Annotated in this window: 99 protein-coding genes and 7 pseudogenes; 38 read left to right on the top strand and 68 right to left on the bottom strand. The window is 35.8% G+C overall.

Annotated features, from left to right (window positions below; translation table 11 throughout):
- Window positions 1–374: 374 nt before the first annotated feature.
- The 12 genes and pseudogenes from LRP81_RS13530 to LRP81_RS13475 all read left to right on the top strand — a co-directional run bounded on the left by LRP81_RS13530 (window position 375) and on the right by LRP81_RS13475 (window position 10,709).
- On the top strand, window positions 375–881 hold the full coding sequence (locus LRP81_RS13530) for a GNAT family N-acetyltransferase (protein ID WP_230501925.1): 507 nt from the start codon (window positions 375–377) through the stop codon (window positions 879–881).
- A 212-nt stretch (window positions 882–1,093) separates the two neighbouring features.
- A pseudogene (locus LRP81_RS13525) lies at window positions 1,094–1,936 on the top strand (tyrosine-type recombinase/integrase).
- Between the two features lie 142 nt (window positions 1,937–2,078).
- Window positions 2,079–2,534, top strand: coding sequence for a GNAT family N-acetyltransferase (locus LRP81_RS13520; RefSeq protein ID WP_230501923.1), 456 nt, complete (start codon window positions 2,079–2,081; stop codon window positions 2,532–2,534).
- A 323-nt stretch (window positions 2,535–2,857) separates the two neighbouring features.
- Window positions 2,858–3,946 carry a hypothetical protein gene (locus LRP81_RS13515; protein WP_230501922.1) on the top strand — a complete coding sequence of 363 codons (1,089 nt, stop codon included), beginning with the start codon at window positions 2,858–2,860 and terminating at the stop codon, window positions 3,944–3,946.
- A 530-nt stretch (window positions 3,947–4,476) separates the two neighbouring features.
- Complete coding sequence (locus LRP81_RS13510; protein WP_230501920.1) at window positions 4,477–4,998, top strand: sigma-70 family RNA polymerase sigma factor; 522 nt, start codon at window positions 4,477–4,479, stop codon at window positions 4,996–4,998.
- Window positions 4,991–6,298, top strand: a complete 1,308-nt coding sequence (locus tag LRP81_RS13505; RefSeq protein WP_230501918.1) for a DUF4179 domain-containing protein — start codon at window positions 4,991–4,993, stop codon at window positions 6,296–6,298. Before LRP81_RS13510 ends, LRP81_RS13505 begins: the two co-directional genes overlap by 8 nt.
- Before the next feature lie 326 nt (window positions 6,299–6,624).
- Window positions 6,625–6,816: a hypothetical protein gene (locus LRP81_RS23465; protein WP_399207705.1), complete on the top strand. Its 192-nt coding sequence runs from the start codon at window positions 6,625–6,627 to the stop codon at window positions 6,814–6,816.
- Window positions 6,773–7,009, top strand: a pseudogene (locus tag LRP81_RS13495) (VOC family protein); the annotation flags it as partial. The gene LRP81_RS23465 and the pseudogene LRP81_RS13495, both read left to right, overlap by 44 nt.
- Before the next feature lie 142 nt (window positions 7,010–7,151).
- Complete coding sequence (locus LRP81_RS13490; RefSeq protein ID WP_230501916.1) at window positions 7,152–7,496, top strand: ArsR/SmtB family transcription factor; 345 nt, start codon at window positions 7,152–7,154, stop codon at window positions 7,494–7,496.
- Window positions 7,497–7,509: 13 nt separating this feature from the next.
- Entirely contained in the window at window positions 7,510–8,808 is a 1,299-nt protein-coding gene (locus tag LRP81_RS13485; RefSeq protein ID WP_230501914.1) for an arsenic transporter, read from the top strand.
- 20 nt (window positions 8,809–8,828) lie between these two features.
- Window positions 8,829–9,248 (top strand): arsenate reductase (thioredoxin), encoded by a 420-nt coding sequence (gene arsC, locus LRP81_RS13480; protein WP_230501912.1) that lies wholly within the window; start codon window positions 8,829–8,831, stop codon window positions 9,246–9,248.
- A 366-nt stretch (window positions 9,249–9,614) separates the two neighbouring features.
- Window positions 9,615–10,709, top strand: coding sequence for a major royal jelly family protein (locus LRP81_RS13475; protein WP_230501910.1), 1,095 nt, complete (start codon window positions 9,615–9,617; stop codon window positions 10,707–10,709).
- 67 nt (window positions 10,710–10,776) lie between these two features.
- Here LRP81_RS13475 and LRP81_RS13470 read toward each other — a convergent pair.
- Window positions 10,777–11,071 (bottom strand): annotated as a pseudogene (locus LRP81_RS13470) (spore coat protein).
- 533 nt (window positions 11,072–11,604) lie between these two features.
- Between LRP81_RS13470 and LRP81_RS13465 the strand changes: the two are divergent.
- The 4 genes from LRP81_RS13465 (at window position 11,605) to LRP81_RS13450 (ending at window position 15,061) form a co-directional block, all read left to right on the top strand.
- Window positions 11,605–12,429 carry a nucleotidyltransferase domain-containing protein gene (locus tag LRP81_RS13465; RefSeq protein ID WP_230501908.1) on the top strand — a complete coding sequence of 275 codons (825 nt, stop codon included), beginning with the start codon at window positions 11,605–11,607 and terminating at the stop codon, window positions 12,427–12,429.
- Between the two features lie 384 nt (window positions 12,430–12,813).
- Window positions 12,814–12,987 (top strand): hypothetical protein, encoded by a 174-nt coding sequence (locus LRP81_RS23360; RefSeq protein WP_317987074.1) that lies wholly within the window; start codon window positions 12,814–12,816, stop codon window positions 12,985–12,987.
- Between the two features lie 296 nt (window positions 12,988–13,283).
- Window positions 13,284–14,420, top strand: a complete 1,137-nt coding sequence (locus tag LRP81_RS13455; protein WP_230501906.1) for a restriction endonuclease — start codon at window positions 13,284–13,286, stop codon at window positions 14,418–14,420.
- A 407-nt stretch (window positions 14,421–14,827) separates the two neighbouring features.
- The gene (locus LRP81_RS13450; protein ID WP_230501904.1) at window positions 14,828–15,061 is read left to right on the top strand and encodes a hypothetical protein; all 234 of its coding nucleotides are present in this window, start codon (window positions 14,828–14,830) and stop codon (window positions 15,059–15,061) included.
- Between the two features lie 565 nt (window positions 15,062–15,626).
- On the opposite strand, the gene LRP81_RS13445 is transcribed toward LRP81_RS13450, so the two are convergent.
- From LRP81_RS13445 to LRP81_RS13430, 4 genes are all read right to left on the bottom strand, one after another.
- A complete protein-coding gene (locus LRP81_RS13445; protein WP_230501902.1) occupies window positions 15,627–16,193 on the bottom strand; it encodes a cysteine hydrolase family protein in 567 nt (188 codons plus the stop codon).
- 113 nt (window positions 16,194–16,306) lie between these two features.
- Window positions 16,307–18,745, bottom strand: a complete 2,439-nt coding sequence (gene parC, locus LRP81_RS13440; RefSeq protein WP_230501900.1) for a DNA topoisomerase IV subunit A — start codon at window positions 18,743–18,745, stop codon at window positions 16,307–16,309.
- A 3-nt stretch (window positions 18,746–18,748) separates the two neighbouring features.
- The gene (gene parE, locus LRP81_RS13435; RefSeq protein ID WP_399207700.1) at window positions 18,749–20,713 is read right to left on the bottom strand and encodes a DNA topoisomerase IV subunit B; all 1,965 of its coding nucleotides are present in this window, start codon (window positions 20,711–20,713) and stop codon (window positions 18,749–18,751) included.
- A 226-nt stretch (window positions 20,714–20,939) separates the two neighbouring features.
- Window positions 20,940–21,353: a CoA-binding protein gene (locus LRP81_RS13430; RefSeq protein ID WP_230501897.1), complete on the bottom strand. Its 414-nt coding sequence runs from the start codon at window positions 21,351–21,353 to the stop codon at window positions 20,940–20,942.
- Window positions 21,354–21,536: 183 nt separating this feature from the next.
- On the opposite strand from LRP81_RS13430, the gene plsY reads away from it, so the two are divergent.
- Entirely contained in the window at window positions 21,537–22,142 is a 606-nt protein-coding gene (plsY, locus tag LRP81_RS13425; protein ID WP_230501895.1) for a glycerol-3-phosphate 1-O-acyltransferase PlsY, read from the top strand.
- A gap of 28 nt (window positions 22,143–22,170) precedes the next feature.
- On the opposite strand, the pseudogene LRP81_RS13420 reads toward plsY, so the two are convergent.
- The 5 genes and pseudogenes from LRP81_RS13420 to LRP81_RS13400 all read right to left on the bottom strand — a co-directional run.
- Window positions 22,171–22,545 (bottom strand): annotated as a pseudogene (locus LRP81_RS13420) (NUDIX domain-containing protein); the annotation flags it as partial.
- Window positions 22,546–22,638: 93 nt separating this feature from the next.
- On the bottom strand, window positions 22,639–23,043 hold the full coding sequence (locus LRP81_RS13415; RefSeq protein WP_230501893.1) for a VOC family protein: 405 nt from the start codon (window positions 23,041–23,043) through the stop codon (window positions 22,639–22,641).
- 105 nt (window positions 23,044–23,148) lie between these two features.
- Window positions 23,149–23,730: a histidine phosphatase family protein gene (locus tag LRP81_RS13410; protein ID WP_230501891.1), complete on the bottom strand. Its 582-nt coding sequence runs from the start codon at window positions 23,728–23,730 to the stop codon at window positions 23,149–23,151.
- Between the two features lie 88 nt (window positions 23,731–23,818).
- Window positions 23,819–24,364, bottom strand: a complete 546-nt coding sequence (locus LRP81_RS13405; protein ID WP_230501888.1) for a GNAT family N-acetyltransferase — start codon at window positions 24,362–24,364, stop codon at window positions 23,819–23,821.
- Window positions 24,340–25,041, bottom strand: a complete 702-nt coding sequence (locus LRP81_RS13400; RefSeq protein WP_230501886.1) for an HAD family hydrolase — start codon at window positions 25,039–25,041, stop codon at window positions 24,340–24,342. The genes LRP81_RS13405 and LRP81_RS13400 overlap by 25 nt, the downstream gene beginning before the upstream one ends.
- Before the next feature lie 153 nt (window positions 25,042–25,194).
- On the opposite strand from LRP81_RS13400, the gene LRP81_RS13395 reads away from it, so the two are divergent.
- Window positions 25,195–25,551, top strand: a complete 357-nt coding sequence (locus LRP81_RS13395; RefSeq protein ID WP_230501884.1) for a hypothetical protein — start codon at window positions 25,195–25,197, stop codon at window positions 25,549–25,551.
- A gap of 39 nt (window positions 25,552–25,590) precedes the next feature.
- On the opposite strand, the gene LRP81_RS13390 is transcribed toward LRP81_RS13395, so the two are convergent.
- Window positions 25,591–28,641: an efflux RND transporter permease subunit gene (locus tag LRP81_RS13390; RefSeq protein ID WP_230501882.1), complete on the bottom strand. Its 3,051-nt coding sequence runs from the start codon at window positions 28,639–28,641 to the stop codon at window positions 25,591–25,593.
- A 382-nt stretch (window positions 28,642–29,023) separates the two neighbouring features.
- Window positions 29,024–30,802: a S9 family peptidase gene (locus tag LRP81_RS13385; protein WP_230501880.1), complete on the bottom strand. Its 1,779-nt coding sequence runs from the start codon at window positions 30,800–30,802 to the stop codon at window positions 29,024–29,026.
- A gap of 191 nt (window positions 30,803–30,993) precedes the next feature.
- Here LRP81_RS13385 and LRP81_RS13380 point away from each other — a divergent pair, with 191 nt between their 5' ends.
- Window positions 30,994–32,175: a CapA family protein gene (locus LRP81_RS13380; RefSeq protein ID WP_230501878.1), complete on the top strand. Its 1,182-nt coding sequence runs from the start codon at window positions 30,994–30,996 to the stop codon at window positions 32,173–32,175.
- A 38-nt stretch (window positions 32,176–32,213) separates the two neighbouring features.
- On the opposite strand, the gene LRP81_RS13375 is transcribed toward LRP81_RS13380, so the two are convergent.
- Window positions 32,214–32,651: a GNAT family N-acetyltransferase gene (locus tag LRP81_RS13375; RefSeq protein ID WP_230501876.1), complete on the bottom strand. Its 438-nt coding sequence runs from the start codon at window positions 32,649–32,651 to the stop codon at window positions 32,214–32,216.
- Window positions 32,638–33,156 carry an NUDIX hydrolase gene (locus LRP81_RS13370; RefSeq protein ID WP_230501874.1) on the bottom strand — a complete coding sequence of 173 codons (519 nt, stop codon included), beginning with the start codon at window positions 33,154–33,156 and terminating at the stop codon, window positions 32,638–32,640. Before LRP81_RS13370 ends, LRP81_RS13375 begins: the two co-directional genes overlap by 14 nt.
- A 143-nt stretch (window positions 33,157–33,299) precedes the next feature.
- Here LRP81_RS13370 and LRP81_RS13365 point away from each other — a divergent pair, with 143 nt between their 5' ends.
- On the top strand, window positions 33,300–33,587 hold the full coding sequence (locus LRP81_RS13365) for a HesB/YadR/YfhF family protein (protein WP_230501872.1): 288 nt from the start codon (window positions 33,300–33,302) through the stop codon (window positions 33,585–33,587).
- A gap of 94 nt (window positions 33,588–33,681) precedes the next feature.
- Here LRP81_RS13365 and LRP81_RS13360 read toward each other — a convergent pair whose 3' ends face one another.
- The 5 genes from LRP81_RS13360 to LRP81_RS13340 all read right to left on the bottom strand — a co-directional run bounded on the left by LRP81_RS13360 (window position 33,682) and on the right by LRP81_RS13340 (window position 35,215).
- Window positions 33,682–33,978 (bottom strand): hypothetical protein, encoded by a 297-nt coding sequence (locus tag LRP81_RS13360; RefSeq protein ID WP_230501870.1) that lies wholly within the window; start codon window positions 33,976–33,978, stop codon window positions 33,682–33,684.
- A gap of 3 nt (window positions 33,979–33,981) precedes the next feature.
- Window positions 33,982–34,407, bottom strand: coding sequence for an acyl-CoA thioesterase (locus tag LRP81_RS13355; RefSeq protein WP_230501868.1), 426 nt, complete (start codon window positions 34,405–34,407; stop codon window positions 33,982–33,984).
- A gap of 129 nt (window positions 34,408–34,536) precedes the next feature.
- Window positions 34,537–34,782, bottom strand: a complete 246-nt coding sequence (gene tlp, locus LRP81_RS13350; protein WP_263458245.1) for a small acid-soluble spore protein Tlp — start codon at window positions 34,780–34,782, stop codon at window positions 34,537–34,539.
- A gap of 88 nt (window positions 34,783–34,870) precedes the next feature.
- Window positions 34,871–35,014: an acid-soluble spore protein N gene (locus LRP81_RS13345; RefSeq protein WP_230501866.1), complete on the bottom strand. Its 144-nt coding sequence runs from the start codon at window positions 35,012–35,014 to the stop codon at window positions 34,871–34,873.
- A 66-nt stretch (window positions 35,015–35,080) separates the two neighbouring features.
- On the bottom strand, window positions 35,081–35,215 hold the full coding sequence (locus tag LRP81_RS13340; RefSeq protein ID WP_230501864.1) for an FbpB family small basic protein: 135 nt from the start codon (window positions 35,213–35,215) through the stop codon (window positions 35,081–35,083).
- Between the two features lie 260 nt (window positions 35,216–35,475).
- On the opposite strand from LRP81_RS13340, the gene LRP81_RS13335 reads away from it, so the two are divergent.
- A complete protein-coding gene (locus LRP81_RS13335; protein WP_230501863.1) occupies window positions 35,476–35,916 on the top strand; it encodes a DinB family protein in 441 nt (146 codons plus the stop codon).
- A gap of 18 nt (window positions 35,917–35,934) precedes the next feature.
- The gene (locus tag LRP81_RS13330; RefSeq protein ID WP_230501861.1) at window positions 35,935–36,630 is read left to right on the top strand and encodes a DUF1287 domain-containing protein; all 696 of its coding nucleotides are present in this window, start codon (window positions 35,935–35,937) and stop codon (window positions 36,628–36,630) included.
- Between the two features lie 42 nt (window positions 36,631–36,672).
- On the opposite strand, the gene LRP81_RS13325 is transcribed toward LRP81_RS13330, so the two are convergent.
- The 3 genes from LRP81_RS13325 to acnA all read right to left on the bottom strand — a co-directional run bounded on the left by LRP81_RS13325 (window position 36,673) and on the right by acnA (window position 40,495).
- On the bottom strand, window positions 36,673–37,179 hold the full coding sequence (locus tag LRP81_RS13325; RefSeq protein WP_230501860.1) for a TlpA family protein disulfide reductase: 507 nt from the start codon (window positions 37,177–37,179) through the stop codon (window positions 36,673–36,675).
- Between the two features lie 15 nt (window positions 37,180–37,194).
- Window positions 37,195–37,614 carry a hypothetical protein gene (locus LRP81_RS13320; protein ID WP_230501858.1) on the bottom strand — a complete coding sequence of 140 codons (420 nt, stop codon included), beginning with the start codon at window positions 37,612–37,614 and terminating at the stop codon, window positions 37,195–37,197.
- 175 nt (window positions 37,615–37,789) lie between these two features.
- Window positions 37,790–40,495, bottom strand: coding sequence for an aconitate hydratase AcnA (gene acnA, locus LRP81_RS13315; protein ID WP_230501856.1), 2,706 nt, complete (start codon window positions 40,493–40,495; stop codon window positions 37,790–37,792).
- Window positions 40,496–40,785: 290 nt separating this feature from the next.
- Here acnA and sspO point away from each other — a divergent pair, with 290 nt between their 5' ends.
- Window positions 40,786–40,935 carry a small acid-soluble spore protein O gene (gene sspO / locus LRP81_RS13310; RefSeq protein ID WP_230501854.1) on the top strand — a complete coding sequence of 50 codons (150 nt, stop codon included), beginning with the start codon at window positions 40,786–40,788 and terminating at the stop codon, window positions 40,933–40,935.
- A gap of 117 nt (window positions 40,936–41,052) precedes the next feature.
- On the opposite strand, the gene LRP81_RS13305 is transcribed toward sspO, so the two are convergent.
- Complete coding sequence (locus LRP81_RS13305) at window positions 41,053–41,310, bottom strand: hypothetical protein (RefSeq protein WP_230501852.1); 258 nt, start codon at window positions 41,308–41,310, stop codon at window positions 41,053–41,055.
- Between the two features lie 133 nt (window positions 41,311–41,443).
- On the opposite strand from LRP81_RS13305, the gene LRP81_RS13300 reads away from it, so the two are divergent.
- On the top strand, window positions 41,444–41,593 hold the full coding sequence (locus LRP81_RS13300; protein ID WP_230501850.1) for a small acid-soluble spore protein P: 150 nt from the start codon (window positions 41,444–41,446) through the stop codon (window positions 41,591–41,593).
- A 124-nt stretch (window positions 41,594–41,717) separates the two neighbouring features.
- Here the strand turns inward: LRP81_RS13300 and LRP81_RS13295 are convergent, their stop codons facing one another.
- From LRP81_RS13295 to LRP81_RS13285, 3 genes are all read right to left on the bottom strand, one after another.
- On the bottom strand, window positions 41,718–41,945 hold the full coding sequence (locus LRP81_RS13295) for a spore germination protein (RefSeq protein WP_230501849.1): 228 nt from the start codon (window positions 41,943–41,945) through the stop codon (window positions 41,718–41,720).
- 70 nt (window positions 41,946–42,015) lie between these two features.
- Window positions 42,016–42,504 carry a hypothetical protein gene (locus LRP81_RS13290; RefSeq protein WP_230501847.1) on the bottom strand — a complete coding sequence of 163 codons (489 nt, stop codon included), beginning with the start codon at window positions 42,502–42,504 and terminating at the stop codon, window positions 42,016–42,018.
- A gap of 360 nt (window positions 42,505–42,864) precedes the next feature.
- Window positions 42,865–43,011: a hypothetical protein gene (locus LRP81_RS13285; RefSeq protein WP_230501845.1), complete on the bottom strand. Its 147-nt coding sequence runs from the start codon at window positions 43,009–43,011 to the stop codon at window positions 42,865–42,867.
- Window positions 43,012–43,191: 180 nt separating this feature from the next.
- On the opposite strand from LRP81_RS13285, the gene LRP81_RS13280 reads away from it, so the two are divergent.
- From LRP81_RS13280 to LRP81_RS13270, 3 genes are all read left to right on the top strand, one after another.
- Complete coding sequence (locus LRP81_RS13280; RefSeq protein ID WP_230501843.1) at window positions 43,192–43,545, top strand: hypothetical protein; 354 nt, start codon at window positions 43,192–43,194, stop codon at window positions 43,543–43,545.
- Window positions 43,546–43,575: 30 nt separating this feature from the next.
- A complete protein-coding gene (locus LRP81_RS13275; RefSeq protein WP_230501842.1) occupies window positions 43,576–43,914 on the top strand; it encodes a hypothetical protein in 339 nt (112 codons plus the stop codon).
- Between the two features lie 82 nt (window positions 43,915–43,996).
- Window positions 43,997–44,167 (top strand): hypothetical protein, encoded by a 171-nt coding sequence (locus LRP81_RS13270; protein ID WP_230501840.1) that lies wholly within the window; start codon window positions 43,997–43,999, stop codon window positions 44,165–44,167.
- 336 nt (window positions 44,168–44,503) lie between these two features.
- Here LRP81_RS13270 and LRP81_RS13265 read toward each other — a convergent pair whose 3' ends face one another.
- The 15 genes from LRP81_RS13265 to LRP81_RS13195 all read right to left on the bottom strand — a co-directional run bounded on the left by LRP81_RS13265 (window position 44,504) and on the right by LRP81_RS13195 (window position 59,561).
- Entirely contained in the window at window positions 44,504–45,178 is a 675-nt protein-coding gene (locus tag LRP81_RS13265; protein ID WP_230501839.1) for a hypothetical protein, read from the bottom strand.
- Window positions 45,178–45,921: a hypothetical protein gene (locus tag LRP81_RS13260; protein WP_230501837.1), complete on the bottom strand. Its 744-nt coding sequence runs from the start codon at window positions 45,919–45,921 to the stop codon at window positions 45,178–45,180. Before LRP81_RS13260 ends, LRP81_RS13265 begins: the two co-directional genes overlap by 1 nt.
- Window positions 45,908–46,804: an ATP-binding cassette domain-containing protein gene (locus tag LRP81_RS13255; protein ID WP_230501835.1), complete on the bottom strand. Its 897-nt coding sequence runs from the start codon at window positions 46,802–46,804 to the stop codon at window positions 45,908–45,910. The genes LRP81_RS13260 and LRP81_RS13255 overlap by 14 nt, the downstream gene beginning before the upstream one ends.
- Before the next feature lie 3 nt (window positions 46,805–46,807).
- Window positions 46,808–47,182, bottom strand: a complete 375-nt coding sequence (locus LRP81_RS13250) for a GntR family transcriptional regulator (protein ID WP_230501833.1) — start codon at window positions 47,180–47,182, stop codon at window positions 46,808–46,810.
- A gap of 642 nt (window positions 47,183–47,824) precedes the next feature.
- Window positions 47,825–49,027: an MFS transporter gene (locus tag LRP81_RS13245; RefSeq protein WP_230501831.1), complete on the bottom strand. Its 1,203-nt coding sequence runs from the start codon at window positions 49,025–49,027 to the stop codon at window positions 47,825–47,827.
- Window positions 49,028–49,156: 129 nt separating this feature from the next.
- On the bottom strand, window positions 49,157–49,915 hold the full coding sequence (locus tag LRP81_RS13240; protein ID WP_230501829.1) for an AAA family ATPase: 759 nt from the start codon (window positions 49,913–49,915) through the stop codon (window positions 49,157–49,159).
- 32 nt (window positions 49,916–49,947) lie between these two features.
- Window positions 49,948–50,916, bottom strand: a complete 969-nt coding sequence (locus LRP81_RS13235; RefSeq protein WP_230501827.1) for a phosphotransferase — start codon at window positions 50,914–50,916, stop codon at window positions 49,948–49,950.
- A 52-nt stretch (window positions 50,917–50,968) separates the two neighbouring features.
- Entirely contained in the window at window positions 50,969–51,469 is a 501-nt protein-coding gene (locus LRP81_RS13230; protein ID WP_230501825.1) for a hypothetical protein, read from the bottom strand.
- 107 nt (window positions 51,470–51,576) lie between these two features.
- A complete protein-coding gene (locus tag LRP81_RS13225) occupies window positions 51,577–52,836 on the bottom strand; it encodes a glutamate-5-semialdehyde dehydrogenase (RefSeq protein ID WP_230501823.1) in 1,260 nt (419 codons plus the stop codon).
- Window positions 52,837–52,852: 16 nt separating this feature from the next.
- Window positions 52,853–53,971 carry a glutamate 5-kinase gene (gene proB / locus LRP81_RS13220; RefSeq protein ID WP_230501821.1) on the bottom strand — a complete coding sequence of 373 codons (1,119 nt, stop codon included), beginning with the start codon at window positions 53,969–53,971 and terminating at the stop codon, window positions 52,853–52,855.
- A gap of 32 nt (window positions 53,972–54,003) precedes the next feature.
- Window positions 54,004–54,846: a pyrroline-5-carboxylate reductase gene (proC, locus tag LRP81_RS13215; RefSeq protein WP_399207686.1), complete on the bottom strand. Its 843-nt coding sequence runs from the start codon at window positions 54,844–54,846 to the stop codon at window positions 54,004–54,006.
- A 505-nt stretch (window positions 54,847–55,351) separates the two neighbouring features.
- Window positions 55,352–56,554 carry a hypothetical protein gene (locus LRP81_RS13210; RefSeq protein ID WP_230501820.1) on the bottom strand — a complete coding sequence of 401 codons (1,203 nt, stop codon included), beginning with the start codon at window positions 56,552–56,554 and terminating at the stop codon, window positions 55,352–55,354.
- On the bottom strand, window positions 56,547–57,695 hold the full coding sequence (locus tag LRP81_RS13205; RefSeq protein WP_230501818.1) for a DUF58 domain-containing protein: 1,149 nt from the start codon (window positions 57,693–57,695) through the stop codon (window positions 56,547–56,549). Before LRP81_RS13205 ends, LRP81_RS13210 begins: the two co-directional genes overlap by 8 nt.
- Window positions 57,696–57,697: 2 nt before the next feature.
- Complete coding sequence (locus LRP81_RS13200) at window positions 57,698–58,633, bottom strand: AAA family ATPase (protein ID WP_230501816.1); 936 nt, start codon at window positions 58,631–58,633, stop codon at window positions 57,698–57,700.
- Window positions 58,634–58,769: 136 nt separating this feature from the next.
- Window positions 58,770–59,561, bottom strand: a complete 792-nt coding sequence (locus LRP81_RS13195) for an ATP-binding protein (protein WP_230501814.1) — start codon at window positions 59,559–59,561, stop codon at window positions 58,770–58,772.
- Window positions 59,562–59,691: 130 nt separating this feature from the next.
- Here LRP81_RS13195 and LRP81_RS13190 point away from each other — a divergent pair, with 130 nt between their 5' ends.
- Complete coding sequence (locus LRP81_RS13190; RefSeq protein WP_230501812.1) at window positions 59,692–60,117, top strand: DUF2621 family protein; 426 nt, start codon at window positions 59,692–59,694, stop codon at window positions 60,115–60,117.
- A gap of 138 nt (window positions 60,118–60,255) precedes the next feature.
- On the opposite strand, the gene LRP81_RS13185 is transcribed toward LRP81_RS13190, so the two are convergent.
- The 3 genes from LRP81_RS13185 to LRP81_RS13175 form a co-directional block, all read right to left on the bottom strand.
- Window positions 60,256–60,741, bottom strand: a complete 486-nt coding sequence (locus LRP81_RS13185) for a CcdC family protein (protein WP_230501810.1) — start codon at window positions 60,739–60,741, stop codon at window positions 60,256–60,258.
- A gap of 558 nt (window positions 60,742–61,299) precedes the next feature.
- Entirely contained in the window at window positions 61,300–61,659 is a 360-nt protein-coding gene (locus tag LRP81_RS13180; protein WP_263458244.1) for a response regulator, read from the bottom strand.
- Between the two features lie 105 nt (window positions 61,660–61,764).
- Window positions 61,765–62,475, bottom strand: coding sequence for a cytochrome c biogenesis CcdA family protein (locus tag LRP81_RS13175; protein ID WP_230501808.1), 711 nt, complete (start codon window positions 62,473–62,475; stop codon window positions 61,765–61,767).
- A 226-nt stretch (window positions 62,476–62,701) separates the two neighbouring features.
- On the opposite strand from LRP81_RS13175, the gene LRP81_RS13170 reads away from it, so the two are divergent.
- Window positions 62,702–62,863, top strand: coding sequence for an aspartyl-phosphate phosphatase Spo0E family protein (locus LRP81_RS13170; RefSeq protein ID WP_230501806.1), 162 nt, complete (start codon window positions 62,702–62,704; stop codon window positions 62,861–62,863).
- Between the two features lie 188 nt (window positions 62,864–63,051).
- Here LRP81_RS13170 and LRP81_RS13165 read toward each other — a convergent pair whose 3' ends face one another.
- From LRP81_RS13165 to LRP81_RS13135, 7 genes are all read right to left on the bottom strand, one after another.
- Complete coding sequence (locus LRP81_RS13165; protein WP_230501804.1) at window positions 63,052–64,851, bottom strand: ABC transporter ATP-binding protein; 1,800 nt, start codon at window positions 64,849–64,851, stop codon at window positions 63,052–63,054.
- 3 nt (window positions 64,852–64,854) lie between these two features.
- Complete coding sequence (locus LRP81_RS13160; RefSeq protein WP_230501802.1) at window positions 64,855–66,603, bottom strand: ABC transporter transmembrane domain-containing protein; 1,749 nt, start codon at window positions 66,601–66,603, stop codon at window positions 64,855–64,857.
- Window positions 66,604–67,119: 516 nt separating this feature from the next.
- Window positions 67,120–67,338: a YneF family protein gene (locus tag LRP81_RS13155; protein ID WP_230501800.1), complete on the bottom strand. Its 219-nt coding sequence runs from the start codon at window positions 67,336–67,338 to the stop codon at window positions 67,120–67,122.
- Between the two features lie 91 nt (window positions 67,339–67,429).
- Window positions 67,430–67,855 carry a sporulation inhibitor of replication protein SirA gene (gene sirA, locus LRP81_RS13150; RefSeq protein ID WP_230501798.1) on the bottom strand — a complete coding sequence of 142 codons (426 nt, stop codon included), beginning with the start codon at window positions 67,853–67,855 and terminating at the stop codon, window positions 67,430–67,432.
- 250 nt (window positions 67,856–68,105) lie between these two features.
- A complete protein-coding gene (gene tkt / locus LRP81_RS13145) occupies window positions 68,106–70,112 on the bottom strand; it encodes a transketolase (RefSeq protein ID WP_230501929.1) in 2,007 nt (668 codons plus the stop codon).
- A gap of 90 nt (window positions 70,113–70,202) precedes the next feature.
- The gene (locus tag LRP81_RS13140) at window positions 70,203–70,433 is read right to left on the bottom strand and encodes a DUF896 domain-containing protein (protein WP_230501796.1); all 231 of its coding nucleotides are present in this window, start codon (window positions 70,431–70,433) and stop codon (window positions 70,203–70,205) included.
- A 45-nt stretch (window positions 70,434–70,478) separates the two neighbouring features.
- Entirely contained in the window at window positions 70,479–71,153 is a 675-nt protein-coding gene (locus LRP81_RS13135) for a YneB family resolvase-like protein (protein WP_230501794.1), read from the bottom strand.
- A 130-nt stretch (window positions 71,154–71,283) separates the two neighbouring features.
- Here LRP81_RS13135 and lexA point away from each other — a divergent pair, with 130 nt between their 5' ends.
- A complete protein-coding gene (lexA, locus tag LRP81_RS13130) occupies window positions 71,284–71,898 on the top strand; it encodes a transcriptional repressor LexA (protein ID WP_230501927.1) in 615 nt (204 codons plus the stop codon).
- 103 nt (window positions 71,899–72,001) lie between these two features.
- On the opposite strand, the gene LRP81_RS13125 is transcribed toward lexA, so the two are convergent.
- Window positions 72,002–72,250, bottom strand: coding sequence for a phage holin (locus LRP81_RS13125; RefSeq protein ID WP_230501792.1), 249 nt, complete (start codon window positions 72,248–72,250; stop codon window positions 72,002–72,004).
- Window positions 72,251–72,262: 12 nt separating this feature from the next.
- Window positions 72,263–72,667, bottom strand: coding sequence for a hypothetical protein (locus LRP81_RS13120; RefSeq protein WP_230501790.1), 405 nt, complete (start codon window positions 72,665–72,667; stop codon window positions 72,263–72,265).
- A 149-nt stretch (window positions 72,668–72,816) separates the two neighbouring features.
- Here LRP81_RS13120 and LRP81_RS13115 point away from each other — a divergent pair, with 149 nt between their 5' ends.
- From LRP81_RS13115 to LRP81_RS13105, 3 genes are all read left to right on the top strand, one after another.
- Complete coding sequence (locus LRP81_RS13115; RefSeq protein WP_230501788.1) at window positions 72,817–73,323, top strand: DUF3189 family protein; 507 nt, start codon at window positions 72,817–72,819, stop codon at window positions 73,321–73,323.
- 199 nt (window positions 73,324–73,522) lie between these two features.
- Window positions 73,523–73,894, top strand: a complete 372-nt coding sequence (locus LRP81_RS13110; RefSeq protein ID WP_230501786.1) for a hypothetical protein — start codon at window positions 73,523–73,525, stop codon at window positions 73,892–73,894.
- A 248-nt stretch (window positions 73,895–74,142) separates the two neighbouring features.
- On the top strand, window positions 74,143–74,619 hold the full coding sequence (locus LRP81_RS13105; RefSeq protein ID WP_230501784.1) for a hypothetical protein: 477 nt from the start codon (window positions 74,143–74,145) through the stop codon (window positions 74,617–74,619).
- A gap of 111 nt (window positions 74,620–74,730) precedes the next feature.
- On the opposite strand, the gene LRP81_RS13100 is transcribed toward LRP81_RS13105, so the two are convergent.
- Window positions 74,731–75,444 carry a polysaccharide deacetylase family protein gene (locus tag LRP81_RS13100; protein WP_230501782.1) on the bottom strand — a complete coding sequence of 238 codons (714 nt, stop codon included), beginning with the start codon at window positions 75,442–75,444 and terminating at the stop codon, window positions 74,731–74,733.
- 174 nt (window positions 75,445–75,618) lie between these two features.
- On the opposite strand from LRP81_RS13100, the gene LRP81_RS13095 reads away from it, so the two are divergent.
- On the top strand, window positions 75,619–75,765 hold the full coding sequence (locus LRP81_RS13095) for a hypothetical protein (protein ID WP_230501781.1): 147 nt from the start codon (window positions 75,619–75,621) through the stop codon (window positions 75,763–75,765).
- Window positions 75,766–75,868: 103 nt separating this feature from the next.
- Here the strand turns inward: LRP81_RS13095 and LRP81_RS13090 are convergent, their stop codons facing one another.
- A complete protein-coding gene (locus tag LRP81_RS13090; protein WP_230501780.1) occupies window positions 75,869–76,132 on the bottom strand; it encodes a hypothetical protein in 264 nt (87 codons plus the stop codon).
- A gap of 143 nt (window positions 76,133–76,275) precedes the next feature.
- Here LRP81_RS13090 and LRP81_RS13085 point away from each other — a divergent pair.
- Window positions 76,276–77,249 (top strand): annotated as a pseudogene (locus LRP81_RS13085) (IS1182 family transposase); the annotation flags it as partial.
- A gap of 122 nt (window positions 77,250–77,371) precedes the next feature.
- Here LRP81_RS13085 and LRP81_RS13080 read toward each other — a convergent pair.
- Window positions 77,372–77,600 (bottom strand): annotated as a pseudogene (locus LRP81_RS13080) (hypothetical protein).
- Window positions 77,601–77,773: 173 nt separating this feature from the next.
- On the opposite strand from LRP81_RS13080, the gene LRP81_RS13075 reads away from it, so the two are divergent.
- Window positions 77,774–77,995 carry a helix-hairpin-helix domain-containing protein gene (locus LRP81_RS13075; RefSeq protein WP_230501778.1) on the top strand — a complete coding sequence of 74 codons (222 nt, stop codon included), beginning with the start codon at window positions 77,774–77,776 and terminating at the stop codon, window positions 77,993–77,995.
- Between the two features lie 712 nt (window positions 77,996–78,707).
- Here LRP81_RS13075 and LRP81_RS13070 read toward each other — a convergent pair.
- Window positions 78,708–78,896: pseudogene (locus LRP81_RS13070) on the bottom strand (DnaD domain-containing protein); the annotation flags it as partial.
- Window positions 78,897–78,995: 99 nt separating this feature from the next.
- Window positions 78,996–79,385 carry a replication protein gene (locus LRP81_RS13065; protein ID WP_230501773.1) on the bottom strand — a complete coding sequence of 130 codons (390 nt, stop codon included), beginning with the start codon at window positions 79,383–79,385 and terminating at the stop codon, window positions 78,996–78,998.
- Between the two features lie 331 nt (window positions 79,386–79,716).
- On the opposite strand from LRP81_RS13065, the gene LRP81_RS23460 reads away from it, so the two are divergent.
- Window positions 79,717–80,157 (top strand): site-specific integrase, encoded by a 441-nt coding sequence (locus LRP81_RS23460; RefSeq protein WP_230501771.1) that lies wholly within the window; start codon window positions 79,717–79,719, stop codon window positions 80,155–80,157.
- On the opposite strand, the gene glnA is transcribed toward LRP81_RS23460, so the two are convergent.
- The 4 genes from glnA to hflX form a co-directional block, all read right to left on the bottom strand.
- Window positions 80,059–81,393 (bottom strand): type I glutamate--ammonia ligase, encoded by a 1,335-nt coding sequence (glnA, locus tag LRP81_RS13055; RefSeq protein ID WP_230501769.1) that lies wholly within the window; start codon window positions 81,391–81,393, stop codon window positions 80,059–80,061. The two genes, LRP81_RS23460 and glnA, sit on opposite strands and share 99 nt — an antisense overlap.
- A gap of 60 nt (window positions 81,394–81,453) precedes the next feature.
- Window positions 81,454–81,855, bottom strand: coding sequence for a MerR family transcriptional regulator (locus tag LRP81_RS13050; protein ID WP_230501767.1), 402 nt, complete (start codon window positions 81,853–81,855; stop codon window positions 81,454–81,456).
- Between the two features lie 213 nt (window positions 81,856–82,068).
- Window positions 82,069–83,337: a methionine gamma-lyase family protein gene (locus LRP81_RS13045; RefSeq protein ID WP_230501766.1), complete on the bottom strand. Its 1,269-nt coding sequence runs from the start codon at window positions 83,335–83,337 to the stop codon at window positions 82,069–82,071.
- A 12-nt stretch (window positions 83,338–83,349) separates the two neighbouring features.
- Window positions 83,350–84,618 carry a GTPase HflX gene (gene hflX, locus LRP81_RS13040; RefSeq protein ID WP_230501764.1) on the bottom strand — a complete coding sequence of 423 codons (1,269 nt, stop codon included), beginning with the start codon at window positions 84,616–84,618 and terminating at the stop codon, window positions 83,350–83,352.
- A 280-nt stretch (window positions 84,619–84,898) separates the two neighbouring features.
- On the opposite strand from hflX, the gene LRP81_RS13035 reads away from it, so the two are divergent.
- Window positions 84,899–85,513 carry a trimeric intracellular cation channel family protein gene (locus LRP81_RS13035; protein ID WP_230501763.1) on the top strand — a complete coding sequence of 205 codons (615 nt, stop codon included), beginning with the start codon at window positions 84,899–84,901 and terminating at the stop codon, window positions 85,511–85,513.
- A gap of 292 nt (window positions 85,514–85,805) precedes the next feature.
- Here LRP81_RS13035 and spoVK read toward each other — a convergent pair whose 3' ends face one another.
- The 6 genes from spoVK to cotE all read right to left on the bottom strand — a co-directional run bounded on the left by spoVK (window position 85,806) and on the right by cotE (window position 93,568).
- A complete protein-coding gene (gene spoVK, locus LRP81_RS13030) occupies window positions 85,806–86,729 on the bottom strand; it encodes a stage V sporulation protein K (protein ID WP_230501761.1) in 924 nt (307 codons plus the stop codon).
- Between the two features lie 301 nt (window positions 86,730–87,030).
- On the bottom strand, window positions 87,031–87,258 hold the full coding sequence (hfq, locus tag LRP81_RS13025; RefSeq protein WP_010193436.1) for an RNA chaperone Hfq: 228 nt from the start codon (window positions 87,256–87,258) through the stop codon (window positions 87,031–87,033).
- Between the two features lie 30 nt (window positions 87,259–87,288).
- A complete protein-coding gene (miaA, locus tag LRP81_RS13020; RefSeq protein ID WP_230501759.1) occupies window positions 87,289–88,239 on the bottom strand; it encodes a tRNA (adenosine(37)-N6)-dimethylallyltransferase MiaA in 951 nt (316 codons plus the stop codon).
- Window positions 88,240–88,330: 91 nt separating this feature from the next.
- Window positions 88,331–90,241 (bottom strand): DNA mismatch repair endonuclease MutL, encoded by a 1,911-nt coding sequence (gene mutL / locus LRP81_RS13015; protein ID WP_230501757.1) that lies wholly within the window; start codon window positions 90,239–90,241, stop codon window positions 88,331–88,333.
- A gap of 17 nt (window positions 90,242–90,258) precedes the next feature.
- Window positions 90,259–92,859 carry a DNA mismatch repair protein MutS gene (gene mutS / locus LRP81_RS13010; RefSeq protein ID WP_230501755.1) on the bottom strand — a complete coding sequence of 867 codons (2,601 nt, stop codon included), beginning with the start codon at window positions 92,857–92,859 and terminating at the stop codon, window positions 90,259–90,261.
- Window positions 92,860–93,028: 169 nt separating this feature from the next.
- Window positions 93,029–93,568, bottom strand: a complete 540-nt coding sequence (gene cotE / locus LRP81_RS13005) for an outer spore coat protein CotE (RefSeq protein ID WP_230501754.1) — start codon at window positions 93,566–93,568, stop codon at window positions 93,029–93,031.
- Window positions 93,569–94,020: the final 452 nt, after the last annotated feature.

Here is a 94,020-nt window from a genome sequence, read left to right as displayed (position 1 = left end):
TGCATTGCTAATTGTTCAATCTCCTGCTCAAGTACGTTGAGAAACTCTCGATGTTGAAGAAGCATTTGAATATACATTTTTAGAGTAACTAAATGGCTTTGATACAGTGTTTTCTTAAATGTGACTTTGAAAGAAAGATGTACCGTTTATAAGAAAGATGTATCGTTTTAAAGAAAGTTATACCGTTTATAATAAAGATGTACCGTTTTACCCCTTTGGATATGGTTATCTAAAGGGGTGTTTTTGTAGTGAAAAAGAAAAGAACATCTGAACTGGAAGAATGGATTAAGAAACTGTTGAGTGATAATAGAGTTGTTCCGTTAAAGGGCCATATTCTTGAAGAAAAGCAGTAAAAATGAGGAGGCAATGATGAAATGAAAAATACTGTCATGAGTACTGAGAGGTTGACACTAAGAGAAATGAATAAGGATGATGTAGGAAATTTAATGGAAATATTCTCCGACCCAGTGGCGATGAAGTATTACCCATCGACAAAAGACAAAAGTCAGACGATGGAGTGGATAGAATGGACGTTAAATAATTATAACCAATACGGGGTCGGACTATGGATCGTTGAAGATAAGGTGACAGGAGATTTTCTTGGTCAATGTGGTCTTGTCCCTCAAGAGGTTGATGGTGAAATAGAAATGGAAATTGGTTATCTGTTCGTGAGGAGTGCATGGGGAAACGGGTACGCTACCGAAGCTGCGTTAGCTTGTAAGAATTATGGATTTGAGCAAATGAAATTAAGAAAGATAATTTCTTTACCTGATGTAGACAACGTTCCATCCACAAAAGTTGCTGAACGGATTGGTATGAATATTGAAAAGACCGTTCAAAAATGGGGTAAAGAGGTATATATTTATTCTGTTACTACATAATCACTTGCTTATTAATACCGGAAAACAGGCTACGTGATGTTAAGCAAACGAAGCGCTTTTCAGTAGTAACGAAAGCGCCTTTTCATATATTTCCCAATCTATATCAACTATCCTAAAATAATCAATTCTACTAGATTGTTGAATAAAACCTACTTTTCTAGTCAATACTAATCCTAAGATTAATTGCTTTATAAACTAGGAGAGTGAAGCGGATGTTATTGTCACAAGTTTGGGAGAAATACCAGCTTGATAAAATGATAGAGGGGTACTCACCATTAACATTAAAAACCTATTGTTTTCAATATAATATGTTGTTGCGCTACTTTGGAAATATTGATCTGAATGAGATGACCGCAGATCAGTTAAAAATTTATCTGATTAAGGGAAGCACACATCTAAAACCATCTAGTCTGGGGCATAGAGTTCGATGTATTAGGTCAATATTCAAGTGGGCAAACGATGAAGGTTTAATAAAAAAGAATCCTGCAGCAAAGTTGAAAGAACCAAAGCTTGGGAAGCGAATTCCAAAATTCCTAACCGAACTTGAAATTGAACACCTACGTGAATCCTGTCAAAATGCCATGGAGAATGCGTTGTTTGAATTTTTTTATTCAACAGGTTGCCGTATTGGTGAAGTTGTTAAACTTAATCGTGATGATATTAATTTTGCATCAAATTCGGTCATCGTTCATGGAAAAGGAGATAAAGAACGGGAGGTATACTTCAATACTCGTTGTTCCTTGTGGTTAAAGAGATATCTCGATTAGCGAGATGACCAAGATCCGTGTTTGTTCATAACCGAAAGGAAACCTAAGAGAAGAATGAGTATCGACTTAATAAGATACATCATTAAGCGTATATCGTCTGGAGCCGGGATTAAGAAGAACATTCATCCACATCAATTAAGGCATAGCTACGCAACGCATATGATCAACAATGGGGCTCCCCTGGAAGTAATACAAAGCTTACTTGGCCATGAAAAAAGTGAAACAACAAGAATTTATGCTCAGCTAAGTGGGAAATTGAGAAAAGATCTCTACAGCAAATACTTTTAAGAAATCACGTTCATATCTGAGCGTGATTTTTTATATTGAAGAAAATAGAAGATTGAGTTTATCACTTGTTTTTGAAATAATTGGTATTAAGCAATAGGGAGAATCGTTTAACAAGAATTACGTAATTTACAAGGGGATATATATGGGAAAATTTGAGGTAACGCAAATATATAATCTGTTGAATTTTGATTTAGATAGTTTAGTAAAGCAAAGCAAAGCAGACGGTTTTCGTTTTATAGAAAGATTAGTAAATGATTATAAAAATGGCAGTAATACTTTTAATTATTCTGGAGAAGGTTTATTTGGAGTGTTCAATGAAGAAAGTGTCCTTGTTGCTATTGGCGGATTAAATAAAGACCCATTTTCAAATGAACTATCTATTGGTAGGCTGAGAAGGTTTTATGTTAGTAAGGAATATAGGAGAAACGGTATAGGAAGCCTTTTGGTAAAAAAGATAATTGACGAAGCGAAAAGATATTATAAAGTTTTGGTGCTTCATACAGATACGGAACAGGCTGATAACTTTTATACTTCTTTAGGATTTACAAAGGAAAATCTTTATCCAAATTCAAGTCACTTTATGAAGTTTAAAAGCTAACGTGTTATTAAACAAACGGGCGTGATCGAGGAACAAGGATCAGCGTTCGTTTTTATATTGGCCAAAGAAAATATCTTATTGAAGCAATTTTTAGATTATGAAATAATTGGAATTAGGCAAACGGGCAAGTTTATTTAACAATGCAGTTTATCTTCGTGTAATGGGCCAGTAGAACAAGGAGTTTGACTCTTTCAAGTAAAATGATAAATAATAAAAACATTCCAAAGTAAAGGGAATTATAGTTGAAAAGTGATGTTTATCAATAGGGACAGATTGTAGATAATTAAATTAGTATGGAGTTTTATTTGATAAGAGGTGAATTTATGAAAAGAGTTGATAGTGAAGACAATGGTGAATTAAGTAATTTAGTAAAAGATCTAGATGAAATGTATAGAAAACGTCAAGCATATTTGGTCGAATACTATCCAACTGATATACCAAATAAAGTATGTAATCATGCTTTTATAAAAGGAATTAAATTCGAAAATAGTTTTAAACCTAAAGAATACGATTTCGTTCCGTTAATGAAATGTGGTGACGAGGAATTATTCGTATGGACACATACAAAAGATACATATACTGCATTAGTCTCAAGGGTCTCAGATAATGTAAAGGATAAGAATTTCTGGAAGAACATTGGAACAGTTATTCAACTAGCATATTCTTACTCTAGAGACTTTGAACACACTATTGATATGGAATATAAATGGTGCTATTACTTTGATTCAAATAAATCAATATCAGAGCAGGAAATATATGATTGTAGTGATTACGATAGACATAGTTTGCTGAATGGGAATATTATAAAGCTTACTGATTTATCTTATATCTCTCCAATTATAGAACTGCTTTTACGTGATGATAAGGCATATACTGCTCTGAGTAACTTTTTTTCATCAATGAAGACACATTATTGTTGTTTAATATGTGAGCTAGATAGATTTCCGTATAAAAAGCACACAAGTCATGAACCAAAATCTTGGGAGCAAGCAAATGTGATATCAGAATATGAGGCAGCAATTTTACAGGCTTGTAGGTGTGTGGAAGCGTTAATTGGAAAACCGCCTAATAAAGAAAGTCGAAACCGTTTTTTAGAGCATAAAAAAAAATGGATAAACCAAATTGGAATAAATCCAGATGATATTTTCACAAAAGGTGAAACTACATATATAGATTTCTACTATAAACTATTTAGTCTTAGAAATGCAGCTGCCCATAGTTATGGAACGATACCTTTTGAAGTTGAAAGAAAACAAGCCGTATATGCACAATGCTTTGCATCGTTATTGCTCGACGGGTATGTCGCAAAAAATGTATTATCTGAAGAAATAGTTATAGGGAAACTCGGAATAAATCAGAAACTAATAGAGAAAGTCGATGAAACAATGAGTACCCCTAAAACGTACCAATAAGAAGAGTAACATTCTTAGTTGAACAAGAATTTTAAGGACAAAAAGAGTATTAGCGAATTTGCTAATACTCTTTTCTATCGTTATTGAAAAGTGCATGGAAACAAACTATATTCAACAGGAAATAGAAAAGAAGAATTACCCTCTTTTATTGCTTCATGTGCGACATTAAATCAAATAATCTTTTCTATTTCTATTTTTCTAAATGGTCTAATAGTTGAATTGTTTAGAGCACAGCTTTCATGAACTTTGTATTCATTTCAATTATTACAGGTACATGGAATTTTAAGAGTGCGAGGATGGATAGTGATAAGAATATATGCAGAAGGAAGTAAATACATAAAGCCCAAAAAGGAGGTGGAATGTTTAGCAATTGGGCGCGTTTCTTCAATTAGAAGAAATGCATTTTTATATTGAACAAATAATAACAACAAAAATTCGTCTAAAAATTATGGGATAAATTTTATTAGAATATAAAAACTTTTTCTATTCTTCACAGTCTAATATATAGGTATGGGTTAGGAGGAAAGAATTTGGAGATTGAAAAATTAGCCAGAAAAGCCATTAAAGGCGATGATGATTCATTTTTGCAGCTCATCCAGCTGTTTAAAATCGATTTATATAAAACAGCAATGTCTTTTTTAAGGAACGATCAGGAGGCGATAGAGGCTGTTCAGGAAGTCACATATCGTGCATACAAAGGCATTCGGACAGTAAAAGAATCTTTTTATTTTAAAACATGGCTCATCCGGATTATGATCAACTATTGTAATGATCAGCTGAAAAAGAAGAAAATAGTTCTCCTTGATGATGAGCTTTTAAAGTCGCATGGTGTTTCAGAGAATCATAATAAGTTAGAAATAAAAGATGCGATGCTCAGCCTAGATGAACGGTCACGAGAAATCCTGACCTTAAAATATTTCCATGATCTGAAGATAAAGGATATAGCCGATTCGATGCAATGCCCAGAGGGAACGGTAAAAACGTGGTTGAATAAAGCACTGAAAGAGTTACGTGAAAAACTCGAGGAGAAAGGAGAGAACCTCAATGTTTAAAAGGGAAGAGGTACAATTGAATCATTTAAAACAGGAGTATGAAAACACCCCTGTTTCACTCGATTCTCTGGATAAAGCAATCATAACAGGTTTCAACAGAGCGAAAGCAGAAGAAAAAAAGCTTTATAGAAAAAAGAATGGTTTCTCAAGCTTACTTGTTGTAGCACTTTTAATCATAGGGTTGTTTTCTACGATTCGAGTTTCACCTGCTTTTGCAAGCTATATTTCCAGTATTCCCGGCATGGAAAAAATTGTCGAGATGATTAGAGATGATAAAGGAAGGGTTGCTGCAGTTGAACATCAATACTATCAGGATATTGGTGTGTATGATAAGAATGACAGCTTGCAAGTAACGATTGATGGAGCCATATCCGATGAAATGGGAATCGTCCTTTTTTATACATTGGAATCAGACAAGAAAATTAAAGAGATTATGATGGATGAAGTGGAAATTAAAGCTCATAATGGTACTCCTCTTGATGGAAAAACTATCTCCTATGGGCAACCCTATCATTCAGATGACAGGAAGAATTCTTTCAATGGTACAATTGAGTTTTTCTTTCAAGCGCCACTGACAACTAAAGAGTATGTGGTGGATATAAAGGTGAAAGGAAAGCAATTCTCTCTACCGTTTACTCTTAATGATTATAAAGCTAAAAAAGAATATCCAGTTCATCAAACTTTAGAATTAGAAAGTGAAAAAATTAATGTTGAAAAAGTCACCATCTATCCTCTTAGGGCAGTTGTTCATTTGGAGATGGATCCAAATAATAAAAAGCAGATTCTTCAATTGGATGATCTGCGTCTTGTCGATGAGAACAATGAAGTATGGGGGAAGATTTTAAACGGGATAACGAAGTCAGGGGATATAGATTCTGAACAGGAAATCTATTTGCAAAGCAACTACTTTAAGGAGCCTAAAGAGTTGTATCTTGTCTTAAACAAGGCTCAAGCCATTGAAAAAGATGAAACAACAATTATAGTGGATACAGAAAAACTTGAGATCCTGAAACAGCCTGTTGGCAGTAATCTAGACAATGTTCGTAAAGAGCATGGTGAACTGTCATTTGATTTGCACACCGAAAAAGAATTCAATTATTTTATCTTCAGTGAAGTGATAGATGCACAAGGGAATGAAATATCCAAGACATCAATGAGTGCCTATTATGACTATGACAATGGCGTGAACAGAATTGGCATGAAACTGCCTGTATTAAAGCCTGCTCAAAACCCGATTACAATTGAACTTGCGTTTTATCCTCAATGGATCAAAGGAGAGGATAAAATAAAAGTAAAATAAAGAGAGAGGTGGGCCTGTTAGCTTGGTCCACCTCTTTTTTAAGTCTGTTCGATATCCTTTTCTACAATCGGAACCTTAACTTGAATTTGGGAGTTTAATTGAAAAAAGTTAGCTTTTTGCATAAATGCCTATAGGTGATCAGGAGAAGCTATGGGGATAGATTTTCAGATAGTGAAAACTATACAATCTTAAGAACAGCTGTCCAATAAATAATTATAATCTTCAACAATCTGGCGCGATCCTGGAACAAGGATTCGTGCCTATTTTTCATTTTAGGGCCATTTAATGGAGGAAGGCTTGTTAAGAAGGACTTCAAGGTTTTATCATTGAATTACATATGTACATATAAAAAGTGGGTGGAAATAATGAATAAAATTTATATTATATCTGGACCAGCAGGAGTAGGTAAATCCACAACTTCAAAGGATTTTGCTGAACAGTTTGACCATAGTGCTTATATTGAAGGTGATTTAATTTGGTTTTCAAATAGAAACATCCGAAGACGTGTTAAAGCATAAGGAAAGACTAGAAAAAGAAGGCTTCTTTGCAAGAGATGAAATGGATACTACATGTTGCTATGCTGTGCAAGATAAATTCTGGGTAACGGATCCTAACGGAAACGAGTGGGAATTCTTCTATACGAAAGCAGATACGGATATCCACTCCACTCAAGCCCCAGCGTCTGCAGCAAGTTCCTGTTGCAATAACTAACATTATCTATGATACCAGGTTCTCTTCCTAAGGAGTCCTGGTATTTTTTTCCCCCCTTGCAAATTATATATAAGTGCATTATTATATAAGTCAATTATTATATAAGTGAATTGTTATATATATAATGAATGGAGGTGTTTGAATGACAGGCTCCGTTATTCCTTTAGAGAATGCAGCCATCATTGTGAAATTGTTAGGAGATAAAACACGCTTGTCTATGGTGAAAATCTTGAATACTCATGACTGCTGTGTGTGTGAATTTGTGGAGATTTTTCAAGTAAGTCAACCTGCTATTAGTCAACATGTAAAAAAATTGAAAGATGTTGGCCTCGTTAGAGAAACGAGAAAAGGACATTGGATTTTTTATCACTTGAATAAAAAAAGCGACTATTACCCTCTCGTACATAGCCTGTTGGAACATTTACCAACACAGGATGAAAAGCTACAAGAATTAGAAAAAAGAGGATTACGTATTTCATGTCATTAAGGAGAGATAGGTATTGGTTTCAATTGTTTTCGCATCCCTTATTTTTTTGGGAACGCTCACACTCGTCATCTGGCAACCCAAAGGGCTATCGATCGGTTGGTCAGCCTGTGGTGGAGCCATTCTTGCGTTATTGGTTGGGGTTGTAGGCTGGAATGATGTAGTAGATGTAACATCTATCGTTTGGAATGCGACCTTAACGTTTATTGCTATTATTATTATTTCGTTAATATTAGATGAAATTGGATTTTTTGAATGGTCTGCCTTACATATGGCGAGGGCTGCCAAAGGTAATGGAGTCCGGATGTTTGTGTACGTTTCCTTGTTAGGAGCAATTGTTGCTGCTTTCTTTGCCAATGATGGTGCAGCACTAATTTTGACTCCTATTGTACTAGCCATGGTTCGTAATTTGAACTTTAATGAGAAGATGGTTTTTCCATTTATTATGGCAAGTGGATTTATTGCCGATTCTACTTCACTTCCTCTTGTAGTCAGTAATCTTGTGAATATTGTATCTGCTGACTTTTTTGGAATTGGTTTTGTCGAGTATGCATCCAGAATGATTGTTCCTAACTTTTTTTCACTTTTTGCAAGTATTTTAGTTTTATATCTTTTCTTTAGAAAAAGTATTCCTAAGACGTATGATCTGTCTGAATTGAAAAAGCCACGAGAGGCTATTCGGGACGATAAGATGTTTCAGTTATCCTGGTGGATCTTAGCGGTATTGCTAGTTGGTTATTTTGGAAGTGAATTTGTTGGTATCCCAGTATCATTCGTAGCCATCATCGTGACTATCGTCTTTCTGTCGATGGCAAGAAAAAGTCCGGCTGTAAATACAAGAGCAGTTGTAAAAGGTGCACCTTGGGCTATTGTTTTCTTCTCTATTGGTATGTACGTAGTTGTTTATGGTTTGCGAAATGTCGGGCTTACGAATGTATTAACAGATGTCATTCAATGGACGGCAGACCAAGGGCTATTCCCAGCAGTGATGGGGATGGGATTTATTGCAGCGATACTATCCTCTGTCATGAATAACATGCCAACTGTTATGATTGATGCATTGGCCATTGCGGATACGAATACAGTTGGAATAACTCGGGAGGCATTGATTTACGCAAATGTAATTGGATCTGATTTAGGTCCAAAAATAACCCCAATCGGTTCACTAGCCACCTTGCTTTGGTTACATGTTCTATCGTTAAAAGGAGTAAAGATTTCATGGGGAACCTACTTTAAAGTAGGAATTATTTTAACTATACCAACCTTATTTATTACATTAGTTGGCTTGTATATGTGGTTACTTATTATTCACTAAACATAAAGGAGTGTACATCTATGTCAAAAAAAGTGATTTATTTTCTATGTACAGGTAATTCTTGCAGAAGCCAAATGGCAGAAGGGTGGGCGAAAGTGCACTTAGGAGAGGAATGGGAAGTGAAAAGTGCTGGATTAGAAGCACATGGTCTCAATCCAAACGCTGTAAAAGCGATGAAAGAAGTTTGGGTAGATATTGCTAACCAAACATCTGATACAATTGATACTGATATTCTCCTTCGGGCGGATCTAGTCGTAACACTTTGTGGTCATGCAGCAGATCACTGTCCAGTAACTCCCCCACATGTAAATCGTGTGCACTGGGGATTTGATGACCCTGCAAAAGCCGAGGGTACAGAGGAAGAAAAATGGGCATTTTTTCAACGTGTTCGTGATGAAATAGCTGAAAGAATAATGCAGTATAAAAATACAGGGGAATAGCAGCCTTTTACAATATATTTACGTATTGTGTATATTCTTAGGGTTTTAATAACTTCAACGATCGGGCGCGTTTCTTTAGGAAATGCGTCTTTTTCATTTAAGGGCCATTTATTTGAATAAGACTTCCAAATGAAACTAGATATTTATATTAATATTAGTGTGAGATTGTGAATATTCCCATTTAAACTAACGGGGTAGTTTAGCTTATGTACATTTTCTTCACAAAATTTTAAAAGATAACTTTCCTAATATTTAAGCCAATCAATTAAATCATCTTACGTATAGAAATTTACTAAGAAACATGCACTAGAAAAAATTTACCTCATATATAGGAGATATCCCGTTTGAATGCTCGAGGAGGATATAATGAAACCTAAGTTACCTAGTGAACAATATTTCGGTAATTTTGAACTAGTTTATGCATTTTATGGAGCTATGCCCACTGGTGTTACTGTTTCAGAAGCCGGTCGTATTTTCATTTGCTTTCCGAAATGGGGAGACGATGTTAAATTTACAGTCGCTGAAATTGTTGGGGATAAATTGCTGCCTTATCCTAATTTACAAACCAATTTTGTTAACCCCGAGAATATCACAATGACTTTCATCAGTGTCCAAAGTGTAGTTGCGGATGGTTTGGGAACGCTTTGGGTATTAGATACAGGGGCACCAAATTTTTCTGTACCCATTAAAGGTGGGGCAAAATTAGTTGCTGTTGATTTAAAAACCAATACAATTAGAAGGGTATATACCTTTACAGAAGATGTTGTCCTGCCAACGACTTACCTGAATGATGTCCGATTTGATTATCGTGTTGGCAATGCAGGTTATGCCTATATAACAGATTCTTCTTCTACAGGACCAGGAGCTATTATCGTCGTAGATTTAGAAAATGGAACAGCGTTTAGACGGTTAAATGGAGCAAAATCAACTTCACCGGATCCCTATTTTATACCAAAGGTAGAAGGTCAAATATTAATGAATAGAAACAAAGACGGTTCAACTTCTCCATTTAGATTGGCATCTGATAGTCTTGCGATTTCTCACGATGGAAAGATATTATATTTTGCTCCGCTAACCAGTCGTCATTTGTTCTCGATCTCAACAGAAGCCCTGAGAGACAGAACCATACCGGACATGAATTTACCTTATCATGTAGAGTATTGGGGAGAAAAAGGTGCATCTGATGGAATGATTACCGATGCAAAAGGAATCGTTTATGCTGGGGACTATGAAAATAACAGTATTCGAAAGATATTTCCAAATGGAGTAATGGAAACTATTTCTCATGATCCGAGAGTTTTGTGGCCAGATACTTTTTCAATTGGTTTGGATCAATATTTGTATGTCATTGTGAACCAATTACATCGACAGCCTAGATTTCATTATGGAAAAGACCTTCGACAAAAGCCTTACAGTTTACTTCGTATGAAAATTGGTGAATTTCCTGCTGCTACCATTTAAAAAGACGGTTCAACGTATTAGTATTAGGAGCAGTGTAGGCTAAGAATAAACTGCTCCTATTTTATTTTTACAGGGTAGCTACGTTCAATGCTGTATTGATATTATTTAAATCCAAACTGATTTGTTCGTTTGTATCCCAAGCATGAAACCATCCTTTTACTACCATATATGCGGCTATTTGTTCATGCATATCAATCCACTAAATGGCGAGTGAGCATTTCTTTAATTTCGGGCGTTCCTGATTCTGTTACTGCCATGGCATAATTTCTAACGCCACTCTTAGCTGCAATCAATAAATCCATTGCAACCACTTGATCTGTTAATGCTTCCATGCCAGTTAAAGTTTCAATGATTGTATTCATGTTCATTCACCTCCAGTTATGATTAATTGAAAACCATTTAAAAGTTTGTTAATTAGTTTTTTTAAATAAATTATTGAGGAGCAATTTTTCAGATCTTTCGTTTTTTCTAATATTCCGAACGGGCGCTTTAATTCAATAATATAAATCCTATAATAAACTGTTAATGCAAAAATAAGATAAGTACTTAAATGATATGTAAAAAAAAGCAAGACTGTTGAAGTTGTTTCACCATTCTAGACCACTTGAATAAATTGGTTATGTAATTATAATGCAAGAAATCTTTTAAAATGAAATTTTGCTATTTTCTGCTTCTTTGTAGGAAAACGGAAATAAGTATAGAATATGTATAGATGATATAACTCAAAAATTTGAAGGCAATGATACCTAAAAGAGGTACAACCTAGGACTTAATTCCAGGTTGTACCTTTTTTACTTTAGGGGATGTTGATAAATGCATATATTTTAACGGGAAAATCGGAAGCTTAATAGGTAAATAAGAAATAGTTGTTAAAGTGAAGGAGGAGATGAGGTTAATGTTTAAAGATAACGCAATATTAAACGCTATTGTAAAAGAGTTTTCACAATTACAGGAGGTAGAAGCCATACTACTGGCGGGTTCTCACACAACCGACACTCAAGATGAAAACTCTGATTATGATTTATATATCTATTCAAACAAGGAAGTGCCCATTAAAAAAAGAGAAGAAATAACAAAGAAATTTTGTGATTATATAGAGATTAATAATCAATTTTGGGAGACAGAAGACGATGGGATTATAAGAGACGGGAATATTCCAATCGAAATTATATACCGGGATTTCGATTGGATGGATGCGCAGCTTGAGAGAACATTATTCAATTATCAAGCAGATGTCGGATATACAACTTGTTTTTGGAGTAATTTCATAACATCCGTTATATTGTTTGATCAACACGAAAAAGCTGGAAAGCTTCAACAAAAATACAATATAAAATATCCTGAAGCATTAAAGTTAAATATTGTAAGAAAAAATTACCCTTTACTAAGAGAGCAGATGCCTGCTTATTATTTTCAAATAGAAAAAGCCATTAAGAGAAATGATTACGTAAGTATAAACCATAGAGTGGCAGCCCTATTGGCCAGCTATTTCGATATTTTGTGTGCGATAAATGAAATGCCGCATCCTGGAGAAAAGAAATTAGTAAAAATATTAAAAGAAAAAGCGGCTAAACTGCCTTTCGACATGGAAGAAAATTTAAATGATTTATTAAGCAGCATTTCTGGTTTTGATGAAAGAATCTTAGCAGAAGTAAATAAACTGGTTGATAACTTAGATAATCTTTTAATTGCAGAGGGGATTTTAACGTCGGAGCGCTAAAAATAACTTTAAGAGAATCGAGGAATTCAAACTTTAGCGTAAGGTTAGAAACATATTATAGTATATTAATGCAACAGGTAAATATCACTATTCAACAATTACGATCGGGCGCGATTCAGGATTAGCGCTCGTTTTTATATGGGCTAAATTAATAAATAACTTATTGGCGGAATTCATAGATTATGAAATAATTGGTATTACCCAATAGGGCAATGATAGCTGTCTAAGTTTATGTTTAAGCACTTTAATATAAAATGGGTGTGAAAATGATTATTAGAAGAGCAGGAATAAATGATGCACAAGGTATCGCAATCGTTCATGTGAATAGTTGGAGAACGACTTATAAGGGTATTATTCAAAATGACTTCTTAAATAATTTATCTTATGAAACAGAACTATGGAAGAAAAAACATTGCAAAAGATGATAATTTTGTTGTTGTTGCAGAAAATGATGAAGGTCAAATTATAGGATTTGCAGATGCTTGGAAGAGAGAAACCAATGTAGTGGAAAATTCAAGTGATTTAACTTCGATTTACCTTTTAAAGTTTGTGATTTAGATTTTAAAGAAAAATTATTGAGGAGCAATATTAGTTAAAGAGCATAGCATACAGTTTTAGAAATGATCACGCTCTTAAAATAAATACATATCTAACCTCCGACATCCCAAACTACCACATAGAGTATCAAAGATATGATTTTATTATAGGGGAACTGATATTAGTAGAATGTGGAAAGAATGGAGCATCAAATCAAAACGTGAGAGTAAAACATACGTTAAAAAGTATCTTATGCTACTTACTTAATAAATAAAATAATATTGTTTTAAAAGATACAATTGGGGGATGAGAACATAGTGAAGAACGAACATTTATTATCCAAAAAGAAAATGTCTGAAATTGTTGGATGGTCGGAGGCAAATGGGCGAAGATGGGTAAAACATTTCAAGGATTACATACCGGAGGACATATCGGGTGCCAGGGTTATGTACAATGCAGAATCCCTATGTATCATGCAAATCTTAAAAAGGTTAAATGAAGAAGGACTTATTATTCCGGAAATTAAGCACCTCTTTTTAAACGAAGGTTTACCTAAAAACAAAAAAGAAGAAAAACTCTTATTTGAAAAAATACATGGAAAAAAATTCAAACAGGTAAAAGATGCCATCCCTTCAATAAAAGAAATGATGCTTCCCTATCTACTAATGATAAAGGACCGGAAAGCCTATCCAGCAAGTGAAATCACAGAGAAACTTGTAAGTCATTTCCGACTATCAGAAGCGCAGCAGGTCATGAAATATGAAAATACATCCGACATCATCTTTCTTTCTAGAATTCGTAGTGTGCGCTACAGCTTGAAAAAAGAGAACTATATTGAAGAGGTAAACAAACTAACCTATCAGATAACTACGGACGGTCTGGATCTCTTGAATGAAAATAAAAAAGAGATAGAAGAAGAAATAAAAGAACTCGAAAAAGTAATAGATCCGTTAATGGTAGTAAAAGAAAAGCTGGATGAGTTGAAACAGGAGTTATCAGAAACGCTTCTTAAGCAGTTGCGTAATGTTCACTGGATTAAATTTGAAGATATCGTCATTGAGCTACTGACCGTCATGGGATATGGCGATGGAAAGGTAACTCAGCGCACAAACGATGAAGGCTTAGACGGAGTGATAAAAGAAGATAAACTTGGGCTGGATAACATCTACGTTCAAGCGAAACGATATGGTGCCAAAAATTCAGTGGGGAGGGACGTTGTCCAAAGTTTTTCCGGAGCATTGGACGGTAAGGGAGCAAGAAAAGGGGTGTTTATCACCACTTCTTATTTTACAGACAACGCTAGGCATTATGTAGAACGTTTGGAAGCGAAGAAGATTATCTTAATAGATGGAAAAGAGCTGGCAAAACTGATGATTGATCACAATGTTGGAGTGGATGTGAGCCACACTTATATTGTCAAAAGTATTGATTACGATTATTTTAAAGATGAATAATGATAAAAAGGTTCATGACATCATGAGTTTTTAAATTTCCTATCCAAATTGGAAAAGTAACTGCTCAAGTTAATTTATCAAAAGTTTTATTGCAATAGAAAGCATGTTTTAATATGCATCATACTCAGAAATAAAAAAGAGCCAATATGTGTAGATGTTTCCAATACACAATTTGGCTCTTTTTTATGCATTAATTAACGAAACAGCTATTGTTTCCCAAATCAGTTAGCATAACGTTGTAAATGGGAGTGTTGATTAGCAAAACTAGTGTTTTTTCTTTGAAGGAAAACATCTAGTGAAAAGAGAAGTTATTGAGAAAAATAAATAATCCTTCCGAATGTTGTCATTTTAGGATGAAAAAATAATCTATCTATGGAAATGTATAGAAGGAAGAGGCAGCATCTAACGTGTATTTTTCTGTTGAACAAAAAAAGACAAGCCATTTTAGTAGTAATTTTTGGGAGTGTAACAGCAAAAAAATCGGAAGAGATGTATTCTTTTATAGTGAGCTTGAATATGATCACTGGATACTAGAGGTTAAGTATTCACGTGACATAGAAAATCTTGAAAAACGTAAAGATAGAGTTTCAAAACAAAACGGCTCCAACGAAGTTGGTGTGAAAACAATCGAATTATTTTAAAGAAATATTATTTTGGCTATTCAGGAATCAGGTGCATTACTGTAACAAGGAATAATATAATAATGACACAAAAGTCCTTAATATTTAGTACTTTTGTGTCGCTCGTTAACAAGTGTGGGAGATATAAAGCTTCAATATTTTATATTCATTTTATTGTTAACATAACATCTATTATAGGAAGTTATGTGAAAATTAATAATTTTGTATCATTAAGCAAGTATACTTTTGATATTGAGACAATATGTAATTAAATTGCTATTTATGAATGTTTCTATAAAGCTTTCTAAAATGCCCTTTATATTTTATTGAGTATAAACCAACGTAATTTATCCTGAAATAAAATATAGTCAGCTACTTAAAATATAATTAATTTTATACTAGTTTCATTCATACAAATAATTTCTAAAAAAACAATCTCTCTTTATATACTTCCCTGCTATTTCATTTCACTAGTTTACATAATATATTTTTACTGTTCAATTCTGCTTTATATACATTCTAAACTACCGATTTGTAATATTGTCAATAATCATACGCACACAAATAAAAAATGCCTGGCAACTGCTCAGACATTCTTTTTGATGCTCTCGATCATGCTAATAACATTATTTGTTGTAACTACCTCGGCAAACTCTTGATGTAACGAAGACAAAGCATGACGATGTACTTCATCTGCTGTTAAGTCTACTCCATCATAAGAAGTAGTCTCAAATGCTGCTGTTGCGTCACTACAAACATATGTTCGATACCCGAGATTTCCCGCCATTCTGACTGTGGAAGATATACAATGGTTAGATGTAAGCCCTATTACTATCAAAGTTTGATACCCATTATTTTTTAAGTAATTATCTAAGTTCGTGCCAATAAAACAGCTATTTACCTTTTTACGAATAAAGTATTCATCTTCTTTTGGTTCAAACCCAGTTTTCAACTGAAATCCTGGATAGCTGGGATGTAATGGAGATTCTGGATTCTGGGATACATGTTGAACGTGTATGATTGGCAGCTCATTCTTTCTCCATACATTTAATAACTCTAGCATTTTTTCCTCTGCTTGAATATTGTTTCTAATTCCCCAGGTTGGTTCATCCATTCCTTTTTGTACATCTACTACGAGTAATACTGGTTTCACATTATCCCCTCTCTTCCCTATAATCTATGTTATTTTTTACATACATTGATTATGAATAAAGTTGTACCTAATATGAAAAGCCACTCCTTATAAACACACGGAGTGGCTTTTCACTAGTTGTTGTTTTCTTTCTCAGGGGTTTCCACCCACATTTCCGTAACATCACCTGCATCTTGCTGATCTAATACAAATGATCCATTGGAATAACGATCGTTATTTCTGTATGATGCTGCCGATAGTTTTTCAACATTACCTTTTTCTGATTGAATATATACATTACTAGCTGAATCAACCAATTCAATAGCTGCTATTTGATGCGGATTGTTTTTCACTTCTCGAAGCATTACAAGTCCGCGTTTAGCACGGCCACCTTGATCGAATTCTGTGATTTTCATTTTTTTCACAGCACCACGTTGTGTGGCAAGGAAAAGCATTATTTTTGCTTCCTTTTCAAAAACTAATCCATTAACGACAAAATCGCTATCTTTGAGATTAATTCCTTTCACACCAGCTGCACGTGCTCCCACTACATTTATTTCTTCTTCTGTAAACCATAGTCCATAACCATTTCTTGTGGCAAGGAATAAGTCTTGTTTACCATCAGTTAAATGAACATTTACGACCTGATCTGTTCCTTTAATGTTCACTGCCATCAATGGTTTAGAGTATCGTTGGGCTTTATATGCGTTGAGTTCCGTTTTCTTTACCATTCCATTACGGGTAATAAATAGCAAATACTTAGGGTCTTCAAAGCTGCTAACAGGTATCGCTTTGATTATCACTTCATCGCGTTCGATTGGAACGATGTTGGCAACATGTTGCCCCATGTCCTTCCAGCGAATATCAGGTAACTCATGTACAGGCAAGAACAAATAATTACCTTTGTTTGTAAACAACAGCAATGTCTGAGTTGTGTTAATATCAAGTTTTGCGATAATCCGGTCTGTCTCCTTCATCCCAAAGTCCTGACCATTTGATGCAGAATATGAACGCAAGCTGGTGCGTTTCACATAGCCATCCTTTGTCACTGTAACAATGACATCTTCTGAAGGAATCATTACTTCTAGATTAATTTTAATCTCTTCAATTTGATCTTCAATGCTGGAACGCCGTTCATTAGCATATAACTTTTTCACACGTTTTAAATCAGTCTTAATTATAGCAAAAAGCTTTTTTTCACTCGATAAAATTGCTTCTAGTTCTGCAACCTTTTTAGCGAGTTCATCTGCTTCTGCTTGAAGCGCTGTTATATCTGTGTTAGTTAAACGGTATAACTGTAAAGAAACGATAGCTTCCGCTTGTGGCTCTGTAAAATCAAACTTGGCAATTAAGTTATCCTTAGCGTCACGTTTGTCCTTAGAAGCGCGAATGGTTGCAATTACTTCGTCTAGGATAGAAAGAGTCTTCATTAAGCCTTCGACAACATGCTGGCGTTCTTTTGCTTTTTCTAACTCATATCGGGATCTATTAGAAATCACTTCTTTTTGGTGATTAATATATGCATCTAAAAAATGTGGTAACCCCATAAGTGTTGGACGCTTATTATAGATGGCTACCATATTAAAATTGAATGTAATTTGCAAATCAGTATTTTTATAAAGATAATGTAAAATTCCGTTTGCATCTGCTTCTTTTTTCAACTCAACAACAATTCTTAGACCTGTTCTGTCTGTTTCATCCCGCACTTCAGAAATTCCATCAACTTTCTTATCAAAGCGAAGTTCATCAATTTTTTTTACTAAATTTGCTTTGTTTACCTCATAAGGCACTTCTGTAATAACAATCTGCTGTTTCCCACCACGAATTGTTTCTACTTCTGACAATCCACGCACAATAATTTTACCTTTACCAGTTTCATAGGCTTTCTTAATGCCCTCTAACCCCTGGATAATACCTCCTGTAGGAAAATCTGGACCTTTTATAACGGTCATCAACTCGTCCACAGAAACATTTGGATTATCAATGCGCATAATTGTGGCGTCAATTACTTCACCAAGATGATGTGGTGGTATATCCGTTGCATAGCCTGCAGAAATACCTGTTGAACCGTTTACTAAAAGATTTGGATACATAGCAGGTAAAACGACGGGTTCTTCAGATGTATCATCAAAGTTAGGAATAAACTCTACCGTTTTTTTATCTAAATCTCTTAAAAGTTCTGATGCGATGGGAGATAGACGCGCTTCTGTATAACGCATCGCAGCTGGAGGGTCTCCATCTATGCTACCGTTATTTCCATGCATCTCAATTAACATATTACGGACTTTCCAATCCTGGCTCATACGGACCATTGCATCATATACAGAAGAATCACCGTGTGGGTGGTAATTACCGATAACATTACCAACTGTTTTTGCTGATTTTCTAAATGGTTTATCGGCAATGTTTCCTTCTGCATACATCGCATATAAAATTCTTCGTTGTACTGGCTTTAAACCGTCACGTGCATCCGGTAGAGCACGTTCTTGAATAATATACTTACTATAACGTCCAAAGCGGTCGCCTATTACTTCCTCTAGGGGTAAATCATGAAATTTCTCTGTCTGTGTCATCTGTTATACCTCCTCTGCGACCACAAGGTTATCATTTTCTAAAATATTCTGGTCTTCTTCCAAGCCGAAAGCAACATGGCTTTCTATCCATTTTCGCCTTGGTTCCACTTTATCCCCCATCAATGTGGTAACACGTCTTTCTGCACGTGCAGCATCATCAATCCGGACTCGAATAAGTGTACGTGTCTCAGGGTTCATCGTTGTTTCCCATAATTGATCGGCATTCATTTCACCGAGACCTTTATAGCGTTGAATCGTATAACCGCGGCCAATTTTTTTAATTGCTCCTTGAAGCTCATCATCTGACCAAGCGTATTCCAACACTTCTTTTTTACCTGTTCCTTTACTTACTTTATATAAAGGTGGAAGAGCAATAAATATCTTCCCTGCTTCAATTAATGGCTTCATATAACGATAAAAAAATGTTAATAATAGAACCTGGATATGAGCACCATCTGTATCTGCGTCTGTCATGATTACTACTTTGTCATAATTGATGTCTTCCACAGAAAAATCAGGTCCTACGCCACCGCCAATCGCATGAATAATCGTGTTTATCTCTTCATTTTTGAAAATATCAGCAAGCTTTGCTTTTTCTGTGTTGATTACTTTTCCTCGAAGTGGCAGAACTGCTTGGAAACGTCGATCACGTCCCTGTTTAGCAGACCCTCCAGCTGAATCTCCCTCTACTAAATAGATTTCGTTTTTCTGGGGGTTTCGTGACTGTGCTGGTGTTAACTTTCCACTTAACATTGCATCGGAACGTTTACGTTTTTTACCGCTCCTCGCATCTTCCCGCGCTTTTCTGGCAGCTTCTCGAGCCTGATATGCCTTAATGGATTTTTTTACAAGCATTGAACTAGTTTCGGGATTTTCTTCAAGAAAATAAGCCAAATGCTCCGATACAACGCTGTCTACAGCAGAACGTGCTTCACTAGTTCCTAGTTTACCCTTCGTCTGGCCTTCAAATTGCAAAAGTTCTTCAGGGATGCGGACAGAAACAATGGCAGATAGACCTTCACGAATATCAGAACCATCAAGATTTTTATCTTTTTCCTTTAACAAGCTCACTTTACGAGCGTACTCGTTAAAGATTCTCGTCATCGCCGTTTTTGCTCCCGCTTCATGAGTACCACCATCTTTAGTACGTACATTGTTTACAAATGAAAGGATGGTCTCAGAATACCCATCGTTAAACTGAAAAGCGAAATCGATTTCTATACCATTTTGCGTACCTTCGAAAGACACAACCGTATGTAAGGAATCCTTTTCTTCATTTAAATATTCTACAAATGCTTCAATTCCGCTCTCATAGTGAAAACTCTCTTTTTCGGCATTTCTCTCATCGATTAATTCAATTTTTAATCCTTTTAATAAGAAGGCAGACTCTCTTAGCCTTTCACATAAAGTTTCAAAATTATAAACGGTAGTGCTAAAAATACTTGGATCTGGTTTAAAATGAACAGTAGTACCTGTTTGTTTGGTAGTTCCGATCTTTTCAAGTGTTGTGACAGGTGTACCACCATTTGCAAAACGCTGCTCATAGATGATTCCATCCCGTTTGATCGTTACTACTAACCATTCTGACAGAGCGTTCACGACAGATGCCCCTACTCCATGAAGCCCTCCACTCGTTTTATATCCCCCTTGTCCAAATTTACCACCTGCATGTAGGACCGTTAAAATGACTTCTGGGGTTGGTTTTCCCATTTTATGCATTCCGGTAGGCATTCCACGACCTTTATCCTTCACGCTTATACTATTATCTTTATGTATAGTCACAATGATATGATCCCCAAATCCGCCTAGTGCTTCGTCAACTGCGTTATCAAGGATTTCATAAACGAGGTGATGAAGACCTCTGCTGTCAGTACTTCCAATATACATTCCTGGCCGTTTTCGAACAGCTTCCAGACCTTCTAACACCTGAATAGCATCATCGTTATATTCTATCGTTTTTTTTACCACCGAAAACATACCCCTTTCACATACTACCAATAAAGCTTTTCTTTATGTATAGGTAATTAATCTTGCTATAAACGATTATCCGTATATATATTATCATACATTTTTTCGTTGTCTATGTTCAAATGTATAGTGACACTTGTCTTTCACCAACAACCTTTAAGGATAGCCTGTTTTTACACGAATAAAAGTCCTTGTTTTATTAATGATAAAACAAGGACAGTGCAAGCTATCTTGTTAGTGCATGCTCCACTTTAATGCAACGATCCATAATTACAGTATAGCCTTTTTCCTTCAATAAATCATATGTTTTTTGATCGGATAGGCCAAGCTGTGCCCAGTAGACATCAGCATCCATTTCAAGAAACTCTTCTGCAACACCATACAAATGTTCTGAACGTCGAAACACATTTACTATATCTACATGTCCTTCTATGTCTTTTAATGAAGGAACCGCTTTAACACCTAATACCTCATCTACACTAGGATTTACTGGGATAATTTCATATCCTGCATCTTTCATCGCTTTTGAGACCATATAAGAAGTTCGTTCTGGATTAGCAGACAATCCTACGACAGCAATTCGTTTACTTTTCTTTAAAATTTTACCGATTTCTTCACGACTTGGTATTTCCATACTCATACTAACAACTTCCTTTCTTTTTTATTAAAATTATTACTGTTATACCCGTTAAATCGGTATTTAACAACCTGATGTTAAGACTTACTCATAAAAAATTCTACATAAGTTGCAATAAACCCTTTGCAACATGTCCAAATTAACATATATTAAAGATAGGAATTTATACATAAAGGGGTTTATTGAATGATTGAACTGTTAGTTATTATCCTTGCCTACATTATTGGTTCCATTCCATTTGCACTCGTTGTCGGAAAAGTCGGATATGGGATAGATATCCGAGAACACGGGAGTGGAAACTTAGGAGGGACTAATACATTTCGTACTTTAGGTATTAAAGCAGGGATGATTGTTACGATTTGTGATATTTTAAAAGGTACACTTGCTGCTTCTTTACCGGTATTATTTGGTGCAGACATTCACCCATTACTTGTTGGAGCATTTGCAGTAGTTGGCCATGTATATCCTGTTTTTGCAAAGTTTCGCGGTGGTAAAGCAGTGGCCACATCAGGAGGAGTCCTTCTTTTCGCCAGCCCGATTCTTTTTGGGCTAATGCTATTTTGTTTCTTTTTATTCTTATTTTTAACTAAGTATGTGTCATTGTCATCTATGTTGACAGGTCTCGTTACAACCATCTACAGTTTGATTTATGGGGATGTTCCACTAGTTGTAGCTGTATCTTTATTAACAGCTTTCGTTATATTCAAACACAGAACCAATATTGGGAGGATCATTAATAAAACAGAGCCCAAAATTACATGGTTAACATTAAAAAAGAAAAATGTATCTTAGAGGCATTCGAGCTTTTCGAGTGCTTTTTTTAATGTTTCGTAACTACTTCCCTTATCGACTTCTCAAAATAATCTTCCCAAACAAAAGTGCCGTCTTGGAAAAAGAGAGGAAATCGCTCCTTAAACCAGGATTGGATTGGTAATTTCAAAGCTTCCTCCATGGTAACCCATCTTAATTCCCTTTTGGGTGGATGCTCTAGTAGCGATTCCTCAAATGAATCTGTTATGTAATTAAATACCATGTAATGTTCATCGTTTCCTTCATCTACCTATTCATCTAGACCTTTATAGCTAAGATTATGAACAAGTAAACCAGTTTCTTCAAAAACTTATCTTTTTGCGCCTTCCGATAGGCTCTCAGGGAACTCCACCTTTCCACCAGGTGCAATATATCCAGGAAAACCTTATCTTTATTTATTGCTAGACACATGGTGTACATCCTGACTTTTGGGAAGGTGAGTCACTCGTTTCTTTTATTTTCTAACAGACATTAAGTATTACTCTGATTCTGGTGGAGCAACAACTTCTATTTTTATACGATCAGGGTCTTCAAAAAAGACGGCATAATAATTGCTTCCTCCTGCAAAAGGATGCTTATCTTTATAAAGGAGTTTAACATTCCTATTCAATAGTTTTTTCGTCAAAACATCTACTTCCTGCCGGCTGGACGCATGGAAGGCTAGGTGATTTAGTCCTACCCTTTTACGGTGATATGCAGGTTGTAAAAAGTCTTCTTCTGCTTGCACAAATACAAGATAGGTGTGATCCAATTTCCAGCTTTGTCCTTTGTCCCAACTCTGGTAACTGACATAACCAAGATCCTCCAATAACCAACCCCAAAACTTTTTAGATTTCTTTAAATCTGACACGTATATCTCAATGTGGTGAATTAAGCCTCTCATATGCTACCTCCTACGAATTACGAACGTTTGTTCTTATTATAGAATAATAAAGAGTTTATGGCAAATTGTTATGAAGAATCATAGAGGTTGTTGCATGAGACGAGTTCAATCCCCTTTAAGATGCTTAATGCAGTTATATACTTCACACTCCCAAATACCTTCTCTGACGTTTACCATAGTTACAGATGTATTTTCAAGATGGGACTCCATTTTTAAATCTTTTACTAAATCGCTTAAGATGTGGCGGATAAATGAACCATGGCTTACAACAAGTACTTTCTTATTAGGATGCTTTTTGGTTATATCTTCAAGAAAGGAATGGGCACGTTTTAGGACTATTTCAAGTGACTCCATCCCAAGATCCAGTTCACGCCAGTTTTCACCCCATTTATCTATTCTCTCAGATTCAATGGTTCCTTCAATTTGTCCACCGTTCACTTCTTGCAATCTACTATCAAGACTAACTTCGTTTACATTCATACTTTTAGCAACAATCTCAGCGGTTTGTTTTGCTCTCATTAAGTCACTAGAATAAATGAAATCCCATTCTTCTTTTTGGAGCCGTTTTGCCAACCGTTTTGCATCACTAATTCCTTCTTGATCAAGTGGAATATCTGAGCTCCCTTGGGCTCTTCGTTCTCTATTCCATGCTGTTGTACCATGTCTTATAAAACCTATTATCGTCACATAAAACACTCCTAACCTATCAATCTATTGAATTTTCAGTTTACTGGAAACAAACCTAAATAACAACTTAAGTACATAAGAAACGGATTTATAATCCGCATTTTTTAGCGTATTCCATCAACCAACAGTCTCGATATGCCCCTTCATGCAGCAGATGATTCGAAAGAACCTGTTTTTTTATAAAACCTGACTTTTCGTAACAACGAACCGCTCGTGCATTTGTTACCATAGGATCCATTAATATCTTGCCCACACCTTCTTTCTCTGTAAGATACTGAACCATAGATGTTAATAGTTGTGTCCCTATCCCTTTGTTTAAATATGCGCTCTCACCAATAAACTGATCCATGCCAACAACATCTTTCTCTTGAAAGTATTCTACAAAAGGACTTGTATGTTTATTAATTGGGTAAACTTGTATGTATCCAATCCTTTGATTCTGACATTCCACTATATATCTACGTATTACATCGGTCCGTTGAAAAAATTTCCTTTGTATGCTCTCGATATCGAATACCTTGTCCCTGCCTTCATAATATTGGAGTACTGAAGAATCAGTTAACCATTTAAGAAGTAATTTTGCGTCTCTTTTCTCTAAGTTTCTCACTTTCATGTCACCTTGTTGATATAACAATCACAGTCCTCCTTACTAATTAGGGCTTGAATGATTTCTGTTATTTCCTTTAAATTCTTTATTGTATAATCCGCATCAGTCTGATCCCACTCAGGCACTTCTTTCCAAATAGTTTTCATTCCTACCTCATTTGCCCCTCGGATATCATTTATAGAGTGATCCCCTACATATATACACTCTGAAGCAACTACTCCTATTTTGGCTAATGTGTTATTAAAAATTGCCGCTTCAGGTTTTTTCGTCCCTTCATTCTCAGAGATACAAATTATTTGGAAGTAATTCCTTATATTTAAACTTCCTATGTTACTTAACTGAAATTGTGTATAACCATTAGAAATAATTCCTAATTGTATTTTCCTTTCATATAAGAAATCTAGTGTAGTTGTTAACCCCTCAAACGGTACGCAGTATTTACTAAAATTATCCCAATAATCTTGTAGCAACTCTTCCCAGGTTACGGAAGTTATGTTAAACACATCTATTAGCTGCTGATATACCTTGTCTTTCCAAACATAGCCTTTTTCATCTAGTTCTATGAATCTCTTCACATAGTCACTCTGACTTACACCTAAAAATGCAGAAGAAAACTTATCATACTGAGCCCATACAAATTTTTCAATAGATTGTTCTCTATCCAATAACGTTCCATCCAAATCAAAAATAACAGCTTTAATCAATAGTTTTTCTCTCCCCATTACGGTGATTTATTTGAAGGACATCATTAGTGAAAATTGGTTGCCAGGTCCTTACCCTAATACTTGAAATATTTATACATTACTAACAAAATATGTTATTATTATACTAACTATTAAATGTGAAAGGATACATATATGAACTTTGAAATAACGAAAGATTTCTTTGGATCACCCATTTTAGTTACCTATTTAATAGTGACGATTGTTATTATTTTTTTGGCTCTGTTCTTATCACGATTCTATAGAAACAAAGAAAAAGTAGATAAGGGATTTTCTCTAGTCTACTATAGTCTTAGTTACAGACGAAGATTTATTCGCTCGATGTGGACATATCCAATTGTATTCATACCTCTAATTGTAGTAATTATTTTTTATAAAATTGAACTTACGATTGCCCTTGGTGTGATTGGTCTGCTAATAATTAGTGCTAGTATAGAAATAATGTATAACTACACACGATGGAAAAGACAAGAAAAAACAGAAAGTATATAAAAAATGCATCGCTTCCTATTGAGGCGATGCATTTCTAATTTATCCTGCTACTTTCGTTTCTGTATCCAACGACTGTTTACTCTTTTTCATGAAAAGTCTTTTCATGCCTACTCCTATATCATGGAATAGCATGTAAACCGCCGGAATCAATAGAAGAGTGATAAGCGTCGAAAAGAGTAAGCCTGCAATAACAACTGTTGCCAGTGGAGCTTGATAACTACTAGCTGCACCTGTTGAAATTGCCAAGGGAAGCATTCCTCCCACGGTTGTCAAGGTAGTCATAAATATTGGTCTGAGGCGGTTTACTCCAGCCTCTACGATTGCTTCAGATGCATGATAATTCTCATTACGTAATTGCTTCGCACGATCAATCAAGAGAATAGCATTATTTAAGACAATACCCATAAGCATTATAATCCCCATACCTGACATAATACTTAACTCTCGTTGGGTCAAAAGCATACCTAATATTACTCCTGTAAAAATCATGGGAATGATAGACATAATTATGATTGGATGAATGAGATGATTGAATTGAACAGCCATTACAACATAGACGAGAAAGATACCCACACCAATAATAACTATCATTTCCATCATCATTTCCTGCTGTTCTTCGAGACTTCCACTAATGGACACAGTATACCCATCTTGTGTCTCAAAGCGTTGTAATAGCTGTTGAACATCTCGGTTGACTGATCCTAAATCCCGATTTTCAATATTCGCCATCACACTTACTACCCTATCACCATTCATGTGATCGATTTGGCTTGGTGATTTTGTTGCTTGAAAACTAAGATATTCTGAAAGCTTTCTCATCCCCTGCTGCGTAAATATTTCCATTTCCAACACATCAGTTTTATTGTTAAAAGATTGAGCTTGCGCTACTGTTATCGCAGTTTCTTTTTCATCCTGTAAGGTTCCAATTGGATATTGCATCGTTAAACTGTCTAACTGTCCAACAATTTGATTTGGGGAAATACCGTCCCTTTTCATAGCAGATTCATCTAAAATGACAAGCTCTTCCTCTACAAGGCTGCCGAAAGAATTTGTTGTCCCAATTATTCCATCGATTTTATTTAATTCAGAGGATAAATTGGTTGAAATCTTATTTAAATCTTCCATATTTTCTCCTTGAATATCAATTTGTACAGGATACCCTCCACCCATACTCATAACGGAAGATACATCTACAATAGGATAGTCATCTTTTAATTCAAGTAATTCATGTAATATCTGTTCATTGACTTCCTTTTGATCCATTGTTGCCTCTTCTTCAGGGGTCATATTAACGAGCAAAAATAGTGAATCAACTTGGTCTAAAACAAATCCTTCCCTTACATCGTCAATGAGAGAGAGCTTTTGATGAATCGCCTCAGCCATTTCCTGTTTCTGATTCGGACTTACTCCCCTGTCAATGGATATCATCAATTCCGAATAACGATTATACATATCCGGCATTATCGTCATCGGTACTTTTGGTAATAAAGCCAAAGAACCGATAAATAAGAGAGCGAATAGAAAAATGATTCCATAGCGCCTTCTTTTCTTACTAGTCACCCAACTTAAAATTTGACCATAAAAACCGGTCACTTTACCTTTTCTTTTTAATCTTTGCTTGCTGGATAACTTTAAAAAGTTTTCAGCTAAGGAAGGTATTACAGTAAAGGATACAATAACTGAACTTACTAATGTAACGATTACGACAACTGAAAGTATAATCATAAACTTACCTGCTTCTCCGCTTAATAATCCAATTGGTAAAAATACGACAATGGTTGTAAGCATGGAGGCTATTACTGCTGAAGCAACCTCTTTTACACCTAATAGTACCGCTTCTTTTCCGTGATACCCCGTTTCTTTTTTCCGATAAATGGATTCTAAAATTACAATAGATGCATCCACCATCATTCCTACTCCTAGTCCTAAAGCAATAAGACTTAACATATTGAAACTATAGTCAAAGAGCCACATGCTTGCAAATGTAAGAAGGATTGATAAAGGAATGGATATACCAATAATGATGGTTGCTCTGACGTTTTGGAGGAAGAAAAACAATATAATAATAGAAATTAATCCACCTATTAATATATTAGTGGTAACTCCATCAACCGCATCTTTTACATAGTCAGCCTGAGACACTACTTCATTAAATTCAAATCCTGCTACAAGTCCTTCCTCTTTGATTTTTTGAACTTCCTTCCGGACAGCCTCTGCCATTTCAATTTGGGTATAATCTGACGTGCGCCCGATTTGTACCATAACGACATCCTGACTTCCGTCCTTCCATACTCCAGAAGATACGTCCTTCACTTGAAGTTTTATTTCTGCCATTTCCTTTAATTCTTTTACCCCATCCATAGTTGGAATAAGGATGTTTTCCAATTCTTCTATATTTGAAAGTGAAGTATTCCATCTTACCGTTGGCTCATTTTCTTCTTCTCCTAGTTGCCCAAAAGAAGTAATGATATTAGATTGTTGAATGGTTGTTATTACTTGCTGAGCATCAACTCCTGCGGTTACTAATTCCTCATTATTGAAGCTAATTACTATCTCTTTCTCTTCTAAACCCTCAAATTGTACATCTCTTACTTCGGGAAGAGCTTCTAACCTGGGCTCTATCACATTTATAGCAAAGTCAGTAATCTGTTGCATACTACCACCGGATACATCCATAAAGAAATCATAATCCTGAGCAGTTGTTATTTGTACGCTGTGGATGAAATTAACTCCATTAATTTGTGACTGTAGAGGCATTACAGCAGCATCAATTGCCTTATGAACTTCATCCCCTCTACCTTCCTCAATCCATACCGTAACCGAGGACCTTCCGATGTAAGAAGAAGAAGCGTGAGAATCTACCCCTTCCATCCCATCTAAAATTTGTTCAATTGGTTTTGTGATTTTTTCCTCTACATCCAACACAGGCATTTCTCCAGCCTCAACTTGAACCACCGTCATGTCAAAAGCAATTGGGGGAAATAATTCTTGATCTAACTTTGTTAATCCATAGAATCCAATTACAAACAAAAATACAACCATTAATCCCATTGCCAACTTCTTTTTTAAAATAAACTCTATTAACTTCACTTTTATTTCTCTCCTTTAATTAGTAATAGATGAATATATTACCAGTAATACAGTTGATTATAAGTGCTCCAACAGTACTATTAAAGGATAAATTGGAAAATACTTCTAGGGGATTAGATGGATATAAGACTATAGGGCAGGTCTGGATACATCTCAAAAATTAGGCTTTGATAAATTCGGGAGTTGATACTCCTCACTTGGCTTCGCTTATTTGCTCACTTGAGTTATTTTCGCAACCTCCGAAGTTTAGGTAGAGGTTCCATCCTATGCAGGAAGTGCGCCAACCCTCGGCAGCTAGATATCTAAAATTCATCACTTAACGCTTACAAAACAAAAAATAAAAAAAGAGCCGAATACCGAGATTCGACTCCAATAGAGAACATTACGTATGTTTTTCAATAAAATCTAAAATAGCCTGAAAAACTTTTATTTCATTTTCTTTTTTCGAAAATCCATGGCCTTCATCGTCTAACACGATATACTCCACGTCTCTTCCTTTAGCCTGAAGCGCTTCTACTATTTGATCTGACTCATGTTTTACAACTCGAGGGTCATTCGCACCCTGGATAATCAACATCGGCTTTGTCATCGTATCCAAGTAGGTAATTGGTGAAAATTCTGTAAGTTTTTCTTTGTCTTCCACAGGATCTCCTACCCATTGTTTCATGACTGGCTTCCAATGCTCAGGAACAGATTCTATAAAGGAGAATAGGTTACTCACACCAAAAATATCGATCACAGCTTTAAAATATTCTGGGTGTCTTCCGTGAAGCAGGAGTGCCATATACCCTCCATAGCTGCCTCCCATCAAGAAGATTTTATCCTTTTCGGCATATCCCTTCTCAATCAACCAGTCTAAACCAGTAATATTATCAAGACGTGGACCGTAGCCCCAATCACCCTCTACCATCTTCATATAAGATAATCCATAGTTGGAAGAGCCCCGGAAATTAGGAGCGAATATACTGAACCCACGGTTAATCAAGAACTGGAAATACGAACGGAAGAATTTACGTTCAGAAGCTTGAGGTCCACCATGTGGCCAGAGAATAACATGACCATTTGATACCTCCTCTTTTGCTTTAAAAAACAATGATTCAATTTCTAACCCATCAAATGAAGGGTAGGTCAAAATTTCAGGATCGCTTAAGTCCTCATCTGAAACAGCAGGAACACGATTATTTGTTAAACAAGACCAATTACCATCCTCCAGCTTATAAATATTAGCAGGTTTTATTGCGGTTTTTCCGAGTAAATATACTGTACCTTTTTTAGAAATGATCAATTTATCTATGATGGATACAGGGGCATCCAATTCTGTTAATTCATTACTCTCTAGGGAATACGTATAAAGCGTATCCTCTACTCCTTTTGATGACACTATGTAAAGCTTATTACTGTTCTTGTTGAAGTAAAGTTCACTAAAGTGTAGGTCGCCATTTGAAACTCTCTCAAATGAACCAGAAGGTATATCATACCGAGCGACATAAGTACTATCATCTTCATAGTCCGTTAATAGATAGATGGTATTTTCATCCGTAAACACTGGTCCATTTACTGTATGCTGTTTATCTGTGGGAGGAGTTAGCTGTACTTCTTTCCCATTTTCAAGTAAGTATGCAAGTGTATAGGTGTTTGAAAATTGCTTTAAGAAAATAAAACTTTTTTCATCTTCAGAAACATCAAGTAAATAAGTGGAAGCATCTTTTCCTTCTACAATTAGCTTTTCTTCCCCTTTTTCTATATCATAGGAGAAAGTATTCAAAAATGTTTTGTTATCTTTTGTTCCAGTGTAGAAAATTCTTTTTCCATCTTTTGAGAACCTTGCTACCATATGGCGATGATCCTTATCTACCCGAATATCACTCAAATCACCCCCAGATGTCGGCAGTGCATAAAGTTGTGTCAATTCGTTCCCGTCATGATCAAAGCTTGCCATGATGTATTTACCATTTGGTTCATATTTAATTCCATGACAACTCTGATTGTTGAAAGTAAGTGGATATGGGTAATTGTTAGGCAAATCCATCGCCCAAATATTATAATATCCTGTTAAATTCGTACTAAATACTAGTTGTGATTCATCTGGACTGACACTAAAATCCTCGATGTTAAATACTTTGAAGAATTGTTCAGCTGTTGGTTTTTTAAACGTAAGCATGTAAAACTCCCCCTTTAAGTTAGTATTCCTCAAAAAGCCTGCATTTGGACCTTCAAGTATTCTACAGTTAACATATTCTATTAACAGTACATATTTCCTTCAATATTTTTATCATTCGACCTGATTCGACAAAATAAACGAAAAGTATGTATTATGTTGGAAGTAATAATAGGAAGAGAGGTTCATGAAAAATGAAGAAATATTTATTTCCAGTAGTTATCGTCCTTTCTTTAGGACTCATATTCTCTTACTTGACTTTGAATCATTTTAATTCTTTTACAGCTGAGCAAAATCAAGAGGGAACTTCAACAACCATCATTCAGAACCATAAGAATACTGAATGGACCAAACCGCAAAAAGCTTTCCGCACAGAAGCAACCATATCTGCAGTGGGAGACCTTTTAATACATAGTACGGTTTATAATGCGGCAAAAACAGGAGCAGACGCTTATAATTTTAATCCGATGATTGAGCGGGTAAAATCTTATCTACAAGAAACGGATATTTCGATCGCTAATCAAGAAACCATTATCGGGGGAACAGAGATCGGTCTCTCTAACTACCCAAGCTTTAACTCTCCTTTTGAAGTAGCAGATGCCTTGCAAGAGGCTGGGGTGGATATAGTCAGCATTGCCAATAACCATACACTTGATCGTGGTGAAAAAGCGATCATGAACGCAATTAATCACTATGAAACCATTGGGATGGAGTATGTTGGTGGCTATAAAAGTTTTGAAGATAAATCTAGACTTCGTACGATCAGCAAAAATGGTATTGATTTCTCCTTTTTGTCTTATACATATGGGACAAATGGAATACCTATTCCTGAAGGTAAGGAATACTTCGTTAATTTAATTGACAAAGAAGCAATTAAACGCGATGTTAAAGAAGCAAAGGATAACTCAGATGTGATCGTTGTTGCGATGCACTGGGGTGTAGAATACGTACTTTATCCTAACAGTGAGCAAGAAGAGCTTGCAAGCTTTTTGGCGGAGCTCGGGGTAGACATTGTTATTGGTCACCACCCTCATGTGCTCCAACCAATGGACTTTATTGAAAGACCTGATGGTGGAAAAATGTTTGTCGTATATTCATTAGGTAATTTCCTGTCAGGGCAAAAGGACGATTACAAGGATATTGGTGGGATTGTACAGTTAAAAGTAGAAAAATTCGTGGATGGTAAGGATAAAAACATTGAAGTAAAGGTGGATAATTTTATTCCAACCTATGTTTCACAAGTTAATCCTACCTTATATCATATTGTTTTACTTAAAGAAGCTGCTAAATACGGTTTTCCACAAGGAGAAGTTAAACATATCGAGATGATGGAGCATATGTATCAATGGTTGGAAGAGGGAGAATATACTAACTAAAAGGTTTTCAGCACCGATTTCATATCGGTGCTGATTGCTTATATAGAATAGTAGTAAAAATAATTGCTCTCTTGATGAAAACCTGTTTTTTCGTACAATTTTTGTGCATTGCTATTTTCCTTACCTGTCTCTAATAATAACCCTGTGGCACCTGTTTCCTTTGCAAATTCAATGGCTTTTTCTACTAAAATTTGTCCAATACCTTTTCCTCTAGCGGATTTTGTGACATACAAATCATTTAGAATCCACATATTTTTCATTTTCACTGACGAAAATGTAGGATAAAGCTGAACAAATCCTAACGCATTTTCTTGTTCTATAACTAAAAAAATAACAGAATCTTCATTTGCCAATCTTTTCTCCAAAAATTCTTTTGCTCCATTTAAATCTGTAGGTTGCCCATAAAATTCCCGGTATGAATTAAACAGAACAGCTACTTCATTTAAGTGTTTTAACGATGCTTTAATAATTTGCATAAATTTTCTCCTCAATGCTTTTTACTTTTGTTGTAGCAGCGATTATTACTTCATGATTTAACCCTATTACATCATATTCCGTTATATTCCCTGTTGAATTATACATAAAAGAATGCTCAACCGGCTCATTTTTGCTAAATAGTTCATCTAGAAAGAACTTAATGTTACTTACAACTTCAGATGAACTTACTATCCACTCTTTTGACTTCCACTCTAGTTTTCCTTCCGGTCCATCTTTCATAAGGCTTCCTTCAAAATCATTACCAACATATACATACATCCCAGTTCTCTTGTTCCAAGTGACAATTCCTCTAAACGTCATGTCATTAATAATAAGCCCGCTTTCTTCCCGTGTCTCCCTAATAACGCTTGCTAATGGTGTTTCATCTTTCTCGATTTTCCCACCAACTCCGTTCCATTTGCCATTATTGGGATCTTTTGTCCTTAGCAATAATAGAACAGTGTCTTTCCGTTTAATAAAACACATAGTATATGGTAGTTCCATTAGTTCCTCCTCAAGTGGTTTCAATGGTTCAATTGTTGGTAATCAGGTATAATAATGGTATTGACAGATTGCGTGTAAACGGAAGCATCTTTCCTTTTATCAATTAACGTAATATATTTAAAGAGTAAAGGAGTTGCTCAACAGTGGAAATGACTATGTCAGAAAAGGCATTCGAATGGTACAAAAATGAATTAAATTTAGAAAGTGGCGATCATATCAAATTCCATGTCCGATATGGTGGTTGCAGTACAGTGCAAAAGGGATTTTCTTTAGGTATTATAAAAGAGGACCCAGATCAACCTATTGCACAGATTGTTAAAGATGGCATCACATTTTTTGTAGAAGATAAAGAGGCCTGGTATTTTGATGGCCACGATTTGCATATCGAATTTAATGATGATTTAAATGAGCCAACCTTTGATTATGAGTGATAGTAATGAGAAGTGGAAATGCTTGTAGAAGCTTACCCACTTCTTTTTCATATTCCAAAACAGTTGACTTGTCTTTGCTTTTTACACAATGGTGTTAGAAAAACCTTTTTAATTGCTCCCATTGTCCTTCCTGATTAAGTACTTCCAATTGTTTTTCTCCAATAAGGTCAAAGTGGGGAAATAGATTTCGTTTATGGATCCATTGTTCCTGAAGACCATATTTCCTTCCCCAAGATACTAACTTATGTACATCATTGCATCCTACTTTTGTAACGGAAGTAATACCTTCAAAACGCGGATGAACCCAGAAATGGGTAATAAATGCTATTTCACCGCTACTTACTTGCTGTTTCCAATCCTCAAGTTCTTTTCGATTTATACCAAATGCCATACTTTATTCACCCTGTTTTTTAGCATTTTCATATGCTTCGTGCCACTCTGGATATTTTTTTCTAATAATAATTGGTTTGAAATTATCCTTTTTCACACACACATGAGAAGAGGTACCAAGCAATGCCTCCTCTTGATTTGGTGTTAAAATTTTGTAGCCGTATACGACTCTAAAGCCATCATAAGATTCAATCCATGTATGTATGGTGGCGTAATCCCCATAACGAAGTGGTTTTTTATAGCTTGCTTGAATATCTATCACAGGCGATATTATCCCATCCTGTTCCATTTCTGCATAAGAAAAACCTAAGTCTTTGATTAATTGCGTCCTTCCTAGCTCCATCCAGACAAGGTAGTTAGCATGGTATACTACTCCCATTTGGTCCGTTTCTGCATAGCGAACTTCAATTTCTTTTTTGGAAATAAGCATGATGATCCCTCATTTGTGTTATTGTGTTCCCCATATCATAACATAAATGAATATTTTTCCACATTGATTTGGCAAGTTTTACTCAAGCTATATTAAAAAAAATGGGCACCAATGGAGTGCCCACCTTAATTATTTATTGAAACCATTTTCACGGGAGTTAGCTTCATCTTGAATTTCAGAACGGAAAGCTTGAATACTTTCTTCCCTACGCTTATTTTTCGCTTCAATAAGAGATTTCTCTTCTTCAGTTGCAAATTGGATAGAGTCCTGTGCTTCTTCAATATTCTCAATAGTATTCTGGAGCATATCTTGAAGTTTTTCGACATTATCACTACGGTCATCGGGATTTGTACGATAATGATTATTTTCTTCCAATCTAAACGCCTCCCATAATAATTAATGAGCTACTACATAGATTATTGTTTACAATTATCAGTTAAAAACACTTGAAATACTTGGAGGTTTATTCTCCTTTAGTTTGAATCACCTGTGCATGTTCGCCGGAAGTATCCTGCATTTTTTTGCCTTTGTTTCCTCCAGCTGCACGAGATTGTGTCCCAATATGGTTTGGAACAAAATGTTTATTATTTCTTTTTGGATTACTCATAAAACATCCCTCCTACCCTTACTATTTGAAGGAGGAGGGATTTTCATAACAAGAAATTATTGAAAGTTATTCTGCAGCCTTGTTTAACATTTTTTCTTCAAGACGGTCTTCAATTTTGCGCAAAGCTTCTTCGTCCTTTAGCAAGAGTTGTTTATTTTCAATAACTAGTTCTTCAAAAGAACGTTTACGAATTCTTCTCATATTATCACCTTCTTATTTATTATTGTAATAGTATTAATGTCCAAAATTCTTAAAAATTATGATAATTTCCGAACAAATTGATGAGAAATTCATGAGAAAGGGAAAACTCGGTGAAGTATCTTATGTTTGAGTATCTTCTTAATGAATTACCCAGATATTTGAAAATAAAACCACTATTATACGAATACACGTTCTTGTAATAAATGGAATATTAAGCTACAATTTTTTTAACACGAATTTTTAGAAAATGAGGGATATAAATGACAAAATCCGCTTTTCAAACATATAGAGAAAACTTGGCAATTTTTATAGACGTTCTAAATGATAATTCCCACCCTCTCAGCACTCCAATAGCAGACAATAAATGGTCCAGATTTGAAGTTGTTGGACATATCTATTATTGGGATAAATTTTTAAAAGATGTAATGGTACCGCAGATAAAAGCAAATGGCGTACTGCCTTCATTTCCTAATCATGATGAATATAACAAAGAAGCGATAGACTACATAAAAAGATTTAATGACTATAAGGAATTCCAAAAAGAATTTACTCATACACGTGAGGAATTGATAAATGAATTGAAAAAAATTGATACTGAAACAAAGTTCACTATTGGAGAAGGTAAAAGGCGTTTCAACACCGAATCTTTTTTGAAGATGTTCTGTAAACATGATCAACATCATTTGAATCAAATTTTATAACCTCGAGGGGAATTTTAGTTGAAAAAGAAAAGAATTGTACTAGTCGGATTTTTGTCTGCTTTTATTCTTTATTTTGTTTTTATCTTCCGTGATGGTATCGTCCTTGATTTTCTAGGTGTAGAGATGACCATGCCCTTTACAAAAGAAATTGAGATACCACTTAACATCACCAAGATGGATAACAACGATAACGGCGTTCCTGATGCGCTGGATATTGTCTTCACTTCAAGGAAAGAAGTAGAGCAGCGAACTCCTTATAAAAGTGTATATTATGATGGCGGTTATCCACCTAATACCGAAGGAGTGTGTACCGACGTAGTTTGGAGGGGACTTCTCGGAGCAGGAATCAATCTGAAAGATTTAATGGACGCCGATATTGCTGAAAATACAAAACTTTATCCAAGGGTTGGGGGAAATCCTGATCCTAATATCGATTTTAGACGCGTCCCAAATCAAGCTGTATTTTTTGAGCGTTACTCAACATCATTAACAACAGAACTAATAGAAGGAGATATCGAAAACTTAAAGGATTGGCAACCAGGTGATATTGTTGTCTTTCTTGGTGGAGAGTTTGATCATGTTGGAATAATCTCTGATAAGCGCACAAAAGATGGGATACCGTATTTGATTCATAACACCCATCCGTATGCTTCTGAAATTAAACTGACTTCATTCAGATCACCGATTACAGGACATTACAGATGGAATTTCTAAAAAAGGAAAAGGAATCCATGGAAGTAGGACTCCTTTTCCTTTTTAGTTCATTTTTGATATTTGTTTTTCCATTAATTCATATGTCATAGGGCCAATGTGCTTAATAGAAACAGCTCCTTCACTATCAATGAAGTAAGTCGTTGGCATCGTAAGTACTTCATAATGCCTAAATGTACCTTTTTCATCCAACAAAATCGGGAAAGTGTAGCCACCCTCTTCTACATACTTTCTAACATTATCCACATTTTTCTCGCTTTCTGTCAGGTTAACAGCCAGCATTACGATATCTTCGTTTTCTTCAGAGAACTTTTGCATTTCAGGCATTTCTGCTCGGCAAGGTCCACACCATGTTGCCCAAAAGTTTAGAATTACTTTTTTTCCTTTATAGTCAGAGAGCTTTGCAGTACTCCCATCTAGGGTGCTAAGTTCAAAATCCTTTGCTTTGTCACCGGCCTGCGTTCCTACACTTGGTTCCTTTTCTGCGAACACTTGGAAAGTGGCATACCCAATTAAAAATACTAAAAATGTAATTGCAATTATTTTTTTCACTTTTTCATTCCTCCTTTACAGCAAAGTCATGATTCCAAAATAAGCGAAGCTAGTAATGGTTAGACTTGGAATTAGTATTACTATTGAAGTTTTTAATGAAATATTGCTTATATTAAATCTCCAAAAAGAAAATCCAATGAAGACGAAAGTAGCTAGGTAAACACCTTCCGTTCCTCCTGTTAAAAATAGAACACCATAAGGATTTGTCCATAATATTGACGGCCTGAAAAAAATGATACTAAATTTATATGTAAGTAGCCAGATTAACAAACCTGATGTTAAAACCTCTTCCACTTTATGTAATAATTTTGTCCGCTTTCTAAGAAGTATGGCAATATATAAAAACGAAAGCATACTTGAAAAAATTAGTACTAGATAAGTCTTTTTTATCAGGAAAGGTCCCAATTGAACAGCATCCATAAAAAGCTCCTTCATTTCATGATACCTTTATTAAATCATAATTATGACTAAATCAATGTTACCCTTTTGTCTATTTTATAACATTTCTTATAAAAACAGAAATTTCCTTTTTCCGCCAAGCATAAAACAACATATTACTAAATCAAAAAAATAAAGCCGGCTCCATATCGGAACCGGCTTTATTTCTTTATTATGCTTTTAATTTATCACGCAATACCATGCGCAAGATTCCACCATGACGATAGTAATCAATTTCTACTTCGCTATCAAAACGAACTAGAGCTTCAAACTCTTTTTGGTTGCCTTCTTGGTCTGTAGCAGTAACCTTTACAAAGTCACGTGGTTTTACTGTTTCATCAACAGCAACTTCAAACGTTTCTTTACCAGTTAAGCCAAGAATTTCAGCATTTTCTCCATCTTTAAATTGAAGAGGAAGAACTCCCATTAAGACAAGGTTACTACGGTGAATTCTTTCGAAGCTTTCCGCAATAACTGTCTTAATTCCAAGAAGGTTTGTTCCTTTTGCTGCCCAGTCACGAGAGCTTCCCATCCCGTAATCTTTACCAGCAATAACCATCAACCCAGTTCCAACATCTTTGTATTTCATGCAAGCATCATATATGGACATAACATCGCCTGTTGGCCAGTAAGTCGTCCAGCCACCCTCTGTTCCAGGAGCGATTTGGTTACGGATACGAATGTTTGCAAAAGTACCACGCATCATCACTTCATGGTTACCACGACGGGATCCATATGAGTTGAACTCACGAGGAGTTACACCGTTTGCTTGCAAGTATTTACCCGCTGGTGTATCTTTACCAATTGATCCTGCAGGTGAAATATGGTCCGTTGTTACGGAATCACCAAATTTACCAACTACACGAAGATCAGAAAGCGGTTCAACCGTACCAGCATCTGGAGTTAATCCTTCAAAGAATGGTGGGTTTTGAATGTAAGTTGAGTCGTTATCCCAGCTATAAAGTGCTTCATCAGAAGTCTCAATTTGGTTCCAACGCTCATTATCATCAAATACTCTCTCATACTCTCTGCGGAATAGTTCTGGAGTTACTGTAGATTTTACTACTTCCTTCACTTCATCCGTAGATGGCCAAATATCTTTGAAATGTACATCGTTGCCGTTCTTATCTTTGCCAAGAACATCATTTTGAAGGTCAATATCTACATTACCTGCAAGTGCATATGCCACTACTAGAGGTGGAGATGCAAGGTAGTTACCTTTAACAAGTGGGTGGATACGTCCTTCGAAGTTACGGTTACCAGAAAGAACAGATGTAACAAGCAAGTCATTCTCAGCAACAGCTTCTTCAATCTCATCAGCTAAAGGACCCGAGTTACCGATACATGTTGCACAGCCATAACCAACGATGTTGAATCCTAATTGATCCAAATATGGTTGTAAACCAGAGTCATGTAAGTAACCTGTAACTACTTTTGAACCTGGTGCTAGAGATGTTTTTACAAAGCTTGGTACTTCTAAACCTAGTTCAACTGCTTTTTTTGCTACAAGACCAGCAGCAACTAAAACGTATGGGTTAGATGTATTTGTACAGGAAGTGATGGATGCAATAGCGATAGAACCGGTCTTCATAGTAGTTTTTTCGCCAGAAGCAAGCGCCACTTCTACTTCTTTATTAATGTCAGTTGGAGACATACCATAGCCTTGGTTACCTTGTGGTGCTATTAATGCATTGCGGAAAGTCTCCTGCATCATGGATAGGGAAACAAGATCTTGTGGTCGCTTTGGACCAGACAAGTTAGGCTCTATTTCATCTAGGTTAATATCAACAACATCTGTATAAACAGGGTCTGCGTCTGGGCTAAAGAATAGTCCATTTGCTTTACAATATTCTTCTACTAGCTTAATTTGCTCTTCTGAACGCCCAGTTAAGCGCATGTAGTCAAGGGACTCATCATCAATTGGGAAGAATCCACAAGTTGCACCATACTCTGGCGCCATATTTGCAATTGTTGCGCGATCAGCAAGTGGAAGTTCAGAAACTCCAGGACCGAAGAATTCTACAAATTTACCAACCACACCATGCTTACGCAGTACTTGGGTAACTTTTAACGCCAAGTCTGTAGCAGTAGTTCCGTTAGGTAATGTTCCAGTTAACTTAACTCCAACCACTTCAGGAACTGGGAAGTATGAAGGCTGCCCGAGCATTCCAGCTTCAGCTTCAATTCCACCTACACCCCAACCAAGAACACCAATACCATTGATCATTGTTGTATGGGAGTCAGTACCAACAAGTGTGTCAGGGAATGCAACAAGTTCACCATCTTCTTCAACAGCATGAACTACGTTAGCCAAGTACTCTAAGTTAACTTGGTGAACGATACCAGTTGCTGGTGGAACCGCGCGGTAGTTATCAAATGATTTTTTTGCCCAGCTTAGGAACTTATAACGCTCTGCATTACGCTCAAATTCTAACTTCATGTTAAAATCAAGCGAATCTGCCGTACCAGCTCTATCTACTTGTACTGAGTGGTCAATGACTAGATCAACTGGAATTTCAGGATTGATTTTATCAGGGTTTCCACCTAAGTCAGCCATTGCTTTGCGTAGTGATGCAAGATCAACTACTGCTGGAACACCTGTAAAGTCTTGAAGAATTACACGAGAAGGCTTGAATGGTACATCCACGTCCTTTTGTTCGTCCGTTCCCCATTTAGCTAAATTTTCAACGTGCTCCTTCGTAATTACACGACCGTCCACTTGGCGTAGAACAGATTCCAAAAGTACTTTAATGGAATAAGGCAGGCGTGACACGTTACCTACCTTTGCATTTTCAAGCGCTTGCAAAGAATAATAATGATACGTTTTTCCATTCACTTCAAAAGAAGTGCGCGCATTAAAAACATCTTGCTTCGTCATATGTATTACCCCCTACTCATAGTTTAATAGGACTTCGCTATGAACAATTTTTAGGCATGAAAAACATGCTTCTACTAGAGAAAGCGTTTGCGACATTGTTTTTCTTAGAGACAATTTTCGAGTTGTTTCTCCCACCGTATAGTCCTTACGATATTATCTTAATACAACATTTCTCATAAGTAAATATCAATAAAGTTATCAAATCACATAAGTTAGCCTTATCTTTCATAATATTCCACAAATACATGCAAAAGAAACATAAGGAGATGCTAATAATGGAGGTGGGACTGATGGCAAAAAGAAAGGCAAATCATGTTATTGAAGGAATGAATGTTGCAAAGGCACAAGGTATAGGAGCAGGCTATAATGAAGAATTCTCCAGTGAACCTTTAACTGAAGAGCAAAGGCAAAATAATAAGAAACGTAAGAAAAATCAATAGTGTTCGTTTAGATATATGGAACGGTTAAGCAGAACCGTTCTCTTTTTCATGTAGTATTAAACGAATAAAACCACCCTTCAACCAAAATCTTTGGTATAAAAGATGGTTCAAGAATTTTTAAAGATCTCCATGACCCTGCATCATTCGCCCAAGGTCTTGCTGGAATTGTTGCAATTGAACACGCTGCGTATCGGATGCAACCTCCAAAGCATTATTGATTTGTTCCAACGCTTCATTTACTTCATTCTCAAGGCGTTTAAAATCGTTTCCATAATCAGGATCGTTTCGCACAATCAATTCGTAAATATCCTTTGCTTGTTCAGTTCCTTGTTGAGCTGCTTGAAAGGCCTGTTGTTTATTTTTATGATATGGCATAAGGTATCGCTCCTTTAGTAATTGTGCTTTAGCTCTACATATACTGACCAATAACACTGAAAAATATACCTATATTCTAGGAGCATATAAACATTCATTTATCAAACACTATAACAAAGGAGGCGATTATACGATGAACAAAAATGATCATAAGGATATGGTGAGAAACCAACCTAAAAATAATCAAACAGGATCAGGACAACCTGCCCCTTTAAGTGGTTCCCATAAAGTTAAAAACCGCAACCACACCCGCCAAAAAAATAATTCTAGCCACGATATGTAGAAAAAATATAATAATGTTTTTGGGGAATTCTACTGTAATTGTCTTGTTATTAATCCTGCTAATGATGCATTTAGGCAATTATTTATTGGAGTTCCCCTTTTTTTATTTGTTTTTATCCTTGTGATTACTCATCATTCTCAACAATTTCATCTATCACTTTGACTTCCTTTTTGCCATTGACATTAACTATACTTATTTTTGTAAAAGTCCTTATAGATTGGCCAACATTCCCGGAACCTGCCCCGGTCACACCTGTTTCTTCCGCTATTGGACTAGCTTTAAATATATTGCCAAAATTGACAACTCCACCATTTACATTTTTAATTATTACTTTATTAATAAAACACCCCATCCATCACACACTCCTTTTAGGTAGCGTATGATGGCATGTTTATGCTTGTATAGGTGGACGTCCTAAGGAGCTAATCTTTTCGGTAATATTGTCTTAAGTACCATTCCCAATCTTCTTGTGTCCATTTTTTCCCTTTATTCAGTTGTAAAAAATCTTTTTTCCATTGTCTCTTTCTTTGAGCAACTTCATTTTCTTGAATACTACTTTGATTCAGTATTTTTGCCCGTATATCATTACTTTCATAACCATTCTCAAAAATTGCACTTGATAAAAAATGATTTAGTAATTTCTTTAGGCACATTAATAGTAGAATTATCCAAACAATAACTTTTACGGTGATCGAAAGCGGCATCACTAATACGATAAAAGAAAATAATACAGCAACTACCAAATACAGTTTTGTAGTTTTTCTAAAGGTGCTTTCCTGACTATTGATTTTGGAATGTAGTTGATACTTTTGTTCTATTTCACAGTCCACACAGTATGGTTCTATTTTTTTTTCTCCATTAATATACCGTTCCACTAGTATTTGTTTATGTTTTACACAATATAATTCCAAGCTTGTCCTCCATTAAACTGTCATTCCTTTAATTATATCAATTGTAAAATAAAAGTTGAAATCAATCTTTAGATACTTATCGGTCCTTCCCTTTTCATTAAATGCTATATGAATATCTTTTAATTCCCCAACATAAATAAATATGTAATTTAACTAAAATACTTTCTGTCTACATACTTTTAGGGCGTACCCAAGATTGGGTCCGCCCCTTTTGTCTAGTATCGTAGGCTAGCGAGATAATGAGCCGAGCGGTGAAAAAGTAATACCATCCTTTCAGGTGACCATTTGCTTCTCAGACAGGTGTTTGACATATCAATCCATCTCATTATGTAAGCACTACAATTAAGATGGATTCCTTTTCTATAAATTTAACTTAATTGGGTTAACTAAAGCAGGTAAGTTTTCAGTTTCATCTGAGACATTGACTTCAATAACTTTGAAATCATTTGAAACCCCTTCTTTATTCGTATCTAACACTAATACTCTATCAATATTGTAAGTTTCCATCATCCGGTTATCTTCCCTTCCATAATTTATCACACAATGGAAAGTATATGCAGCGAGAATGAAAACGTGACAAATAAATCAAATATGACTTCTTTAAACTAAATAGGGACAATTGCTTATCCAATTTTCTGTTAGTGGAATACATTGGTATAGTAAATTTTATCAAGAGGAGTGATTTATTTGACAGATCAAAATTGGGGTAATATTGGGGAAGACGATATCATGTTCCATCCTACTAATCGAAACAGTGTTGATGACCGGAACAGAAACAAGAATAAAAACACCAACAACCTTGCAAATCAGGGTGGTGAGGCAGGAACAAAAATTGATGCTTCAGGTGGTGCACAAGTAAGCGGTAAACGTGGAACTAACGTTAGTCAAGGTGGACAAATTGCCAAAAAATACGGACAAAACGCAAATCAAATGGGGCAAATTGCCAAAAAGAGAGGCCTAAATATTTTAGAGGATGGTACAATTGAACCTCCACCTCCACCGGAGGAATCCTTTACTATAGTTGAAGATGAGGAGGACTAAGCTTCTCTGCTTTTATGATAGGAGTGCATTATGAATAACAATGCTGGCGAGCAGAATTTATCCAACAATCAAATAGGAATGAAACCTACTTTAAGACTTGAGCAGGATGGTAAAATTATTGAATTTAACTTAACCATCAACATATACAATACAAATGATAATCATAATAATCTTGCAAATGCCGGGGCACAAGCCGGCGTATCCTATACCGCTTCAGATCAAGGTCAAATTAGTGGGGATAATAGTGAGAACCTATATATTAATAAGGAACCAGAACATAAAGTAGAATACTTTATTGAAAAAACGAAAGAAAACAACCAGATAAAAAGTAAAAATCCTTTTCGTTCCTATAGGTATAACAGACCTTGAATCTAAAATTCTCCAGGATGTTGCTATTCCTGGAGAATGGATATATACATTACTACATATATTTTCAATGGGAGGGATAATAATGGAAACGTTCGGCAGGGGCTGTTTATATATTATAGTCGGAATCGGGATCTTGTTATTTCTAGCCATTATTACGCAAAGTCATATTAATGTACCATGGATAATTGCCATTCCATTGATATTTCTAGCTTTCTATTTTGCAAAAAAGAAATCAGATGAGAAGAATCGATAGAAAAAAGCATGAGTTGAGCACTCATGGCAGACTGTTGACAAACCCAAATTATTTTTAAATTTGCATTTGACTGTTGATCTTCGTTTCAGACGCTTCGCTTTCCGCAGGCGGTCCGGGAACCTCCTCGGGCTGCGCCCTGTGGGGTTTCCCATGTCCCTTCCTCCCGCAGGACAAGGAAGGCTTCGACAGCGATTCATCGCACGAAGAAAATGTGGTAGCATTTTCGAGGAGTCTGCGCGTTTTCCACTACGATCAACAAGAGAATTGCATGAATTTAAATAAAAATGGACCTTTGTCTATACACTGGCATGAGTTGAGCACTCATGTTTTTTTCTGCTATTTTATTTCTTCAATAAATAAATCTGGACCTGAGATAACCTCTAATTTCTCTGGAACCTTTAAATGAATAATTGGATAGATAAAAGAACTTCCAGAATGCTCCATCAATCGAAAATTATTAAATTGTCTCGATGGATAACCAAGATTCCAATATGTTAGATTGATTTCTACTTCGTTCATATTTCGAACGTAAAAAACATTATTTTCAAGATAATACGTAGGTAAGCTTATCATTGATGAAACGTTAATGTTGTCAATAATTGCTTCACCAGCATAGACATTGACCTGTATTTCATTCATTAACTCGCTATCTCTTTCAAACATTACCGTAACGCCAGAAGAACCTATTTCGCGAACATCTATGCTACTATTCGTATAAGGCATGCTTTCTTTTTTCTTAACCAAGTACTCTACATTCTCTTTTTCAAGAAGGCTTTCGTATGTTGTTGATACATTTTCAGTTTCTATCACCTCTTCACTTGAGACAAACTTGTCAACGGGTAAGAGAATGAAAGTAATTGTGGATAGTAGTAATAATCCGACATAACAAAATAATATCGCCCAATTTTTCTTGTAAGAAAACCTTATTCTTACTTTGTTTAATCCTATCCACAGTAGGATAAAGAAGATAATCACAATAAGTAAAGGAAACAAAGCACCAACTATTGACATTATTGCCTAACCTCCCCTCTGTTAAAAATCCAGCTTGAAACAGCTAACAGAATTACAAGCGTCATTATACATTTAATGAAAAACATGAAAAGAAAACTTTCATTCAAGAAAAAACTCATTATAAATGGCATTCCTTCATTAGTCTTTCCACCAAGAATAAAATAGCCAAATATAATCAAAGGTACAATTATATTCATTAATGGATGTAGGCGAGTAATGGTTCCAACAAAGTAACCGATACCTGCTAACAATAATAGATATAGAAAAGTTGCAAATAACCCGCTAGCTAATATTTCTAATGAAAAAGAATTCGGTGTAATGAAAATTGTTCCTGTGTTTGGTAAAAAATAGATAATGACTCTCAATAGAAAGCTGCTTAGTTCTGTGGTTACAGTAGCAATCACTGCCGCTATTACCAAAAATAAAATATTTGAAAGGTTACTAGTTAACCTGCTGGAAACAAAAGTAAAATCATCATTCCTCAACGATCGAGCTGTAAGGATAATTGCTGAAATAAATGCCCATAAAAGTGTAAAGGTAAAAACTAAATCATTTGAAAATTGATTTACTTGATAATTTAAACTATTCACTCCACCAACAGACATCCCTATCCCGTTAAAAGAAAAAAGTATAGCAATAATTTGTACAACTACCAATGATAGAAAAACTCCTGAATAGGCAGAAAGTTTAAAACGCAGCTGTTCGATTACTACATGCTTCATACTTACATCATTTAAAGACATCATCAATCCCTCCTTTTGTTTGGCTAGTTAAGTATACACAAAGGTCACTTGGTGAAACTGGGGACAATTTTAAACCTAAGTGACTTGCTTCCTGATGTATCTTAGCTTTATACAAACTCTCTATCACAATATAAGTCGAACCTGGACTAAGCTCTTTTAGAAAGAGAACTGTTTTATCATGAGACCACTCTTTGACTATCTCGGATGGACCAATTACTCCAATTGCATATTCCTTGAAGTTTTCAATTGGGAGATGAAGCTGCTTTTCACCATTGTGAATAAGAAGGATTTCTTCTAAAATGTCTTCCATTTCCTCCAAATGATGACTAGAAATGATGATGGTTCTAGGATGTGCTAAGTACTCTTTTAATAGCGCTCGATAAAAATCCTTTCTTACCGCAGCATCCATACCAGTAGTTGGCTCATCAAACATCGTTAATGGACACCTTGATGAAAGACCAACAATCATGTTAAATGTACTTCTTTTTCCTTTTGAAAGCTCATCATGTCGCTGATTTTCAAAAAAATGAAAGTACTGAAAAAGCTTTTTTGCCATCTCTGCATCCCAATTGGGATAAAACCTTCCTGCCACTTCAAGAATTTCACCTAAATTTAATGATGTTGGAAAGCTCATCATATCATCCACTAATATAGTATTGGCAGATGCCTTCAAGCTGTTAAATGGTCGTTCTCCAAAAATCAAAACTTCTCCATCAGAGGGTTTGATAAATCCTGCCATTATTTTTAATAAAGTCGTTTTACCAGCTCCGTTTCTGCCTATTAAACCAGAAATTTTATTTTCATTTATAGTAAAATGGAGATTTTTCAAAGCTTTTGAATGTCTATAATCTTTCGATAATTTATAACCTTTAACGACTTCCACTTTTTATTCCCCCCTATTACTTGCTTCTTTCAGCATCGTTATCAATTCGTTGAAATCCACATTCAATTGTTCTGCTTCTGCAACAAGCTCAGACACTAATCGCTTTAAGGTATGTTCTTTTCTTTTAGTTAAAATGATGGCTTTTGCTTCCCCAGTTACAAACATGCCTAGCCCCCTTTTTTTATATAAGACCTGATCTTCTACCAACAATGTCAGCCCTTTTGCTGCTGTTGCCGGATTAATGTTAAATATTTCAGCTAATTGATACTGCGAAAAAACCTTTTGATCAGTAATAAAATTTCCGTTCAGTATTTCAGTTTCCAGCCATTCGGCAATCTGTACATATATTGGTTTTGCTCCATCTGTTTCGAGAATCAATATTCCACCTCCTACGACCAACATAGTGCATTAGTGTTGTAATGTAGTATATTACATTTCCCAAAATTGTGCAATGGTCTATCCTATAAATAATGGTTGAAACTAAAGTTATTTATTAAGGCTCTTTTTTAAAAGATTGTTGCTAGTAACCGGTAAAAAGTCGGGTTCTGACTTTTTACGTGCATGTTCAGTGAAAACTTGTCCTTTTGACTGAAACTAAATGCAGGGAAAGAGCACGACAGTAACGATTATTACGAGTATCTAATAAAGTTCGTAAAAGCAACAATGTTTGCGAAAACAGCCTTTATTAGTGATACATCCGAACATGAATCCATGATTCTACTGGAGAATGATGAATTAGTTTGGAGTATTACTGTTTTTGAAATTATATACTTTACTAAATTAGCTATATAGTCGTCCATTTCGTTCTGTCAAAGCCTCAATGAACAAAAAAATCGGGCTTTCATAAATGATGAAAGCCCGAAAAATAGTATTTTAGGAAAAAACAGCCTTGCATGTTAATGGAAAATTAATCTTGGTGCTTATATGCCTCTGTATTGCTCGCTCAAAGGACGGCATTTCCTCCTCTACTGGCTCATAACCAGTTATTCTTCAGCTATGAAATACCGAACAGTAAATTACTCACTGAGACAAATCTTCATTATTTCTTTTTAAAAATATAGTCCATCCTACTCCAAGAATTAATAATAAAACTCCTGCGACCATATAAACAGCTGTCAAGCCAAAGTAATGAAGAATGAGAAAGGAAAGTACGGGACCAATTGCTGCACCTACATCCACGACAACAGTATGTGCTGTTATTACCTTTACTGCATCTGTTTTTGATGCCACAGATGTTGCCAACGTATCCGTTATGGTAACAAAGAAAGTACTTGATATTTGATAAAGCAACAAGAAAAAGATTAAGAGATAAATAGATTGAGTGTTACCGAGAATCAGAAATAGCAATCCCCCGCCAAATAAAGGAATAAAAAGGAACTTAGCGGCTACATCTGATTTGTCTAACATTCTCCCAATTCTTGGAGCTATAAATGGATCCCATCCCCACCTGATTGCCTGTAATGCACCTGCAATGGATGCAGCTCCAAGAACCATACCAAACAAAGACCAGTCATTAATATATACTCTTTCAATTAAAGCACTGACTGTTGAGGCAAAAAGTCCAAATACAATCATTCCGAGGACGATACCTGTTGTTAAAACCATTCCAACATACGAGGTTAACCACTTTTTGTTTGTGCCAGTGGACTTCTTTTTCGTATCTGAAGCCTTTATCAATGGGACTAAGTAAAAAATAAATGGAAAAATAATAACGCCAAGTACAGAAAAAAGAGTGGAAACAAAATAGACTGAGGTTTGGTCGACCAGAAATCCTCCAGCAAGCATCCCAACTAAACCACCAATGCCCCATAGTCCGTTATATAATCCAACATGATGCCCTCTTGATTCATCATTACTAACTTCAATAACCGTCAAGAAGCCTCCCAGCCTAAGTAAGGACCAAGCAATTCCCCACAATGCTCTCATCAAAAGAAGCACCCAAAAATCTTGGAATATACCATAAGAGAATGTAGTTATTACCGCAATAACAACAGCTATTACCACACCTGTTCTAAGTTGAAAATGACGATAAAACAACCCTACAAGCGGATTAATAGGCAATCTGATGAATCGGTTTATTGATAGTAACAAACCGATTTGCCACAGTGCGGTTAAACCAAATTCTCTCCAATAAATTGGGAGTACGATAAAAAGCATCGCATCACCAAGGACAGCGATTGCTGTAATGATAGCAATTCCGATTACTCTGTTTTTATTTGACATATATTATGTATTTCCCCCTTGAAAGAATACAAGATGATTTATACAATTTTAGACGATTCATGTAGTATTTTCCATACTTTTTTACCAAATTGTTTGGTTCATTCTTATGGGGATGCAAACTGCACTTACTTAAGATTGGTCAAACAAATGTTGAAGCATTCGCTCTTTATTCTCCATGAACTGCTTCATGATAGTATAGTGCGAGGTTTCTTCCAGTCGAGCTTCACTCACCCCTTCACCGGTCAATTCATAAATTCTAGCATTAGGATATGCCATCAGGATTGGTGAATGTGTAGAAATGATAAATTGTGATCCTTGGTTGATTAAATCGTTTATTCTGGCTAACATCGACATTTGTCTTAAAGGCGACAATGCCGCTTCTGGTTCATCTAGAATATAGAGTCCATTGCCTTGAAACCTCTCCACAAAAGCAGCAAAAAATGCCTCTCCATGAGATTGCTTGTGAAGTGATTTTCCTCCAAAAGAATCAATAATCCTTCCTCCACCACTTTCTTTATCCAATTCCTCAATATTAGTAGCTACATTATAAAACGTTTCTGCACGAAAGAAAAAATTGTCTCTTGGACGCTCCACTCCCCTAATAATTCTCAAGTGCTGATCGAGCTCTGAATGTGAATCATAACTAGAAAAGTTAAAGTTTAATGTTCCACCTTCAGGGTTGAAACCAAGGGCAATTGCTATTCCTTCTAAGAGTGTTGATTTTCCCATTCCGTTCTCTCCGATAATATAGGTTACATTAGGATGAAATATAATAGAATCCACATCTTTCATAACTGGAAGGTTGAATGGATATTCCTCAAACGTTACTATATCCTCTGTTTTCAAATGTAAACTTCTTATGTACTGTGTATCTCTATTTAATTTCACATTTCTCCCTCTCTCTATAAAGTTCTCTACTATCATTCTTTCATTATATCTGCGAGATTGAAATAATTCTCTTGTAACCATAGTATTTCCTCTAAAAAACGAACTGGCGGCCCAACATGATGTTCCATTCTAGGTTCTATCCACCAGGTACTTTCCATTAACCAAAGTAATTTAAATGATTTTATTAACATTTTTCTGCTTAAGCTCTTATTCTCTTTATATCCTTCAACAAAGCTCCTAACGTTTTCTATACATAGTTTACCATCTATTAAAGCACCAGACATAATCGCTCTAGCGACATCTAAGCAAGGGTAATCCAAATTTAATCGATCAAAATCTAAGATGGCCGCAACTTCATTTTCTTTAAATAAGATATTATCCATAAAGAGGTCTCGGTGGGTAAGTCCTATTTCAAGCTCTGTAAAATTGTGAAAATCAATTTTTTCTGTAAGTATTAATTGATTCTCCATGAGGGATACTATTTTGTCATTAGAAGTTACTTTACATTTTACATTTTTCCAATAGGACATTCGTTCCTCTTTAGTAGGTATTAGGAATACCGGGCTCAACTTACCCTTTGGCTTTACCTCTGACAACAGTTGATGCATTTTTCCCGTTATCATACCCAATTGATACATTTTTTCAGAATTAGCCCTCCCAGGTATGATGGTACTTCCAGAATGAAAATCCATTACCATAAACAACTCTCCACGCTCTGATTTCCAGACTATCTCCTCATTGCATGTAATGATTTGAGGACATGGGAATCCTTGCAAATGTAAATATTGCTGAACTTTTAAAGCAAATAAATGCTCTTTCGGATTATACTTTTTCATGCGATCTTTATTGAACTGTTTAATTAAAATGGTTTTATGATCTGTTACTACTCTCCATTTTAAATTAAGATAACCTTTATTTATTTGTTCCACTTGATTTACTTGCCAACCAAATTGATTGGCTACTCTATCCATAATGTCTGTGAATATTTTTTCAGTCAACAATTTGATTTCACCCCTATTCATAATCTAAAAAAGATGAGACACCTTGCAGGAATTAATGCAAGGTGTCTTTGTTTGCCTCAAACCATAGTCTAAGATTATTTGGCCATTTGTCTGCTTGATATACTTTTATCGAGAACCCACCTAACTCTACTAGTAAATATTCATCGTTAGATAAAATGATAAAAAAATCTTCCCTTGGTGTAGGGAGTATCTTATCTATTTTTTTATTTTGCTCTTTGAAAAAGATATATATCTCCGTCTCTTCTTTGTGGCTAAGTTGCATTGGCTGACCATTTATAATCTCTTCCTGTTCTTTTGATGTTGCATGATTACTATCATCTTTAGATTTTAGCTTTCCGTTAATTGATTCTAACAGCCTGATAATTTCTGCAAGACCGAAAAGCACTAAACCTGATACAACACCTGATATAAATGTTGAAAAGAACACTGATATACTTTCTGCTTCTTCACCTGCAATAATCGAGACGAATAAACCAATGATAATAATAATAAAGCCAAGTACTTTTAATGCTGATTCTATTATATTTTGCATTTTATTCCCCCCAAAAATAATATTTCTATATATAGACAAGAAAACCCTTTATTCTCCAGAAAACATCATAAAAAAGCCTTACCCTTCAAAGAAAGGCAAGACTCTATTTAACGTATTTGACCATCCCCGGTCATTTGGAACTTTACTGTTGTTAGTGCTGGTAAACCCATAGGTCCTCTTGCATGTAGCTTCTGTGTGGAAATACCAATTTCTGCTCCAAAGCCAAGTGCTCCACCATCTGTAAAGCGAGTAGAAGCATTATGATATACCGCTGCAGCATCTACAAGTTTTAAAAATTTCTCTGCTGTTTCTCTATTTTCGGTTATGATTGCTTCAGAATGCTTCGTACCGTACTCATCAATATGCCTTATCGCACCCTCTACATTTTCTACTATTTTAATAGCAATATCTAAACTTAAATATTCATCCGACCAATCTTCTTCTTTTGCTTTTTCAGCACCTGATATGGACTGAACTACAGTATCATCACCATAGACGTGAATGCCGTGTTCTTTTACCACTTCAATAAGAGCATCTTTGTTCACTTTATACCAATCTTCATGGATAGTCAGTGTCTCTGCTGCATTACATACTGCGGGACGGTCCGTTTTTGCATTAACAAAAATCGACAACGCTTTCGACACATCAGCAGCTTTATCAATATAAATGTGACAGTTGCCAACACCCGTTTCCAATACAGGTACTGTAGCATTTTCGACTACTGCATTAATTAGTGAAGCTCCTCCGCGTGGGATTAAGACATCAATATGTTCTTTCATCGTAAATAGCTGTTGTGTTGCATTTCGGTCCGTACTTGCGATGAACTGAACAGCTTCCTTTGGAATAGCAGTAGTTTCAAGTGCTTTGTGTATGATATCTACAATGGCCTGATTAGAGTGTATGGCAGAAGATCCACCTTTTAATACAATCGCATTCCCCGATTTCAATGCTAAACCAGTTGCGTCGACTGTTACATTAGGACGAGCTTCATAAATCATTCCAATGACACCAAGTGGTACACGTACTTTTTTAACGTTCAATCCATTTTCTAAAGTCCAATCCTCTAAAATGTCACCAGTTGGATCGTCTAATTCTGCTACTTCTCTTAAGCCTTCAGCAAATTCAGAAATACGATCTTCTGATAAAATTAAACGATCTATATATGCTGTAGTATATCCTTTTTCTTGACCCTTTTCTAAATCTTGTTTATTTGCTTGTAAAATATAGGATTTATTACTTTCCAACGTATTTGCGATATGAAATAAGATTTCATTTTTTTCTTCTGTTGAAAGTAAACTAACCACTTTTGCAGCTCTTTTAGCTTCTTTTGCTTGATACTCAACGTTTGTCTCTATCACTAAAGACATCTAATACCTCCTTGTATTATACTCCTACTGGAAGGGATGATTCTAAATGACAGACTAAATTGTCGTTTTTCACAACTTCTTCTTCCCATTTATCTTCTGTTGTGTCATACGCTTTTAGTTGTTTAGAAGAGTAGTTTACAACGCCCAGTCCAATTCTTTTTCTTTCGTAATCAAGAATCTTTACAACTGAGCCTTCCTTAAACTCCCCGATTACTTGACTTATATCAGAAGGCAATAATTGTTTCTCCCCTAACATGGATACATCTGCAGTTTCTGATAGAACCACTTCACCTTCAGGACCTGAATTAAAAGCAATCCATTGTTTTTTATGATTTAAGTTAACAGAATTACTTTTTAACTGGAAATATGTTCCGGTTGCTTGTTTCTTAATTGCTTTAAGCAAAATGTTAGGAGTTCCAGCTCTTCCTAAGAATGCCGGGATACCCGATGCCATGGCTATTTTAACTGCATCTATTTTAGATTTCATTCCACCAGTTCCAACAGAGCTTGCAGATTCTCCTGCTGCTGCATCTATTTCCGGTGTAATCTCTTCTACTTTTCTTAATAATGTTGCATCCTTGTTAATTCGAGGATCTCCATCATACAAACCATCGATATCCGATAAAATAATTAGTAGGTCTGCATCAATTAACCCTGCAACCTTAGCAGATAATGTGTCATTATCTCCAAACTTCAGTCTGTTTACCGTGACGGTGTCATTTTCATTGAAAATCGGTACAATACCACGCTCTAACAAGACATTTGCTGTATTGCGCGCGTTGTTGTAGCGATTTTCATCTGAAAAATCTTCTCTTGTAATTAATATTTGAGAGGCAACGTATCCATTTGATAAAAACAGCTCGCTATACGCCTCCATCAACAATCCCTGACCAATAGATGCAGCAGCTTGTTTTTCTGGTAAACTTGTTGGTCTGTTTAAACAACCAAGCTTACGATATCCCGCTGCTACAGCACCTGATGACACGAGTAATACTTCATAGCCTATATCTTTCAGTTTTGCTACATCATCGACAAGTCTTTCTAGTTTTTTCCTGCTAATTTCTCCATGAGTGCTAGTCAATGAACTGCTCCCAATTTTTATAACTAACCTTTTTATCTCTTTATTGTAGGTCATTCCGTCCCTCCTGTAATAAAGATCATATCTGTTTAGTAAAGTACTAATTCCCGCGCTTTTTCTGCACTTATTTCCTTTGATCGTTCTGTTGCACCTTTAATGGCAGCAGAAATGGCTGTTCCCCCACCATTTTCACTTAGCGCTTCTAAACCTGCTGCAGTTGTACCATTAGGGGAGGTTACTTTTTTGCGCAAGGATGATGGCTCCTCTTGTTTTTCCTGCATCATTTTTGCTGCACCTAAAATCGTTTGAGCTACAACATCTCTCGTTAATTCTTCATCCAAACCCGCTTCTTTAGCCGTTTTTTCCATGTGCTCCATTAAATAATAAAAATATGCCGGTCCACTTCCCGCTACTCCTGTGAATACATCCATCTGATTCTCATCTATCGTATAAACTCGACCAATTGTTTCTAAAATTAATCTTGTATCTATTACATGATTAGAACTAACATATTTTCCAGAAGATATGGCAGTTGCCGACTCACCTATCATGCTAGAAGTATTTGGCATAACCCTAATAACGGGCTGACCAGAAGCTAACCCTTCTTCCAAATAGTCAGTAGTTATTCCAGCAATAACAGATAGTACCAGTTGATGTGGTCTTATGTTGTCTTTAAGTGTAACCAACGCTTTTTCAATATCTTTAGGTTTCATTGCGAGGACGATGATATCCAATCCTTCTATCAATAAATCCTTTTTCATTACACCGCGTACTCGGTATTTGTTTTCTAATTCATATAATCTATTTTTATTTGATCTGTTGCTAACCACAATATTTTCTGATGGAATTATCTCACTTGAAACAATTCCAGAAATCATCGCTTCTGCCATAGAACCAGCACCAATAAATCCAATAACTTTGTCTTTTAGCATCCAATCCGCTCCCGTCTGTCCGTTCCTTTTTCAACGGTTATTATCGTAACATGTAGAGAAAGGATATCAAGGGTGTTCTGGCAATTAGCTTGCAAGACTGCCAGATAGTGAGTGTAAACGCTAACATATCCATCTATATTCCTGTTAATTTAACCTGAAGGACAATAATCATGATTAAAGCGAGATTTTGGCGAATTTTAGGTTTTGGAAAAAGTGTGTTGTCTTTTCTGAGAGTGTATTTGTAGAAATACTTGGATCTTAACTATGATGACAACACCCTAGGTGAAATAATGAAAAAAAGCCGGGTGAAATCATGCAAAAAAGCCATCATCACTCCTATGATGACCAAAACGCTAGGTGAAATAACGTAAAAAAGGCCATCATCACCTCACGCTAAGGCTACATAGGAAAAATGGTCATTAAATAACCCATGCAGTACATAAACCTTTATTCTATATTCCTACAAAAAAAGAAAGCATGCCTATATATCAGGCACACTTAATTATCATCCTGTCTTTTTCCACTGTTTCATGACTTGACGTATTTCTTTTGCCATCTCCGTGCATTTTTCTATTTCATTATCGCTCAGTTGGATCTCTCCATATCTAACTTTTGCATATAATTGGATAAAGTCTTTTTTAAGACCTGTTTCTCGTTTTAGCCATTCTTCTAGTGTTTCACTTCTCATGCGTCCCCTTTTCTTCTTAATTGCAAGTTGTTCTAAGTCATACATCAATTTACGTACCTGGTTTTTAGGTGGTTTTGACTTTTTATCGGAACTAAACAATTTATTACTCATTTTAGTCATTGTAAAGACAAAATGTTCTTGTGTTTCGTGTTCATTACACTTATTGGTTACTTTCTTTTTATTTAGAAGAAAATATAGGATGGAAACGAACAGTATAATCATAGCAGCAACAATGAATGAATTATCAAATATATTGACCGTTTCAAACATTGCTGGTTCTAATTCGTCTTCCTCAAAATCTGTCAATGTTTCAGTTTCTTCCATTTCACGTCCATTAGGAGTCCAATCATGTAGGCCAAGCAGATAGAATATTGGACGGGCTAATAGATTAAACACCATGCTAATACCTTGTCCGACTGTTGAGAAAACCAAGGAAATGAACCATTTTCCGATAGTGGCAATAGTAACCGAGACAACTACGATACATCCTAGTAAAATAGCTGAAGATGATATTACTTTCTTCTGTATCGAAGGATTTCCTCTTAATTCTATTACAGTCACTCCACTATATAAAAGAACAATTAACAGGAGCTGTCCTCCAAACAAAGTCATTAATACAAATCCGTGTGGGTATTGTACTAAAACACCACAAGCATATATAAATGGCATCCAGATAAATGAAATAATAAGTAGTGCAAAGGTAGAAAGAGGCCTTTCTTCTTTGATATGCATGAAACTTCTAATGCTAATAAAGAAGCCTATTAAAAGGGATAGTCCTATACTAAAGGAGGCAAGGTAAGAAAACACTGCTAACACCGGTGCAACAATTAAAATGGAAGCATACGTATTTGGAAGCATATTTGAAAGATAAGTAAAAATGGCAAAGGAAATAGCAAGAGGTAGCAAAATACCAATCAACGAAGGCAAAGTACCACTATCTAAGTAAAATAATAAGACAAAAAAATAAAAAATATTCATTTCCAGTAACAGGTGTATTACATTTTTCCATAGACTAACCATTAGCTACCTCCTTCCAATGAATTAGCTGATTATATCCATCAAGAATGTATACACTTGTGTGCGTCGGTAGTTTCCAGCCGTTGAGTCTATCACTATCTGCACATATAATGACATATGGTGAATTTACTGCATGCTGATAAACTATTCGTTCCAGACTTTTCATACCAACTGTTATACTATTACCTTGGATTCTGGCAAGTATCGTTAACGCTGTTTGTAAGTGTCGTTTTCCACTTCCAAATGGAAGCTCTAAATAGCTTGGGGCTCCCTTCTTTTTAATATTTATTAATAATGAAAATGGAATTTGATGCTTCATTGCATAATGCAGTAAAAACGATATACCTTTAATTCGGTCTTCTAAATTGCCCGAGCGAACATCCAGAACAATTAACCAAGAAAATTGCAACGTTTTTTCATGTTGTTTGGTTTGTAGAGAATTCATTCGGGCAGTAGCCTTCCAGTGAATCTTATTGAAGGAATCGCCATTTACATAATCTCTCGTACCAACTATATTTGTATTATCCTCATATATAGAAGCCCTTGTAGGAAATGCACCTTGTTTACGAGGAAAGATTCGGGTCAGGCCATGTACATGCTTTTGTTCTGAATAAATTAGTGCTTCAAACTTCGTGACATCACTTTTATGCAAGTATAATTTGCCACCATCTAGAAAATGTGTAATCTGCAATTCTACTTGATGCAACCTAGCTACTCCTCTAGCTTTCGCTATAAAAGGTACTTCTATCACAACCTCACTTCTTCCCAATAATGAAAATGGAATATTTATTTGTGATATTCTCGTTCTTTCATCCCCGTTCACAAAATGAATATTATTATCAACGACAAAATAAACTCGACCAATATAGATTGGTAATCTTGATGGTTGTTTAATCTTTATTTTTAATACTCCAGCATCACCTGGAAAAAGCTTCATTTTCTCCTCTACTATTGTAAATTGAAGTTTTTCCCCCACTCTATTAAGGTAAAAATAGGAAACGAGAAAATACAAAAAATACATTGAACCAAGTAAAAAAAGTAAAGTATGACCAGTTACAAATCCAATGACTATAATGACAAATGCACAAGCACGAAGATAGACATGGACACCTAGATTATCTACTTGTTTATTCCATCCACTCATCCTTAGTATGTAGCCTCCACTGGTACTTCTACATTAGAAAGTAAATCTTCTATTAACTGTTGGTTCGTTTTCTTTAATGAACCCTCCATGGTGGTGATAATTCGATGGCTAAGAACATAGGAAGCAATATTTTTGACATCTTCAGGTGTCACAAACTCTCTCCCATTAAGAAAAGCTACTCCTTGCGAAGCCCTCATCAGAGCCAAAGTTCCCCTTGGACTTACACCTAGTTCAATCTCCTCGTGATCTCTTGTTAGATGAATAATTTCTAACATGTATTTTTGAACGACAGATGATACTTTTACTTGCTTTACCTGTTCCTGCAGTTCAAATACCTCTTGTTTAGAAAGCACAGTAGCGAGCTTTTTGATTGGTTCTCCTAAACGATATTTAATCATCATTTCTTGTTCCTCATCAACAGTGGGATATCCAAGATCTATTTGCATAAAAAAACGATCCATTTGTGCTTCAGGTAATGGAAAAGTACCTTGCTGAGATTCAATCGGGTTTTGAGTGGCTATGACCATGAATGGTCCTTCTACTAGTAATGTCTCTCCGTCAATGGTTACTTGCCTTTCTTCCATTACCTCAAGTAAGCTTGATTGTGTTCTTGGAGTTGCACGATTAATCTCATCTGCTAGAAGTATGTTTGTCATTATTGGTCCTGGTCGCAACTCAAACTGTTGTTCTTTTGGATTGAAGAATTGAATACCTGTAACATCACTTGGCAGAACATCTGGGGTGAACTGAATTCTTTTAAAATCAGCATCAATCGTTTTTGAGAAACTTTTAGCAAGCATTGTTTTCCCAGTCCCTGGAACACTTTCTAAAAGTACATGACCTTTATTCAATAGTGCATTAAAAAGTAGCTCTACTATATTATCTTTTCCTACTATTACTTTTGACATCTCTTCTCTTAACTGCTCTAACACTTTCAATGAATACACCCCTTAATATATTTCTATGTAATATGTATATTTTACCATTATCTAACTGAAAGTAGGAAATATTTCGAAATATCAGTCGACAACAAAAAAGCCTCTAAAATGAATAGATCATTCTAGAAGCTTATAATTATTCTTTAAAAAATGTTAAATCCTTCGTACGGAAACTTTCTGGTGTGACGATGGAAATTAATTGGTTTTGTTTCATTTTGTTCTTTATCCGATCGGCTATTCTTTCACCATAACGTTTTGTTAAATCACTAGGGTGAATATTTGATGTGAACACAATACTTTTACCTTGCCGTTGATTCAAAATGGAATATATTGTTTGGTCTACCCATTCGCTTACTCTTTCTACACCAAGGTCATCAAGAATCAGAACATCTACCTCAGCAATGGCTTTCATAAATTTACTTTCTGAATAACCTGAATCACTATCCCATGATGCAACAATAGTGTCCATTAATTTAGGTACATCAAAAAACATAGCTGTTATATTGTTTTCCTTAAAATACCTATATAACCCAACAGCAAGATGCGTTTTCCCTCGCCCGGTACGTCCGTAAAAGTAAAGATTTTCTTTCCCAGTAAACTGGTCAAAAAAATCAATAGTACTAGTTAATGCTTCTTTTTGGCTAGAGTAATTCACTTGGAAATTTTCCAATGTGGCATTTTCCAATTCTCTCGGAATAATGCAAAACTGCTCAAAATATTTGTGTTTACGACGTTTCTCAGCCTGAACTGTTTCTTCAGCAAGACGACAATCGCATTCGTTTTCATACTCCTGCCATTGTCCTTTATTTTCACCACCAATAATTTGCATGCGTACACGCTTCACTTCACGATTACATTTTGGACAAACTCTTTGGGATAAAATTTCGGTTTTCCCCATATTGCCAATAACGGCTCCAATCTTTTTCATCGTCGCCACCTCCGTCAAAACTTAGTCAATTTTTTATATTAATTTAGATGGATTTTCGTTTTACTAGTGCAATTATAATAGTTTCGGTTATAATAATACAAGAATGTTAACGAGTTCGGAGGGAATGAACATGTTAACCGGATGGTTTTTATGGTTAATATTATTTTGGGTTGTAACAATGGTAGCACTACTTGCCATTGGCGGTTTTTTTATGTTCCGAAAGTTTTTAAAAAGATTACCAAAAGAAGATGGTAAGTCAGAATTGGACTGGCAAGATTATTATTTACAAAAAACTCGCCATCTGTGGCCGGATGACCTAAAACTTCTTTTAGAAGAGCTAGTGTCTCCAGTTCCTGAATTATTCCGCGATATTGCCAGGCAAAAAATTGCAGGAAAAATTGGTGAGCTTGCATACCAAGAGAAAGCAAAAGAAATTACTAGAGAGCATGTTATTAGAGGCTACATTCTGGCCACTCCAAAAAGGGATCATAAGTTTCTGATCAAGAAATTAGAGCATTTAAATATTGACCGCACCCCCTATCAGCATCTCTTTTAAGAAGGCAAATGAATGAAAGGTTGTCTTTTTCTCATACTAAATGCAGGAAAATGCATGAGAGTAAAAATCAAAAGAAACAAAGTATGAGAAAGCATCCTTAAAGAAAAACCTCGGATTATTAACCGAGGTTTTTTCTGTTCAAACAGTTGTTTTTATGGTGGGTGGAATCGTACCACTTTCCAATTTTTTATACTTCAAGTACATCGCAACCCGCCACGGAACAATCATTCCAAATGCGAGTAGCCAAAACATCCCGGTCAGTTCTCCAATATCTATTGACGTACTTAAAACTAGTTTTAAAATGACTCTGATCGCTAATAAACCGAGTAATATGAAAACAAAAGCTTTTGAACGCTTTAAATAGATATCATTATCCCTAATTTCAAACTTCGAGGTTTTAATTAAAAAAATGGAAAAGATAGCACCTACACTCAGTGCTTCGACTATTTGTAGTGGGGAAACCCTGAATTCTGGAAAAAGAAACATTAGGGCACCCGTACTCATAAAGATAGGTGGTAAGACAATTTTTTTAACAGATGAAGGCTTTTTTGCAGCTTTCATACGGATAACTATGACAACTAATGCCATACAAACTGCAATGATCGTAGATAGTATTGTATTCACTTCGTATCATCCTTTTTGTTTCACAACTTTTAACCCCTTACTATTATACCGAAAAAGCGGAATAATAAAAGGGAAATCTATCCTTCCGAAAAATCTCTAAGTTTATGTAATGTGTAAAAAAACAATAGCAAGGACAATAAAAGATATTCTAAGTCTCTCATCCAATTTTCTTCCACATATGATTTAGGTATAAATATGAATGAAATAATAATATTCATGAGTGTGACAATAATACTTCCAGAAAAGCAAAACAAGTATATAGACAACATTACTTTACTATACGTGTTGCAATCTTTATACGTCTTTATAAACAAAAACAAAATGAACAAATAGATAAAAAATAACAAAAGCATCTCTGTATCAAATTCTGCGATAGTTGTACCTTTAATTGATTTAACTGATAAAATTGTTAAGGAATTCACGATACCTAAAATGACGGTAAATGTAAAAAAATACACGATCAAAAAACCTTCTATTATTTTAAGTATGAACCTCATTATTCACCTCATAAAACTAAACAATCGTATACAAGATACTTGTACACGATCGTTCTACATCTTAACCTAACACCCGCTTTATAGCTTCCAGCACTCTATTTTCATCGAACGGTTTCACGATAAAATCTTTAGCTCCAGCTTCGATAGCATCTACTATTAATCGCTGCTGTCCCATTGCAGAACACATAATGATTTTTGCCTTAGGAAATTCATTCAATATTTCTCTAACTGCTTCAATTCCATTCATTTCAGGCATGGTAATATCCATTGTCACTAAATCAGGTTGATGGTTTCTATAGAGGGCCACTGCTTCTTTCCCATTCTCTGCTTCACCGATAACAGTGTGGTTTGAGTTAGTTAAAATGTTTCTAATTGTCAGTCTCATGAATTTCGCATCATCCACTACTAAAACCTTCGCCACAGCAGAGTCCTCCTTACGACCTATAAAAAAGTATTTTATTTACTTTATTCCCATTTTTAACTTTACTCTTTTAAGTCATAAGAATCAACAAAAATATCAAACAATTTAAAATCCTTGGAATCCCCCGGTAATCGCAGAAAGCCAAACTATAATTTTTGTCAACCAATCAAAAAACAACAAAACTCCCATAAAGATCATTGAATAACCACCAATTTTCATTATTATTGCATGGTTACGTTTTATCCACCCCATCTTACCGATAAAGAAAGAAAGTACAAAAAATGGAATAGCAAATCCAAGTACATATGCCAGCATATAATAAACTCCTGATGTCGGATTATTCATCGACATCCCTATTACGGCACCTAAAATAGGACCAGAACAAGGAGTCCAACCCGCTGCGAACGCCATGCCGATTAGGACAGTTCCGATATAGCCAGATGGTCTATTTTTAAATGTGAATTTTTTATCCTGCATTAAGAATTTAGGTTGGAATACACCTAGTATTACTAATCCGAAAAAGATGATTAACAGAGCTCCCACTTGCCTGATAAGATCCTGGTACTGCATAAAAAATCGTCCTAAAAAGCTCGTCCCAAAACCAAGGGCAATAAAAATTAATGAGAATCCTATAAGAAAAAATAATGTATGTAATATACTTTTCTTTTGCATCATACCTTTGTCTTCTTTTAACTGTCCCACAGAAACTCCTGTAATATAGGAGAGAAAAGCAGGATAAATAGGTAATGTACATGGTGATACGAAGGAAAGCACACCTGCACCAAATGCTAAGAAAAGGGTTAGATCTCCTGACATATTATCACTTCTCCTACAAATTGATATCTATAATAGTACCAAAAAAATGACCCTGGTATTGATAATCTTCTTAACAATCTATGACGAATCCGTGACAAGTTTGTATAGTTATTCTTCACTATTTTACAATTATTAAAGTCCCATTAACTAGGAGTTTTCCTTTGAATTACCTCCCAATATCTAGTATAATAATGTTACGAATTGGAAGAAGGAAGGATAATCAACATTGGCTACTAAACAAGAACTTATAAATTTAATTGAATTGAAGCGTGCTGAACTTATAGATATTGTTGCAAAATACGGAATGTCCTCTTCTAAGACGTTAAAATTAAGTCAAGAACTGGACACACTCTTAAACAAGTATAACCATATCATTGTGACAAAATAATACATAAATATGCGCAAGGAGCAGCTTTGAAAACCGACTAGCACAGAAGCAAGTGCCTTGAGCTCTAACATAACTACATAAACTTTTCTTACTTACATAGTAAAATCCCAACTCCTAACAGAGTTGGGATTTTCAGTGTTGAGATTTAAGCGTTAAATAATTCTTATCTCACTCCGTCAACATTTAATTTATGGCTGAACAAGTACATCTTCTACTTTCTCCGGCTGTCCATTTTGTAATAGGTACATTTTATAATACAAGCCCTCGAGATTTAATAATTCCTGATGCGTCCCTCTTTCGACGATTTCTCCTTGGTGTAAAACCAATATTTGGTCTGCATCTTGAATGGTAGAAAGTCTGTGTGCAATTGCAATAGTTGTTCTTCCTTTTCTCATTTTTTCCAGCGCGGTTTGAATAGCCTCTTCTGTTTCCGTATCAATGTTTGCTGTTGCTTCATCCAGGACAAGTATTTTTGGTTTTGTGGCAATCGTTCTAGCAAAAGCTACTAATTGTCTTTGACCACTGGAAAAGGTCGAACCTCTCTCTACAACTAATTGTTCATATCGATCTGGTAGTTTTTTTATAAAAGAATCTGCCTGCACAAATTCTGCTGCTTTTCTAATCTCTTCATCTGAAATGGTAGAATCATGCAATCGAATATTGTGGTTGATAGTTCCATAAAACAAGAATGGATCTTGAAGTACTAACCCCATTTTCTTCCTTAATTCTTCGTTCTCAAACTGCTTCAGAGATGAGCCGTCTATAATGATTTCCCCATGTTTAAGGTCATAAAATCTCATTAGTAAGTTAATGATGGAGCTTTTTCCACTCCCAGTATGACCTACAAGAGCAACAGTTTCACCAGGTAGAGCAGTAAATGAAACATTTTTTAGAACATCACGTTTCCCATCATATGAAAAAGTTACATTATTAAATTCAATTTTCCCTGTTGAGATAGCCGGTTGTTGTGTATGATTTGCACAGGTTGGAGCAACTTCTTTTTCATCTAAAAGATAAAATACTCTAGATGCAGAAATAATCGCTTGTTGATACATAGATAATCTCATCATCATTTGGTTAACAGGTTCAAAAAATCTACCTAAATAGTTAACAAATGCATACAGAACACCTATTTCTATCGTACTTCCAAGAGAAGATATCCCGAAATAACTTAACACCAAAATTAATGACAAAACATAAACAAAGTCAATTGCAGGTCTAAGCAAAAGTCCGTCTAGCTTTATATTTTTCACACCAGCTTGATAGTGAGCCTCATTAATTTCAGCAAATTCTTTACGGAGCCGCTTTTCTTGGCGAAACACTTGAATGATTCCCATCCCTTGAAGTGACTCATTCAATTTCGCATTAAGCTGACTTAACCTCTCCCGCATATCCGCATAAAATCTGGAACTAAAGTGACGGTAAGTAGCCATAATGGCAAAAATGATTGGGATGATTAGTAAACAAAAAATAGCCAATTGGACATTTAACAGAAACATGGCAATAAAAATTCCGATTAAAAACACACCGTTTTGAACAAAAGTGGAAATAACACTCACGAACATATCTTTGATTGCTTCTGTATCATTTGTTACTCTCGAAACAATACTACCACCTGGTGTTTTATCAAAGTACTTTAGTCCAAGTGTTTGCACTTTTGCAAAAAGGTCAATCCGAAGCTCTTGAATTATCTTTAAAGAAATCTCTTGAAACTTTAACAACTGAAAATAAGTAATGATCACTTTGGCGATTAATATACCGATATAAAGACTAGCCAGAGTGACAATTGGCCCTGTTTCCATCACTTGAGGAGTCAGGTAATCATCTATAAACACCTTTATGATAAGCGGTCCTACTATTTCTCCAATGGTGGCTAGCACCAAGAGGCTGAAGGCAAAAATGAATTGTTTCGTATGTGGTTTCGCATACCCTAAGAGCCTCTTTAATACCTGTCTTTGTTCTTTTGCAGTGATTGTTTGACTATTCATTTTCTATCCCCCATGCTCAACTAGGGATTCTAATTGCTGACGATGGTACATTTCTTTATACCAACCGTCTTTCTCCATTAGTTCCCGATGATTTCCCTTTTGAACAATTTCTCCGTCTTCCAACACAATTATCGTTTGAGCATGTTGGATGGCACTTAAACGATGGGAAGTAATGAGAGTTGTTTTGCCTTCCCGATTTTCTTTTAATGCATGGAGGATACTTTCTTCCGTTTTCGCATCCACTGCCGACAATGAATCGTCTAATATTAATATCTCAGGATCCATTAATAATGCTCTAGCTATGGAAAGTCTTTGCTTTTGTCCCCCTGATAAGGATACTCCTCTTTCCCCTACCATCGTTTGATACCCATCTGTAAATTGAATGATATCATCATGAATGTTAGCAAGCTTTGCTGCTTGAATAATGTCATCAAACGAAGCACTTGGTAAAGCAAAAGCTATATTATCTGCAATCGTGGCAGAAAATAAAAAATGATCCTGCGGGACATAACCTATTGCATTCCTTAGCGCTTCTAATTGGTAATACTTCACTGTTTTTCCTCCAATGAAGATATTTCCTTTTATCCCATCAAATTCACGGATTAGCATCTTTAAAATGGTAGTTTTCCCACTTCCGGTTTTCCCGACAATACCGAGTGTCTCACCTTGCTTGATGTCAAAATGGATATCCTTCAGCAGCGCCTCTTTTTCATTAGGATACGTAAAATTATCTACTTGGTAACAGATGTCGCCTGTCGGAATGGTAGAAACCGCATTTTCTGTATCTTTAATATCCACTTCTTCTTTTAGCAAGGCACTAACGCGATCATAGGATGCTCTCCCTCTTTCCACAATATTAAAGAGCCAGCCAAAAGCTAGCATCGGCCATATTAGTAGCCCTAAGTAAGTAGTAAAAGCAATTAATTCTCCAATCGTCATTTCACCAATAAGGACATATCGAGAGCCAAATGCAATCGCAAGGAAAAAGGATAACCCTATAATTATTCCAATCGTAGGATCAAACAATGAATCTATTTTAGCAACTGTAACATTCTTCTTTACTACATCTTCTGCCTGTTTCTCAAACTCTTTAATTTCTTCTTTTTCCTGGCCAAAGGTTTTGATAACTTTTACACCATTAACACTTTCCTGCACCTTATCATTTAAGGAAGAAAATGCAGCTTGCGCTTTATGGAAAGTTTTATGAAGAAGAGAACCATAATAGCTTGTTGAAATAGCCATGAAAGGAAGAGGAATAAGACAGATTAATGTCAGCTTCCAACTGATTGTTGCTGCCATTGCAATAAGGACAAATCCCCCTGTCATCAAGGAATCAACAAGTGTTAAAACACCAGCTCCTGCTGTTTGCTGTATTGCCTGCAGGTCGTTCGTGGAGTGGGCCATCAGATCTCCGACACGACGGCGTTGATAAAAACTTTGTGACATGTTTGTAAAATGTTCATATAAATTATTTCGCAATAATCTTGCAAGTCGAACTGCAGGGCCAAAAATCATGATTCTCCAAAGGTATCTTAATATATATACGAGAATCGCTGTGCCAAACAATACCAACATTAACACTAAAATGGTGTCTTCTGTTAGATTTCCTTCGACAATATAATCAACTGTCATACCAACTATCCTGGGAGGAATTAATTCTAGAAAAGCCACTAAGGCTAACAATAATACACCAGGTATATATGATTTGCGTTCTTGCTTAAAGAACCACCATAGATCCTTAAAAATACTCATTTACTTTTCCCCCGATTTGTTATCTATCTATATGGAACTATAATAGTTTAGCAAATATTCAAATATTTAGAAAGATGTTTATTCGTTAACTGAGGAAATTTTTACAAAAGAAAAATAATTCTACAGAGATGAACTACTACACGATTAACGAACGCTTATTAAAAATTGACGAGAAATCATTCATGAGTAGAAATCATTTTACAAAATACCATATTAAAGACTTGAATTGATAATCATACTCATCGAATGTGAAATTCTCAGGTTGGAGTATGAATATTTTCTTTTTCATCCTCCAAATTCTTCAATCATTTTCATAGACTACAACATAAAAAGCCACCTCTTCTGTTTAATTTTCCAACAGAAAAAGTGACTTTTTAAAAAAAGATTAACCGCATATATCGTTAAATTTAAGAAGAAGGATTCAGTTTTTGACCTTCTTCTCCTTAACTTTATGGTTTTGATTATCAAACAAATGTATGATGAAACTTAGAGCGAAAAGCATTTTAATACTTTCATTTATTTCATTTGTTTGCTCATTGCAGACATCATTTGGTTGATTTTCTTTTGGGATGGTTTCATTCCCATTTGCATCATCATAACACGCAGCATTTGCTCATTAATTGGCGGATTTTTCTTTAAGTAAGTCATCATGTACTTACGAGCGATGAAAAATCCTAGCGCAACTCCAGCAATAAGAGCTAGAACTACAATTAGAATCCAAATCCATGTATCCATCAAAAATTTCCTCCTCAAATCCAGGTCTACTCAAGTAGTGTACTAAACCAATTGTAATTATACAACATTTTCCGCCATTTTTCTCTATCATTCAGACAAATTTTCTCTGTTTAATTGGCTGCAACCAACCATAGCGGTTTGATTTAGTGTCTATGGCGAGAAAGAATGGTGCCAGTTTTCGTATTATTTCAAAAAATATTGCTTCTGCCTCAAACGATCCGTTTGAAGTTAGTTTTAAATATTTTTCATTAATCGTAAGCTTTGCCATGGAATCTATTTTTTCTATTTTTTGCTGAGAAGGATTATAGTTTTTATTTGCATGTAATGCCGTTTCTAAAGAATGCTGTAAACGGATAGTGGGTATTGTCAAGGTAACATAATCGATTTGTTGTTTGATTATGCTTTGAATATCATGTTCCTGTTCATATTGTTTAAACAATTGAAATAGTTTTATTTCATTACCAGAATAGTGTTTTGCTATTTCATCCTCTATTAAATAGATGATATATTCACGCATCAAAACCCCTCCACTCATCCTCTTTTATCTATTATAAAGGATGGTAGAGGAAACATTTGTCTGATGTTGTAGAGAGGAAAGCGCTATTTTTGGTGAAATATGTCGAATCAGGTGCAAAAACAACATCAGGGCTTCTACTCACCACATAAAATCGCTTGTCTCAATGAATAACTGAAGAGGTTTTAGGATCGAAAAAAAGACTGCCAACAGTCAATTAATATTGACTTGTCGAACAGTCCTATATAAAGCATTAATTTTCTAGTAAAGCTTTTACTCTTGCTACAACATTTTCTACCGTAAATCCGTATTCTTTCATTATTTTTTGACCAGGAGCAGAAGCGCCGAATGTATGAATTGCTAACACATCACCTTCGTCACCAGTGTAACGCTCCCATCCAAGTGGAGTAGCCATTTCAATACCAAGACGCTTTTTCACATCTTTAGGGAGCACAGAGTTTTTGTATTCCTCTGATTGTTGCTCGAAACGATCCCATGAAGGCATACTTATAACATTTGCATGAATACCTTCTTGCTGAAGTGCTTTCTGTGCTTCAACAGCCAATCCAACTTCAGAACCAGAAGCAAGTATTAACGCATCAGCAGTTTCTTTACCGGAGTCAGAAATAACGTAAGCACCTTTCTTCACACCATCTAGAGCAGTTTGATCTGTCCCCTTTATTGTTGGTAGGTTTTGACGTGTCAATACCAATGTAGTAGGTGTTTTTTCAGATTCCATTGCTATTCTCCATGCAGCTGCTGTTTCATTTCCATCTGCTGGACGAATTACAGAAAGGTTTGGCATTGCACGCAAACTTGGAAGTTGCTCAATTGGTTCATGGGTAGGTCCATCTTCGCCAACAGCAATACTATCATGTGTAAATACAAATGTTACAGGTAATTGTTGTAAGGCTGCAAGACGAATTGCCGGACGTAAATAGTCAGAGAACACGAAGAATGTTCCACCGTATACTTTTACCCCACCATGCAATGCCATTCCGTTTAGTGCAGCGCCCATTGCAAATTCCCGAACACCAAACCAGATGTTACGACCGCTGTAGTCTTCAGGTGTGAAGTCTGCTTCGCCTTTAATCATTGTATTGTTAGAACCTGCAAGGTCGGCTGAACCACCGAAGAAGAATGGAACATTTTTTGCAATGGCATTTAATACTTCACCAGAGGACGCACGAGAAGCTAAGCTTTTTCCTTCTTCATAAACAGGGATATCCTTATCCCAGTCTTTAGGGAGTACGCCGTTTATTGCAGTTTCTAATTGCTTTCCTAGTTCTGGATATTTTTCTTTATATTGTTGGAATAATACGTTCCACTCCGCTTCAGCTTTATCGCCTTTTACCGCAACTTTTTCACGGAAGTGCTCATATACTTCTTCAGGAACGTGGAAGTCGTTTTCAAATGTCCATTTGTATGCTTCTTTCGTTAGCTTTAGCTCATCAGAACCAAGTGGGGCACCATGAACACCAGATGTACCAGAACGATTTGGAGAACCATAACCAATGGTTGTTTTGACTTCAATCAAAGTAGGTCGGTTTAAGTCGGTTTGCGCTTCTTCTACAGCTGCTGCAATTTCTTCTAAGTTGTTTCCATCTTCCACTCGGATATATTGCCAGCCATAGCCTTTAAAGCGAAGCTCAACACTCTCAGAAAATGATTTGTCCAAATCGCCATCAAGGGAAATATCGTTCGAGTCGTATAGGACAATAAAACGGCCAAGCTTTAAATGGGAAGCCAGGGAAGCTGATTCATTTGAAATACCTTCCATTAAGTCTCCATCTCCACAAATACTATATGTAAAGTGATTAACAAGCTCCATGTCATCTTTATTGTATGTTGCAGCTAGGTGACGTTCAGCCATAGCCATACCGACACCCATAGCAATCCCTTGTCCAAGCGGACCGGTAGTTGCATCTACTCCTGGAGTATGTCCGAATTCTGGATGTCCAGGAGTTCTGCTCCCCCATTGACGAAATTGTTTTAAATCGTCCATCGAAACATCATATCCACCTAAGTGTAACAGGCTATATAATAACATGGAGCCATGTCCCGCAGAGAGAACAAAACGATCTCTATTAAACCAGTTTGGGTTTTTAGGATTATGGTTCATAAATTTAGTCCATAAAGAATATCCCATCGGTGCAGCACCCATCGGCATTCCTGGGTGACCTGAGTTTGCTTTTTCGATCGCATCAATAGAAAGTGTGCGAATGGTATTAATGGAAAGTTGATCTATCGTGTGTGTCATATTTTCCATCCTTTCTCTCTTTATCATTATTACTTGGAAAGATTCTATTTTATCATAAATAGTATGTTCCAATGTTCTGAAAAAAAGCGTTTAGTGCTTTAAATTCTTTTTTCGTTCTTTTAATTTTTCTGGAGTAACATCGTTTCCTTCTGGATCTACAATGGTAACTCCTTGCAAAGTGTCTTCCATAGAAGCTCGAAAAGTCTTTATATACTCTTCCCGTAATTGTTTTTGTTCCATTGCTTCTTCATTTGTAAGACCCGATGCTTTCGCTTTTTTAGAAAGAGCGTTTATTCGAGCAATTTTTTCTTTTGATAACATAATAATCTCCTTCTTTCACCCATGTGAAGATATGGTTTTATCTTACTAAAGCTCTTCTTTTTTTACAAGCAAACCGTTGTCCTGTTCATCTATGTATTCTCTATAGCGCCTATTAACCGTGGCTTTGGAAACATCATAACCTAACCCTCTTAAAGTGGCTGCAATTTCATGAAAGGTCAATTTGTTCTTTCTGAGTCTAACAATTTCTTCAATAGGTACCTCGATTTTTTCTCTTCCAGGACTTTGATTAATATTGCGAAGATTCCTTGCTGGTTTGAACCCATTCTTAACTGCTCGTTTCATCCCACGTTTAATCTTTAAATTATGTAGCTTTCGTTGGTATTCTTCCACAATTGCGACAATATCTAATACCAATGAGTCTGAGTCAGATAAGGAAAGTTCACCATTATCTGAGATAGAATAGATCTTCACATCATTTTTTCGCAACCAGTGTAAAAAGGCAATTTTGGCATTTCCTCTTCCTAACCTAGTTTCATCCTGCACTAAAAGTACGTCAATTTCCTTTGCTGAAATGTCTTCAATAATTTGAAACACCCCATCTCTCTCTAAATCATAGCCGCTAGCCTGTTCCACCACTATACTCACTATTTCTATATTTAGTTTGTTTGCTAATGACGATAACTCTTCCTTTTGTCTTTCTAGCGATGTCTCTTGTGTGTCTTTTTTTGTACTAACTCGACAATATACTATTCCTTTCATACATTTCCCCCACTTTCTCTCTCGTTTATTATTATGCGAACGTATATTCTTGTCAAATACTCGAACTTATGTTTGTATTTTCAGGAAAATCATGCTATACTTAACATAATCATAGTAATAGAGGTGCGGTATTATGAAACTATCAAAAAGGCAACAAGATATCTTGGATTATATTAAGCAAGAAGTCCAGGCAAAAGGTTATCCACCTTCCGTCCGCGAAATTGGTGAAGCAGTTGGACTTGCATCTAGTTCCACTGTCCATGGTCATCTCGCTCGGTTGGAAAGTAAAGGTCTAATTCGAAGAGACCCTACAAAGCCTAGGGCAATCGAAATTATGGAGGATGAACTTGTCCCTAAAATTTCTGCAGTTAATGTTCCGATAATCGGAAAGGTCACAGCAGGTCAACCTATTACTGCAATTGAAAATGTAGAGGATTATTTTCCTCTACCTGATCGCTATGTAGCTCCTGACGAGCATGTTTTTATGCTAGAAGTCATGGGGGACAGTATGATTGAAGCTGGAATCCTTGATGGAGATTATGTCATCGTGCGTCAACAACAATCTGCTAACAACGGAGACATTGTTGTTGCCATGACTGAAGAAGACGAGGCAACGGTGAAAAGATTTTATAAGGAAAAAGATTATATTCGCCTGCAACCAGAAAACTCCACGTTAGAACCAATTATTGTTCGTAATGTCAGCATTTTAGGAAAAGTGATTGGTGTATATCGTAATATCCACTAAAAAAAGTGTCAACATAGGTTGGCACTTTTTTCTGTTCTGAAATATTTTAGTTGTTGTTTTTTATGCCAGGCGGAGTGATAGGAGTTTTTTTTTAAAATAAAAGCTATTTCACTCTGCTTCTAGCTTTTTTGGTCCAATCATTGTCTTTCCACCAGGCCATTATTGCTGCAATAGCTGTCCAACTTATAGTAAATAGTTGTTCTAGTTGCTCTTCAGAAATTGGAAGTGGTGATTTATTAAAAATTACAAGTAACTGATTAACAAGTGCTAGTAATAAAAACACAATACGAAACCATGCACCTTTTGACACAGGACGAATGGAAAGTTGATTTTCTTTGGTTGTTTCAGGCATGTCAATCCCCCTTTATCTAGGTGTAAGTGGTTTTACAGCAATCGCTAACGTGGAGGATGTTACTAGGAAATCCTTTACATCTTCTTCTTTTAATAGATTTAGTTGAATAGCTGCTTTTATTTTTTCATCATCTGGCTTTTTGGTTACTTTAATAAGTTCCTCCATATTTAATGCTTCCAGTTTTTCAACCGTTTCTTCTTCTTTATATTTCTCAGTTTTTCTAACTTGCCTTTGTAGCTTATAAGCCCCCATCACAATTTCTGCTTTTTCATCCTGACCAAATTTCTCATCAAAGTAATGATGAAATTTTTCTTTTAATTCACCCATTCTTTGTTCTAATTTCTTTTTGCGCTTTAAACATTCATAAAATTCTTGAATCAAATCGGCTGTAACTTGATGCTGAGAAGTTTTTGCCATCCCTTCCCCTCCTATATTTGTACTACTAAAGTCTATTTGTGAAAGGGACAAATTATTACTATGGCAATTAACCTAAAAGGTAATTGATGGATGACCTAATAAATTTTATGCTTTTGGGGCAATTAAATAATAAAGAAGGAGTGAACACTTTGATATATATTTATAATGATTTTGGCGGAACACATTCAACAGCTTTGGCTGCAGCGTATCATTTAAAATTATTGTCTAAACATCAAAAGCTCACGAAAGAAGATGTTTTAAATGTTCCGTTTTTCAATAAACTAACCCCAGATGAAAAAGGAATTTTCTTTTTTCATGGCTATGACGAAGAACATAACGCTGTATATTCAGTAGGAAGGCATTCTTCCAAAATTGCGGTAAAATCCTTGGTAAATCTGTGCAAGCTTTTTAATGAAAGTTATCAGTTAGATCAAAAAATTATATTCACCAATACCTCACCAACCGTTCCGTTTCCAATGACTATCGGTGGCTTCTTTTCTAGAGTTTTAAAATTTGATTTCATTGGAGTGCCACTTCTTATTTGGGGTGCGAAAATTAGCTATAAAGATGTAGTAAACCTTGTGGACAACACGAAACAAGAAGCAATGAATAGCAACGAAAAAGTGATCAAGTTAGATAACATCCAATATAAATAAAAGGTTGTTTTCGTTAACTTATTCGATTTAGATAAAGTCGTCCAATTAACCTGCATTTGTTTTATAGGTACGCATAAGTACAGAAGAGGACTCTTCACCGATTAAAAGCAACAATCTATTAATAAAGAGCAGCTTTGGAGGTAACACACAAGTTTTATTTACATATTTATATAAGAAAAATGTCTGGAGGAACTATGGGTTGTGTATTTCACCAGAAGAAAGAGATCGAGAGATTAGAGGACTTGAAAGACAACTATCTAATGTTTTATGGATTCAATTAATTATGGTTATTTACGAAGCCATTTTAGTTACTCAGCTTGCCAATTTAAATTATGAGTCAGAAGGAGAGAAAATTGTTGCTGCCGGGGTATGGACAAGGGTCATTGGCTTATTTACAGAAGCTGCAAGTTTTTCCCAACAAATTAATTCTTCAGGAGATACATCTTACTGGAAAAAACTTATTATTACTGGTGTATCCATTCAATCATTTGGTTCAGCAGTGGAAGCAACAGGTGATGTAAGAACATTACAAGAAGATCAACAAACAGGTGAAAATGAACCTGCTGTTTGATATTTATCATGGAAAAACCGTTTAAAAGTGTATTCCACTACACTATTAAGCGGTTTTTAACTTTGAACCATCCATCATAACAGGAAGAGTTTTGAAGTATTAAGATGTGTAGAAACATGAGAATCGTACCCATAGCTTGCATACCCGGTGATCAGTATAAGTAAGAATGTCTTGGATAAAATAATAAAAATAGGAATTATCACTTTTTTATTGAAGTGTGACATTTAGCTAACATAAGGAGTAAAAAGATGCAGGAAATCATAAAAAATCTGGACCTTCATTTCCAAGGAGTATGGATTTGTGTGGTAATTAGTGTGATACTTTTCCTTTTGTCGTTAATTATTCCAAAAAGAAACATTACTTGGAAAGAACAATATATAACGTTTGGTATTGTTGGTGTCGCTACTTGGATTTGTGATGCAATTCTATTCCGAGTAATTGATTTATTAGATTTAGGTCATCCTACAAAAACGGGTTTGGGAGACATTCTTGCTTATACCTTTATCCCAACATCGTTAGCAATACTCTTTTTAAACTTTTTAACAGAAAACAACAAATGGAAATTATCTCTTCTTTTTTCATTCATTTCATCTCTAATCGAAATTACTCTTTATCTTTCTGGATATTTACAAACCAAAAGCTGGAGTATCCCTATATCTTTTATACTTTTTATTTTCGTTTATAGATTCATTTTACCATTACATCTAAAAATCATAAGAAGGTGAAATTCAAATTATATATTACATAATCAAACAAAAAACCCCAAAGATGTGGAAAATTCAACATCTCTGGGGTTTTCATATAGATCAGCTTATAGGTTGTCCATATTGGTAATTTTACTCGGCAAACAACTCACTAGCTGTAACAAACCGATACCCTTCATCCTTTAAAATTGGCAAAATTAATTTTAGGGCCAGAACCGTCTCCATTCTATTCCCCCCACCATCATGCAGCAATATAACATCACCAGGGCGGATGTTTTGGGTAACATGATTGGCAATCTGTGCAGCTTTTTGATCGGACCAGTCCTTGGGATCTTGATGCCAAGACCATAAAAGCACTTTATGATTTAATTGCACAGCAGAATCTATCACTTCATCTGAATAATAGCCACCGACAGGGCGAAAATAAGATGGCCGTGAACCGATTACTAGTTGAAGAATACTGTTCGTTTTTTCAATCTCTTCTAATAACTCTTCTTCTGAGACAGATTGTCCATATGCATGTGAAAACGTATGGTTTCCGAGTTCATGTCCATTATAAACAATATTAGAAACAATATCAGGATGTTTTTCCACCATGTTTCCAACAACAAAGAATGTGGCTTTTGCATCATATTCATTTAAAACCTCTAACACAATGGGGGTATAAATGGAATTAGGTCCATCGTCAAATGTAATGGCAACTTTTTTATCAGTTGTGTGTGCCTCCCAAAATACCTGTCCTGTTTTTTCATATTCTTTTCTTGGTCTAATTTCGGCAAAACTTTGGTTAGGTTCCAAAAAGGGAAATATATTGAGAACACATATAATAATAATAAATTTGCGCATAAATTTAACCTCAATCTTCATCTTTTCGTATTATTTTGTACCAAAACACAAAATAATATCATATTGGATGAAATAAATAAAGTAACTACCTCACTAAATTGATTACACAAATAGCACAAGTTTGATTTTTGTGCATATAGTAAATCGATATAGCTACGAGGTTGGTGGAAAAAAATGAATGAACAGCTAATTGAAGAAAGAAACACACTTATTGGAAGAATCTTTACACTAGGAGGATCCCTCCTCTTTTTAATCGGTTCATTTATTGCGGTAATTGCTGCTTATCAAGCATATAATCGTGTTTTGAACTCTCAACAATGATTGTTCAAACAGTCAGCCTTAGTTACTCTATGGGTATGCCTGCGTTCGTGAGGTCAGTATATTCTATTCACGAGATATTTTTCTTCTTCATTGATTAAGTAAATTATTCTTTCACTTTCAATATGAGAAGCTCTAATTCTTCTAATTCTATCCCACTAAATTCATCCAAAACATTACCAAAAGAAGGACCTTCGACAGTAATATTATTAAACTTTGTAATATTAGATTTATTTTCATTAAATACAAAATAATCATAATTTTCATTACATATTATAGCAATACATTCACTATATTCACCAAGAGTACCTAACCAATAAATATAGAAAAGTACTTTTGACAGTATTATTATCAGGTAAATATCGGCCATTTCTTGAAAACATCATAAACCAAAGTAAAAAACCTCCATTGGTATGGAGGGGTCAGACTGTTGACAAAGTCTAGTTACTAGGCAGGTCTACAGACTTTTTTGTCGAATATAATGATGTAAGTCTGTTTGAGGGGTGTTTGAAGATGTTATCGAAACAATCGATGGAAGGGCGCTATCAAGTTTCTATGTTAGCTTTGGATCAAATGGTTCCTAAAGATCATCTTGTTCGTAAGATTGAAAAAGCCATGGACTTTACCTTTATTTATGAATTAGTGGAAGATAAATATTCCACAGATAATGGACGTCCTAGTATTGATCCAGTTGTACTCATTAAAATGGTATTTATTCAGTATATATTTGGCATTCGATCGATGCGACAAACCATTCGGGAAATAGAAACCAATGTGGCGTATCGTTGGTTTTTAGGTTTTGACTTCGATCAATCCATTCCTCATTTCTCTACGTTTGGTAAGAACTATAACCGCAGATTCAAAGATACAGAAATCTTTGAACGCATCTTCTACCATATTTTAAAGGAAGCAATGAAGAAAGGCTTTGTAGACCCATCTGTAGCCTTTATTGATTCTACTCATGTAAAAGCCAATGCCAACAAAAAGAAGTTTACCAAGGAAATTGTGAATGTAGAAACCAGGTGCTACCAAGAACAACTGGACCAAGAAGTAAACGAAGACAGAGTAACACATGGAAAAAAGCTCTTCCCCCTCAAACAAAGATGAATCAAAAGAAATAAAAGTGAGCACGACAGATCCGGAAAGTGGTTATTTATGTGAAGGATGAACGAGAGAAACAGTTTGCCTATTCGTTTCATACCGCCTGTGATTCCACAGGATTCATTCTTGCCACTCAAGTGACAGGAGCCAATGTGCATGATAGTCGCATGTTGGAATCCCTCGTGAATGAAGTGCAAGAAAAAGTAGGAAAACCCACTGCTGTTGCGGTGGTTGCTGGATATAAAACTGCGCCCATTGCCCATTATCTACTTCAAGAAGATATTCGCCCTGTGATGCCTTACACTCGCCCGAGAATCAATGATGGGTACATGAAAAAGTATGAGTATACCTATGATGAGCATTATGATTGTTATATCTGCCCCAAAGACCACGATAAATCCAGGTTAAAATGGTTATTAAACATCTTTGTCAATTCCGTACTAGTTCGTCCTTTGACATGTTCCTTAATGAATGTTTTTTGTTCCTCTGTATATTTATGAGGCAAATGTTATCCCTCTGATATTTTAGGCTTAGATGCATTTGCAGATATATTTTCATCGTATGCAGTTTTAGCTTTTAACACTAAGGCACCGTTAGAATATTTGAGTCGCAAAGTCCGTTATGGATTTTACCCTATTAATTTCTTCGATTAACTTCTCTCCGGAAAGATCTTCGTCACTCAACCTTTCTAGTTGAGCAAATAGGTGATTGTTTAAATCTCCAAGTGTATTTCTCATATTAAAACCCCTTTCTTAATGTTTTCTCGAACTGCGCGTCCAAAAATCCTTGAAATTGAGTGTATTCCTAATGAGATTCTAATTGAATCAACGTCCTACTCTCAGCTATAATAAAAATGAACTTATGCTTGTATCCACTTTTATTCAACTATCTAAAAAAAGGAGAATAATCAATGGGAAATTCAATTGAACCAACACCAGAAAGCGACCTCCCTTCCAAGATTGGTAAGCCAGCTACACGCGCCCTAGTAAGAGCTGGGTATTTAAGACTTGAACAATTTACAGAGCTTACCGAATCGGATGTTTTGAAATTGCATGGTATGGGACCGAAAGCAATGGGAATAATCAAAGACGCTCTTGAAGAAAAAGGACTATCTTTTGCAAGAAAATCATAAGTTCATTGTTTAGTATTTTCGTTATCGCTATCCAGTGATAAAAATGAAAAACTGATGAGAGGTAAGCCGCCTCTTTTTTTTGCGCACTTTTGGTCAAAAGAACATCAAAACCACCTATTCGCATCCTTAGCCACATCAATTTCCCTGAACGATTGAAGTACCAATTCATATATCAATTCTTGGTGAAGGTCTACACTGTTGACTGCCTATTGCTCCACCCCATTTATATAGATAACAACTCATTTTGTATCACAATTTCTATTAATAATGCATATTAGTACAATAAGCTCTCTGTTAGCTACTTCCTATGATTTTTAGGCAACCTTCATCGGTTGCCCTTTTTATATCCTTACTAATACATACAAGCACCAAGACAAAATTATTGAATATAGTGAAGTGTGTCATAATTACCCAACGAACCCTCCAGGGTCAAAGCAGCCATTCATTCCTTGGCTGCTTTTCTATTCAATTCAAGTATGCCTGCTTTAACAAAAATGTTTCGCCGTGCTCTGGCTAGACTCTGCTTATGACGGCGGGCAAGTGCTTTGCCCAACCGTCTTTTCTGTTTTTTACTGTATCCCATCACTCTTCTTCCTCTGGATCCGTTTTATTCATCAAGTGTAAGTTGACCATCTTCAACATTTACTGAACCGTCTTTATCCACCTTATATTCAATGCCTTCATGAGCTTCATTGAACTCGTCAATGCTCATTTAAGACTCAGTAATGTCAAGGCTTGGTGGAACAGCTTTTACAGCATCTAAAGTAAAACGATTGTTTTTATAGTGATCCAATAAAATCTTGTCGATATAATGCATTTGATGTTTTGCTTCATTCGCTTTAGCTCTAGTAATCACTTCACAAATGATCTCTTCTGGATCTACAAACTGACTATCATCTAACCAGTAGTTAAATTAATTGATAACTGAACTTGATAACAATTGACCAAAATTTTTCTCATATTCTTTAAAAGGATTTTTGTTCATATCATATGCATCTTTCTATATATTTTTTTTTAAGTTCTTTCTTTCTTGGTAAGCAGTTTTGCTTACTGTAAGTATTTTTGCTGACTCTAATTTATCCCATTGGTCATATTCCTTATTGTAGGAGATTCTCCTGGATTTTCTTGCTGAATTCTCTTGGGTAATAATTAGAATGTTTCTATCAATTATTTTGTCCAAGTCAGGCTTAATTCGTTGTTTATGAACATCAGTTGCCTCAGACAGAAACGACAACGACATTTCATGATCTTTTCTATTAAAACCGTAAGTGTATCTCCAAACTGCAAGAATTATTTTATGTTGGGTTGGGCTTAACTTTATCTTCATGGTTTGTTCCAGTATTTCATGAGCAATTCTAGTAAATCCTTTCTCTGGGTGAACGTTAGCCAAGCCCAACACTTCCTTACTTCTTGTTGCTTATGACTATACTAAGCAGACGGGGATGATAAAGATTCATGTAGCCCTTTATGTAACGAACATAATAATAAAACATTAGATTTCCATGCTAAAATTGGGGAAGATTTATTTGGGGAGATCCTAAAACTTTCTCTTCTACAGAACAATAACCATTCGAAAAAGTGTGGTAAATAACTTGACATTCCATCGGAATTACCAAAATCAAAATAAGCTTGCACTTTAAGAATCTTATCAACACGATCTAAATTTGGTTCTTTGCAGAAATGATGGAAACTTTATTCCTAAGAGCTCACTTTTCAATGCAATGGAACGAATTTTAAAACGAGATTATCTCCCTCAGATTCCAATTCATGCATTAAGAGATAGCCATGCTGTGCTATTGATAGGATCATGGGCAAGCTTAGAGTACGTTCAAAAAAGATTAGGTCATAAAAACTACCAAATTACTGTTGATAAATACTCTCACATATCTAAGAAAATTGAATGGACACAATGGGACGATATGAACATCACATGGGTGTTATTCTTCGGTAGTTCTATTTTTTATGGGTGCTTCATGGGTGCACCCATATTTTTATTAATTCCATTAACTCTTAGCATAAAAACAAAACCCCTCAATACCAATGGTATCAAAGGGTTTCTCTTATTAATATTGAGACATATATTGGTCACGTTCCCAAGGGTGAACTTGCGTTCTAAACATATCCCATTCAATTTCTTTTGCTTCAAGGAAATGTTCAAGTAAGTGCTCTCCAAGAGCAGATTGGATTACTTCGTCTGATTTTAGATTGTCTAGTGCAGAAGCAAGCGTTGCAGGTAGATCTACAATTCCTTCAGCTAAACGCTCTTCTTTATTCATCACATAGATGTTTCTGTCGATAGGTTTAGGCGCTTCAAGGTTGTTCTTGATTCCATCGAGTCCAGCTTTTAGTAGTACGGCCATTGCCAAGTATGGGTTGGCAGATGGATCGACACTGCGTACCTCTACACGTGTTGAAATACCACGGGAAGCAGGTATACGGATTAGCGGACTACGGTTACGCGCAGACCAAGCCACATAACAAGGTGCTTCATATCCAGGTACTAAACGTTTGTATGAGTTAACTGTTGGGTTAGTTACGGCCGTAAAGTTTGGTGCATGCTTGATGATCCCAGCGATAAATTGACGAGCTGTAGTACTTAACTCTAATTCGCCAGTTTTATCGTAGAATGCATTTTCTCCATCTTTGAATAAGGATAGGTTACAGTGCATACCAGATCCGTTAACACCGAATAATGGTTTTGGCATAAAGGTAGCATGTAGACCGTGCTTACGAGCGATTGTTTTTACAACAAGCTTAAATGTTTGGATATCATCACATGCAGTTAGTGCACTTGCATATTTGAAATCAATTTCATGTTGTCCTGGAGCTACTTCATGGTGAGATGCTTCAATTTCAAAGCCCATTTCTTCCAGTTCTAATACGATATCACGACGGCAGTTTTCACCCAGGTCTGTTGGAGCCAAGTCGAAATAGCCACCTTTATCGTTCAATTCTAATGTTGGTTCGCCTTTTTCATCTAATTTAAAAAGGAAGAACTCTGGCTCAGGTCCTAGGTTGAAATCGGAGAATCCTAAATCTTCCATTTCTTTTAAGATACGCTTTAAGTTTGCACGTGGGTCACCATCAAATGGAGTTCCGTCTGGATTGTAAATATCACAGATGAAACGAGCAACTTTTCCTTTTTCTGAAGTCCATGGGAAAACTACAAAAGTATCAAGGTCTGGATATAGGTACATATCAGATTCTTCGATTCGAACGAACCCTTCAATGGAAGAACCATCAAACATCATCTTATTATCAAGTGCTTTCTCCAACTGACTTACTGGGATTTCTACATTTTTAATTGTCCCCAAAATATCAGTGAATTGAAGACGGATGTACTTTACATTTTCCTCTTGAACGATACGTTTAATGTCCTCTTGCGTATACTTTGCCATTCAAAGTTCCTCCTCTAATTTTGCTATTATCTTTTTTCTTTGTACTAAAATATTGAAGAATTAATGGAAAAATCGAGACATGTCTCCTTGGCGAAGACTTGTTCTGTTATATCTTCCCGCTTGCATCATTTCAGCCCTTAAGAGCTTACGGAGTTCTTCATCAGAAAGCTCTGGTTTCACAACTTTTTCATTGGCTTCTGCTTGAGGAGCAACTTGCTGATCTCTTACAGCCATTAATTGTTTGATTCCAGCTATGTTAACTTTCTGTTCAATAAGGTGTTTTATTTCCAATAAAGTATCCACATCATTGAACGAGAAAAGTCTGCGATTTCCTTCAGAACGTGCAGGGAATATTAAACCATTCTCTTCATAGTAGCGGATTTGTCGAGCAGACAGTTCTGTTAATTGCATAACAATTCCAATTGGAAAGAGCGGCATCGAACGTCTTATTTTGTCACTCATTACAAATCCTCCTTCCTGATATAACTTGTGAAGTTAATTACATTTTATCTAATGTTAGATAATCTGTCAAGAATATGTGAGGTTTTCTAACATCATTTCTTTATTCACTATTTAGAAGGATAAATTATGTATCTTTTTATCTATATCCTTTCTAAATTAGTTGGAAACATGAAAAGTAAAAGAGCCTTGAAACTTCAAGACTCTTTACTATTACTATAATTTCAGCAAATTTTTCGTAATGAGGTGGTCAATTGCTGAACAAACTGCAATTTTCACATGTGAATAGGTTAAGCCTCCTTGCACATATGCAACATAAGGTGGTCTTATTGGTCCATCAGCCGTTAGTTCGATACTGGCTCCTTGGATAAAAGTACCTGCAGCCATAATGACATCATCTTCATAGCCAGGCATATAGTTTGCATATGGCGTAACATGAGAGTTAACAGGTGAAGCATATTGGATTGCTTGACAGAAGGCGATCATTTTCTCTTTCTCATCAAATTGAACAGACTGAATCAGATCCGTTCTTGAGGAATCCCAACTTGGAGTAGTGTTCATTCCCAGTTCTTCCAAAAGAGCGGCAGTAAACATGGCACCTTTTAGAGCTTGTCCTACGACGTGAGGTGCAAGGAAAAACCCTTGATACATTTCTTGTAAGCTATAAAGAGATGCTCCTGCCTCTGCGCCAATACCTGGAGATGTCATTCGGTACGAGCAAGCTTCTACCAGTTCTTTTTTTCCAACAATATACCCACCTGTTTTAGCTAAACCTCCACCAGGATTTTTTATGAGTGAGCCTGCAATCAAATCTGCGCCAATATGACAAGGTTCTGCTAACTCCACGAACTCGCCGTAGCAATTGTCCACAAATACAACGATTTCAGGATTAATTTCCTTCACAAAACGAATCATTTCCTTAATTTCTTCTATTGTAAAAGATGGACGAGTAGCATAGCCTTTGGAACGTTGGATTCCAATCATCTTTGTGGAAGGTGTAATGGCATTGCTAACACCCTCCCAGTCAATGTTCCTGTTATTCTTTAATTCAATCGTTCGATAGTCAATATTATATTCTTTTAAGGAACCGACTCCTGATCCCCGGATACCCACAATTTCTTCTAATGTGTCATATGGCTTTCCAGTTATGTAGATCAATTCGTCTCCAGGTCTAAGGATTCCAAACAGGGCTATAGAAATAGCATGAGTACCAGAAATTATTTGGGGACGTACTAACCCTGCTTCACCACCAAATACTTCTGCATATATTTTCTCTAACGTATCTCTTCCGATATCGTCATATCCATATCCAGTGGACGGAATAAAATGAGCGTCACTTACTCTATTTTCTTGGAAACTTTTCAGCACTCGGAATTGATTGGTTTCCACAATCGTATCTACTGAAAGAAAATGATCCTGCAGTTTTTCTTCCATTTTCTTTACGATTGGCTGTATCTTATCCCCATGTTGCAAAAAATCAAACATTTACATTCTCCTCTACTTCTGCATTCTTCGCTGTATATCTGAAGCTAATTTTGAGTTATTAAAGTAATAGCCTTGGGCTCTATAAAACTCCTGCTCCTCATCAAAGGATAATTCTTTGATAATAGTTTCTTGTTTTAATTGTGACATTATTTTCCCTTCAGCAGATGGAACGTGAATGGTATAAGGAATCATTTCTCTTGTGACTGTTTCCTGTATTTTCTCGGTCAACCGTTGAAGATCATTCTTTTGTAATGCACTAATAGAAATCATTTCTTGATAATAGGATGGTGTAAATTCTTTTGTAACTTTATCAGTTTTGTTGTAAACAGTTAGTATTGGCACTCCTTCAACACCAAGTTCTCTCAGCAAATTGTTGACTGTTTTTTCATGATTCACATAGTCTGGACTTGAACTATCCACCACATGCAAAATTAAGTCTGCTTCCGTTACTTCTTCTAATGTAGAACGAAATGCTGCAATGAGAGAGGTCGGAAGTTCTTGTATAAATCCTACCGTATCTGTCAACAGTGCATGGTATCCAGAAGGAAGGATTATTTTTCGTGTATTCGGATCAAGGGTAGCAAACAATAAGTCTTCTTCAAAAGTATCTGCTTCTGTCAAACGATTAAATATAGTTGATTTACCTGCGTTTGTATAACCGACCAATGACACTTGAAAAGCCTGGTTTCTTTTCCTTCTTTCCCGGTACCTTTCTCTATGACTTACTACTATATTTAGTTGTGTTTTAATATCTACAATTCTTCTATTAATGTGACGGCGGTCTGACTCGAGCTTTGTTTCACCTGGACCCCTTGTCCCAATACCCCCACCTAAACGCGAGAGTTCTATCCCTTTTCCTCCCAGTCTTGGTAACAGATACTGCAACTGTGCTAGCTCCACTTGAAGCTTTCCTTCCTTTGATTTTGCACGTTGAGCAAAGATATCAAGAATCAACTGAGTACGATCAATAATTCTGGCAGATAGTACCTTCCCGAGGTTTCTGTTTTGACTAGGGGAGAGTTCACCATTAAAGATGATTAAATCTGGTTCTAATTCCTCCTCTAAAGAAGTGAGCTCTTCTATTTTCCCTTTTCCAATATATGTGGAAGGATGAATTCTATCTCTTTTTTGACTAAGTGTAACAAGTACTTCTCCATTAGCAGTTTTGGTGAGTGATGCTAGTTCTTCCATTGAATACTGGAATGCTTCCTCTTCATTATTGGCTAATTGGCAGCCAACTAATATTACTCGCTCTTTTTCTTTATGCTGTGTATCTTTCAAATTGATTACTCCTTTTTTCCAAAGTAGGTATGTATTTAAGTTGTTATCACGAACATTATAAACTTATATTTATTATACTACCGCTCTCTTTAGTATGAAATTAGGTAAGTTTCCAGAATAACAATAATATGTGAAAACAAACTAAACTCATGTCATTTTCATCTAATAATATCAAATTATTCTCTATTTCTCTAATAAATCCTCAAAAAGTATTGCTTTCCGGTCTTTTTGTATATAAAATCAGAGAGGTTTGAATGAATAAATGACGGAGTGAAAAAAAATGACATGGGAAGTATTTAGCATTGTCGGCACCATCGCTTTTGCGATAAGTGGAGCGATTGTCGCAATGGAAGAGGAATATGACATTCTTGGTGTTTATATATTAGGAATCGTAACAGCCTTTGGGGGAGGTGCAGTTCGTAACTTGTTAATAGGGGTCCCAATATCAGCACTTTGGGAACAAGGTATGCTTTTTCAGATTGCTCTAGTAGCGATGACAACGGTATTTCTCTTTCCAAACAACTTGTTAAAGCATTGGCGAAAATGGGGAAACTTTTTTGATGCGATCGGTTTGGCAGCTTTCGCCATTCAAGGTGCCCTATATGCAACAGGCATGAGTCATCCAATCAGCGCTGTCGTTGTGGCAGCAGTACTTACAGGTAGTGGTGGGGGGATAATCCGCGACCTGTTAGCAGGCAGGAAACCGCTTGTTTTACGAGCAGAGATATATGCTGCTTGGGCCATTGCAGCTGGACTTCTCATTGCTTTTGGGATAGCTAGTTCTCCATTAGAACTGTATCTATTATTCGCTGCAATTGTTACCTTGCGAGTTTTTTCATATACGTATAAATGGAAATTACCAAACAGGCATATCGAAGGGGAAACATCATTGTAATCCTTTTTAACAAAGAAGTAGCCGGTTATTTCCGGGCTACATCAGACTGTTGACAAACCCATTTTTTTAGTCTTTGCATTGAACTGTTGATCTTCGTTACAGACGCTTCGCTTTCCGCGGGCGGTCCGGGAACCTCCTCGGACTGCGTCCTGTGGGGTTTCCCATGTCCCTTCCTCCCGCAGGAGTCTTCGGGTCTTTCACTACGATCAACATGGGAATTGCATTAACTTTAAGAAAAAGCACCTTTGTCTTCACACTGAAGTAGCCGGTTATTTCCCGGCTACTTCTTTCATTACCAAGTAAGTACCAAGTCTTTAGCCTCTAGAGTCATAAGGTCTTTTCTTTCATAACGTTCTGTTGACAATAGACGCATCGCTTGACTTCTTATTGACTTCTCCAGGATGTTTCTAATGTATCTGCCATTGCTGAAAGCAGTTGGTAAAAGTGTCTCTTTTATTTGGATAAGATGCTCTTTAATTTTCCATTCTGCTTCATTACTAAATTGATACTCTCTTTCTCTAAGCATCCGTTGACATATTTCCATTAGCTCTTCTACCGTATAATCAGGAAAATCAATTATAATGGGAAATCGAGATACGAGACCAGGGTTGGTTCGTAAAAACTCTTCCATTTCTCTCTTATAACCTGCAAGAATCAGGATAAAATCATGTTGCTTATCCTCCATATGCTTCACTAACGTATCTATCGCTTCTTTACCGAAATCTTTTTCCCCACCTCTTGCTAAAGAGTAAGCTTCATCCACAAAGAGTATCCCACCAAATGCTTTCTTTACTAGATCTCTCGTTTTTTGTGCGGTGTGCCCAATATACTCCCCAACTAAATCTGCTCTTTCTGCTTCAATAAGATGACCCTTTGCCAATACATTCATATCACAAAAAAGCTTCCCTATTAACCTTGCCACGGTTGTTTTACCTGTTCCAGGGTTGCCTTTAAACATCATATGCAAAACCTGTTTTTGTGCCTTTAATCCAACATCTTCACGTTTTTTGTTCACATAAATCCAAGCATATATTTCTTTAACAATTCTTTTCATTTCCTGAAGTCCAACTAATTCCGCTAATTCTTTTTCAATATCCTTTAATACCGCATGATTTGTTGGTGTATAAGATGGTTCGGGGTGTTGGATATGTGTAACTTTCAATGGTTTACGTTCTCTGTTTAACACAATATTTATTTTTCCATTATGATTGGTCATATGATCCAAACGCAATCACCTCATTTCACTACCAAAATCCGACATATTATTTATTTTCCTTCATTCTCTAACGCGGAACGATTCTAAAAAACCCGTTATTTCGATTTTATTCTACAAGTAGAATATCTTTTCAACAAAGCATTGACAAAAATGTCAGATTATGCGCTTTCCCGAGAAATAATTTAGCAAAATTCCCACTGGAAATGTAAACAATGAATCTTTCTCAATTATTATCTAAATATATGTAAAAACAAAAACGATATGTTATAGACAAAAATAAAAAACCAGCTATTAGCTGGTTTTATGCTTCTGTTTCAATTTGGACGTTCTTTGATGGAGAAAAAGTAGAGATGGCATGTTTATAAATCAACTGTTGTTTTCCTTCTGTTTCAAGAAGAACAGTAAAATTATCAAACCCTTTAATCAAGCCACGCAGTTGAAAACCATTTAGCAAAAATACTGTTACACTAGTACCATCTTTTCTTAATTGGTTAAGAACCTGATCCTGGATATTGATTGATTGCTTCATCTTTTCGTCCTCCTCTATTCTCTATCTTTATTATTTATTCGCTTCAAGTTGAAGCTTTCCTGCAACAAAAGTGAAAATTTCTGTTAACTTTTGGTCAAAGTCTGCTTCTGTCATGTCAAACCATGTTACGTTCATCTTATTACGGAACCAAGTAAGTTGACGCTTAGCATACCTTCTGGAATTCTGTTTCAAATCATTTATAGCTTCATCTTTTGTCCTTTTTCCATCAAAAAATGCATAAATTTCTTTATAACCAATTGCCTGAATGGATTGACAATTCCTTATACCTTTTTGAAACAAGTTGGAGACTTCCTCTATTAGCCCTGCCTCTAGCATTAGGTCAACCCGCTGGTTAATCCTCGAATACAAATAATCTCGATCCATCGTCAAACCGATGAGGGCAACATCATACAAAAGTTCAGGAAGTTGTGTTTCCTGATATTCGGACATTGTCTTTCCTGTGGAGTAATAGATCTCCAGTGCTCTGACAACTCTTCGAATATTGTTAGGATGTATTTGTTCTGCACTTTTTGGATCTATTTTTTTTAGTTCTTCAAATAGTGCATTCGCTCCAAACTCATTAGCTTTCTTCTCTAATCTTTGTCGTATTTCTTCATCTTTCCCTTGATCTGAAAATTGATAATCATATAATACAGATTGAATATAAAGCCCTGTTCCACCAACAATGATGGGAATAGCACCTTTATTGGCTATTAAACTTATTCTTTCTCTTACATCGTGTTGAAACTCAGCTACTGAATAAGATTCTGTAGGATCTTTTATATCGATAAGATAATGAGGAACTCCTTGCATTTCTTCTGGTTTTACCTTCGCAGTTCCAATATTCATTTCCTTGTAAATCTGCATCGAATCTCCGCTAATGATTTCGCCATTAAGGGATTTAGCAAGCTCTACACTAGTTTTTGTTTTCCCTACAGCTGTAGGACCTATAATTACAATTATTTTCTGTTTCTTCCCCAACAGTTACTCACTCTCTCACGTAATCTTTATCATAAGATATCATTATTCCCTATTTCCATAGAATTTACACATTTTTCTCAAAAGTTTTATTTTACATGACTCTTTTAAACATCTTTTCCATTTCATAAGTAGAAAAATGAATGAGTATCGGTCTGCCATGAGGACATGTAAAGGGATTACCTGATTTCCTTAAGGTTTCCAGTAGTGTTACCATCTCATCATGCCTCAGATGATGATTTGCTTTAATGGCAGCTTTACAACTCATCATGATAGCTGCCTCTTCTCTAAGATCAGAAAGATTTACTTTCTTTTTTTCCTTCATATGGACAATCATTTCATCGATCATTTCTCTTTCTTGTCCTTTCGGAAACCAGACAGGATGTGCTTTAACAATAAAAGTTTGATGCCCAAAGTCCTCTAGTAAAATCCCAACTTCTTCAAAAAAACCTTTGTTTTCTTCTAAGAAGAGATACTCATCCATTGTACATTCTATTGTTAGTGGAACTAATAATTCTTGAAGATTTCTTTCTACTTGGCCAAGCTTCTTATAAAAATACTCATAGTTAATTCGTTCTTGAGCTGCGTGTTGGTCTATTAAATATAAACCTTGTTCATTCTGCGCGAGTATATAGGTTCCATGCATTTGGCCGATAGGATAAAGGACCGGAATTCTATCATAATCACTATCTATCCTATTTTCTTGGGATTTAAGTATTTCGTCTTCGTGATTGGATTCCTTTTTATGTGTAACGTATTCTTCCACAATATTATTATTTTCTGGCTTCTGATTCTCTTCTTTGTTTTCCCTTAGTGGTTGTGGTTCAACCGAGGTAGCCTCTTTTATGGATGCATTAATTGCAACATCCCTTTTTTCTTCGTACATAATAGTGGGTTGATTTTCTTTTTCGATTAATGAAGAATTCCCATCTTCATGCTCTAATGTAAATGTTTGTTGCATCGGCTTTGATACAGTATCCTTTACTATAGGTCTTACAGGTTGGTTAGTCGGAATTAACTGTTTTTGTTGAAACTCATTTTTCAAGCCTTCAGCAATCAGCTTATACAGCTCATCTTCTTTACTTAATCTTACTTCCAACTTTGCCGGGTGCACGTTTACATCAACAAGAAGCGGATCCATTCTCACTTCTAAATAGACTACTGGATACCTTCCAATAGGCAGTAAGGTGTGATAACCTTCTTGAATGGCACGAACAACTGTGAAATTCCTTACAAATCTTCCATTAATTACAGTAGAAATGTAGTTTTTAGAAGCTCTCGTTACTTCTGGTAAGGCAACAAAACCTTTTACTTCAAAATCAAGAGAAGAGAAATGAATGGGTACCATTTTTTTGGCGATGTTCATGCCATAAATGGAAGCAAGGACTTGTAGACTGTCCCCGTTTCCGTTTGTTGTGAGCATCCGTTTCCCGTTATGACTTAAACGGAAGGAAATCGATGGATGTGCCAAAGCCAGTCGATTTACTAGATCCGAAATATTACCAAGCTCTGTATGAATGGTTTTCATATACTTTAATCGTGCTGGTGTATTATAAAATAAATGCTGCACGATAATATCCGTTCCTTTTCTACTACTTGCAAACTCGTTGGTTTCCAAAACTCCGCCTTTAAAATGAAGATGAGTGCCAGGTCCTTCCCCAGTGCTTGTAGTAATATCAAACATAGAAACTGAGGCGATACTTGGCAATGCTTCGCCCCTAAAACCAAGCGTCCTAATTCGGAATAAGTCATTTTCATTCTTAATCTTACTTGTCGCATGCCGCTGAAATGCTATCAAGCAATCCTCTTGTTCTATTCCATCCCCATTGTCAAGTACACGGATTTTAGATAAACCCGCTTCTTCAAGCTCTATTTCAATAATAGAAGAATTCGCATCAATTGCATTTTCCACTAACTCTTTCACAACAGATGCAGGTCTTTCTACCACTTCACCTGCTGCAATTTTATTAGCTAAGCTTTCATCGAGTTGTATTATTTTCCCCATTCGATTCCCTCCTCTCATCATTTTTTAAGGTGCTTTTGTAATTCGTACAGCTTATTTATTGCTTCAAGTGGTGTCATTTCTAATAAATTAATTTGTTTCAATTTTTCCAATACCAATTTTTCTGTTTTTAATGGACCGTCAGTTTGACGTTTTTCCTCCTTCCATTCAAAAAGAGATAATTGAGTTAATGGATCTTCTTTTTCTATGGCATTGGTTGTAGAAGTTTCTGTCTTCTCATTTACAGAATTATTTTCTAATTCTTGTAAAATATGTTGAGCTCGGAGAATTAGCTCATTTGGCATTTCCGCAAGTTCTGCAACATGAATACCATAACTTTTATCAGCAGCACCGTCTTTCATCTTATGAAGAAAGACTACCTTTCCATTTTGCTCTACGACACTTACATGAATATTTTTTAGTTTATGCAAATCAGTTTCTAAGGACGTTAATTCATGGTAGTGAGTAGAAAAAAGGGTTTTTGCACCAATTTTATCATGTATATACTCAATCAATGCTTGTGCTAGTGCCATCCCGTCATAAGTAGATGTGCCTCGTCCAATTTCATCAAATAGAATTAAACTATTCTGAGTCGCATAGACAATGGCATTTCTTGCTTCCAGCATTTCAACCATAAAGGTACTTTGTCCTGATACAAGGTCATCTGCTGCCCCAATTCTCGTAAATATTTGGTCAAAAATAGGAAGTGATGCTTCTTTTGCAGGTACAAAACAGCCGATTTGTGCAAGAATTGCAGATAATGCTACCTGTCTCATATAAGTACTTTTACCAGACATGTTAGGCCCTGTTATTAATAACATCTCTTTTTCTTTGTCCATCCATGTATCATTTGGAACATACTCATTTGAGTCCATTACCTTTTCGACCACAGGATGACGACCTTCTGAAATGTATATTTTTCTCTCATCATTAAAGGTAGGACGTGTATAAAATCTTTCCTCACTTATAGTCGCAAAACATTGCAGGACATCAAGCTCACTCACCGCTTTGGCAAGTTTTTGTAATCTAGGGATAAATACTTTTACTTCTTCCCGAAGCTTTAGGAAAAGTTCGTATTCAAGGGAAATTATTTTTTCCTCCGCTTCAAGAATAAGCGTTTCTTTCTCTTTCAATTCCTCTGTAATGTACCGTTCTGCATTTGCAAGTGTTTGTTTTCTTTCGTATCGCCCTTCTGGGAGAGAAGATATATTAGCTTTTGTCACTTCGATATAATATCCGAATATTCGATTGTAGCCGATCTTTAAAGACCTGATCCCAGTAAGATCCCGTTCTTTTTTCTCCAATTCGGCAATCCAAGTCTTACCGTTCCTTCTTGCATCACGATATGTATCAAGTTCCTTATGGAAACCATCCTTTATCATATTCCCTTCTTTCACAGAAATGGAAGGCTGTTCAATAATACTTTCGTGAAGTAGGGATGTAAGTTCATCGCAAACATCCATCTGATCATACAGGCAAAGATTGTCCGTTGGTAACTTTTCAACCAGCGATTTTAATAAAGGAATTTGTGATAATGACTTTCGCAGCTGGACAAGATCTCTTGCGTTTACATTTCCAAAAGCAACCCTTCCTGCTAATCTCTCTAAATCATACACTTCTTTTAATAGATCCCGTATTTCTTGCCTTATAAAATACTCCTTTATGAGCGTCTCTACCATTTGATGCCTTTTTTCTATTTCGTCTTGATTGATTAACGGCCTATCCACCCATTGTTTCAACAGTCTTCCACCCATAGCAGTAACTGTTTGATCTAAAAGCCATAAGAGAGAGCCCTTTTTCCCTTTAGATCTTATAGTTTCAGTCAATTCTAAATTCTTTTTGGAAAAAAGATCTATTTTCATCGATTGCTCTAATTTATAATATTTTGCAGCTTGTATATGTTCGAGACTACGTTTTTGCGTTCTTTTCAAATAATGCAATAAACGACCAATGGTAACTAGCAAATCATCATGAACAATACCTTCTGTAATTTTATCGAATTCTGACGGGATGTTTGAATTTTCTTCGTAGGAACAAGTAATTATCATTCTTTCTCTAAGCGAGTGAAGTATTTCGGCAGGAAAATTCTCTGAGACTACTATTTCTTTTGAACCGATGGAATAAACCTCATTCACTAATAGTTGCCTTGGTCCTGTTAGCATAGTCGTATATAGCTCACCTGTGGAAAGGTCCGCATACGCTAGACCAAAAATATCTTCACGAAAGTGAGTTAAAGTTGTAATAAAATTGTTTTGTTTATCGGTAAGCCCTTTTGTTTCCATAACAGTTCCTGGGGTTATAAGTTGAACCACTTCACGTTTTACGACCCCTTTTGCCTGTTTCGGATCTTCCACTTGTTCACATATTGCAACTTTATAGCCTTTTTCAATTAATTGTTCTATGTAATTTGGTGCAGAATGATGAGGAACACCGCACATCGGAATCCTTTCTTTTCCTCCACCATCTCTGCTAGTCAACGTTATTTCTAGCTCTTGCGATGCCTTTGTAGCATCATCAAAAAACATCTCATAAAAATCACCTAAGCGAAAAAACAAAAAGGCATCTTGGTAATCTGCCTTCACTCGTAAATATTGTTGTATCATAGGCGTATAAGAAGCCATATTAATCCCCCAACTTTTCATTTTGCTGCTTCATTATATCATACTTTAAATTTCAAGTCTGTTATCGAATGGTTTATACATAAGGTAGAAAAATATAGAGTTTCCTTTTAAAATAATGAAATCTTATGCATAAAAAAACTAGGAAGCTTTATACTCCCCAGTTTCCAAATTATTCTTCGTACCCATCCACGATAAAGTCAGGATTTAGGTCTTCGAATTCATCTTCTTCAACATCCCAATCCTCATCATCCAATAATGAATCAGGATGTACTTCAACCGTTATTTTTGTTTCTCCGATAATTTCAGTTAGAAATTCTCTTTCCACTTGAACATCGACTCTGGATTCATTCGCAGCAATGTTTGCCTCTAGGCAATTCGGTTGTTGCAGGACTCTGGCAATGACTTCATGCTCATCTCCAGTACTGTTTTCATCCTTATACCTTAAACGAACAACATCCTTATAGGAAACTGTCTCTGTCACTACTTCGGTCTTAGTATTGTCGGTATGGGAATACCATACGTTAATATCATAAGATCCGTTTACTTCTACCGTATCGTCTACTTTTTTCGCATCATACTTATGGTTAATGACCCAACACCCTAGTATGCTTGTAGGACGATGCGTTGGACTAATCGTATGTTTGGACTGTGTAAACTTTCTACCCTTCCCGGTTACTGCTCTCGTGATAACTTCTCTGTATTCCGCCATTCGAGCATACACCCTCCTCATAACAATCTTCATTTCATCCTATGCGGGCTAAATGATAATTGTGTTTTGTTTAAAAATAAGGCACAACAATATGATTTCTAACACATTGACGTATAGTTCATTCTATGCAAGCTTTTCTAGATATGTGCCTATTTTTTAAAAAAATCGCGGAGGGTGAACAGTATATAAGAAAAGCTGTAATGTCTTGTTCAGATCAGACAAACATAAACCAAGGCGGCATGCATGAAGGTTTTCCCCTCTTGATGCATCAGCTTATGACCTAGGGGGGCTAGACACAGTTCAAACTAATAAATTTTATACTATCTTAAAAAACAAAATCGCTAACGCGACCCAAAACCACGTCCCAAATGAGATATTAATCTCTTTGGACATCTCTCGCTTTTCGCATAGTACCATTACAGAACGGACAGACTGTTTCTACTTCTTCGCCT

It is taken from the genome of Sutcliffiella rhizosphaerae (genome assembly GCF_917563925.1).
Lineage (GTDB): Bacteria > Bacillota > Bacilli > Bacillales > Bacillaceae_I > Sutcliffiella_A > Sutcliffiella_A rhizosphaerae.
Note: the sequence above shows the minus strand (reverse complement) of the source record. Positions and strands in the feature narration are given on the sequence as shown.

Coding starts and splice junctions, on each gene's coding strand:
- LRP81_RS13415 (WP_230501893.1), bottom strand. CDS start 23,043: ATGAGAGGCTTAATTCACCACATTGAGATATACGTGTCAGATTTAAAG.
- LRP81_RS13095 (WP_230501781.1), top strand. CDS start 75,619: ATGAATGAACAGCTAATTGAAGAAAGAAACACACTTATTGGAAGAATC.
- LRP81_RS13335 (WP_230501863.1), top strand. CDS start 35,476: ATGACAAAATCCGCTTTTCAAACATATAGAGAAAACTTGGCAATTTTT.
- LRP81_RS13515 (WP_230501922.1), top strand. CDS start 2,858: ATGAAAAGAGTTGATAGTGAAGACAATGGTGAATTAAGTAATTTAGTA.
- tkt (WP_230501929.1), bottom strand. CDS start 70,112: ATGACACACACGATAGATCAACTTTCCATTAATACCATTCGCACACTT.
- LRP81_RS13340 (WP_230501864.1), bottom strand. CDS start 35,215: ATGAGAAGAATTCGTAAACGTTCTTTTGAAGAACTAGTTATTGAAAAT.
- LRP81_RS13430 (WP_230501897.1), bottom strand. CDS start 21,353: ATGAGTATGGAAATACCAAGTCGTGAAGAAATCGGTAAAATTTTAAAG.
- mutL (WP_230501757.1), bottom strand. CDS start 90,241: ATGGGGAAAATAATACAACTCGATGAAAGCTTAGCTAATAAAATTGCA.
- LRP81_RS13165 (WP_230501804.1), bottom strand. CDS start 64,851: ATGAATAGTCAAACAATCACTGCAAAAGAACAAAGACAGGTATTAAAG.
- plsY (WP_230501895.1), top strand. CDS start 21,537: ATGATTGAACTGTTAGTTATTATCCTTGCCTACATTATTGGTTCCATT.
- LRP81_RS13370 (WP_230501874.1), bottom strand. CDS start 33,156: ATGGAACTACCATATACTATGTGTTTTATTAAACGGAAAGACACTGTT.
- LRP81_RS13105 (WP_230501784.1), top strand. CDS start 74,143: ATGCAGGAAATCATAAAAAATCTGGACCTTCATTTCCAAGGAGTATGG.
- LRP81_RS13035 (WP_230501763.1), top strand. CDS start 84,899: ATGACATGGGAAGTATTTAGCATTGTCGGCACCATCGCTTTTGCGATA.
- LRP81_RS13195 (WP_230501814.1), bottom strand. CDS start 59,561: ATGAAAAAGATTGGAGCCGTTATTGGCAATATGGGGAAAACCGAAATT.
- LRP81_RS13395 (WP_230501884.1), top strand. CDS start 25,195: ATGAACTTTGAAATAACGAAAGATTTCTTTGGATCACCCATTTTAGTT.
- LRP81_RS13265 (WP_230501839.1), bottom strand. CDS start 45,178: ATGTCAATAGTTGGTGCTTTGTTTCCTTTACTTATTGTGATTATCTTC.
- LRP81_RS13320 (WP_230501858.1), bottom strand. CDS start 37,614: ATGAAGGAGCTTTTTATGGATGCTGTTCAATTGGGACCTTTCCTGATA.
- LRP81_RS13465 (WP_230501908.1), top strand. CDS start 11,605: ATGTTTAAAGATAACGCAATATTAAACGCTATTGTAAAAGAGTTTTCA.
- LRP81_RS13360 (WP_230501870.1), bottom strand. CDS start 33,978: ATGGCATTTGGTATAAATCGAAAAGAACTTGAGGATTGGAAACAGCAA.
- LRP81_RS13210 (WP_230501820.1), bottom strand. CDS start 56,554: ATGGTTAGTCTATGGAAAAATGTAATACACCTGTTACTGGAAATGAAT.
- LRP81_RS13475 (WP_230501910.1), top strand. CDS start 9,615: ATGAAACCTAAGTTACCTAGTGAACAATATTTCGGTAATTTTGAACTA.
- LRP81_RS13205 (WP_230501818.1), bottom strand. CDS start 57,695: ATGAGTGGATGGAATAAACAAGTAGATAATCTAGGTGTCCATGTCTAT.
- LRP81_RS13270 (WP_230501840.1), top strand. CDS start 43,997: ATGGAAACGTTCGGCAGGGGCTGTTTATATATTATAGTCGGAATCGGG.
- LRP81_RS13530 (WP_230501925.1), top strand. CDS start 375: ATGAAAAATACTGTCATGAGTACTGAGAGGTTGACACTAAGAGAAATG.
- LRP81_RS13260 (WP_230501837.1), bottom strand. CDS start 45,921: ATGTCTTTAAATGATGTAAGTATGAAGCATGTAGTAATCGAACAGCTG.
- hfq (WP_010193436.1), bottom strand. CDS start 87,258: ATGAAGCAATCAATCAATATCCAGGATCAGGTTCTTAACCAATTAAGA.
- LRP81_RS13380 (WP_230501878.1), top strand. CDS start 30,994: ATGAAGAAATATTTATTTCCAGTAGTTATCGTCCTTTCTTTAGGACTC.
- sirA (WP_230501798.1), bottom strand. CDS start 67,855: ATGCGTGAATATATCATCTATTTAATAGAGGATGAAATAGCAAAACAC.
- mutS (WP_230501755.1), bottom strand. CDS start 92,859: ATGGCTTCTTATACGCCTATGATACAACAATATTTACGAGTGAAGGCA.
- cotE (WP_230501754.1), bottom strand. CDS start 93,568: ATGGCGGAATACAGAGAAGTTATCACGAGAGCAGTAACCGGGAAGGGT.
- LRP81_RS13505 (WP_230501918.1), top strand. CDS start 4,991: ATGTTTAAAAGGGAAGAGGTACAATTGAATCATTTAAAACAGGAGTAT.
- LRP81_RS13355 (WP_230501868.1), bottom strand. CDS start 34,407: ATGCTTATTTCCAAAAAAGAAATTGAAGTTCGCTATGCAGAAACGGAC.
- LRP81_RS13375 (WP_230501876.1), bottom strand. CDS start 32,651: ATGCAAATTATTAAAGCATCGTTAAAACACTTAAATGAAGTAGCTGTT.
- LRP81_RS13305 (WP_230501852.1), bottom strand. CDS start 41,310: ATGCCATATCATAAAAATAAACAACAGGCCTTTCAAGCAGCTCAACAA.
- sspO (WP_230501854.1), top strand. CDS start 40,786: ATGGCAAAAAGAAAGGCAAATCATGTTATTGAAGGAATGAATGTTGCA.
- LRP81_RS13175 (WP_230501808.1), bottom strand. CDS start 62,475: ATGTCAGGAGATCTAACCCTTTTCTTAGCATTTGGTGCAGGTGTGCTT.
- LRP81_RS13245 (WP_230501831.1), bottom strand. CDS start 49,027: ATGTCAAATAAAAACAGAGTAATCGGAATTGCTATCATTACAGCAATC.
- LRP81_RS13100 (WP_230501782.1), bottom strand. CDS start 75,444: ATGCGCAAATTTATTATTATTATATGTGTTCTCAATATATTTCCCTTT.
- LRP81_RS13135 (WP_230501794.1), bottom strand. CDS start 71,153: ATGAAAGGAATAGTATATTGTCGAGTTAGTACAAAAAAAGACACACAA.
- LRP81_RS13045 (WP_230501766.1), bottom strand. CDS start 83,337: ATGTTTGATTTTTTGCAACATGGGGATAAGATACAGCCAATCGTAAAG.
- LRP81_RS13295 (WP_230501849.1), bottom strand. CDS start 41,945: ATGGGGTGTTTTATTAATAAAGTAATAATTAAAAATGTAAATGGTGGA.
- LRP81_RS23360 (WP_317987074.1), top strand. CDS start 12,814: ATGAAACAGAACTATGGAAGAAAAAACATTGCAAAAGATGATAATTTT.
- LRP81_RS13285 (WP_230501845.1), bottom strand. CDS start 43,011: ATGGAAACTTACAATATTGATAGAGTATTAGTGTTAGATACGAATAAA.
- LRP81_RS23460 (WP_230501771.1), top strand. CDS start 79,717: ATGGAACGAATTTTAAAACGAGATTATCTCCCTCAGATTCCAATTCAT.
- LRP81_RS13520 (WP_230501923.1), top strand. CDS start 2,079: ATGGGAAAATTTGAGGTAACGCAAATATATAATCTGTTGAATTTTGAT.
- LRP81_RS13090 (WP_230501780.1), bottom strand. CDS start 76,132: ATGGCCGATATTTACCTGATAATAATACTGTCAAAAGTACTTTTCTAT.
- spoVK (WP_230501761.1), bottom strand. CDS start 86,729: ATGACCAATCATAATGGAAAAATAAATATTGTGTTAAACAGAGAACGT.
- LRP81_RS13120 (WP_230501790.1), bottom strand. CDS start 72,667: ATGGCAAAAACTTCTCAGCATCAAGTTACAGCCGATTTGATTCAAGAA.
- LRP81_RS13050 (WP_230501767.1), bottom strand. CDS start 81,855: ATGAGTGACAAAATAAGACGTTCGATGCCGCTCTTTCCAATTGGAATT.
- LRP81_RS13155 (WP_230501800.1), bottom strand. CDS start 67,338: ATGGATACATGGATTTGGATTCTAATTGTAGTTCTAGCTCTTATTGCT.
- parC (WP_230501900.1), bottom strand. CDS start 18,745: ATGACACAGACAGAGAAATTTCATGATTTACCCCTAGAGGAAGTAATA.
- LRP81_RS13160 (WP_230501802.1), bottom strand. CDS start 66,603: ATGAGTATTTTTAAGGATCTATGGTGGTTCTTTAAGCAAGAACGCAAA.
- LRP81_RS13230 (WP_230501825.1), bottom strand. CDS start 51,469: ATGCAAAATATAATAGAATCAGCATTAAAAGTACTTGGCTTTATTATT.
- LRP81_RS13190 (WP_230501812.1), top strand. CDS start 59,692: ATGTTAACCGGATGGTTTTTATGGTTAATATTATTTTGGGTTGTAACA.
- LRP81_RS13275 (WP_230501842.1), top strand. CDS start 43,576: ATGAATAACAATGCTGGCGAGCAGAATTTATCCAACAATCAAATAGGA.
- LRP81_RS13300 (WP_230501850.1), top strand. CDS start 41,444: ATGAACAAAAATGATCATAAGGATATGGTGAGAAACCAACCTAAAAAT.
- LRP81_RS13125 (WP_230501792.1), bottom strand. CDS start 72,250: ATGCCTGAAACAACCAAAGAAAATCAACTTTCCATTCGTCCTGTGTCA.
- proC (WP_399207686.1), bottom strand. CDS start 54,846: ATGCTAAAAGACAAAGTTATTGGATTTATTGGTGCTGGTTCTATGGCA.
- arsC (WP_230501912.1), top strand. CDS start 8,829: ATGTCAAAAAAAGTGATTTATTTTCTATGTACAGGTAATTCTTGCAGA.
- LRP81_RS13225 (WP_230501823.1), bottom strand. CDS start 52,836: ATGTCTTTAGTGATAGAGACAAACGTTGAGTATCAAGCAAAAGAAGCT.
- LRP81_RS13345 (WP_230501866.1), bottom strand. CDS start 35,014: ATGAGTAATCCAAAAAGAAATAATAAACATTTTGTTCCAAACCATATT.
- LRP81_RS13385 (WP_230501880.1), bottom strand. CDS start 30,802: ATGCTTACGTTTAAAAAACCAACAGCTGAACAATTCTTCAAAGTATTT.
- proB (WP_230501821.1), bottom strand. CDS start 53,971: ATGACCTACAATAAAGAGATAAAAAGGTTAGTTATAAAAATTGGGAGC.
- LRP81_RS13075 (WP_230501778.1), top strand. CDS start 77,774: ATGGGAAATTCAATTGAACCAACACCAGAAAGCGACCTCCCTTCCAAG.
- LRP81_RS13490 (WP_230501916.1), top strand. CDS start 7,152: ATGACAGGCTCCGTTATTCCTTTAGAGAATGCAGCCATCATTGTGAAA.
- glnA (WP_230501769.1), bottom strand. CDS start 81,393: ATGGCAAAGTATACGCAAGAGGACATTAAACGTATCGTTCAAGAGGAA.
- LRP81_RS13140 (WP_230501796.1), bottom strand. CDS start 70,433: ATGTTATCAAAAGAAAAAATTGCTCGAATAAACGCTCTTTCTAAAAAA.
- acnA (WP_230501856.1), bottom strand. CDS start 40,495: ATGACGAAGCAAGATGTTTTTAATGCGCGCACTTCTTTTGAAGTGAAT.